Source organism: Sphingomonas sp. BL-S-29, assembly GCF_055521495.1.
Genome location: NZ_CM145482.1, coordinates 225,985 through 338,908 on the forward strand (window position 1 = coordinate 225,985; position 112,924 = coordinate 338,908).

Here is a 112,924-nt window from a genome sequence, read left to right on the forward strand (position 1 = left end):
CGCGTCGAGCAGCCGTCCATAGGGGCCGTCGAGCGTGTAGGCGCCGAGTGCGGTGCGAAGCGCATTCGATTGGAGGAGCAGAGTCAGCCCGGTCAGGGTGCGTTCCTCCGGCGGCGCTGACGCGAGGCTGCCGAGCGCCGACCAGACGGCATCCTTCACCTCGGGCGTGACGAGGACCTTCTCGTGCGCGAGCAGCGCCGCGATCCATTCCGCCGCCCAGCTCCGCTCGGTGGCGTCATCGATCCTGCGCAAAGGCTGGAACGCCAGCGTCTCACCGGCATCGGCACCAAGGCCGAGTGCATGGTGTGCGCCACCCATCGCCAGCACGGCCGCCCGCGCTGAAAACCCCTTGTCGAAGATATAGACCTGGGAGCCGGCATAGCGCCGGAACTGAAGCGCGATCAGTGCGAGCAGCACCGATTTGCCGGCGCCCGTCGGTCCGACCACCAGCATGTGCCCGACGTCGCCGACATGCGTCGACAACCGGAACGGCGTCGAGCCCGCCGTGCTGGCATGGAGCAACGGAGGACCGTCGAGATGGGCGTTGCGGACAGGGCCGGCCCAGACCGACGACAGCGGCATCAGATGCGCGAGGTTCAGCGTGTGGACCAGGGGCTGCCGGACGTTCGCGTAGACTTGCCCTGGCAGCGACGACAGCCACGCCTCGACCGCGTTGACGCCTTCTCGTATCGTCGTGAAGCCGAGCCCGTTGACGATCCGCTCGACCCGCCTGACCTTGTCTTCGACGCCGGCGCGATCACTATCGCTGACCGTGATTGTCGTGGTCAGGTGGCCGAACGCGACATGGTCGCCGCCCAGGACCTGAAGCGCTTGGTCGGCATCGACGACCTTGTTGTCGGCGTCGGTGTCGAGCAGCTGCGATGGCTGGTTGTACATGATCTCGCGCAGGAGCGCGGTGATCGACTTGCGCTTGTTGAACCACTGCCGACGCAGCCTGGTCAGCGCCTTGGTCGCGTCGCTCTTGTCGAGCGCGATGAAGCGCGTGACCCAGCGATACGCGAAATCTTGGTGGTTGAGCGCATCGAGGATGCCGGGGCGGCTCATGCTTGGGAAGCCGAGCACCGTCAGCGTGCGCAGGTGGGTGCCGCCGAGCCGCGGCTCCAGCCCGCCGGTCAGCGGTGTGTCGACGAGCAGCGCGTCGAGATAGACGGGCATCTCCGGGACCGCGACACGATGCGGGCGATTGGAGATGGTACCATGCAGGAAAGTCAGCGTCTCGGAATCATCGAGGGCGCGGACCTCGGGCATGAAGCTCGCGAAGAGATCCAGAGCGCGATCGCTTTCGGCGATGAAGCTGGACAGCGCTCCATGCCAGTCACGGCCCTTGTCGGCATCGGGCCGCTCGACCAGCGAACGGCCGGCCGCCTCGGCGCTGTCCGGCGTCGGCAGCCAGGTCAGCGTCAAATGGTAGCGGCTCTCATAATGTTCGCCTTCGGCGAGGAAGGCGGCACGGCGTTCCTGGTCGACGAGCCAGGACGCGGCGTCCGGGAAGCCGCTGTCGGGGTAGGCGGATGCCTGGCGACGCTCGGCCTCGAAGAACAGCGCCCAGCCCGTCCCGAACCGCTTGAGGACATTGTTTTCCTGGGCGCAGGCCGAAATCAGTTCGCCCTCGGTTGCGGACTCGAGGTCAGGGCCTCGGAAACGCAGCGTACGCTGGAAGCTCCCATCCTTGTTGAGGATGACGCCAGGCGCGACGAGCGCCGCCCATGGAAGATGGTCCGCCAGCCGGTCGGGCCGGTGACGATATTCGGCGAGGTTCAGCACGCGAAATAGCCTTTCTGGCGGAGATGACGGATCAGCACGGGAGCGAAGTCCGGGTCACGGCGAGCGGCAAAGACGGCTATGCTGTGACCGATCGCCCAGAGCACGAGACCGGCGATCCATTGTTGAAGGCCGAGGCCGACGGCGGCGGCCAGCGTTCCATTGACGATCGCCAGCCCGCGCGGTGCGCCGCCGAGCAGGATCGGCGATCCGAGGCTCCCGTGAATGGGAGCCTCGAAACCTTCGAGATGTTGGCCGGCGCCGATCACGCGATCAGCGCCCCACCGCCGAAGCTGAAGAAGCTGAGGAAGAAGCTCGACGCCGCGAATGCGATCGACAGGCCGAAGACGATCTGGATGAGGCGCCGGAAGCCGCCGCTGCTCTCGCCGAATGCCAGCGTCAGGCCGGTGACGATGATCACGATGACGGCGACGATCTTCGCGACCGGACCCTGGACTGATTCCAGCACCTGCTGGAGCGGTTGCTCCCACGGCATGCCTGATCCCGCCGCCTCCGCGGCGGGGGCTATGGCAAGGGTCAGGCCGATGGCCGCGCCGACGAGGAAGGTCGATCCGCGAGACGGAATCTTGGCAAGTTGCATGGTCATTCTCCTTGGGGGTTGAGGGGCGAGAGGAAGTCGGCGAGCGCGTAGGCGCCGGTGTCGGGATCTAGCCCGGCGACACGCGCGATCTGCGAAATGCGGCGCTGGAGGCCGCGTCCGGAGATGAAGACGATGATGTCGATCGCCTCGGCAATCAGCCGGCGCGGGACCGTGACCACCGCCTCCTGGACGAGACCCTCGATCCGGTAGAGCGCTGAGATCGCGCTATTGGCGTGGACGGTGGCGATGCCCCCCGGATGGCCCGTATTCCAGGCCTTGAGCATGTCGAGCGCTTCGGGACCGCGCACCTCTCCGACGATGATGCGGTCAGGGCGCAGGCGCAGCGTCGAGCGGACGAGATCGGCCATCGTCACGACGCCCGGTCGCGTGCGGAGGGCCACCGTGTCGGCGGCGGGACTTTGCAGCTCGCGCGTGTCCTCGATCAGGATGACGCGCTCGTCGACCCAGGCCATTTCGGCGAGCAGCGCATTAGCGAGCGTGGTCTTTCCTGAGCTTGTGCCGCCGGCGACCAGGATGTTGTAGCGCTGGGTGACGCAGGCCTTCAGCCGGTCGGCAGCGGCCGGCGCCATGATGCCGTCAGCCACATAATCGTCGAGGCTGTACAAGCGCTCGGCGGGCTTGCGGATCGAGAAACAGGGTGCGGTCGATACGGGCGGCAGCACTCCTTCGAACCGCTCTCCGGCACGTCCCTCGATATGCGGTGGCAGTTCGGCAGAGACGATCGGCGCATCGCCGTGAACCTCGGCCCGAGCATGGGAGGCGACGAGGCGAATGATCCGCTCGACCTGGGCGGCATCAATCCGCACGCCCGTGTCGGTGCGGCCTTCGCCAAGCCGATCGAGGCGCAGCGCCCCATCGGGATTGACCATGATCTCGATGACACGGGCATCGGCCAGTGCTTCGGCGATTGCCGGCCCCATCGCCGTGCGCAGCATCGCGCGCCGACGGACGGCGGAAATACCGCCGGTCACTGGCCCGGCTCCGTGGTTCCGATGGTCCTACGCCCGGCGGCTATCTGTCGACCAACCTGCGCGATGAAGGCTTCGAACCGCTTGGCGGCGATGGCGCGGCCGGCATGGTCGTTTTCGGCGAGCGGCGCGTGGATCGCCAGCTCGTAGCGAACGAAAAGGGCCAGCGTTTCGATCTGAACATGACCGTCGCGCTCGAGCCTGCCGATCGCTGCTGTCAGGCGATCCAGGCGGATGCCGAACCGGTCCTCCAGTTCGGAGGCGCCGCGGCGGTTAAGCCAGGCGGTGACGGCATCTGTCAGGATCGCGGATTTGGACGCGCCGGGCTTCGCGGCGAGCGCCTCAAGACGGTCGCTGACCGGCTTGGGCAGGAAAAGCTGGTGGCGGATCTTCTCGACCATGGTCAGAGATCCAGCTGCAGGTCGCCGGGCCGATGCCCGTCGGAACGATCGGCGCCCGCATCTATGGCGTAGACGATGCGAGCCGTGCCGAGCGCCTGGGCTTGGTCCATCGCGCGCTGGTCCGCCGCAAGATCGCCGTCATCCTCGCCAAGGCCCAGCGGGTCGGTCGTGATCGGCTCGGGTGATAGCGGACGGTCGATTTCGTGACCGGGATGCCGGGCCTGCTCGAGACCACCGCCAACATCGTCCCCGTCGCTGTCGGCGGTGGCGCCAAGGCGCGCATCGATGCCGCAGACGATCCCGGCCCAATCGTCCGTGCGCGCAGCGGGTCGATCGGCATAATCGCCGTCCGCAAGTACGGGCGGCGCCTGCACACGTGTCTTGAACCTGCTGTCTTCGTAATAGCGCAGCTTGGTGGCGCGGATCGGCGGCGTACCGGCGACGAGTACCAGCTCGTCGGTGCTGGCAAGCTGCATCACCTCGCCCGGCGTCAGCAGGGCGCGGGCCGTCTCCTGCCGGCTGACCATGACATGCGCCAGCCATGGCGCGAGGCGGTGGCCCGCATAGTTGCGCATGGCACGCTGTTCCGTGGCCGTCCCGAGCGCGTCGGAGATGCGCTTCGCTGTCCGCTCGTCATTGGTCGCGAAGGCGACGCGGACATGGCAGTTGTCGAGGATGGCGTTGTGCTCGCCGTAGGCCTTCTCGATCTGGTTAAGGCTCTGCGCGATCAGGAAGGCGCGCACACCATAGCCGGCGAGAAAGGCGAGGCTGGTCTCGAAGAAGTCCAGGCGGCCGAGCGCTGGAAACTCGTCGAGCATCATGAGGAGCTTGTGTCTCGCGGCGGCGTTGGCGCCGTTCTCGGCGTGCAGATGCTCGGTCAGCCGGCGGCCGATCTGGTTGAGCACGAGACGGATCAGCGGCTTCGTGCGACTGATGTCGGAAGGTGGCACGACGAGATAGAGCGAGACCGGCGACTTGCCCTCGACCAGATCGGCGATGCGCCAGTCGCACCGCGAGGTCACGGTCGCGACGGTGGGGTCGCGGTAGAGACCGAGGAACGACATGGCCGTCGACAGCACGCCGGAGCGTTCGTTCTCCGACTTGTTGAGCACCTCGCGAGCCGCCGATGCCACAACCGGATGGACGAGCGGCGCGTCTGCAGTTCCGAGATGGTTGGTTGTCATCATCCGCCGCAGCGTGGCGGTGAATGGCCGTTGCGGGTCGGACAGGAAGGACGCCACACGGGCGAGCGTCTTGTCCTCCTCGGCATAGAGGATGTGGAGGATGGCGCCGACCAGCAGCGAGTGGCTGGTCTTCTCCCAGTGATTGCGGCGTTCGAGCGCGCCCTCGGGATCGACCAGGATGTCGGCGATGTTCTGGACGTCGCGCACCTCGTCGGTCCCGCGGCGAACCTCGAGCAGCGGATTGTAGCGTGCCGAGCGGGCGTCGGTCGGATTGAAGAGCAGGCAGTGCGAGAAGCGCTGGCGCCAGCCCGCGGTGAGCTGCCAGTTCTCGCCCTTGATGTCGTGGATGACCGCCGAGCCTGACCAGCCAAGCAGCGTCGGAACGACGAGGCCGACACCCTTGCCACTCCGGGTCGGCGCGAAGGCCATGATGTGTTCGGGACCGTCGTGACGGAGATAGCGCGGACCGGTGCGGCCGAGAAATACACCGGATTCCGTGAGCAGCCCGGCCTTGCGAATATCGCGCGCTTCGGCCCAGCGTGCCGAACCGTAGGTGGTGAGGTTGTTTCGCTGGCGCGCACGCCACAGCGAGCCGAAGATTGCGGCGGCGCAACCGGCCAGACCGCTCGCGGCGGCGATCGCACCTGCCTCTTCGAACAGCGTCGGGGCGTAGGCCTCGAATGAGAACCACCAGCCGAACAGTGCCCAGGGCAGGTAGATCGGATGACCGAAGGCTGTGAACCATGGTCGGCCCAGCTCGGGCTGATAGGCCAGTTCTGCCGCAGCCCACTGTGTAGCAAACCAGACGCCCGCCAATACGATGGCGAACACGACAAGGATCTGTCCGATGAGCAGTTTGGTCGGGGTCATGCGGGCCTCCGCCCGCGTGGGAATCAGTCCCTGCGAGCCTCGGGCCTAAAGTTGCCGATCAAGTCCGTCTTGCTCAGATGCTGTCCGGTGTCTCCGGGGACGTTTCTGGTGAATCTGAGCTGCCAGACTGGCTGCCGGGCGTTGCGACCGCGTCAGCCTGCTCCTGCTCGATCGTGAACCTCATGTCGTCGATGACCCACAGGCTTCGCGGTTCTTCGAGATGCTCCTGACTGCCGCCCGCTTCCTGGCTGAGCTTCATCATCCGCAGAATGTCAGCCAGACGCGGTTCGGCCGTCTCCTGCCTTGCCAGCAAGGTCGCATTGAAGAACTGGTTCCAGTTGGCGAAAGCCACGTCGTTGTCGGCTTCGACTTCCTTCAACGGGAAACTGTAGTGCCTGGTCAGGACCACGCGGAACGTAGTCGCGGTGGGAAAGGCCTTACTGAGCTGAAGGCTTGCTCGAATCCCGGGTTCACCGACGGTCGACACCCACTTCGCGACCGATGTTAGCCAGCGCTGTACCTGCTCCTTCAGCCGTGTGGCCCGGAGATGTCCGGAATGGACATCCATCCCATAGATGTCCTGGTGCTTGAGCTGGACTAGCAGGATCGATCCCGTCGTGGGCTCGATGACGACGAGGTCGATATCGGTCAGGAGCTTGCCGTCGAGCCTGATGTTGACGTTCGCCCGGTACTGGAGACCCGGACAGACATCATCGAAAATGCGCTTGGCAGCAGCCTGCATCGCCCGCTCGCGCGTCCGCTGATGCTGATCATATTCGCGGGGAAAATGATGGCGCAGGGAATCGAGGAGAAACTGCATCGGACTCGTGTGCGCCCCGGTCTGGCAGCGAATGACATCGTGTTCCGAACACTGGATCAGCAGCGGAAGCGCACAACCTGGCCGATCGAGCAGGCCGGTGCTGGAACGACCTATTGAAAGGACGGAAAATATCAGTCGTGCCTCGTCGAGGGTCGTCTCCTCGAATCCTTCGAGCACGCCGCCGAAATAGTTGATCGCCTCGCACATGTCGGAGACGAAGGGCGCGGTCTCGGCAGAGACGGTAAGAATATTTTCCAGGCGGACACCGACGTCCTTCGCCGCCAGCGCTTCGGCGAACTGTTCATGCCGGATCGCCATGGAAATGAGGAAGGTCAGGGCCAACTTGTACTTCTGAAACGCGATGCCGCCGAAACGGATCGAATGGTGGAACGCATCATAGCCGTCTGCGGCGCTCAGCCGGTGGGCTGCAATGCCGAAGAAGTAGCTGTCGAGCGTCGGATGCGCGTCGTATCCGATGAAATGTGTCATGAACGGGTAGACGAGTTCGGACAGAAGGGCGCGGGACTCGTCTGCCATCTCCTGTCCGAGCCTAGATTCCATCGTTCGCGCGAGTTCCTCGTTGGCGATAGCTCTGTAGTGCTCGGCCACCGAGCGTTCCTGGGCCTCATCGTCGGGCAATGAAGCGGGGAGCGTGATCGCGAAGCTTCGCTCTCCCAGCTTCTCGACCGAGCCGATCCCAGTCATCGCGGTCTGGGCAACCCGGCGCCCATGTTCGATCATTCCCAGCCCGCCGGCGATCTCGAGAATCGGGATGGATATGCCCGAATCCCGCACATAGGAGACCGTCGGCACATCGAATGCTGGCCGGGCTTCGAGGGCCAGCTTGATAAGACGCGAAAGTCCGATGTGCAGTAGATAGTACTGTTCATGCTGCTCGCCGGTCGGTTCAGCCTCGCCCGAAAGGTTGTAATAGTACCAGTCGAGCTCGTTCACAGCCGCGCGGAGCATGATACCGAGATTGTCCGTCGCCAGAACAGGAGTGAACTTTCGTTCCTGCTCGTTCAACGCCTCGAAGAAGTCGTTCAGCGCCGTTGTCATGGCAGGCCTCTGACCGCTTGCCGGACGCTCATCCTCGAAAGCCGAGCGACCGGGCCTCCTCGATTATCTTCTCGCCGTGCACGGCCTGTTTTCGCGTCGGCTTCTTCCCCGCTCCAGCAAGGCGCCCGAGGCTGAAGGAGAGCGATCGCTGCCACGGCTGGAGTGTCTGCGTGTCCTTTGCCCACGCCGCCAGATCGAACCACGTCTGTGCGGCTACCTCGGCGACGCGATCGACCTGCTGGCTCTCGGCCTCGCTGGTCTGTTCCTCGAGCACGCTTGTCGATCCCGCAGAATGTGCTCGATCTCTCGAAAGCAGGCCCGCCTCGACGTCCGCAGGAATCTCGACCGATATCTGTCGAAACCCTTCCCAGCATGCTTCCTTCTTGCTCCACTCGCCGACATCCTGGTTGCCCGGTGCCGCCGTCAGATACTCCTGGGCATGAACGCTCAGTATCTCGATGAACGCCGCGAGCGCGGGGGAGATGGACTGTGCGGACCATATCGCATCCAGGTCCACCCGCTTGGCGGTATGATGAGACAGCCAGGCCAGCAGGTAGGTCACGATCTGTGCCCGGTGCCCGCCGAGCTTCTGGCGGGAAACGATCTTCTCGGCCTGTTTGAACAGGATCGCGCGAGCGACGCACCGCTCGAAATATCGCTCGTCGGGCTCGAACGCCCCGCGCTGGTCGAGCGCGAACATGAAGTCCAGGTAGTTCTTCTGGCCATGCCTGCTGACGATGTGTGGCAGCTGCGACCATGTCTGTTCAAATTTGGCGAGATCTGTCTTCGTGATGAGCTGGTTGCGCGGGTGGATAAGCTCCCACTTGCGCCGCTCGGCCTCGGTCGGATTCTCGGCAAGGGCATCGTGATACTGACCCCTTGCACGTTCGTAGAACCAGCGGGTCTGGCGCTGCATCCCGCTGAGCGGCGGAGCCCAGATCGATCGGGACAGTTCCTGCATCTTTCGATGAAACGGATGGTTCGACGAGAAGTCGGCCATGTTGACCTTGTTCTGATTGTTCGCCGACTGGGAGATGCGCGGGGCGATCTCCTCGACGTCACCATCACTCAGAATCTCGGTGATCTTGACCGGAACCTGGAGGAGGCTCGCATCGACCTTGTCCTTTCGCCAGGCCCGAAAGATCGAGCCGGTCGTCTGGCCGCCGTTCACGATCTGGAAGTCGTCAGCGGACAGAAGGTCGGCCGTGCCGTCACCATGATCCACGATCTTCAATCCGGTCGCTGTGACGGAAAGACCGTTGTTGAAAGCGAGGAACATCTGGGGCTCCTCGATGATCGTCTTGCGAATCCCCTGATTCACCTTGCCCTTGAGCTGCAGAAAGCTCCGGACGTTCCGTTCGAGCAGTCTCGGCCCGTGCAGCCGATACATTTCCACCAGCAGATTGCCGGGAAGCACGGCCATCAGGCAGCGATATCCGCTTCCGGGCGGGCTCGCGACGAGACAGCGGACAGCACCGCCGAGCTTGGGGAAATCGACGTGGATGGGTTCGCGACTGGCTCCGCTTGAGACCGCCCGGTGAAGTCGGCGAAGATCCCAGAGATGACTTGAGACTTCGATCGGGCCGATCATGAAGCTCTCGATCTGGTCGATGGTCGCGAGCCCGTCGGTGATGACGAAGAGCCGCACATGACTGAGATCGCTGCGGGCCTCCCACACGGCCCGTGTCATGTCGTAGCCCTTGAGGGCCTCCTCCCGCTCCTTGTGCAGCCCGCCGAGCGCCTTTTCCAGATAGGTGCCGACACGTCGGAACGCCGCATCGATATCCGCCTTTGGTACCGTGCTCGCGGTCCCGTCGAGCCGCGGCACGACAAGGAACAGGTCGAGCCGATCATTGTCCTCGGAGAGGAAATATCCCGAGCAGCGAATGCCACGCCCCTCGACCGGACATGGGATGCCGTCGTCGATCTCGCCGGCATCGGCCAGGTGCTCGAACATCAGTTCGGCGAAGGCTTCGGCGCGCATCGCGCCATCCTCCGCGGCGTCGGCGCGCGCGATCACGTCCTGAAGGATGTTTACGGCGAAGGTCTGGAGATCGTCGATTTCAGCCATCTGCGACCTCCAGAAGAGCCGCTGCGTCGGCGGCGGAGATTTCGAACGGGCCGAGATCGTCTGCGATGATCGAATATTGGATGTCACCGACACCCGGCGGCAGGTTCGCCTCCGTCAGCCGCGGAAATTCGCCTTCGACGCGGAAGTAGCGTGACGAGGACAGACGCCACCGATTCGGAAGATAGATCGGCGCATGGACATCGAGATAGCTGCCGAGCATCAGCCGATCATCGAACAACCGCGAGGCGGCCGGATCGCTCGCAAGCAGCTGCCTGAGGCGGGCGACGACGACCGGCAGCGATTCTCCGAGACTGGCGCTTTCGTCCAGCCTTAGATGAGCCAGGACCAGCGAGCTGTGCGGACGCTCGTCGAGCTGCTTCTCGTTTGCGATGATGATGCGCGCGTGTCGCTTGGCGAGGCTTGTCTTCACCTCGACCGCGGCACCGCCGTGAATGAAATCCTGGTGTGCCGGGTCCGGTCCCACCCACGCTGTCACGGCCGCCAGCGCATCCAGCCGCGGCAGCAGGAGCGTTTCAAGGACCAGAAGTTCTCCGAACATTCCTCGCTGCTGTTCGTCCGAGAGGCCTTCGGCGGGTACGCGCTCGAACAGACCCTGCCAGAGGCACAGGCGATCGATGCACCTTCGAAGGGCAGCCGCAACGGTTGTCTCCCCGATGGCGGCGTCGATGAGGTCCGCCGAAAGCACGGCGAAGATGTCGAGCAGCCGATCGTCTTCGAGCATCACGCGGAGGACCGTGCGCTCGTTCGGTGTCGCGATTACCTCGTGGACGGTGCGAACGCCCCGACAGGCCGGGATGCGATCTCCCGCCGGACGATACGCTCCATCGCCTTCGATGAGCAGGCCCGGGCGCCCGCTAGGCCAGAAGAGGCACGCAAAGACATCCGCCGCAGCCTCGGTGTCGAGGCGCACACGCTGCACTCCGCTGGGTTGAGCCGGCTCCTCGCCAAGGCTCCGCCATGCCTCGATCATGCGCTCGGGCGTCATTCGAAGAGGCTTTCCAGCTGCTTCACACTGTTCTCGGCATAATCGACGAGCGGGGCGTCGTCGTCGAAGGGAAAGCTCACGGCGAAACCCATCAACGGGAGATCATTCGGCAGGCCCGCGTCGATGGGATAGATGATGAGCAGGCCTCGGTTCGGACTTCGCTGCCGGCGAATGAACGGTCCGCTGGCGGTCTGAGGTCGATCCCGCTTGGGTTCCGGCTTCTTTTCCCATGCGGCCACGGTCTGTTCCATGGCTCTTGTCAGCGCAGCGCGATCGAGATCAACGGATTCGTCGGCCGGGCTGACGAGACGGCCGATCGTGATCTTTCCGTCCTGCTTGTCGGGCTCGCGATCGGTCAGGGTCACGGTGTACGGACCGACCTTCCGGGAGACCTTCGATCGCCCGTTGCCTGCAAGCACCACGGTCCATTTCCCCAGTCGACCCGCCGTCACCCGGTTCGACACGTATTCTGCGAGGGCGCGGGCATTCGCCTTCCATGAGTCCCGGGAGGTTTCGATCTGACGAAGAAGCGTTACGACATCGCTCCCATCGACATCGTCCCACTGCTGGCGACCTTGGCCCTCCTGCTTCGGCAACCGGTCCAGGAAATCGGAAAAGGCGTTGAAGTTGGGCTGCACGTGCGCCTGCTCGAAGGACACGGTTTCCGAGATCGTTCCCGAAAACCCTGCCCGAACGCGTGAGCCGGCGCGCATCTTGTTCGCCGCAGTAATCAGAAGGCCGTCTGGATGGGTTCGGACGCGGTGGCCAAACTGGAGCGGCGTCTGTCCGGTGTTGAAGGCTAGGTCGAACTCCTCGCGCAGCTCCGCCGTGGCCGTCGCGATGTGCCTGTACCAGCGGACGAGGGTCGGCGAGGTGTAGAGCCTGCAGAGGTCGGCGTACCTGGGCCGATAGCCGAACCAGCGGCCCATCTGCATCAGCGTATCGTACATCTTGGACGTGCGGATGAAGTAGCTGATCGACAGGCCCTCGAGCGTGAGGCCTCGCGAGAGCTTGTCACCGCCGATCGCGATCACCGACAGGCCGCCGGGGTGATCGGCATAGTCGAGGGCGTCCTTCGCCGAGCCGTTGACGCGGCGGACTCGAATCCGGGTTGCCGCATCGAACAGCTGCTTCTTCACGTCCTTCCACTCCACCGGCGGCAGATCGTGATCCGAAAGCGCCGCCTGAAGAATTTCCGACTTCGCGGCGAATTCCTTCCTCCACAGTGCCTGAAGATCGGCAAGGGCCGTTCCCCCGGTGCCGGGAAATTCCAGCTGCCGCACGACATCGACAAGATGGTCGTCGACGAGGCCAGCGACCTTGTCCTGCACGGCGACGAGCCGGGTGACATGGACCAGCATGGAATTGTCCACATTGACGTCACCGCGCACGCGCCGTGCGGCGCACACGAGGATGAAGGCGAGCATCGCCTCCTTGAGGGAGTCCGGTAAGTCCGTAACCGGAAGGTCCATCTTGTGACCAGGCGGAAAGATCGCAGCCGCGTCAGTGATGCGACGGATGATGGGAAGGCCCTTTGCCTCGCCGTCAGCGCCGGGGCGATTGATGCCGAACACCTTCTCGGGACCAATGTAGTTTGACGGCGCCGGCAGGTTGATGATGAAACTGCGCGGGAAGAGATCCGGACCCGCGATCTTGTGTTTCGCCTCATGATGCATGAACACGTTCGCGAACGGCGTCGCCGTGTAGCCGACATAGGCGCTCTTCTCGAACGAGACGAGCAGCCGACGGATCAGGAGATTGGTCTTGGTCGGATCGGCGTCCTCGTCGATCGTACCGTCATCGTTGCGAAACTCGTTGGTATTGGCTGACGCATTGTCGGCCTCGTCGTCGATGACAAGCATGGGTACGTCGCGGACGATCTTGCCGCCGGGTGTCGTCGGATCATCCACGGCGCGAACCGACTGGACCCACGCGATCAGGTTCTCGAGGATGCTGACGCGCTTCTTCACGACGAGAATAATCGGATCCCGACCGCCCGGTATCAGGCGGGTGCCATTTGCGGTCGCGGCCTTGAAGTCACCTCCATCGGCGCTGCTGGTGAGGGAGTGGGCAACGAGAAACGGCGCGCTCGGCATCTTGCCGGCACCGATGCGCTGGTTTTCCTGGTCCTCCGCCAGAAGGCTCAACCTGGTGTCGAAGCCGAGGAAACCCTCGTCGAGGCGAAGCTGGGTCTGGCTTCGGAGGCTGTTGTGAACGCCCGCCAGCACGATGACGAGCGGGAAGCCGGCATCGACCGCCTTGCAGATGAGCCCGGTATAGTTGCCGGTCTTGCCGGATTGAACGTCGCCGACCACGAGGCCGCGCCGGTCCCAGCTTCCGGCCGTCTCAGGGTCCCGAAGTCGATCCAGAATGTCGTCCGTCATCCGGTCGAGCTGAACGAGCGGACCGGTGGCCCAGCCCTTGCCGCGATCCATCCAGTGGCGATATCGCTCCCAGAAGGCGAACGGATGCTTTTCCCTCGCGACCTTCACCCAGGCACTGAACTCCTTGTCGTCGATGATCGAGTAGCCGCTGACCAGAGTATTGTTCTTCGCTTCGAGCTTCCGGAGCAGCCGCGTGCGGTCGACATCGCGATAGGGCGGCATGGCGATCACCAGGTCGACTGTGCGCTCCAGCGCATCCTGCGTGATGCGGGTTTCAAGTTCGAGCAGCGAGTTCGCGGTGCCATAGGCACTGTTCAAGAGCTGTTCCGGTATTCCCCCCGCCATCACGTTTCCCCCAAGGTCTGTCTTATGGTTTGCCAGCTGCCGCGCGTGCAACTTCATCGAGAAAGGCCGTCACGATTTCCGGATGATTGTTGAACGGCTCCATGGCGAGCAATGCCCTGGCTGCCTCTGCCTTGTCGCGTCCGCCCTCAACCATTGCATCGAACACGGCTTCCATCGCCTTTTTAAGCTCCGAGGCTGCTCCCTCGAAGGGTTGCCCGAAGGCGTCAGGCGTCTCGGCATTGTTGATGACGATCAGGGGCGCGGGAATGGTCTGCTCGATCAGGCTGAAAAGCGCTTGGAGCGGCGCGCGCTCCTCAGCGCCATCGAGCACCTTGCGCACGAGCGGATGATCCCGGTTGATCTTGTAGAACGACTTTCCGTGCTTGGTCAGATGCGTCCACAGGAACGCCTCCTTGTCGCCGAGCTGCCGCTGAATGACCTTGCCGCGGTGCCGGTAGATGCTTGAAGCTCGGGCGCGGGCGGTCCGCGCAATGCGCTGCAGGTCGCGCCGAAGTGCCGCAGGCGGCCGCGCCCGCGACTTCTTCACGTCGATCTGCCACTGAAGGTCAGCGGAATTCGCAAGGTCGATGCGGATGCGCGCGAGCTTGAAATGCTCCTCCTTCTGCATTCCCAAGCCAAGCCAGTCGCCGGCCACCAGCAGGCGACGATTGCGATAGATGTAGAACCCCTGATGCGCGTTCCACCCCTTGGGTCCGGCTGCCGCCTGATGCTGATCGGCCGTAATCCTGCTGTGATGCGGGAGGATGAACGGCTTGACCTCGACCTTCTCGCCGTCGGCGACGAGCAGTTCGGCCGACTGGGGATCGGTGAAGTCGACGTCCTCCAGAAACGGATCCCACGGCTCGATTTCACGGCCGTTCATGTGGATCTTGATCGAGCCCCGGCCCTTGAGGAATCGATGGAACACCATCGACAGGTGGTGCTTCACGGCGTCGGCGCGCTCGCGAAAATGCTTCTGGGCAACCTCGTCGTCACTACCTGCACTGCCGACGAGGGTGTCGAGGCGATCCCAGAACAGGATCGTGCCGCTTTTCTGCGGAGCGAGCAGCGCATGATCTGCCGCGGTGAGAAGATTCATCTTCTTGAGCAGGCGCCACTCGCCGGTCCCGGTGTTCGCGATGTAGTCGAGATCCCAGCGACGCAGCGCTGGTTCCGATTCCTTGGTCTTGCTGAGCACGGTGAGGCAGCGACACTGCGAGATCGATGCCGTCTTCATGCCCAGACCGAACCTGCCGAGATCGTTGGCCGCCCGGTCCGCAAGAGGGCTGAGGCTTCCCGGCTTCATCGCTTGGCGAAGTGCGTCCTCCGTCATGCCCTTGCCGTCGTCGCGGATCAGGACCCGGGAGTCCTGACCATCCCACTGCATGTCGATCCAGATGTTTCTCGCTTCAGCGGATATGCTGTTGTCGATGATGTCGGCGAGAGCCGTGGGGAGGTCATAGCCGAAGGCCCGAAGGGATTCGAACAGCTCCGCCGCACCTGGACTGGCGATATCATAGTCAGCCGACACGGTTCAGCCTTCTGGTATCGGCTGCCGCATTCGCGGCGGCATCCCTTGCATTCAGGATGGTCCACAGTGCCTCGCCGATCCAGCGTGCGAGCAGGGGCGGCACCGCGTTGCCGACCTGAACATATTGCTGGGTCCGGTTGCCTTTGAAGAGATAGTTGTCAGGGAAGGTCTGCAACCGCGCAGCTTCGCGGACCGAAAGGCTCCGGCACTGCAGCGGATCGGGGTGAATGAAATAGTGCCCGTCCTTCGATATGTGACTTGTCACAGTGGTCGAGGGACCGCCTGAAAGCTGAACCCGGAACCTGTCGGCGAACTTTCCGGAATTCCAGTTCTCGTGTTCCGGTGCGAGCTCCTCCGGATAGTCCGATGCCTTTGGCGAACGCCCTGCGACCTCGGCAAAGACGGCGGCAAAGAAGTAGCGCGCCAGGTCGCTCGCCATGTGGCCCCGGGTTGCATGGTTGGGCAGCGTTTCGAGCCGAGGATCGGTTAGCCAATCGCGAAGGTCGGTCGGGCAGTCGGACGAGATGCCCACGCCGCGAGCTTCGCGGGCGGGAACGTCGTTCAATCCCTTGAAGGAGGCAAGGCATGCGGATGCCCGCTGAGTGAAAGCGATCTGCTCGTGATCAGGCAGGCCGGTGTCCATGTCAGCCACGAACGCCATCGCGACAGCAACGATCTGCTTCCACTCGTCCTTGCTGTCGATCCCGCGGCTAAGGCCGCTCCGCAGCTTCGGAACGCCGTCGAGAACATGGCCGACCGTGGCAGTCAGGTTGTGCCGGACCATAAGGTCCGCGAGTGAGGAGTCGGGCACGCCCTCGGCGAGGTCGGATCTGAGACCGACGACGATGACACGATGCCTGGCTTGGGGAACACCGAAGTCCTCCGCACGAACAATGAAATCGGACGCTGTCGGCTCGATCCTGCCGAGGTCGAGCTGGCGTCGCGATCTGGGATCGAGCGCAATCAGACGGTAGGATTCTCCGCCCTCGCGCTCACCGCGCAGGTCGCGGAGAACCTGATCGAAGATGCGGTTATGCCCGTCGACCGAGGACGATAGCATGCCCTTGACGTTCTCCATGACGAACGCCGCCGGCCTGAGCCTGTCGAGGATCCGGATATATTCTTGATAGAGGAAATGCCGACCGTCCTCGCTGGCAACATAGCCTTCCTTCCCCTGATTGCGGGCGCGGCCAACTAGCGAATATGCTTGACAAGGGGGGCCGCCGATCAGGATCACGTTCCCGCCACTTTCGGCCCGGATCTCGTCCAGCCTCGGGTTGAGTCGGATCTCGGGATCCTCGTCGCCCAGCTCCAGCTTCCAGGCTTCGTCGAGTGCGGCCGACCACTGTTCGGGGTAGAGCGCCGCCCAGTCAGGCTCGTCGCCTCCGTCGTTGATGTAACGATAGTATGCGTCAGGCAGGGCGCCGCCGAACTGGCGCAGAAAGCTGCGCAGCTGCAGCGTCGAATGTGCGGCAGATTCCTTTTCAATGGAGAGCGCGATGTGGAACGCTCGACCGCCATCGGCCCCAGGAACGCTTGAAAATCCCTCGGCCAGTCCCCCGGGACCTGCAAATATGTCAACGACCGAATATGTTGGCAAGAATCATGCGCTTTCGAACTCACAGGCAAAGGGCTGATGATTATCACCTCTGCAGCGAAATGACAGGCTCGGCACCATGGTGGATGTAGTTGATCGTGCGACACGATCACGGATGATGGCCGGTATTCGCGGAAGGGACACGAAACCGGAACTCGTCCTGCGACGGCTGCTCCACGGCGCCGGACTTCGATATCGTTTGCACGCGCGCGATCTACCGGGCCGGCCCGATATCGCCTTCCCGTCGAGGAGGGCGGCCATATTCGTGCATGGATGCTTCTGGCACCGCCACGAGGGCTGCCACTGGTGCAGCTCGCCCGCTTCGAACTCTGATTTCTGGAGCGCCAAATTCGCCCGAAATGTCGAGCGCGACGCCGAGGTTCAGGCCGCGTTTCATCTACTCGGCTGGCGGACCGCGAAGGTCTGGGAGTGCGCCCTTCGCGGGCAACAGATCGAAGCGACCGCCGCAGGCATTGTCGACTGGGTACGCAATGGCGTCGGAGACCTCGATACCGGGATCGTTCGCGTGCGCCGGAACACGTCGGTCGATGGCCAGACCTGACTATCAGGAAATCTGCGGCCCGCCTCGTCCGCGACCTAAGCTCCAGCTGACCCCGTCGCTGCGCATCACCCCCGCGACGGGCCGACCGATCTGGCGATCCAGCACCGGTCGCCACGGCACGAGGGTGAACTCCCGGCTCTTCTCCACGACCGCAAACCGGCCGCTGGCAAGATCAACGTGGCGTAGCAATCGCCCCTCGATGGCGTTTCCTGCGCGCATTTCGACGAACGGCTTGCCCAGTTCACCAGCCAGCTCATCGCCTGCACGAAGGAGCTCACGTCGCTGAAGCATCATGATCGCGTTGGCGCGAAGCCGTATGCGATCGCCGTCGACATCCGCAAGCTGCTGCTCGACCAGCCACTGCTGCCGGCCCGCCATGGCCGCACGGACCTCGCGCCCGAAGCCGGCGTCACGGATCGGCAGCGGAGACTGTGATGCCAGCTCTCGATCGACCCAGGTTGCCGCATCGGCTCCACGAAGCTGGTCCAGCGGTCGCGCCGACAGGGTCTCGACCTCGACCGGCTGGTCCCGATGACGGCGCGCCTCGTAGGCGGCGGCACGATCGACATGATCCTCCGCGATCGTCCAGGTCCCATCGGCCTCACGCTCGACGCCGGCGCCAGCCCGCCGCATCGCCTCAAGCCGCCGCACATGGGTTTCGGCAAACGCGTGCGTGGCCGAGGGGTCATGCCGCAGATGCAAATCAGTAGAGTATCGCCCGTCATTCGCCGCCGCCACCTCGGCAACGACCCGGTCGGCATCGCGAACCTCCAGACTTCGCGCCGACACCCGCACGATCGCGCCCTCCGGGATCGGTGCAACGGCATCGCCGCGCCCGATATCGACGTAATGGGCATGCCCATCGACGCCATCGACCAGCAGATAGTGGCGATCAAGGTGCTCGTCGGCGAGACCGCGCGCGATCACCCGGCCAACGACGGGTTCCGGATCGATTTCCCCAGCTCCGAACAGGCTCCGCCCGATCCACGGCCGCTGGAGGCTCCGGGCCGTCAGCTCGCGTTGCATCGTGCGGATGATGTCGCCCCGTTCGCCAAGCGTCCGAAGCGTCCCCTCCAGATCCTCGGCGAGCTGCCAGCGGCCACCGCCGACATTCTCGGCGAGCCCCATGCTCGCAAGCTTCTGCAACCGCCCGGACCGGAGCGATTGCTGGAAGGGGTCGCGATCGACCGATGTGACCAAGCGATTGGCGTCCATCGACCGGATCAGGCGCCGGTCGATCGCGGTCATCCGCTCCTCGCCGATATCATGCCGAAGCCGCGCCTCGATTTCCTGGTCGGTGCGAGGCCCAAGATCGAGCGTCACCAGCTCGGCCGCGCGCTCGCGAATGCCATGCGAGATATACTCGCGGGCGATGATCAGATTCTGGCCGGTGTCGTCGACGCCGCGCAGCATGATGTGCGTGTGCGGATGGGCGGTATTGAAGTGGTCGACCGCGACCCAGTCGAGCCTGGTGCCGAGATCGGCTTCCATCTGCGTCATCAGCCGTCGGACATAGGGCTTGAGATCGGGATATTCCGAGCCGTCCTCGGCCGAGACGATGAAGCGGAACTGGTGGCGGTCACCATCGCAGCGCTGGAGGAAGGCCTTGCCATCCGCCTTATCGTGCTCGGCGGAATAGAGTTCGCCCGGCGCGCCCTCGCGCGTGACGCCGTCCCGCTGGATATAGCGCAGATGCGCACGCGTGGCGGGCATGCCCTTGCTGCCGATGCGGACCAGGCGCGTCTTCACCACCGCGCGACGCGCGCGCGCGCCGCCGAACCGATCGCGGCTGGAAAGAAGACGTCCCATGCTCGCACCACGTCCGATCCGGCTGCCGTCGAACCGCCGGCTTCTGATCGCGCCTTTCTCGGCCGATCTGATCGCCGCGCCGACGACGCGGCCGAGGTATAGCCGGGCCTTCTTGCCGCTCCGCTGACGCTGCCGACCGAGCCGGGGCGTGAACTCGTCGTCCTCGCTCACCGACCGCCCCAAGTCTCGCAATTTTGCGGCGAAAACGGCGGATTTTCGCCATTCCTCACGAGCGTGTCTCGCGCGAAGCGCCGCCTGTCTCGTGAAAAAACGATGTGCAGACAATCGCTTAGCAATGCCCGCGAGGCATTGCCTTTCTCTTGCTTTCGCCTTCTTCCTTCTTCTCCCCACCCTCGGCTCAAAACAAAGGCCAGGACACGATGCCGACCCGGCACCGCGCCCCGGCCCGAAATGCGCAGCTCCTCATGCATCCGTGAACGCCGCCAATGCCTGCTTGCGCCGCCCAAACTCGCGCTTTCCCATCATCCCATGCGCGTTTCCATCGCCATCGACGATCATCACCGCGACGAACCATCTGCCATCCAGTCGCCCGAAAATCCGAACCCGATCCAGGTCTATTTCGTCATCGTCGGTGCTCTCATAGGTGCCGATCCAGCGCTCCTGCTCCCGCGCATCCCAGAGAAAATCACTCTCCTCGGCCTCCAGGAACCGATGCGCCAGAGCCTCCCCGACACCGTGGCCGAACTCGATTTCCAGCCCCGAAACCAGCGCCGCCATCACGCGATCCGACGCCACCGAAATGGGTTGAAACATGGTCATGATCATCTCCATCGCTTGCGTTCCCACCATCGAGAACACCGTGGAGAAGACGGGTGGCGGAGCGGCTGTCAGGGCCGCGGAGCGTAGCGGAGCGCCGCGAAGCGGACGTGGGGGGAACCGATTTTCGAAGAAAATTGGGGGGCACCCACGGGCCTTGATAGGCGCTCCGGCAGCCGTCATGCTGGGTCTGTCGAGACGAGCCCCTCCACCGCTCGCAATCATGGCACACCCTTCCGAACCGCGAACAACGATACCTGCTCACTGGGACTGGCGGTTTCGCCCTGGCCGGGATCGTCGCGCCGGACCACGAAAAGGGTGGGCGGAGGAGCAGCAACCTCGGCGCCCGGGGATGGCGCAACCACGCGGCCGACCGTTGCCAGATACGCGACCGTCTCGCCAGGCAGGCGGCGCTTTCCCGCAAGCCATTCGGCATAGGCACCGGGACCGGCATTGTAGGCACCGAACAGCCCGGGATAGCCGAAGCGGTCGTACATGAGCCGCAGATAGAAGGTGCCGGCCAGGATATTATCGCGCGGATCGTCCGGATTCAGGCCAAGCCCGAGGCGCGCGCGCATCGCCGCCCAGGTCGCGGGCATCAGCTGCATGAGGCCCATCGCGCCCGCGCGGCTGCGGATCGGTCGCCCGTTGAGGATGGTCAGGCCGTTGCTCTCGGCGCGCATGACCCGCTCGATCCAGCTGGTCGGAACGCCGAACCGGACCGATGCCTCGTCGATATAGGGCGCCCATCGCGCGACCTCGTCGGCGTGAGCGGGTGTCGCGACCACCATCAGGATCGTCGGCGCCAGTCGGGTCAGCGCGTCCATAGCGGCCGCGCCTTGCCGACGATCTGGGTACCATCGGTCACCCCGAAATAGCGCCCGTCGAACGATGCCGGACTGCTCGACATCAGCAGGAAGAACTGGTGGCCATGAAGGCGCACGCACCCGTTCCACCAGGGCAACGGACGGCCGTGCGGATCGGCAGAGAGGCGGGCGGCGGCCCATCTGCCATTGATGAAGATCTCCGGTCCAAGCGCACAGATCTCGTCGCCCGGCCCGGCCGCGACACGTTTGACCAGCGGCACATTGGCCGGGAGATAGCGGCGGCTGGCGGCCAGCATGCGCCACGGATCGGGCACGCGCGCGATGACCATGTCACCCGGATCGGCCTCGGCGCCCGGCATCACTGCGTAGAGGCCGATCGGCGCGCTGGCGCTGGAATTCCAGACGAGGCGTGGTGCCGGGGGAAAGGCTGCCGTCAGCCCCAGCACCGTGATGCCGGCGCCGATGATCGCGATGCGGCGACCGAGCTGGCGGCGCTTCGCGCGCTGTGCGCGGAGCTGATCGCCCCAGGCGAGAAGCGGCAGCTGGGGGCCGCGTTCGGTGCGCCTAGTCATGGACTTTCTCCCCGACCGCCTGCGCTTCGGACCAGGTGTCGAGATCGTCGATATGATATTGAACGAAGCGGCTGTGCAGCCGGAAGACCGGCCCCTTGCCGGCGCGCCGCAGCCGCTTCAGCAGCCGGCTGGAGAACTTCAGATAGGCGGCCGCCTGGTCCGTATTAAGGTAGGGGGAGCCGCGTTTCGCGCGGGTGGCGCGGGAGATGTCGTCGTCGCTGTCCATTCTGCCTGTCCGTGTCCGAAAGGGACGGCGATCTGCCGTCGCCGACACCGGGAATGGCGGGCGCGACACCGGCCGGGGAGTGTCGGAATCGCGACCCGCGTTTTCGACACACCCGCCGTCAAGAAGCGGGAATGCCCCGCGCGCCGGAGCGCGCGGGGCTCGCCTTCGCCGGTAAGAACGGTGTGGGTTATGCCGGGTGGCACGGGCCTGTCGGTCCCGTGCGACGGTAAGCTGACGGTGCAGACGCCCCCGCCTGCAAGGTCTCTCGCGAGCTATGGCAAATCCGGCTCACCGCTCGTGCCCCGCGCGCGGTGGCGCGCGGGGCATCCGGTTCAGCGCGACCAGATGAGCTTGTGCTCGCCGTTGTCGCCCTGGCTGAGCGTCGCGTAGATCGGCGCCGGGAACGACGGATCGTCGAGCTTGAGGCTCAGATATTCCGCGCCGGTCTCGCGCGCCGCCTTGGTCCAGGCCGCCCCGAACTCGACGCCGTTCGCGCTGACCCGGTGGTCGGGAGACTTGTCGTTGTCGCGCTCGCAGGGCCGGATGGTCGCCTTGACGCGAAGCGTCAGGGTCCGGATTTCGCCGGTGTAGACGCCGTTTTCGCCGCGGGTGAAGCTGCCGATCTGTGCCATGATAACCTCCTTCAAGTGATGCGATGCCGCCCGATGCGGCCTCGACAGGCGGTCGATCAGGCGGGCGGAGGCCGGTCCCGCACCGCAGGCCGCAGCAGAGCGGAGGACGGCCAAAGCCGGGCTTCTTGCCTCGCGAGGAAGGCGTGGAACACGCCGGGGAAGAAGGCCGGCGACGCCGTTGCGGGACCGGCGGACCCTGCCAGACCCGCCGAGAGAGAGGTCCGTTCAGGGCGGCAGCCGGGATGCGGGAGGTTTCGCGCAGTGCGCATGACGCTCGACAATCGGCCCCCGGCACCGCGATAATCGGGTCCGTGCTTCGTGCCCTTGCGCTCTCCGTCCTTGTCGCCGCGATGCTGACGACTCCGCCCGCCGGCGCGGCGGACCATGACGGTTCGGGCCGCATCGCCTGGGTCACGGACGGCGATACCTTCCGGCTGGAAAGCGGCGAGCGGATCAGGATCGCCGGTATCGACGCCCCGGAAACGCACCGCGACCAGGCCAGATGCGCCGGAGAGGTTGCGCTGGGATTGCGCGCGAAGGACCGCGCGACGACGCTGCTTGCGGGCCGGGACGTGACCTTTCGTCGCGTCGGCCGCAGCTACAGGCGGACCGTCGCCACCGTCGTTCTCGACGGCCACGACCTCGGGACCGAGCTGGTTCGGCTCGGGATCGCGACATGGTGGCCACGCGGAAAGCCCAAGCCGAACTGGTGCGACAGCGCGCGCTGATTTCGGATGCACTCAGGCGTGGTCAAAGCCTATGATGCGGCGACGTGCAGCGCCGAGAGGTTTATCGCACGATGAAGACGATCGAACGGGCGGCACGAGCGCTCTGCAAATTCGACGGCCATGCCGAGAACATCAAGTTCGAGGGCGCGCCGATGTGGCGGAGCTACGTGCCACAGGCTCGCGCGCTATTCGATGCGGTGCGGGCAAACGCGCCCGCCGGCGCTGACAGCGAGGTCTGGCAAGAGATGATCGAGGCCGCCCTTGCCGAGGGTGAAGGAGCGCGTTGAAGCGGGCGATATCGTCGCCTCTTGCAGGTTTGTTCCATTTTTGTTCTAATCGGCGACATGACCCGAGTCGATCACGAAACCCTTGGCACCATCGCCCGCGCGCTCGAGGATGCGCCGCTTGCCTATCGCCAGGGCCTCGCCGCCTTCACCCCGCATGAGCGATTGCGCGCCGTCGATGCGCTGGCCGGCTGGATCGGCGCGCGGCTGGCGCCGCCGCCCGCCTTCCACGATGGTCAACTCACGCTTCCAATCGACAACGGTCTCGTCTGAAAGATAAAAACCGCGCGCCGACGCCGGAACGGCGGAGGCGCGCGGCGGATTTTTCGGGGTCCGGGATGCGGGCGGGGTCGCCCCCGCCCGTCCCATTTTACGCCGCGAGCGGCACCGGCTGGCTCTCCCGGGCAGGCGCGGGCAGCGCCAGCACCGCGCCCGGCGCTGCGGGGTCCGGCTCGTCGTCGGTGCGGCGCGCCGCCTCGACCTTGGCATGGGCCTAGACCGTGCCGACACCGCCGCGCGTAGTGTAGGCGGACGGCGGGAAGGCCATCCAGCGCGGCACCCAGTTCTCGACCTTGGCGCGACCGTTCCCGCCCGCCAGATGGTCGGCGACGATCCGCTTCAAGGTCTTGCCCTTCTCCTTGGCATTGGCGGCGGCGACGGTTTCGCCCGCCACCTCGGCGACGATCCGGGTCAGCACTTCCCTGTCGCGGACCAGCTCGAAAAAGGCGTCGTCGGCCTGCCAATAGCGGGCCATGTCGATGCCGATCGTCATGCCGACCGCCTCGACGGCGGCGCTGCCAGCGGCCAGCGTCTCGCCGATGACGATGACGATCACGTCCATGACGGCGCGGTCGGGCAGGTCGAGCAGGCGGAGGAACACACCCGCCAGACCATAGTCGTCGCCATTGCCGCCGGTCACGGTCGGCTCGTCGGGGGAGAAGCCGAGCAGCGCCAGCACCGCCCGGCGCTTCTCGTCGAAATCGGCCTCGCCCCGGCACGTCTCGACGCTCTCGCGCACCTCCTCGCCGCGCGCGGTCTGCGGCTCGGGTTTCACGCTCCACAGATGCGAGCCGGTGATGGCGTGTGCCACCATCAGGCGCAGCGCGACCTTGGGATGGCCGGTCAGCGCAGCGCGCACGGCGGCATGGCGATGCAGGTCGATATAGGTCTGCATCGTGCTCGTCACCTCGGGTCGCGCGGGCTTGATGCCGGTGTCCGGTGCCTCGCCCCGTTCGAGCCGCTTGGCCTCCTTCGTGGTGAGATAGCCTTCGTGGAAGGTCACCTCGCCGCTGGTACGCACATCGACATAGACGCGTCCGCCCTTGCGTTTCGGGGCCTTGGTGAACTCGTAGACGTGGAAATAGGTGTCGGGCGGAACGACCACCACGTCCGACCATCCGGCCTCCAGATAGCCCTCGCTGCGCTCCGCGATCACCTCGTTCTGCGCGGTCCAGAACGCATCGCTGTCGGCGAAGAACTGCTCCTTGCCGAACAGGTCGCCGATGATCTGGCCCTTGTATTCGGACAAGTCGAACAGCGCCTTGTCGGTGCTGATCTCCTGCCCGCCGAACAGCCATGCCTTCAATTGCCGTCCGGTGGGGACATAGGCGTCGGGATCGTCGAACAGCGCCAGCCATGCGCGCTGCTGGCTCTTGCTGGCGAGGGTCAGATGCCGGACGGTCGCCGCGTCGATCTTCTCCTTGCGGTAAAGATCGCGGATGCGCGGCATCAGGTTGCCGAGCGCGAGAACGCGCCGGACCATCAGGTCGGGAAGCCCGAAGGTCGCGGAGATGTCCTCGATGCTGCGGCCTTCCTTCGCCAGCCGGACGAAATTCTCCCATTGCGTCACCTCGTCGGCGTCGAGCCGCGCCATGTTTTCGATCATCGACGCCTCGATGGCGTCGGCATCGTCGCCGTCCTCAAGGATGGCGCAGGGCAGCGGCTCGCCCTCGCCCTTTTCCTCCGCGATGATCTTCGCGGCGGTGAAGCGCCGCGCGCCCGCGACGATCTCGAAGGCGTCGGGGCCGCAATTCGGGCGGACGATCAGGGGCACGAGAACCCCGCGCTTGCGCACGGTCGGAAGGATGTCCGACACGTCCGGGGCCTTCTTCGCATAGCGCATGTTGGCCTTGCTGACGGACAGCTTGCCAAGGTCGATAAAGTCGAGTTTCATCTTACGCACTCCGTATGGAGTGCCGGTCCGTCGCTCTTTCCGGGATGGCGGGCCGGCTACTCAAGCGGCGAAAACGCGCCGCGCGTCATCCGCCAGAGGGCGGAAGCTCGGGGCCGTCGCCGCCTCGGGCGGCGCGGCGGAGAAGGGTTTCGGCCCACAGGATCGACCCGGCGCGGCGCGCCCATACGGCCCATGCCGAAATCGGATGGATGCTCTCGAACGACAGGTCGCGCTCGATCCCCATCCCGAACGGCAGGCGGACGCTGGCCATTTCGGACAGGCTGAACACGCCAAGCTCGGGGCAGCCGAAGCCAAGGTCGGCAAGCCCGAACAGCGTGTCGCCGTCGTCGTAAAGCTCGGTCGCCAGCCATGTCGCCGCGCCAAGTGGGTTGAAGAATTTGACGACTGGCACCGGGTCGGGTTCGGCCTGTCCGTCAATCGCGGCGGCGCGGCGGTTGATCTCGTTCGCGCGCAGCGCGAAGCGAAGCTCGGGGGTGAGGAGGATCATGCCGCAAGCCTCCCCTCGGCGCTGGCGTCCTGCGCCTCGCGGTGGCGGGAGAGCAGCCAGTCGGCGGCCTTGCTGGCGGCGCTCGCCGCCCGGAAGATCGCGCGATTGTCCTCGCGCAGCACCTCCAGCCACGATGCCAGATAGTCGGCGTGGCGGACGGTCGGGACGATGCCGAGCGCGGCGCAGAGGAAGGCCGATCCCATCTCGGCGACCAGTTCCTCGCGGGCATAGTCCTTGCTGCCGAAGCTGTTGGTCAGGTTCCGCGCCAGCCGCACGGGATGGCCGGTGGCATGGGTCAGTTCGTGCAGGCAGGTCCGGTAATAGTTGATCTGCTCGTAGAAGGCGGGCTGCGGCGGCACCTGCACGAAATCCTCGCTCGGGACATAGAAGGCGCGGTCGCCGCCGATGCGGAAATCGACGCCCGATGCGGCAATCACCTCCTCGGCGACGGGCACGACCTCGCGCTCGGGAAGCGGCGCGGGATCGGCGGCAAGGCCGGGCCGAAGCCCTTCGCACTGCGCGACATTGAACACGGTGAAGCGCTTGAGGAACGGCACTGCCTTGGGGTCGCCGCCCTCGCGCGCGGCGCGTTCCTTCTCGGCCTCGGGAGTGAAGCGGTCGGCATAGACGACGGTCACGCCATGCTCGCCCTTGCGCACGCATCCGCCCGCGTCCTGCGCCTGCCGGAAGGTCAGCCACGATTGCGACGGCCAGCCGCGCTCGATGACCGCCCCCCACAGGATCAGCACGTTGACGCCCGAATAGCTGCGCGCGGTGAGCGCATTGCGCGGCAGGCCGGGGCCGGTTCCGCCCGTCCCTCCCCACGGCTGGACCCACGGGAACCGCCCGGCCTCAAGCTCGGCGACGATCCGCGCGGTCACCTCGTCATAGAGGTTGGCGCGACCCTCGTTGCGGTTCGGTTCGGCACCCTCGCGGCGGGCACGGCGGCTGGTGGTCTTGCGCATCGCTGTCCTCCATCGCCACCCGAAAAGCAGCAAGCCTCCCCGGAAGGCGGGGGTGGGCGGCGAGACGCGACCAAGAGGCCCGGCTTCGAGCGGGCGAAGACACCGTCAGGGCGGAACGGATGTGGAGCACCCCGAAGGGGTTGGCTTCGCCCGCGACGGGCCTAGCCGGGAGCGCCGCCCGCACCCGCCGTACCGGGAGAGGCACAGACAACGCCGCCGCGCGGGAGCGCGGCGTCAACAGCCGCGCCAGCGATCGTGACCGGATGGCCGAGACCCGAAAGGGACTCGGCGGAGACCGGCGCCTTGGCGGCGGTCGAAGTAGAGCGCGGTCGCACGGACGTGCGAGGCGCCGGTTCGCGTCTCGTCTTGAATTGACCCGGAGAGCGTTGGCGAGGTGTTTCGCGGTTACGCGCGAAGACTCAGGTCCGATCAATCCGCAGGAAACGCCGCGCAATACGGGTCGACTATTGAACCGTTGGACTTGATCCCAGCGAGAGCGCGACGGCATTCCGGATGACGAACCATTCCGACAATTGCCCATAGTCGCGCGCGGCGGTCAGCACATCGATCTTGTCCTGGAGGAAACGCGCAACATCATCGCCATGTTCGGCGATCAGGTCCCGGGCGATCAGAAAGACCCTTGCTTCGTCGCTATCCACGACCCCGGGATAGCTTCAATTCATTGCCGATTCCATCGCATTGCTCCCAAGCCGCAGTCGCATGGGTCTCCGGGCGCCGGCGCTATTAGACTATGGATTCTGACCTGCGCTCGTTGAACGCATCGATCGCGATACCGAGACCATCACCGACGATCCAGCGCGCCCGCTCGAGATGCGAGCGCCAGCAGGCCTCCGCGTCGCATTCAGTGACATCGAGCCGCATCAGCGACGTCGCCGTGTCCTGCCACGCCTGGCCAGCGTCAGCCGCCTCGAGCAGGGCCGCGTAGAGCGCTAGGTGACGGCGATCATAGTCGACCACCGCATCGCCTTCTGGCGCCCTTCGTTCGACCGCGATCACTCCGCCAGACCTCCGTTAAATCACACTGACGAGTATACTCCGTGGATCATCACTCGACAATGACGTCCATCATGGCTGGTGTCGAGTCGAGACAATCTTGCCCGCAATCTCAAAGCGCTGAGGACGTCGAAGGGCCTGTCCCAGGAAGCCCTGGCCGACGCGGCGGGGATCGACCGAACATATGTCAGTGCGCTCGAACGGCGAAAATATAGCCTCAGCATCGACCGGCTCGATCAATTGGCCGCATCGCTTGGCGTCGAGCCCCACATTCTCCTGATGTCCGAGACACCGCAGTCCGCGGGTTGAAGGCGGCGCTCAGATTGAACGTCGATCGCTGCAAATCACATTCATAATGGATGTAATTGTCACGCGCAGCGCGGTCGACCAAATAAAGCGCCGGCCGGACCGGCGCGGATCATCCGGTCGCCGGCTATGATCATTCGCCGCACTAGCGATTTCCGGTGTTCACCGTCTCCAGGCCAGGCGCCAGGGCCAAGCAGCGTGCCGGCGATCTCCCGCAGGCTGGCCCCGGCGTCGCGTGCGTCGACGGCCTGCAAGGTGAGGAGACTGCGCGCTAGTTGACCTTGCGGCCGTATGGCGGGCACCGGCCCGCGAAGCGCCCGCACCGCCGATAACTGCATGCCGAGACGATCGTCATCGGGCAGATCGAAACGAAGCGTTACCGGCCCGGCTGTGACCGTCCCATCGATCACGTCAAGCCGGATGATCTCGCTGCCACGGTCGATCACCAGATGCTCGCAACGCGGTCCCCGCACCACGCGCACATCGGGTGACTGCCCATCGAACAACCGGGCGTGACCACCGCATGGCTGCATGGCGCGGACGGCGAGTACGCGCGGGTCTACGGCCGCCGACCAAATCGGCAGCACACAGGCGCACGTCCGGGCCGGATCCTCAGGGAAAGTGCAGCCCCCAACGCACGACGAAGTCGGCATCGGCTGCCACGCCGGTCGGCGGCAGGGCCGGCAGACCGGCATAGGCCGCACGGTAGGCCGGGTCGCGCCGAAGCACTTCCCAGGCGAGCGCGCTGCGTCCTCGGCGGACAATCGCCTCATAGGCGGCGGAATCGGGCATGCTCACCGTGCCGACCTCAGCCGGGCTCGCCCATCTGCGACCGGACGAACATCGCGGCAGCCTCGGCCTGGTCCGGCCGAAGCGCATCGACGGCCGGAAGATGGTCCGGGACATGGTCGCCGAGCAGGATCGACGGGCATTGCCCCTCGACGTTGCCGAGGTTGGGCCGATGCTGGGCGTAACCGACGAGCGCGGCCAGTTCCGGCGAGAAGTGGCGCGCCACCTGCGGCGGATAGACCAGCCATTGCAGCTCAAACGGCTTCAGCCAGCCGAGGCAGTAGCTGATGACGATCCCCCGCCGCGGTGCGGCGCTGGCATTGCCGCCGCCGCCGTGGAGGGTGGAGCCGAGGAAGATCAGGGCATCGCCCGGCGCCACCGTGGGCACGACCGACTCCTCTTCGGGCAGGACAGGAACGTCCTGGTCGAACTGGCTCCCGGTCCACAGCCGGGTGCCGCCATTTGCCCGCGTGAACGCGGTCAACGGCCACATGACATTGACGAGATATTCGAGGCCGCCCTTCGGGCCTTGCCACATATCCTGGTCGCGGTGAGGCAGCTGTGGCAGCGCGCCGGGATGTATCTCGATCGCCTGGGTGAGGTTGAGCGCGATCCGCTCGCACCATGGCAGCAGCATCTGCTCGACGATCTCGAGGACCAGCGGATGCATCGCCAGCCGTCCGATCGCGGGCGAACGCGTCAGCAGCGATCCGAAGCGCTTGGTCCGCTCTCCATAGAAGGCGCCTTGGCAAAGCGGGGTCGCGGCGAAGCGAGGGTTAAGATCCGCCGCGATTCCGGCGATCAGGGCAGGCTCGACACCGCGCCCGAACACGCACCAGCCGTCCCGCCCGAGCATGCCGACATGGCGATCAACCGCGGCGCTCACGCCGGCACCTGATCGAGCACGGGAGAATAGACGCCGGTCCAGCCAAGCCGCTCCGGTGTGTCCGGCCGGACATGGATGAGGAAGGCGCCGATCGGCCCGCCCGGAATTCGCACTGCGGGGCCGAGCGGCTCGGCCTGCCAGCCCAGCGACAGTACTTCCTTGCGGAACGTGTCCGGGATAACGCCGGTATAACGCTCGATGCCACGTTCGAGCGCGACGTCGACCATCGCCGAGAACAGCATGTTGCGCAGCTCGCGGCGGCGCTCGGCGCCGTGTCGCTGGGGCAGGCAGAGCCGCGTGCTTTCCCACGTCGCTTCGTCGACCGGTACGCCCAATGGGCAGAGGTGAGGGAACAGCGTGCCGAGCATATGTGGCCGGGTGCTTGGAAACAGCCGGATCGAAGCCGCATGCCCGCCTTCCTCGTCGGCGACGATCAGATAGACCGTGTCGGCATTGTCGAACTGGTCCATTTCGTACTGGTCGTCGATCACCGGCACGTCCCAGCCAAACAGGTCGATGAAGAGACGCTTGCGATCGGCGAACATGGACTGGAGCAGCGGAAGGTTCCGTGGCGCCAGATGGTTGTCGATGATGTGGATCATGGGGTGCTCCCGGCTCGTGTTTCCCGCACACGAAGGAAGCAGCCGCGAGCTCACTGAAATAGACCGAGTGATTACTCGGGTTGACGGCTCCGGAGTTCGTCCAGTCCGACCTCGCCCGCCAGGACCGCGCTCACCACCAGTTCGGTACGGTCATGGGCATCGAACAAGCGGCGGGCTTCGGTCAGATAGCCATCCACGGTTCGGGGCGTCAGGGACAGCGCCCGGGCGATCTGCTTATTTGAAAGCCCACGCCCGGCAAGGATGACACAGTCGCGAGGACGCGGGTGCAATCTCGGCAAGGCTGGGACGACTGACACTTCTCCCAACACCATCCGCCGTGCGGCCTGGAACGCGAAGATGCCGATCATCTGCGCCGCACCAAGGTAACGATGCGCGCGCTCGGGGCGGAGCATTCCAGCGAAGGTGCAGGATCCCATGCGATCACCGAGGCGGACATAGGGCACAGTGATACCCTCATTCAGCCCTTCGCGCGCGCCAAGCTCGAAGCTGGCGCGATCGTGCCGGTCCAAGCGGATAAAGCGGGAAAGTTCGGACCAGAGAAAGGCGCTATCCGCGAAGATGCAGCCCCGGATGACGGGATCACGGCGATACCGATGCTGCCCGATCAAACGTTCAGTGATCGCCGCGGGATAATCCTTGAGATCGACGCGGTCGGGGCTTGGCACCCGGAGGTCGTCGTGATGGATCAATGCATAATGGCGAAAGCCCATTTCGAGCGCGACCGCCTTCATGAGTGCTTTGAGCTCGGTTCTTGACACAGTTGCCCGCAGCGCGCTGACGATCGTGCTGGTCAGCTCAAGGCGGAACGACGTTCTCTGCCAACGAGGAGTAGATGGCATCCGTTCAAGTCCTTGACCCCCTCGTATCCGATTGGACCCCACCCTTGGGCCCGCCAATGTATCCCCGCGCCGAATTCAAAGCGGCTTGTGGAACAGCGACTAAAGCTGCGCCTGCTCTTTTCGCGACGGCAAGGAATAATCTGCGAGCTCCGAAACCTCGTCCATGACGGCCAGCACCTTTGCTGCAATATCGTGCTTTACAGGGCCAAAGCCGCGGACCTCCATCGGCAGCTCCGCCAGGCCAACGAGCTCCTCCAGAGTGTCGGCGGTGAGAGCTTCGGTCGCTTTGGCGATCCGCGCGAGAAAGGCCTCTCTGAGTTTTCGTTCGACACGTCGTTCGGTGGTGCGACCAAACGGATCGAAGGGAGTCTCGCGCAAGCCGCGGCACGCCGCCAGGACGCGCAGCACCGGGAAGATCCACCCGCCAAAGCTCATCTTTCGCGGACGCCCGGTCAATTTGTCCATGCGCGCAAGCAAGGGAGGCGCCAGCTGCAATTTCATGCCGCGTATGCCTTCGAACTCCCGATCCAGCGCAGCCCGGAAGCTACTGCCGGAGTACAGGCGCGCGACCTCATATTCGTCCTTATAGGCCATCAGCTTGTAGGCCGACCGCGCGACAGCCCAGGCAAAGGCCTCGCCGCCCTCGACCGCATTCGCGGCTGCGCAAACCTTCACCATCAGCGCGTGATATCTGTCCGCATAAGCGCGGTTGCGATAGGCGGTCAGATCGGCGGCACGCCGGTCGATAAAGTCCGCTAGGGTTTGCGGAGCGGGATCTTCAGCGTCTGTTACGGCCGCCGCCCGTCCTGCCGCGAAGGCCTTGAGATTGGCTTCCACCGAGACACCGTTGAGGCGGATCGCCTGCTCGATAGCGCTGCGCTCGAGCGGGATCGCCCCTTGCTGCCATGCAAAGCCGAGCAGGAGCATGTTTGCGGCGATCGTGTCACCGATAAGCGCCTGAGAAAGCTGGGCCGCACCCAACAGGTGCGTCGGGCGACCAGCCAGTGATTCGAGCTTGGCAACGAGGTCGGCCCCGGGAAGGCGGGCGTCGCGAGCGCTCTGAAAGTCGGCGGTTGCGGTCAGATCGCTATTCGCGACAATCGTCGTGCGCCCGCGCGCGATAGTTGCCGTCGCCTCGGCCTGACCGGCGGCGACGAGATCGCAGGCCAGTATCAGGTCCGCTTCGCCATGCCCGACACGCGCCGGCGTCACGGCGTCGGCTGTCGCTCTCAGGCGAACATGGCTGAAGACCGCCCCGCCCTTCTGACTGAGACCTGTCATGTCGTAAAGATTGGCGCCGAAGCCTGCGATCCGCGCCGCCATGCCCAGAATCGCGCTGACCGTTACGACGCCGGTGCCGCCGATGCCTGCAATGACCATATCGAAGCCGTCGCCAATCGATCGGATCGGCGGCTCCGGTGGCTGTGCAGACGCCGCAGCTGCCGCCTGGTGCCGACGCGGCCGCGCGCCTTCAACCACCACGAAGGACGGGCAGAACCCTTTCTGGCAAGTAAAGTCCTTGTTGCACGCGGACTGATCGATGCGCCGCTTCCGGCCGAGTTCGGTTTCGAGCGGCTGGATCGCGAGGCAATTGGATTGAACGGAGCAGTCGCCGCACCCTTCGCAGACCTCGGCATTGATGAACACGCGCCTGTCCGGGTCAGGAAACCGATCGACCTTGCGCCGTCGACGCTTCTCTGCAGCGCAGACCTGATCATAGACGATCACCGTAACGCCTGGCGTCGACCGCAACTCCTCCTGCACCTCAGCGAGGGCGTCGCGATGACGCAGCTCGGTTCCGGCGGGCAGGCTGTCCTCGCCCGAAAAGCGGTTCGGGTCATCGGAAAGGACGACGGTGCGGCCCACGCCCTCGCCCAGTACCTGCTGCACGATGCGCCCTACGGTCAGCCCTCCCTCGACCGGCTGACCGCCGGTCATGGCGACTGCGTCATTGTAAAGTATCTTGTAGGTAATGTTGGTGCGCGCAGCGACTGCGGCGCGGATCGCAAGCGACCCTGAATGGCTGTAGGTGCCATCGCCGAGATTCTGGAAGATATGGGGTATGTCGGTAAAGCGCGAAAGGCCGATCCAGTTGGCACCCTCCGCTCCCATTTGTCCCATCGGGAGCGGATTTCGCTCCGGATGAAACATGACCATGCCATGGCACCCGATTCCGGTCGCACCGAAAGAGCCCTGGGGTACCTTGGTGGAGCTGTTGTGCGGACAGCCGGCACAAAATGCGGGGCGACGCACGGCAATCGGTTTTTGAGCCGCGCTCGCTTCAAGCATCGTGCGGGCGCGGGCGCCGGCTTCTGCAACGCGGGCGCAAAGGCGCTTGTTTGTCAGCACATGCTGAAGGCGTTGGGCAAGCACCGCAGCGATCAGTGGCACGCTGAGCGGCACATCAGACGGCAGGAGCGGCAATCCTTCGGGATCCGTCTTGCCCGTGATGCGAGGACGGGTCGGCAGATTGTAGAACGCCTCGCGCGCCTGAGGCTCGGCCTGCGCGCGTTTCTCCTCGACGAAGAATATCTCCCGAGCAGCCGCAGCCACCGGCACCATGCCAACCACGTCGAGCGGGAAGGTAAGGGCGATCTTGTAGACGCCGATCCTTGCGCGTTGCGCGGTCGCCTCATCGATGCCGAGCATCTGCAGCGCCGCCAGGACGTCAGCATAGGGCTTGCCCGCGGTCGCGATCATGAAGTGCGGCCGGTCGCTTCCGAAGGCGACCCGATCCAGCCCGTTATGGCGGGCGAACATCTGCGCTCGCGGCAACTTCTCGCGTTGCAGGCGCATATCCTGGTCGAGCATCGCCAGAAGCTCCCGCCGCAGATGCACACCGCCAGACGGCGAACTTACAGGGGGCATGGTGAAGCTGGGAGGTTCGCCGAACGTGAGGACGCCGGTCGCCTCGGCGGTTTCGTTGACCAGCTTGAGCCCTACCAGTGCGCCCGAAAAGCGGGACATGCCAAAGGCAGCGAGACCATATTCGAGGATTTCGCCGATCGTCGACGGGTAGAGGATCGGCACGCCCCAGCTCGCGAGGGTAAGCTCGCTTTGATGCGCCGTGGTAGAAGATTTGCCGGCATGGTCGTCCCCGAAGGCAAGGACGATGCCGCCGAGCGGCGAGGTCCCGGCGAGATTGGCATGCTTGATCGCGTCGCCCGACCGATCGACGCCTGGCCCCTTGCCGTACCAAAGGCCGAACACGCCATCGACGCGACGCCCGGGCAGGAAATCGAGTTGCTGGGTCCCGGCCAGCGCGGTCAGCGCGAGATCCTCGTTCACGCCGGGTTCGAAGATGATATCGTGCGCCTCCAACTGCTTGCGCGCTTTCCAGAGTTCGGCGTCGAATCCCCCGAGCGGCGATCCGCGATACCCGCTGATATAGCCGGCTGTGTTCAACCCCTGCTGGCGATCCAGCGCACGCTGGATCATCGGCAGGCGTACGAGCGCCTGACGGCCGCTTACGAGCGCCAGCTCCCCGTCGAGCCGATATTTGTCATCAAGTGTCACTGCGTCTGGGGCAGCCATCACATTCTCCACTGGGGGTAAGTCAGCCATCAGTGCACACCGTGCGGCGGCAGGCTGGATGGTGGCATGCGCCCGCGCGCGAGGCGCCACAGCCCGAGCGTCATCAGCGGGAGCACGTAAATCAGGAGGAATGCCGCAGCGAGCCAGCTATACCCCTGGGCGATAAGCGCCACGAGGCCATAACGACCGGCGACAAACACCGAGACCGCGAGCACGCCGAGCGTAAGCACCACGCGCGCGCCCGGCGTCAATTCCGCCCCGCGCCGCGCCTTCCAGACAGTGGCTACGCGCTCGTTGATCGAATGCACGCCGCTCACGGCGCTTTCGAGCAGCGCTGCGAAAATCATGATCTGGAAGAGGATGCGGAACCACGGCAGATTGAGCCGCTCGAGGAGAAAATCCGACGGTAGCGCCTCGTTCGCGATGCCGGGGAACCAGGTCACCATGGGGATGAAGAAAAGGATCGCGGGCAGCATTGCGAGCGGTCCCGCGATCATGCCGGCGATGACCGCGTCGCGTGTCGAGGTCAGATGCCGTGTGACCGGCAAGATAACGATCGCACCGATAATATTGTAGCTCGCATAGGTGATGCCGCCCTTCGCCCAGCCGGACTGCCAGCCTCCTGCCTGAAAGGCGCCGACGATCCGGTCGCCATAATGGGTGAGCGACAGCACAACGAAGGCCGCATAGGTGCCATAAAGCAGGATTGAGACGTATTTGAACAATCTTTCGACCGCGTGATTGCCCCAGGCTGTCACGGCTGCAATCATCACTGTCAGCAGCAACGCCCCCGCCAGCTCCGGCCAGCCAAAAAGGCTGTGCCCTATCGCCCCCGCCGCCGCCGCATAGACAGCCAGGATGAGCATGAGTGCGAGGAACCAGGCAATCTCATAGGTCGGCCAGAACGGGCCGAGCAGATTGCTGAAGAAGGTCCTGTAATCCTGGCTTGCGGTGCGGTGCGCGAAGGCAAAGGTGGCAGCGCAGACCACGCTCCAGACCGCCATCGCCAGCAACATCGCCGCCAATCCTCCAATTGGCCCGCTGGGCACGAAAAAAGTCGCGAGCTCGCGGCCGGTGGCATAGCCGCCACCGATCACCGCCGCCTTGAAAGCCAGGCCGGGCAGCAGAAAGCGCGCGAACCGTTTTGTGCGAGCCACATACCCTCCCAAACACGGGCGGTCGTTCCCGCGCCCGTTTTTTCGACATAGCAACAATTTCCCTTATAGCAAATGGATCAATTACGGCGATCTGGGCCTGCGCAGCTCAGGGGCGACGGCTGACGGAATGCAGCGGCCATCTTTACCTATTCAATTGACAATACACCATTTTATCACACGTATAGCGATATCGACTCGACCAATGAGCCCGACACAGCCTCTCAGAAAAACTTTCAGCACTTTTCCTGTGAGAAAAAACGTGCTTGGTGATGAGGCGCACCGAAACAAGCGAAGGACAATTGGATGAGCATCTGGGAATCGCCCGAGTTTGACGCCCACGAACAGGTCTGCTTCTTCTCCGATGAAGAAACCGGGCTACGCGCGATCGTCGCGATCCATTCCACAAAGCTTGGCCCGGCAGCGGGGGGAACCCGATTCAAGGCCTATGCCCATGACGCCCTTGCCGGCGATGATGCGCTGCGCCTCTCCCGCGCGATGTCCTACAAGTCCGCGCTCGCCGGTCTCCCGGTCGGAGGCGGGAAGGCCGTCATCATCGGCGATCCCGCGCGGATCAAGAATCGGGAACTCCTCCACGCCTATGGGCGGTTCATCAACCGCATTGGCTCTCACTTCGCGACCGGCGAGGATGTCGGCATGTCGGTTGCCGATATGGACATTGTCAGTGAAGTCTCGCCATTTGTCGGGGGTACCACCGCGGGCAACAGCGATCTCGCCGCACACACGGCGACCGGTGTAATGCACGGTTTGCGCGCGGTGCTCGAGACGCGCTTCGCGCGGTCCGATTTCACCGGCATGCGCGTCGCAGTACAGGGTCTCGGTGCCGTTGGCTGGGGCGTGGCCGAGCGGCTCCATGAAGCGGGTGCCGAACTGGTCGTCGCCGATATCCGGGCCGAACAGGTCGAACGCGCCGTCCAGCAATTCGGCGCTGCGACGAGCACGCCCGAGCACATCCATGCAGCGGCGGTAGACATCTTCGCGCCCTGCGCGCTTGGCGGCGTGATCAACCTGGAAAGTGTGCCGGAGATTCGCGCGGGTGCTGTCGCCGGCGCTGCGAACAATCAGCTCGCATCAGCCCAATCAGGTGAGCTTCTTGCGGCGCGGGGCATCCTGTTCGCGCCCGACTATGTCCTCAATGCCGGCGGTATTATCAGCGGTCTCGCGGCAGCGAGCGCCATGCCGGGTCGCGCACGCCTCGACTTTCCCCCGATCGAGCAGTCGCTCGCCGCCATCCATACGCGACTGCTCGAAATTTTCGCACGCAGCAGTGCCGAGCTTCTTCCACCCGAAATTGTGGCGGAGAAAATGGCTCGGGAGATCATCGGAAGGTCTGATACCGGTCGGCCGGCAGGCGAGCTCGTCCGGGCCTAGGGTTGCTCGTGCGAGGCCGGGAATAGCCATGTCTCGGCCTCGCGCAGCGTCTCGAAGATCCCGACATTTTTCTCATCCTCGACCAATCGCCGCATCTGCATGCGGGGCAGCGCGGTGTCGATCGCGATGGCCACCCGTTCCGCCTGGAGTTCGCGGGTGCTGATCATGGCCTTGAGCTCAGCCACCACCTGCTGGCTTTGCGGGACGAAATGCGTGGCATCGATGAGCAGCAGATGTTCGCCCGACCTGACGCCAAGTTTGCGCGCAGCCTCCTGCTCGGCTGCGTAGAAAGCCGGAACCTCATCCCTCGACAGGAATCCGGAAAGGACGGCCACAATGAGCTTGCGGGATCCGTCGATCGAGATCGTAAACATATCTGGCCCCTTCTCTCGCGATGTCTCTAGGTTTGGCGGATACGACGAGCCCGACGGTGTCGGGGATCAATTGCCGTCAGTCCGGTGATCGATCGCCATCCGCGGCTGAGCGTCTCCCGCACCCTGTAACGGTCGGTGTCATGGCAGGTCTCAGGCTGCACGCTCAGCGCTTCTCCCCCAGGGCAGCAACAGCAGCAGCAATGTCATCGCCAGCGCCACAACGCCGGCCGCGATGAGGAAAAAGGCACCGTGACTGAGCGGGCTCCAGAGCGTTCCCAGCCATCCCGCGAAAAGATTGCCGAGAAAGCCTGCCGAAAACCAGATGGCAATCGTTGTCGCACGCAGCCCCTCCGGCGCGAGGCGGCCGAAAAGGCCGAGCCCCACCGGGAGAATGAGGAGCTCGCCAGCGGTCATCACGATGAGAAAACCGACAAGCCACAGCCATGATGCCTGCAGGGTGCGGATTTCAGCCCAATGGGCGACCATCGCGACCATCAAATATGCTATGGCGACAACGGCAGCGCCCATGGCCATTTTGGCAAGCGAGGAAGGCTCTCGCCTATGTTTCGCTCGCCGCGTCCAATAGGCCACGAGCAAGGGGGTAAGCAGAAACACCATCAGCGGGTTGAGCGACTGGAACCATGTCACGGGGATTGTCCACGAGCCCGCCACGACCCGGTTGACGCTCGTATCGGTCCATAGCGGAATGGTGTTGCCGAGCTGCTCATAGGCGCCGCGGAAGATAACGATTGCCGCTGCGATCGCCGCCAATAGCAGAAAACGCTGCATCGGCCTTTCGACTGTCGGTGTGGCCGACCGCACCAATGCGGACCTTGGCTGATCCGGAGGGAGATACCGTGAACCGGCAATATAGGTGACCAGGCCCACGATCATTCCGATGCCGGCGACAGTGAAGCCCCAGTGGAACCCGCACAGTTCGCCTATGGTACCCACCACGACAGGAGCGGCAAAAGCGCCCAGGTTGATGCCGACATAATAGACGTTGTAGGCAGATTTTCGCCTCGGATCGTCGCGCTCATAGAGGCCGTCGATTTGACTGGGGAGGCTGGGCAGGTAGAGCCCGTTCCCCAGCGCGATGGTAGTCAGCGCAACGAAAAACAGACTTTCAAACGCCATCATGAAGTGGCCCAGCGCCATGATCGCGCCACCGATCAGGACAGCCTTATGTCGCCCGAGCCAGCGGTCGGCGATTATTCCGCCCAATATCGGCGTAGCGTATACGCCACCTGCATATACGCCATAAACCCACGAGGCGGTCACCTGGGTGAACATCAGATCCTTCGTGACATAGAGCACGAGCAGCGCGCGCATCCCGAAGAAGGAGAACTTTTCCCACATTTCAGTGAGAAACAGGATGGTGAGGCCCCGTGGCTGCCCAAACCAATCGCCGGTGGAAGGTGCGCGGTCCAAGCTCGAAGGGCTCATGCAGGCCATCCCCAAAGTGCCGGCGGGGCACTGACGAAACCATGTTCATAGATCACGCCGGACACCCGGTCGGCGCCGAGGAACAACGGGCCGTCGAGGTCCACCAGATCGCAAAGCTGCCCCACCAGCAGCGCAGGTGCCATCGCCAGGGAGGTGCCGCCCATGTTGCCCACCATGACTCCCAGGCCAAGGGCACGCGCCCTTTCGACCATCCGCAACGCCTCGGTCAGCCCACCGCACTTGTCGAGCTTGATGTTAACCACCTGAAAGCGGCCAACCAGCTCTGGGATATCACCGAGCGATTGAACGCTCTCGTCGGCGGCAAACGGGATTTTCGATTTGAGGCCGTCAAGCTCTCCCTCGCTGCCGATCTTGCAGGGTTGCTCGATCAAGGACACGCCCGCGTCGGCGAAGAGCGGAAGCATCTCGATCAGCCGCTCTCGTGAATAGCCCTGGTTCGCGTCGACGCCGAGCCACGCGTCCGGTCGCGCCGCACGGATCGCCTGGATACGCGCGCCGTCGAGCGGTTCTCCGGCCAGCTTGATCTTTATGGCTGTGGCGTCGCGATAGGCGCCCTGCGCGCGCTCGGCCATGGCGTCCGGCGCGTCCACCGCCAGCGTATATGTCGTGCGAAGCGGCCGGGGCGGGTCCATCCCTGCCGGCACATGCACGGGAACCCCGGAGAGTTTGGCCTCGAGATCCCACAGCGCGCAGTCGAGCGCATTGCGTGCCCCGCCCGGTGGCAGGAGCCCGAGCAACTCCTCACGGCCCGCTCCGGCCTCTATGGAAAGGCGAACCGACTCGATCTGCTCGACGAGGCGCGCAGGCGTGTCATTGTGGTAATAAACACCCAGCCCCTCGCCGCGTCCGACATGTTCACCTTGGCGAAGCGTCACCACGACCGGCTCAGGATCCGGCATCGAATAGCCGGAAATGACGACCGGGACCGCCAGCGCCCAACGCTCTACCACTACATCCAGTTGACGCATCAGAACGTACACGCTCGCAGATCGGACGCTCGCATTTCTTCCTCCCCGAATGGCAGCCTGACCAGGGCCCGCGCACTGCGCAGCACGTTGCCTGCGACCATCGCCTTCTGTCGTCAGCGCCATCAAAGGTGTCAATCAAAATATTCTGTGGAGAAATTTATCTCCGAATGTGAATATTTATGCCACAGGGAAATTGTACGCCGTGGCTGGCGCAGAGAGACCTGTCCGCGTCTGAAGCTGTGTCCTTCGAAATTGCGGTCAGTTGGATCACAGATAAAGACGCGTCCACCAGCGTAGCAGCCCGGCGTCGCTTCGGCGGGCGCTGAAATGCCAAAGACCGCGTATCGGCACGGAGACAGGCAATTCCCCAAGGGAAAGTTCGCGCCAATTGTTTCGCTATTGACAACACCCTCGCCCGGGATAGCTGAAGGCCAATGTTTTTCCGAAGCGAAAGATTGTGACATGAATGACCATGGCAGCCAGCCAGCGAGAATGGTGACGCCCGGAGCGGCACTCAAATCGCTGCGGACCGAGCGCGGCTGGACGCTGGCGCAGGTCAGCGAACGCACAGGCGTACCCGTCTCCACGCTGTCCAAGGTAGAAAACGGCAAGACCGAGTTGACGATGGATCGTTTGCTGCGGATCAGCGTCGCGCTCGAGGTTAACATCGCCGATCTGTTCCGCTCGCCCGCCGTGGACAGGGGCGGGACCGCCCGGAGCAGGCGCAGCGTGACACGCGTCGGCGAGGTCCAGGCGGTTCCGTCTCCTTATGGGGAGTATACCTATCACGCGCAGGATCTGCTGGATAAGCATGTTACCCCGATCATTGCGGAGATCCGCGCGCGCACACTCGCAGAATTTGGCAATTATCATCGCCATGTCGGCGAGGAGTATATTCTGGTGTTGGAGGGAGAGCTCGCACTCCACACAGATACCTACGCGCCGACCCATCTGAAGAAGGGCGATTCCATGTATTTCGACAGTACGATGGGGCACGCCTATGTCAGCGCCGGCGAGGGCCCCTGTCGATTGTTGTTGATCTGCGCGCCGGGCCAGCCGCTCGATCTGGTCGAAGCTCCTGGCGCGGGCTTCGATGATTTTTCGACAAAGCCTCAGAAGGATGGACTTTCTGTACGTTGATCGCGGGTTTTGCTGATCGCGGGAGACCGGGCGAACTCTTGCATTCGTGGCTTCAGGAAACACCCGCATCACCTCTGGTCGGCCAGGGGTCGATGCGGGTGCGTATTTCCACCTACAGTGCCAGGCTCAGCCCGATCAGGTCGAAGGCAAGCGCAACGTAAAGCAGCATCACCGCGCTGATCGTCATCAAGAGGCTCCAGATCCAGGTCAGCCTGCGCTGTCCCGTCATCTGCCTGGTGACGACCCACAGGTTCCAGGCCGTCACAGCGGCGGCTGCCGGAAATATGACAAGGCTCAAAAACTGGAGGATGCGGATCCAGGGATCGAGCGACGAGGTGAACGAAAACGCGCCGACAATATATCCCAGGGTCGCGAACCATATCAGCATCAAGGTGAGGCTCGCCGCACTCCCGACGCGCCCCCATAGACGCGCCCGTGCAACGCCCCCCTGGAAAGGAAGTGATGCTCCGTAGTGGCGGCGAACGAGCGCTCCAATGGGCCATTGCAGGGTCGTCAGCAGCAATATGCCCATGGAGACCAGCAGGGCAGGCAGCACCCAGGCGGCGCGACGACCGGCAGGTGTTGGCACAAAGGCGCCGGTCGGCGCTCTCTCATCGTCGCTCCACAGGACGACTTTACCGCCAACGGCCTTGGCCGCCAGCAGGGTCTGGCCGTTGATTTCGCGCCAGACGAAAGGTGCGATCTCCTCGAATGTTAGCGGCCGGCCGTTCAGGCCGGTAAGCGACGACACAGTGACCTGGCCCACGGCATCCGCCGTTACGGTCGTCTGGACGCCAAGATCCAGCAGCGATGCGTAACCCACCTGCCAGCGCTGGCTAGGACTATAGGTACCGGCGAGCATGCGCGCATGATCGAGTGCCATATCGGGCGCCATCTTGCCCTGCATGGTAGGACCGGGGAAATAGCGATCGACGAACGCAGTGCCGAGATCATTGCGTATGGCGCGGCCCCCCTCATTCTGCCCGACGCTGTTCACCAGGACGAAGACCCCGACATTCTCATCCGGAAGCAGTTTCAGCACGCTATGGAAGAACCGCGTGTCTCCCTCATGCCCGATGATGCGGTGTCCATTGCGATTCATGCCCCAGAACCCGAGCATCATGCGGTTGAGCACCGGACTTATCGTGGTGAGCGGCGTGTCATGCATCATCCGCGCCGTTTCGGGTTTGAGGATGCGCGCGCCGGCATATTCCCCGTTCTGGAGGTGCGCGATCATGAACTTTGCCATGTCGGCTGCAGTCACAGCAGCGGAGCCCGCTGGCCCGGGAAACATTTCATAGCGCATGGGAGCAGCTGATGCGGCCTGATACCCGCTGGACATTTGCGCTCGCAGCCCGGCGGGCAGCGGTTCGCGGAATGTCGATTGGCGCATGCCCAGCGGCTGGAAGATGTGCTGGTCGGTATAGTCTTCGAATGATCGCCCTGACACACGTTCCACGATGTAGCCGGCAAGTGCCGCACCATAGTTCGAATAGGATGGGACCTGCCCTGGCTCGTATATCCGGGGGGGAATTTGATTCTTGAGGAAGGCGCCCAGCGGCATTCGCCCCTTTGGATCGAACAGCAACAGATCCTTCAGCGCCTCCTGAAAGCCCGGCGTGTGGGTCATCAGATTGCGCATCGTTACCGGACGGCCATGGAATGGCGGAATCTTGAAATCGAGATACGCGTTGACGTCGCGATCAAGATCAATCCGTCCGAGTTCCACCTGCTGCATCACCGCTGTCCAGGTCATCAGCTTCGAGACCGATCCGGGCCGGAACAGGGTAGTGTCCGGGTCGACAGGACGACGATGCGCGATATCGGCGTACCCATAGCCCTTCTGCAGCAGAACAGAGCCGTCCTTGACCACCACCACGACGGCACCGGCCACGTCGCTGCGTTCAAGGCGGGTGGCCATGAAGCCGTCGAGCCATGTTTCAACATCGTCGCGGACCAGCGCGCGAGGGGCAGCGCTAACGGTTGCAGGGGGCGCTTTCGCGGGCGACGCGCTCCCACTGAGACGGGCCGGTTCCTGCTGGGCGATCGACGGCCCCGCCAGGACGCACAGTGCGACCACAGCACCTATCAACCCTCGAAAACGCATCGTCTTCCTCCCGCACGAAGCTACGATTCCGACGCAAGCGGGCCGTAGCAGCGAATTAGCCCTGCCTCCGAGCGTAGGCAGTGTTTTCTGTTGCGCAACAATTTTCTCATGGTGCATTACTGCCGCCACAGAAAATGTAAATTCGATTCCGACCTGGTCGAAACATGAGGACAGCCGCTATGCCCAACGACGTCATACAGGAGCGCTTGCAGAGGTCGGAGACGCGGTACCTTTGTCGAAGCGCCGCGCGACGGCGTCTTGTCGCCGGCTTGCTGATGGTCGTCGGCGGTCTCGTAACCCCGGTTGCCGCTGCGCCGCGGCAGGATCCCGTTTACCCGCCCTTTGGTCTTGATCTCACCGCAGGAGATCCTGGTACGCGCGCGGGCGATGACTTTTTCCAATGGGCAAATGGCGCCTATCTCGCCCGCATCGTGATTCCGGCGGACAAGGTCATGGAATCGCGCCGGAACGAAATGACGGATCGTACCGAGACCCAACTGCACACGCTGCTCGATGAAATGGCACGGGCTGTTCCGCCGGCAGCCACGACGCCGCGGGGGCAAGTCGGTGCCTATTATGCTGCCTTCATGGACACCGGCACGCTGGAACGGATTGGCAGTCGCGCGATCGAACCCGAGCTCCTGGCGATTCGCCAGGCATCGAACAGCGGAGCGCTTGCGGCACTCATGGGTCAGTCGAATTCGGATTTCTACCCAAGCCCCTTCACCGCGAGCATCGATAACGATCTCAGGCGACCCGATCGCTACGCAATCTATCTCGGGCAATCCAATCTCGGTCTGCCAGACCGCGACTATTATCTCGAAGCCAAGTTCGCGCCTCAACGCGACCAGTATAGGGGCTATGCGACCACGCTCCTTTCGCTGATCAAATGGCCCGACGCGCCGGCCGCCGCGGAACGGGTCATCGCCTTCGAGACGCAGCTCGCGCAGGCCGGCTGGAGCCGGACGCAACAACGCGATCCGACCGTTCAATATAACCCTGTGACGCCCATAACGCTGGCCACCGATGCGCCCGGCTTTGCCTGGAAGGAGTTTCTGGCAGGTGCCGGCCTGAGCGCAAAGACGACGTTGGTGGTCAAGGAGAAGAGCGCATTTCCGAAGCTGGCGAAGATCGTTGCGGAGACGCCGGTCGAAACGCTGAAGGCATGGATGGCTTTTCGCGTTGCCGACAATGCGGCCCCCTATCTTTCGAGGAATTTTCTGGAAGCCAGGTTCGCGATGCGCGACCATGCGCTGGCGGGTCAGGTCCAGCAGCGCCCGCGCTGGCGGCTTGGGCTTGAAGCGGTTGCCGCTGGCGATTGCTATCGCTGCACCGGCACCCTCAAATGGCCCGCCGGGCAACTCTATGTAGAGCGCTATTTCCCGCCGGAGACGAAAACGCGGATCACCAATCTCGCGCAAAATATCAAGGCGTCGTTCCGCGATCGACTGGTCGCGCTTGACTGGATGGCGCCGACGACCAAGGCGGAAGCACTGAAGAAGCTGGACACCTTCGTGATGAAGGTGGGGTATCCTGACCAGTGGCGAGATTACAGCCACGTCACGATCCGTCGCGGCGATCTTGTCGGTGACGTTCGCGCTATTCTGAAAGAAGACTGGGCATTCGGCGTGAGGCGTAGCGATGGGCCCGTCGACCGGACGGAGTGGCTCCTGGCACCCCAAATGAACAATGCCTATAGCGGCGCGCTCAACGATATCGTCTTCCCGGCCGCTATCCTGCAGGCGCCAATGTTCGACGCCGCCGCCGATCCGGCGATCAACTATGGCGCGATCGGCGCGGTCATCGGGCACGAACTGACCCATGGGTTCGATGACGAAGGGCGCAGCACCGACGCGACCGGCGCGCTGCGCGACTGGTGGGCGCCGGCGGATGCGGAGACGTTTAAAGCGCGGGCTGCCATGCTGGGCGCCCAATATGGCGCCTATGAACCGGCTCCCGGCGTGCATATCAAACCTGAGGTGACCATGGGCGAAAATATCGCTGATCTGGGAGGTCTGTCGATCGCGCTCGACGCGTATCACAAGTCTCTGAACGGCAAACCCGCGCCAGTGCTAAACGGGCTGACCGGCGAGCAGCGCGTGTTTCTGGGATGGGCCCAGGTCTGGGCCGGGAAGGCTACCACCGAGGAGATCGTGCGCCTGACAACAAGCGACGAACACAGTTATCGCAAATACAGGGTCAACGGCGTGGTTCGAAACATTGATGCCTGGTACGTCGCGTTTGGTATTCGACCCGGCGATTCCCTTTATGTTCCGCCTGAGAGACGGGTTCGCATCTGGTAGGTAAGCCCACAGTGTAAGCACGCTTCGTTCAAATTGGACGGAGCGCTTTCAGCGGGCGAGGCCGTGGGCATTCACTCGACTTGCCCCTTGCCAAGTTGATACACTGCCTATCCGCAGCGAGTTTGGTTGCTCGATCAGTCGTTCTCGCTTAGTACAGAAAAAGGTACGGAGCGTTTACCCGAGCCGCGCTGAAAATGAGTCCATTTAGGCCGCGCGCTGAAGCATGCCGAACAGGTCGCGCGGATCGTCGGGATCGGCGAGGATGTCGATCTTCTGGAAGAAATCCGTGCCCTTCAACTTGTCAAAGACATAGCGAAGCGCGGAGAAATCCTCGATCGCGAACCCAACGCTGTCAAACAGGGTGATTTGCCGCGCATCGCGGCGACCCGGCGCATTTCCGTGCAGCACCTGCCAGAATTCAGTCACCGGATAAGTCGCGTCCATTTGCTGAATTTCGCCTTCGATGCGGGTTTGAGGTTCAAATTCGACGAACGTGTCCGCCCGGGCAAGAATGTCCTTGTGGAGCTCTGTTTTTCCCGGGCAATCCCCGCCAATAGCGTTGATATGGATACCGGCGCCGACCATATTGTCGGTCAGGATCGTGGCGTAAGCCTTGTCGGCCGTGCACGTCGTAACAATCTGGGCTCCCTCGATGGTCTCCTGCGAATTGCTGCAGGACACGACACGCAGACCACTGTTCTGCAGGTTTCGGGCGGTCTTTTCCGTGGCCTTCGGGTCGATGTCGAAGAGCCGCACCTCCTTGATTCCAATAACGGCCTTCATCGCGAGAGCCTGGAATTCAGCCTGTGCGCCATTTCCGATCAGGGCCATCACCTCGGCATTTGCAGGGGCCAGGTGGCGCGCGGCCATCGCCGAGGTAGCGGCAGTTCGCAGCGCTGTCAGCAAGGTCATCTCCGTCAACATAAGCGGATATCCCGTGTCGACGCGCGCCAGCAGGCCAAATGCTGCGACGGTCTGGAAGCCTTTGGCTGTATTGCTGGGATGACCATTCACATATTTAAAGCTGAACGCCTCGCCATCGGACGTGGGCATCAGTTCGATCACCCCCTGATCCGAATGCGATGCGAGCCGTGGCGACTTCTCGAAAAGCTCCCATCGGCGATAGTCGTTTTCCACGGCATCGGTCAGCTCCAGCAAGACGCTCTCGATGCCGAAATGATGTACGAGCCGCATCATGTTTTCGACGCTGACAAACGGGATATAGGCGAGCTCGGAGGGCGCGGTCGGCATGGCAGATCCTTTGCGATTGCGAGGCCCGGGATTTCGGACGGATTGCCGGAATCTCGGCGGAACACGACTGAATCGCGGTAACAGAAGAAGGTACGGAGCAAGGCCCGGGCCCGATCGCCCGGGCCTTGCTCTCGAGATCAATAACGAACGTCGAGCGACAGGCCGATGGTTCTCGGTTGAATGGGAACAAGGAGACCTGCTCCGGTCGCATCCGGATCGAAAAACGTCGTGTACGCGCGCTCGTTGAACAGATTCCGCGCATATATTCTGGCGTTGAATCGACCAAAGGTCAGACCCGCATAGGCGTCGACTACACTTTGCGCGGGTATCCTGATGGTGCTGGGAATGCTCTCGAGCCCGGTCAGCGACGAGCCCCGGTAACGATAGCTTGCGCCGAGTTGGAGCTCGGCATTGCTCGACACCGGTCGCGAATAGTCAATCAGTGCCGCGGCCTGCCACCGGGCGGCGTTAGGCAAGTGATCGCCTTTCAAGGCCCCGAGGGCCGGTACGTCGCTGTCGAGATGCGCCTCGGTATAGGAGCTATTGGCGCCAACGCTGAGCCCGGGTGCAACGCGATATTGCGCGCTGAGCTCGAAACCGCGGCTGCTGGCCTTGCCGCCATTCCCCGTGGTGCTGCCCGTCGCCAGCACGATGGGCACCTGCACACCCGACCAGTCGATGTAAAATGCGGAAAGCTCCAGATCGAGCTTCTTGTCCAACAGGAGCGCCTTGTAGCCCACCTCATAGTTCGTCAGCCGGTCAGCGGCATAGGCCGCGGGCGCACCGGGCACGGGTGCATTGGGCCCCCCCGGGCGATAACCGCTCGCCGCGCGCACATAGAATGTGGAGCTGTCATTGGGCCGGAGGCGCGCGCTGGCTGACCAGGTCGTGATATTGGCACCGGACGCCAGCCCGGTGTGGGTCGGCCCGCCAAACAGGACGCCGTCAAGATTTTGGTCGTAAGTCTGCTTGTTGTGACTGTAGCGTATGCCGCCGGTGATATCGAACCAGCGCGTGAACTTATAAGTCGCATTCGCAAAGACAGACTCTTCGCGATAGGCCGTGGGCCAGTATACGACAGCGAACGGCGTCAGCGACGCAATCGCTGTCCTGTCCGGATTGAGCGCGCTGAGCGATTGCTGGTTGAGAGCGTGCTCGATCGTATAAAAGCCGCCGATCAGCCACTCGAAATGGTCACTCTTGTGGGATGCCAGACGAAGTTCCTGCGTGAATTTGTCGAGATTGATGTCGACCGAGAACGCAGACAGAGCATTGGCCGGCGCGGCAGGATCGAACAGCTGAAAATACGGACTGTAGATAGCCGATTCATCCACGACCGACCTGTTGCGGGTTTTTGACCAGCTGGTAGCGCTCGTAAGCGTCGCAAAACCCGCGTCCCATGTTCCGGTAAGCGAATAATAGCGCAGCCGCTGATTGAACGGTTCAGCGAGCGCGTGATTCCGGCTATAGCGGCCGATAAGCGGCTCGATTGTCGTTGCATTGACAGACACCGCGGCATTGCCGTCGGACTTGATGTCTTGCAGCATGGCGGACGCCTTGAATGTCAGCCGGTCGGTCGGCTGCCAGAACAGTGCGACTCTTCCACCTTTTTGCGTCGAGGAATTTTCGTGCCGGACGCCGAGCAGAGGATTGTCGATCCAGCCTGCGTTATCCTGATAAAAGCCGCTGACTCGAATGGCGAGTGAACCGCCAACGATCGGCGCGTTGACCATGCCGCGTACGCCCCAACTGGGCTGGCCCGAGTTTTCGGTCGTTTCGACCATCCCGCCCCCGCGCGCTTCAAATCGATCGGGGTTTGCCTGGCGCATCACATATTTGAGCAGCCCGCCCATCGTGCTCGCGCCATAGAGGGTCCCCTGCGGCCCGCGCAGAACTTCAACGCGATCGATATCGTAAGGCAGCAGATCGAGTTGAAATGAGTCGCCCCGGGCGAAACCCGAACTCGAACCGAGCGGCGTGTCGTCAAGATAGGTACCCACCAGCGCCCCGCCATCGCCGGTGGAAATGCCCCGCAACACCACATTGGTCTTGCCGGGCGTACCACCACTGTTGACGCTCATCCCAGGCACCGACGCGGCATAGTCCACCAGATTGGTCGCGCCGGTTTTTTCGAGCTGGGTCCCGGTCAAGACGCTGATCGACGCAGGAACATCGATCAAGCGTTCGGAACGCTTCTGGGCCGTCACAACGATGTCGCCGGATGAACCATCAACCACGCTCGCGTTCGAACCCGGCAACTCTGCGGAAGCCGGCGTCTGCGCAGTCGTCTGAGCGAGCGCGCCAGATGCCACCGACAGCATGGAAGCCGCGGCGAGCAACGAGAGCTTTTTCTTACAAATTCGCATCAAATATCCCCCTGTTGTAGCGTTGTTGCGATCGCATCCGCGCCTGCGGCGAGCCTTGCGCACCGGGAGGCGATCCGTGTGAAGCAGGCACGTCGCGAAGCTTTTCGCTGCGCTTCTGCGCGGTCACGACGATATCGCCGTCCTGGGCGGTCTGATCGGGCTGGATTTCGCTACCGATCGGCGTGGATGTTGCCGGCTGCGCAGTCTGCGCGGAAGCTGACGCCGCCATGAGCGCGGCGATCACCGCTCCCGCCGCGGTTGAACACCTCATGGAATTCTCCCCACTATCAACCCTCCACCTTGTCTCACCGAACAGCTTTTTCCGGGCTGACCCTGCCGACGCCGGCACGCCTGGTGCGCTGACGGGCCGCCCGGGCGATTCTGGCGCTTGCGATGCGTGCACCTTTGCGATTATTTTCTATGGGGCAAGAGATTTCCGGTGAGACACACATTTTCGCGAGGGGCGTGATATTTCTGCCGCTAAGGGTCTCCAGTTCCAGCTTGCGGGAGGCAGGCGAAGCATAATGACAATGCGTTGCAACCCGCCGGTCCGGATCGTCGCGGAGCGATGGGCCGGAGCACGAGAGCGCGCGGAATGCCCGCGGATGGGGCGTCCGATCACACAATCACTGTTGAGAAAAAGGAACCGGGGATGAGCAAGGCCTGGGCAATCGCTGCCGCGCTAGGATGTCTCGCAAGCGGGGCATACGCCGCGGCCCCGGGGCCCGCGCCATCGACCGCGCCCGGCACGCGCGACACAATCCAGGACAGTGAAACCGCAAGACCCGATGAGGTGACGACGACGGGATCGGTGACGATTAACGGAACGAAGCTCAGCTACCGGGCGACAGCGGGAACGCTCGCGGCCTCCTCCGGCGACTCCGCCAGCGCCCAGCGCGACACCGGCACCGATACCGCGCAGGCGGTCATGTCTTATGTCGCCTATTTCAAATCCGGCACGCCGACTGGCGACAGGCCGATCACCTTTTTCTGGGATGGTGGCCCCGGGTCTTCCACCGTCTTCCTTCACATCGGCGCCTTTGGTCCGAGGCGGCTGGCCGTGGGCGGCGATGGCCATGTGCCGCCCGCGCCCTATCAGCTGGTGAACAATTCCCATAGCTTGCTGGACGCAAGCGACCTGGTGTTCATCGATGCGCCCGGAACCGGCTTCGGGCGTGTCTCGGGCAAGGACGCGGAACGCGCCTTTCGCAGCGTGGACGGCGACGCGCATGCTTTCGAGGCGTTCATCAAGCTCTTTCTGTCCAGGTATCAACGCTGGAACTCGCCACGCTTCATCTTCGGCGAGAGCTATGGAACGCTCCGCAGTGCGCTGGTAATCGAGGGGCTGCAACGCGAGAGCGCCATCGAGTTCAACGGCATGGTGCAGCTTTCACAGGTTCTCAGCTACGACACCGATGTCGACGGAATCAATCCGGGTGACGACCAGGCTTATATCAACGCGCTACCGAGCTATGCCGCAACAGCCTGGTACCATCATCGTCTTGGCGCCGATCGCCCTGCCACCCTCGAACCTTTTCTGAAGGAGGTCGAACATTTTGCCAGGACGGAATATGCCCAGGCTCTGCAAATGGGATCGGAACTCGATCCGGCGCGGCGGCAAGTGGTCGCGGCACGGTTCGCTGCGCTTACCGGGCTGGCGCCGGACTATGTGCTGAAGGCCGACCTTCGCATCGATGTCAGGCATTTCAGGAAAGCCCTGCTGGAAAAATCAGGCCTGACAACAGGTGATCTCGACTCCCGCTTTGTCGGCCCCGTGCTGGACCCGCTGGCGGACGCATCGGAGTATGACCCGCTGGCCGCCTCGATCGGGTCGGCATTCGTCTCGACCTACAATGATTATGCCCGCACCTCCCTCGGCTATGGCCAGAACAAGACATTCGCTCCGGTCATTGCGGTCCCCGACTTCGATTTCAGCCACAGCGGGTCCCAGACAACCTCCTCCAATCAAGGCGGATTGAGCGTCATGTCGGATCTCGCATCAGCAATGAAGCGCAATCCCAATCTCAAGATCCTGTTGCTGGGGGGCTATTTCGACCTTTCGACGCCCTATTTCTCGGGCTGGTACGAAATGCATCATCTGCCGATGCCGCCAGGCATCGAGGGTAATATAGAATATCGATATTACCCATCCGGGCACATGGTCTATCTCAACGAGGACTCATTGAAAATTATGCACGATGACGTTGCCAGATTCATCGAGCAGAACCGCGCCGGCAGTGCCAGGCTATCTTTGCCATAACCGCAATCAGCTTCCCCCTCGCCGGCCGGCGGGGTGGCCCGGCTTCTGCAGCATCAGCGAGGGCCGGTTGATAAAGGACTTGAGCGCGAAGCTGCTTTGCAAATGCGCTACGCCCTTCACCTGGGTCAGGCTCTCGAGCAGGTCGCGATAATGGTCGAGGTCACGCACGACCGCCCGCAACAGATAGTCCGATCCGCCTGACATCAAGAATCCGCTCATGATCTCGGGTAGTTCGGAGACTGATCTTTCGAAGATTTCCAGAGCTTCCCCGACCTGCCGTTCAAGGGTCACGTTGATGAAGACGATCATTCCGCCAGCCAGACGCTGCTCGTCGAGTCGCGCGAAATAGCCCGTGATATACCCCGCCTCCTCCAGCGCACGCACGCGGCGTACCGTCGGAGTCAATGACAGACCGATCTCGTCGGAAAGGTCCTTCCATGTGATGCGACCATCTTCGCTGAGTCGGCGCAGGATTTTCATATCCAGCGCATCAAGCGCACGTTCCTGGTTCATTTGCCTACCTCGAGTGTCATTATTGGTAGAATATACCAATATCACGGGTTTCAGATAGGCATATATGGCAACCCTTGCTGCGCGACCTGCGATATCCTCGTGCGCGAGGAGAGGGTTATGCAGCAAGACCGGGTCGTCAGCTTGGACGCCATTTATAACGCGGAGACAGGCCCCGTATTCATGAACGGAATCCAGGCGCTGGTTCGCCTGCCGCTCATGCAGCGCCGCCTTGATCGCAAACATGGTCTGAACACCGCCGGCCTCGTCTCGGGGTACCGTGGCTCACCACTTGGTGCCTATGACCAGCAGCTCTGGAAAGCGAAGAAGTATCTCGAACAGCACGATGTGCTCTTCCAGCCCGGGTTGAACGAGGATCTTGCGGCGACGGCCCTTTGGGGCGCCCAGATGCACAAGGCCTTCGGCCCGTCCAGGGTCGATGGCGTATTCGGCATCTGGTACGGCAAAGGTCCGGGCGTCGATCGCAGCGGCGACGTATTTCGCAATGCGAATATGATCGGCACGTCGCCCTTGGGGGGCGTGCTGGCGGTGGCCGGCGACGACCACGCCGCGCAATCGTCGATGTTCCCGCACCAGACCGACGGCATCTTCCAGTCAGTGCTGATGCCGATCCTGCAGCCGGCGAATGTGTCGGAGATCCTCAGTCTGGGCCTCGCAGGCATCGCACTTTCACGCTTCTCGGGCCTGTGGGTGGGTTTGAAGACGATCGCCGAGGTGGTCGAGAGCGCGGCCAGCTTCGACCTGCCGAATCCCTGTCCCGGGTATATCTCGCCTGCCGACCTGATCCCGGCACATGGCCTCAGCTGGGACCGGCGCATCCAGTGGCCCGCCCAGCGCGCCGAGCTCGAGCGCCGTCAGATCGAAGAGCGCTTGCCGGCGGCCATCGGCTGGGCCACGGCCAATCGCATCGACACGGCCATCTTCGAGAGCCGCCGCAAGCGGCTCTGCGTGGTCACGGTCGGCAAGGCACATCAGGATTTGATGCAGGCACTGGAGCTGCTCGGAATCGGTGAGACCGAGGCCGAAGCGCTCGGGCTGTCGATCTACAAGGTGGCGATGAGCTGGCCGCTGGCGACGAACCCGCTGGTCGCGTTCGCCGGGGATACCGACGAAATCTTCGTGGTCGAGGAAAAGCAGCCGATCGTCGAGAACCAGATCAAGGCGGCCCTGTTCAACGGATTATCCGGGACAATGTTCGTCTCGGGCAAGACGGATGCGCAAGGCAGGCTGCTGCTGCCGACCATCTCCGAGTTCACCCCGCTGATGGTCGCGACGGCACTTGTCCGGCACTATGCCGATGGTGATCCCGTTGGCCTGGCGGATCGCCTCGAGACGCTTCAGGCACGTGCCCGGAGAGGCGAGATAATCCCGTTCCCGGCACGCAAGCCCTTCTTCTGTTCCGGTTGCCCCCATAACAGCTCGACGCGGACGCCGGAGGGTTCGATCAGCGGCGGCGGCATTGGTTGTCATGTGATGGCCCTGTCGGTGCCCGAGCTCAAGACCTCGACGTTCAGCCAGATGGGCGGCGAGGGCATGCAATGGGTCGGTGCGGCTCCCTTTTCCGACACGCGACATGTCTTCCAGAATCTCGGCGACGGCACCTATCAGCATAGCGGGCTGCTGGCGATCCGCGCGGCCATCGCAGCCGGGACGAACATCACCTACAAGATTCTCTACAATGATGCGGTCGCGATGACGGGCGGCCAGCCGGCCGAAGGCGCGCTTGATCCGGTCCGGATTGTGGCTCAGCTCGTCGCCGAGGGTGTCGGCGATGTACGGTTCGTGAGCGACGACCCTGACAAATGGGGCACCCTGCCGGGCGGATTGCGTCCGGTCCATCGCGACAGGCTGGAGGCCGTTCAGCGCGAACTGCGTGACGTAGCCGGCGTCAGCGCGATCCTCTACGAGCAGACTTGCGCTGCGGAGAAGCGGCGTCGCCGCAAGCGCGGCGACTTTCCCGACCCGGATCGACGCCTTTTCATAAATCCGCTGGTCTGCGAGGGCTGTGGTGACTGCTCGGTCCAGTCCAACTGCATCTCCATTGAACCGCTCCCGACTCCATATGGTACCAAGCGCAAGATCAACCAGTCAGCGTGCAACAAGGACTTTTCGTGCGTCAAAGGCTTCTGTCCAAGCTTTGTCGAGATTGACGGGCCGGTATTGCGCAAACCGGACGAGGTGCGCATCGCCGCGGTCGAACGGCTGCACTTTCCTGGCTTGCCTGACCCCGTGCCGTGCGCGCCGGACGCGGTCTACAATGTTTATATAGCCGGTATCGGTGGACTGGGCGTGCTGACGATCGGCGCGCTGCTGGGCACCGCCGCGCACCTCGATGGCCTGTCGGCCAGCGTGCTGGACTTCACGGGCCTCGCGCAGAAGAATGGCGCCGTGGTGAGTCAGGTGCGTATCGCGCCGGCCAACACCGCGATCCACGCCGTCCGCATCAGCGCTGGTGAGATTGACCTGCTCCTCGCCACCGACATGGTGGCGGCGGTCAGTCCTGATGCGCTCGCCAGGCTTGCAAAGGGGCGAAGCGCGATCGTGCTCAATAGCGACGAGACCCCCACAGCCGATATGGTCAGCGACCGGGATGCGACGCTGCCGACTGCGCGCATGATCGATACCCTGCTCGGCAAGGCTGGCACGGACGGCCATCTTCTTGGTGCGACGCGCATCGCCGAGGGGCTGTTCGGGAACAATGTCGCGGCCAATGTCCTGCTGCTGGGCTATGCTTGGCAGAAAGGCCTCCTGCCCCTCTCCGCCGCCGCTTTCGACGCAGCAATTGTGGCGAACGGCGCTGCCGTCGGCCTCAACCGGCGCGCCTTCACATGGGGCCGTCTGGCGGCGGTCGACCTCGCGCTGGTCGAGACAGTCGCCGGAATCGCAGCGCCTCAGCGGCCTCCGGAAGAGAGCATTGGCGAGGCCATCGCGCGCCGGGCGGCGGATCTCCTTGCGTATCAGGATCAAGCCTATGCCGCACGATACCAGCGGCTCGTGAACGGCGTTCGCAACGCAACAACCGCCTTCGGCGCCGAAGGCGAGGTGTTGCTCCGCGCCGTCGTGAACAATGCCTTCAAGCTGATGGCGTACAAGGACGAATATGAGGTGGCGCGGCTATATGGCGCACCGGAATTCCGTCACATGCTGAAGGCGCAGTTCGCCGAAACGAAGCGGCTCTCGATATGGCTCGCCCCTCCCCTTTTGTCGCGAAGCGATCCGCGCACAGGCCGCCCCGCAAAGCGCAAGTTCGGCCCGTGGATATTCCCCCTGCTCAGCATCTTGGCCCGCGGCAAGATCTTGCGCGGCACCAGCTTTGATCCGTTCGGCCGCACGCGGGAGCGCCTGGCCGAACGTGCGGTGCGCGACGAGTATCTCGCGACGATCGAGAGGCTGTGCGCGTCGATCGACAAGGCCAGCATCCCGAAGGTGACCGCCCTTGCCGCATTGCCCGAAAGTGTTCGCGGCTACGGCCCGGTCAAGGAAAAGGCACTGGCTGAATATGCTCGCACGCGCCTGGACCTGCTGGCCGACACCCCTGCGCAAATCATCGAGATGGCAGCATAACAATGACAATTCTGACCGAGACCCAGTCTGCCATCCAGACCATGGTGCGGCAATTCGCACAACATGAAATCCGTCCACACAGTGCTGGTTTTGAAGCCGCAGGAGGCTATCCGGCCGGCCTGTTCGAGCAGCTTGCCGGGCTCGGCCTGATGGGCATGACCGCGCCGGAGGAATTTGGCGGCGCCGGCGCGGACTATCTGAGCTATGCGCTGGCGTTGATCGAAATTGCAGCGGCGGACGGTGCGCTCTCCACCATCCTGTCGATCCAGAACAGCCTGATCGTGTCGGCGCTGCTCAAGGATGGAACCGAGGAGCAGCGCACGCGCTTCCTTCCGGACCTGATCGCCGGCCGCGCCATCGGAGCGTTCGCGCTGACCGAGGCCAATGCCGGGTCGGACGTGACCGCAATGCGCACCCGCGCCGAGCGGGTGGATGGTGGATATCGGCTAACCGGCGCCAAGCAGTTCATCAGCTCGGGCCGCATCGCAAGCCTTGCGATCGTTTATGCGGTGACCGATCCGCAAGCGGGCAAGCGCGGGATCACCGGCTTCCTCGTCCCGACCGACCGGCCCGGCTATTTTGTGGACAAGGTCGAGCATAAGCTTGGCCAGGGCGCATCGGACACCTGCGCGATCCGTTTCGAGGATGTGTTCATCGAAGACGAACTCCGCCTCGGCGCTGAAGGCGCGGGCTATGGTATCGCCCTTTCAAATCTCGAGACCGGCCGGATCGGCATCGCAGCGCAGAGCGTCGGAATGGCCCAGGCCGCGCTCGGGATCGCGATCAGCTACGCCAGGGAGCGCGAAAGCTTTGGTCGGCCCATCATGGAGCACCAGGCCGTGGGTTTTCGGCTGGCGGACCTGGCAACGCGGCTGGAGGGAGCGCGCCAGCTCGTGCTCCATGCTGCTGCGCTCAAAGATGCGGGGGAACCCTGCCTCAAACAGGCGTCAATGGCCAAACTCTTCGCCTCCGAAGCCGCTGAAGACATTGTCTCAGGGGCGATACAGACGCTTGGCGGCTATGGCTATCTGGAGGAATTCGGGCTGGCCAAGATATATCGCGATGTCCGCGTTTGCCAGATTTACGAGGGCACCTCCGACATCCAGCGCCTCGTCATCGCTCGATCACTCTGAGGATCCCCACCATGTCCGACATCATCATCTGCAGCTATGCGCGAACCCCCATGGGCGGATTCCAGGGTGCATTCGCGAAGCTCTCCGCGGTCGAGCTCGGCGCCGTTGCGGTGGAGGCGGCCGTCCAGCGCTCGGGCGTCACGCCCGGGGCCATCAACCGGATCTATATGGGCTGTGTCCTGCCAGCCGGGCTCGGCCAGGCGCCGGCACGCCAGGTAGCGCTGGGCGCAGGCCTGCCTCAATCGGTTGAAGCGACGACGGTCAACAAGATGTGCGGTTCCGGCATGCAGGCCGCGATTCTGGCCGCGGAAGCCCTTGCATCGGGCAATGCCGATATCATCGTCGCGGGCGGCATGGAGAGCATGACCAACGCACCCTATGCGCTATCCAAACATCGCACGGGAGCCAGAATCGGCCATGGCCGCGTCATCGACACGATGATGATGGACGGGCTGGAGGACGCCTATGATCGCGGCAAGCCGATGGGCGCGTTCGCGGAGGACACGGCGCGACGCTACGGATTCATGCGGGCCGATATGGACGGCTATGCAATCGAAAGCCTGGGGCGTGCCAATGCGGCAATCAACAGCGGTGCTTTTGTTGACGAGATTGTCCCCGTTCCGGTGCCCGTCCGCGGCGGCGTCATCATCGTCGCCGAGGACGAACAGCCGGGCAAGGCCAATCCGGACAGGATACCGGCGCTCAAGCCCGCATTCGCGACCGACGGCAGGATCACGGCGGCAAGCGCGGCCTCGATTTCGGATGGGGCCGCAGCCCTCGTGATGACACGGCAGGATGTGGCAGAGCGTCTTGGCCTCAAGCGGGAAGCCAGGATCGTCGCGACCGCCGCCCATGCCCAGGCACCAGCATCATTCGCCACCGCACCGGTTGACGCCATTCGCAAGCTCCTGCGCAAGGCCCGGTGGGAGATCGCCGAGGTCGATCTTTTCGAGATCAACGAGGCTTTTGCGGCGGTGGCGATGATCGCCATGCTCGACCTGGGAATCCCGCACGAGCGCCTCAATGTGAATGGCGGCGCGACCGCACTTGGTCACCCGATCGGGGCGAGCGGTGCCCGGATCATGGCGACGCTTGTCGCCGCGCTCAAGGCGCGTGGAAAGACGCGCGGCGTTGCAGCGCTCTGCATCGGCGGCGGCGAGGCTACTGCGGTTGCGATCGAGATCATCTAGCGGACCGACCTGGAAGCCATGGACCCGCGGCCAATCGATGTTGAGCCGAGAGACCCTTCACCCCGGCGGGGCGATGCGCCGCGCGGCGAGATGAAACGCCTCGGCTTGTGAAAGAGGAATGAGCTATGACCGACATGCCCGCCTTCGTCGTATCACCCAATAAGCGGCGCCTTTCGAAGGCAGCCCGGACCGACCTGTTGGTCGACCCGGCTTTCGGCAAATTCTTTTCAGATCACATGGTCACGATCCGCTGGAGTGAGGGAAAGGGCTGGCACAGCGCCGAGGTTCGCGCGCGTGAGCCGTTCCCGATCGATCCCGCGAACGCTGTCCTGCATTATGCGCAGGAGATCTTCGAAGGCATGAAGGCATATCGCACCGCGGACGGTCGCATTTCGTTGTTCCGGCCCGAAGAAAACGCGCGTCGCTTCCGGAAGTCCGCTGAGCGAATGGCGATGCCACCAATATCCGAAGCGATCTTCCTCACTGCGGTCGAGAAGCTCGTGGAAATCGACCGCGACTGGATCCCGGAAGGTCCCGGCAGCCTTTATTTGCGGCCATTCATGTTCGCCAATGAGGCGTTCCTCGGCGTACGTCCCGCCGCGGAGTATATATTCTGTGTGATCGCATCGCCCGCCGGTCCATATTTCAAGGGTGGTGGGAAACCACTCAATCTATGGGTGTCCGAGCAGTTCACGCGCGCGGCGCCAGGAGGTACAGGCGCCGCAAAGTGCGGTGGCAACTACGCCGCGAGCCTGCTCGCCCAGGCCGAAGCGATCAGGCATGATTGCGACCAGGTAGTGTTTCTTGATGCTGCCGAGCATCGTTGGGTCGAAGAGCTGGGCGGCATGAATATCTTCTTCGTGCTCGAGGATCGCATCGTGACCCCGCCGCTCGGCACAATCCTGGCGGGCATCACGCGTGCATCGATCATTGCGCTTGCCCGCGATGCCGGTCTCGTCGTCGAGGAGCGGCCCTATAGCTTCGACGACTGGCGTGCAGATGCACATAGCGGGAAGCTCAGGGAAGCTTTTGCCTGCGGCACCGCGGCCGTGGTCGCGGCGATCGGCAAGGTCCATTACAAGACGGGCACCTTCACGCACGGGGATGGCGGCATTGGAGCCACCACGGCACAATTGCGCGCCAGGCTCGTCGATATCCAACGCGGAAGCGAACCTGATCCGCATGGATGGGTCCGGCTCCTCGGCTGAAGCGTGAAACAGCGGTCGCGCCACAGCAGGGCCGGAACGCTTCCCCTGTGAAGGTGCGCATTTACCCCGAATCGCGACCCGGTCGACTGGCGGCGGACTCGAGCTTCTGCACGCAAATCGGTGAAGACGTGAAGCTGTTGATCCTGTCGCCGGACCGGCACGACGAGGGCGGTGCGGGCTGGCCGCTACGGCGCCGGCGACCGGCGACCGGCGACCGGCGAACGAAAAATCGCAGTTTTTCTATTATAGAAATATTCTCTAATATAGAAATATCGGCTACCACCTCGCCGACGACCTGAAGCACGAAAGGCAATCCATGACCACGATCCCCCATCTGGCACCCCTGACCGAGGCAGGCGACTTCCTCTTCCTCTCGGGCCAGCTTCCCTTCAACAGGGACCGTGCGATTGTCTCATCCGGGATCGAGGAGCAGACGACCCAGGTGATGGAGAATATCATCGCGGTGCTTGCCGATGCGGGGCTGACACTGGCGGATGTCGTGAAGGCGACGGTATGGCTGAAACGGGCGAGCGACTTTGTCGGCTTCAACGAGAGCTATGCACGTGCCTTTGGCAGTCACAAACCCGCGCGTTCGACCGTTGTGAGCGATCTGATGGTCCCCGCCGCACTTGTGGAGATCGAGGTCATCGCGCGGCGGTCCGGCAAGACCGCCTGACCATGGCGCCGCAGACCGCAGGGCCCGCGCCGTTTTAGCGGGCCGTGCGTTTCCGCTCGGTGCGACGAGCCGCTTCGCTAATATGTTCGGCTTCGGCGATGCTCTGGTGCTTGTCGATGAGATGCGGCTCCGAGGTCGCGCAAATCGACAATATCCGGCAGGGTTGATCGCCTATGGCGATATAGGCGTGGCCCATCTGGCTGTCGAAATAGACCGAGTCGCCCTTTTCGAGAATGGCCGGGGTATAAAGTTCGGTATGAAGCTCGAGTATGCCCTCCAGGACATAGACATATTCCTCGCCGGGGTGGCGCATGAACTCGCCATATTCGTCGATATTCTTCGCCAGGACGTCACCGATGATAGGCGTGATGCGTTTGTTCAGCAGCTCGGCCGCGACATAGAGGTAATTGCCCCGGGGCATCTCGATCGCATGGCCTTCGCCAGCGCGTGAGATGCTGCGGCGAGCGGCGCCTTCCAGCCGCGGTGTCTCCTTCGCGCCGGAGCCGATGAGTTCGGTCATATCGACCTCGAGGCCCTCGCTGACCCGGAGAAGCTTGTCGAGCGTCAACGCCACCTTGCCGTTTTCGATCTTGGAAAGCGTCGAGACATTCATTCCGGTCAGCTTGCTGAGATCGGCCAGCGTCAGTCCGCGCTGGGTGCGGAGCTTCTTCAAAGCTGCTCCGGGGTTTGCTTGAACCCTTCCTTGGGGAAATTCGCTTGGCATTCACTCTCCTGTAAGCGGACGGTAACGCCCGTTGTAAAAGCGACAAGGTGATTTTCGATTCCGGCGCAAAAATGCGAGAGCGGATATATTCGTTGCCGATACTGCCTGGTTGGCCTGCCGCGCAACGTCTTCAACCCGTCCTCGCTGCGCGTCAGGAGGAAGCGCCACGATTGCCGCCCTGCGTCTCTATGCCGCCAACCCGGCGGCAAGCGCGTCGAAGACCGTGCGATAGCGCGCGTTCGTCTTGAGATCCTCGTGCATGACAATCCAGAGCGGGAGCGTAAGCGCGATCTCGGCAACAACACGCGTCAGCCCGACATCACGCAGCGCCACCGCCGTCTGGCAAAAGCCGATGCCGAAGCCGGCGCGTATCGCCGCCAGCTGCGCGACGTTGCTGTCGGTTCGCAGGGCAAATCCCGTACGCTGTAGCTGGGGCAGCCGCGCGGCCATGGCGCGCAACGCAGGCGTCTCGACGTCGTAACCGACCAGTGCATGGTGTGAGAGATCCGCGACGGTGGCGGGTGTTCCCATGCGCGCGAGATAGTCGCGATGCGCGTAAAGCCCGATCTCCACCGGCGGCAGGCGGCGCGCGAGGAGCGCGGACTGTGTCGGCTCGGTCATGCGGACTGCGATGTCGGCCTCTCGCGCGAGCAAGTCGTCGACCCGGTCGGAGAGCGTCAGCTCGATGGCCAGGCGCGGGTGCGCGATGCGCAGCCGGGCCAGGATGCGCGGAAGATGCTCCACGGCCACCACGTCGCTCGCACTGATCCTCACGGTGCCCTCGATCGCGCCAATCGCGCCGCTCGCGGTTCTCAGCATCGCGGCGGCGGTCGTCGCCATGGTCATCGCCTGGGGGCGAAGCGCCTGTGCGAGGTCGGTCGGCGCAAGACCGCGTTGCGACCGGATGAAGAGATCGGCGCCCAGGAACTGCTCGAGCGCGTCGATATGGCGCGCGACCGTCGGTTGAGTCAGGCCGAGCTTTCGCGCGGCGGCCGAGAGCGAACCCTCGTCCATGACGGCAAGGAGGCTGCGATATAACGCCCAGTCGGGTTCGACGCTCATCTTTTTCCGTATAGCGGACCAACATGATTAGACAATTCCTGTTTTATTCGTGCCCACCTAGATCGGTCATGCAAATTACTTGAGTGAGGATCATGACCCAGACAATCACGGTTTTCGGATGCGGCGCGGTCGGGCGACCGATCGTCGAGACGTTGCTCGATCGAGGCGACGAGGTCCGTGTCGCGACCCGCACCATGCCGGAGGATCTGCCGGCCGGCGCGGAGCACGTCCGCTGTGACGTTCTCGAGATCGACGACGTGGTTCGGGCCTTGGAGAGCGCGACGCAGGCTGTGCTTGCCGTCGGGTTCGCCTACGACTCCAGGCTGTGGCGGACGGTCTGGCCGCAAACGATGCGCAATGTCATCGATGCCTGCGCACGCGCTTCCGTGCGGCTTGTGTTCATCGACAATCTCTACCAGCTTGGGCCGAAGCGCGCGCCGCGCACCGAGGTCATGGCGCTCGAGCCCACGGGCGAGAAGCCTGTGATCCTCGCCGAGGTGACCCGCATCTGGCAGGCCGCCGCGGCGCGGGTCCGGGTGGCGGCGCTGCGCTGCACCGATTTCTACGGGCCCGGTGTCGACGTGTCGCACCTCGGCGTAAGCGCTTTCGGGGAGCTCGCAAAGGGTCGGTCGGCGCAACTTCTTGTTCCTGCCGACATACCCCATGACTTCGCCTATGTGCCCGACATCGCCCGCGCGGCGGTAGCACTGCTCGATGCCGATGACGCAGACTTCGGCCAGGCCTGGAACATGCCCTGCGCGCCGACCAGGAGTCCCCGGGAACTCCTCGCGATGGGCGCCGCCTCACTCGGGATCAGGTTGCGGATTCTCGCCGTCCCGTTCTTCCTGCTCCGGCCGATCGGACTCTTTTATCGCTTCGCCAGGGAAGTAGCGGATGTCGGCTTCACCTGGGACCGCCCTTATCTTGTCGACGGCGGAAAGTTCGCCCGCCGCTTCGGCTTCGCCCCCACATCTTTCGAGGTCGGCGTGCCGGCCACTGTCCGCGCCTTCGGGGGAGTTCGCTGAGATGACCGGGACCGACGAGATCGTGCAACGCTGGATGCCACTGTGGAATGGCGACATGCAGGAAATGGAGACGCTGATTGCGCCCGACGTGGTGGTCCATGCCGTGCTGATCGGACAGGCCGGCGACGCACCTTTGACAGGACGTGACGCGCTGCGCCGCTGGATCGAAGCCGCTCAGGCGATGCTGCCGGAGATCCGCTTCGGCATTGAGGTCGGACCGCTGGCAGACGGGGCGATGTGCGCCGTGCGCTGGCGCGGCGAAGGACCTCACGGCACTCGCAGGATAAGCTTCACCGGGACGGATATCCTGCGGATCGAGAATGGCCGCATCGCCGAGCATTGGACCAATGCCGACACCAAGCTGATGATGCAGCAAGCGGGCCTTGCGTAACGCTGGCGACGAGGGGCGGCGAAACGCGAGACGTCACGCCTTCCCGCGATTGTCTGGAACTTGCCGACGCTGTCGCCGCCGCCAGCCGGGACCTGACCCCTCGCCTCGCCCTGCCCGGCATCGCTTTCTTGCGGCCGGGCGGCGAGAAAGTCAGAGCTTGACGTCGAACGTCACGCCGATCGTCCGTGGCCGAACGAGATATTGCTCGATCGGCGGCAGGTCCTGGCTGCGCGAGACGCCGCGTTTGTCGCCAATATTCTCGACGAACAAGGTTATGCCGAACGACCTGAAATTGGCCCCGAGCCGCGCATCGAACAGATTATAGCCGCCCTGCCGCGTGGTTGCCTCCAGTTCCCCGGGCGACCGCGACAGATAGCGATGCGACAACAGGATCGTCGGCTTGAGCACGGAATCCGACAGTTCGTAGCTCACCGTGTTGGATATCTGCCATTTGGCCGCGCCGGGGAGCTGGGTTCCCTTGGGAAAGACGCCCGCGCTCGGATTGCTCGGATCGGGCAGGAACGTCTTGCTCAGCGCAGCGTCGAGATAGGTCACGTTGCTGGTCAGACCGAGACCGCGCGCGGGCCGGAGCGTCAGGCTCGCTTCAAGCCCGTAGATCCGCGCATTGCCAGCGTTGCTCGTATAATCGATGCCGGAGGTCTGGCGGTTCAACTGGATGTTGGTCCAGTCGATATAGAATCCCGTCAGATCGAGAAGCAGCTTGCGGTCCCAGAAGTTGGCGCGTGCACCGATCTCGTAATTCCACAGCGAGTCGCTGCCGTACGAGGCCGGTACATTGGGTCCGACGGTGAGGTTGGACCCTCCGAAACGATATCCCTTGGACGCCAGCGCATAAATCAGCAGATCCTTGCTCGGCGTCCATGTCAGCGACGCCTTCGGGCTGAAGCCACTGAAGGTCCGCGTGCCCAAGGTACTCTGGGTATAGGCTCCCTGGGTCAGCAGGACGAATGTGCCGAAGGCGCTCGACTCGTTGGTCAGGCGCTGCTGGAACAAACGGCCGCCAAGCGTCAGCTTCCACTGATCGCTGAAATGATAGGTTGCTTCGCCGAACGCGGCGATCTCCCGCGCGGTCGCCGGGAAGCGCGCATTCACCAGCAGATCGCCGGGTGCCAGTTGCTGACCCATATTGGGGGCGAGCCCCAGGGCAGGACCGGCGACGTCGAGCAAATCGGCCAGGCCAGCGGCGTAGATGAGCTGCCCCTGGTTCATCCTGGTCCGGTCGTACATCGCGCCGACGAGATAATCGAACCTGCCGCCGGGTGCGGATGCGAGCCGCACTTCGAACGTCTCGCCCTTGCTGGTCCCTGATCCGAAATTGGTGACGGGCGCAAGGCCGAACAGCGCAGGCGACAGGGGTATGGTCAGGTCGCTGGAGTAGCTGAAGCTTTTCTTATGCCGTGTGGCCGTCGCGGTGAGCGTGGCGAACGAGAAATCCTGGTCAATGCGCAACTGGTGGATCAGCGTCCGATAGCGGGCATATTCCGGAATATTGGTGCTCTTGAGAAGATCGCCGCCCAGCCCCGGCTGCCTGTAGCCGTCGTCGTCGGTATTCTGGCTTTGCTCGAGATACAGATAGTTGACGGTCGTCCGGTCGCTGGGCTTCCAGGTCGCAAGGATGCGGCCGCTTCGGGTGGTCGTGCGGTTTGCGTCGACCGTGCCGGTACCGATATTGTCGATGTATCCGCCATCCCGACGATAGACGAAAACGCCACGGACGGCGAGCTTGCCCTCCACGATCGGTGCGTTGAGCATGATCTTGCCCGCGCCACCCATCTCTCCATCCCGTGTGTCGCGCAACGATGCCTGGCCATGGGCGCTGAAGTTCTGGAGGTCGGGCTTGGCGGCCTGATAATTGACAGCGCCGCCGAGCGAAGAGGATCCGAACAGCGTGCCCTGGGGCCCGCGCAGGATCGCGACATTGTCGACGTCGAACGTGTCGATGTCCGGTGTCCCGATCGAGAAGGCGGGATCGGTAAGCGGGACGTCGTTGATGAAGAATCCGGTCGTGGCCTGACCGGCATCCTGTCCCGTCGTCGTCGATACGCCGCGGATGGTCACGTTGCTATTGCCAGGATTGGAAGCGTTGAAGACCACGCCAGGCGTGCGGGTAAGATAGTCCGCCATGCCGTCGGCCCCCAGTTTCTCCAGCTGTTCGCCGCTTTGCGCGGTAACCGATCCGGAGATCTTGCGGACCGCTTCGGGCCGTTTCGTCGCGGTGACGACGATATCGTCATCCTGATTCGCGCTCGGGGTCGATTGCGTCGAGGGCGCGCCGGCATCCTTTTTTGCCGTTTGGGCAATCGCCAGGCCCGGCACGAGGGCGAGTGTCGCCGCACTGATCGTCAGATACCTGGACAACGACGGCCGCTTCATCGTGCTTCTCCCTGCAATACGTTATTAAATTTCTAGTTTAGATTATTTATTTCTCCTTTGGAAAAATGACGTTGTCAAGCGGCAACAATATAGCGATTTGGTACAACCGGCCGAATCCAATCGTGATCGGGCACGTCTTGAGCAAGGAGAGAGCGGATGGTGTCGCACTGGAAAGACGACGGAATGGGTCACCGCGACGCAACACGCGGAGGGTGCGCCGCGTGACCGTGCAAGCCCGAACAACGCCATCGACCTGGTTCCAGCGCTTCCTGTTGCCGGGCTTCGCCTTCAAGGCGGTCGTGATTGGCGGTGGCTATGCGACAGGCCGCGAACTCGCCGAATTCTTCATGCCGAGCGGGCCCTGGGGCGGGATAGCCGCGATCATGCTGGCGATGGCCATTTGGAGCGTGGTTTGCGCGATCACCTTTGCGTTCGCGAGAAGCTACGAGGCATATGATTATCGGACATTTTTCGAGCGACTGCTGGGGCCGGGCTGGGTGATATTCGAAATCGCCTATCTCTTGTTCGTGGTCCTGATCCTCGCCGTGTTCGGCGCGGCTGCGGGCGCGATCGGCGCGGCGGTGTTCGGATTGTCGCCAATGACGGGATCGGTGGTCCTGGCGGTGGCGATCGCGGCAGTTGCCGCCTTCGGCAACACCTCCGTCGAACGCCTGTTCAAATATGTGTCGGTCCTCCTTTATGGCGTCTACGCGCTGTTCGTTGTCCTGGCCCTGAGCAAGTTCGGTCCCCAGATTTCGGAGAAACTGGCCCTGATCGTGCCTTCAAAGGGCTGGGGCGCGGGAGGACTGACCTATGCGAGCTACAACGTCGTCGGCGCGGTGACGATATTGCCGGTGCTTCGGCATCTCACGAGCCGCCGCGACGCCATCGTGTCGGGCCTGATCGCCGGGCCACTCGCGATGTTGCCGGCCTTGCTGTTCTTCATTTGCATGATCGCCTTCTATCCGGGGATCGCCGGGGAAACGCTTCCCTCGGACTTCATGCTCCAGCGACTGGACATCCCGGCGTTCCACATCCTGTTTCAACTGATGATCTTCGCGGCACTCCTGGAAAGCGGTACCGGCTCGATTCACGCCATCAACGAACGTATCGCAGGCGCGTGGCGGGCGAAGCGCGGAACCGATCTCACGCGTGTCGCACGAGGCTCCATCGCATCGCTGCTGCTGGTCGGCTGCATTTTTGTCGCTGACCGGTTCGGCCTGGTAGCGTTGATTGGCAGCGGCTATCGCTGGCTCGCCTATACCATTCTGGCCGTTTACATCGGTCCGCTGATGACCGTCGGCCTGTTTCGGCTTGTGTGCGATCGACGCATCGACCGACAAGCTTGATGGGCTCGGAGCCCGAACCCGGCTCCGTCAGGGACAGCTGCCGGGCGGCGGCGTCTTGCGCACTGCACGGCCCGAGAGAATGCCGGTGGCCTTGCCGTTTTCGAGCTCGATGCGCCCGTTGACGATCACATCGATCGTTCCGGTCGAAAGGAGCTGAGGCGCCGTATAGGTTGCGCGTGCATGATAGGCCTTCGGATCGATCACCGCGATGTCGGCGAAATAGCCCGTCCTGATATAGCCGCGGCCCTGGAGGCCGAACGTGTCCGCTTCGAGCCCCGTGGACCGATGCACGAACTGGACCGGCGTCAGTATCTTCCGGGCGATCACATAATTTTCCCAAAGCCGCGTGTAGCTCGCATAGCCGCGGGGATGTCCGCCATCGCCGCCGTCGCTCGAGCTCATCACCCAGGGCTTGCGCATTGCGGTGACGATATCGGTTTCGTTCATCACGAAGACCACGACCCCGGCATCGTCCCTGGTCAGGATACGAATGGCCGCGTCGATCGGCGCCACGCCCCATTGGGTTGCCAGATCCGACAGTCTCTTTCCGATGATCTGCGGTTCGTTGGCAGCATCGCTGATCACGATCGCCTGCGCGAGAGCCGGGGTCAGCGTCGAGTCAGCGCGAATCTTCGCGAGGTCGACGGGGTCCGCGAAGCGTTTGACCATCGCCGCGCGACCGCCGTCTTGCGCCCAGCGCGGGATGACGGCGGCATCGAGCGCCGTATTCGCAGCGGTCCAGGGATATTGGTCGGCCGTCACCTTCTGCCCCCCGGCGCGGGCTGCCTCGATCATGGCGGTCAGGTCGCTCATCGCATGAGGGCCGCCCGATACCTTGATGTGTGCGAGGTGCAGCGGCGCCCCGCTCTCCGCGCTGATCCGCAACGCCTCCCGAAGCGAGGGGATCACACCGATCGAACTGTCCCCTTCGTCACGCTGATGGGTGTCGTAGATGCCGCCGCGCTTGCCCGCTTCCTTCGCCACGGCAATCACCTCTGCGGTCGAGGCAAAGCTTTGGGGTGCGTAGAACAGGCCTGACGACAGGCCGATCGCGCCTTCGCACATGCCCCTGGCCGCAAGGGCTCTCATCCTGTCGAGTTCGAGCGGGGTCGGCGCCCGTGCGTCATTGGCCAGTACGCGCTCGCGGATCTTGCCGAAACCGACATAGGCGGCGACATTCTGACCGATCCCCATTTCCTCCATTTTGTCGAAATTGGCTTTGACGTCAGGCGTACCATCGCCGTCCACGCCGATGACGCTGGTGGTGACGCCCTGCATGATTTGCCGTGCGACCAACCGCTTCGCGGTGTCGGGCGACAGGAGTTCGTCATCGGTATGCGTGTGGGCGTCGATCAGGCCCGGCGTTACCATCAGACCTCTGGCATCGAGCGTCCGGCTTGCCCGGACACCCGCCCTGGCAGCATCGCCGATGAAGACGATCTTGTCGCCGACGATCCCGATATCCTCCACCCTGGGCGACGCCAGGCTGCCGTCGTACACGGTACCTCGCGCAATGAGCAGATCGACGGTGCTCCCGGATCGGGGCTGGCCAAGGCCTTGCTGGGCGTACAGGCCCGCGATGGCGGCGGTGGCGAGCAATGTGGCGACGCTGGCGCCGCGCAGGGCGTTGGGCAAAGTTCGGATCCTTTTTTTTGCTGAGGAGGCAGAGGAAACCCGGAGGGCGCCGCTAGTCGGCCCGCTTGAAAGCGAGGTCCTGGAAGTCGAAACTGAAATCGGTCGAGGGCGAAATCGCGCGGAGCGTCATATCGGCCGCCTTGCCGTCGAAACCCTGTTCGAAACGGACGAACGCATCGGCGTCGAGGCTGCGGTCCTTCCAGCGGACGACGAAGATGTTCCCCTGGTACGGGATGAGATTGCCCTCCAGGCTGTCGGTCCGGCTGAATTTGAGGACGAGCGTGTCGCCGACCCGTCGAACCACGGCGTCCCCGCGCCACGGATCGCGATAGGTGCCGACATAGGCGCTCAGCGGCAGCGCGGGCGGTCCGGCGCTCGCGAGCGTCCTGGCGACGGTATCGTTCACGCTTGCGGCATTCGCATCACGTTTCGCCATGATGGCTTTTGCGATAGCGACCCAGTCACGTTTTTCACCGCCGAGATAGGAATCCAGTATCTGGCCGCCAACCGCCTCCATCGCGGCACCGCTCTGCTGGTTGGTCAGGACGACGACCCCGAGACCGAGTTCGGGAATCATGCTGACCCATGTCACCGTGCCGAGCACGCCACCGTTATGGTGGATCAGGCGGTAGCCGCGCGTATCGCTGACCTCCCAGCCAAAGCCATATCCGGCGAAATGCGATCCATAGAGGCCTGACTGCAGCTGCGTGAGCGGCGTCGGCGTGGTGACGTCCCACATTTCCGCGCTGCGATCCGCACTGAACAATCGCTGGCCGCCCGGTTCGACGCCCCGTGCCAGCTGGGTCTCGAGCCACCGGGCCATCCCCGAGACGTTGCAGTTGATCGTCCCCGCCGGCCCGATCGATCGCATGTCGACGACGGGAACGGCCCGGACAAGGCCGTCGATCACGACATGCGGTGCCGCAACATTCGAGCGATCGGCGATGAGATCGTAACGCGGAGAGCATCCCGACATGTGAAGCGGGACCAGGATCCGGCTGGTGACGAAGTCCTCCCACGACTGGCCTGTGACCGCCGGAATGAGCTGGCCCGCCACCATGTAAAGCAGGTTGTCGTAATTGTATTTCGACCGGAAACTTGATGTCGGCTTGAGATAGCGCAGGCCGTGGACGATCTCGGCCCGCGTCATGTCGGTTGCCGGGAAGAACATCAGGTCGCCGGCGCCCTCTCCCAGGCCGCTTCGATGCGTCAGCAGGTCGCGGACGGTAAATTCACGCGTGACATAGGGATCGTACATCCTGAAATCGGGCAGGAGGTCGATGACCTTGTCTTCCCAGCGCAGCTTTCCCTCATCAACCAGGATCGACAGCGCTGCCGCGGTAACCGCCTTGGTATTCGACCCGATCTGGAAGAGCGTGTCGGCATCCACCTTGCCGGCGCGGCCAACGTCCCGGACTCCATAGCCCCTGGCGAACACCAGCTTGCCGTCCTTGACGATGCCGACCGCCATGCCGGGCACCTGAAACGCCTTCATCGCGCGGGCGACGGTATCGTCGATAGCGGCAGGTGCCATCGGCAGGGCGGCCGGCGACTGTGTTGCGGTCGACGATCCGGTTCGGGCCTGTCCGGGCGCAGCGGCGGCAAGCGGCACGGCCGCGATGACCAACGCTGCCGAAAAACGCAGATAGCTTGCGATCATGTATTGTTCCTCGACTTTCGTGCGATCAGGTCGGGCGCCGGTAAACGCCGGTCGACGCCGTCAATAGCGTGTGCTGAGCCCGAGAAGGTGGAACTCAGCTGCTATCCAGAACAGGACCAGCGCCGCGATCAGCAGGAGCAGACTAGCAAGTCGCTGCAGCCAGGGCGGTCGACGCGTCCAGGTCAGTGCGAGGTTCCACGCCGCGGCGATCGGCATGCCGGCAAAGGCGATTGTACCGAGAAGCCGGCAAAACAGGACGGGCCAGTCCTCCCTGCTCAACGATTCCAGGAAGACGAGCAGGACATAGGCCCAGCCCAGACATGCCAGCAACACAAGCCACGACATCCCCGATACGAGGCGGTACGCGGTCCTGTGCTTGCCGGTCAGCGTCAGGGAAACACCGAACCGGCGACGGACGATCGCGCTCGCCGGCCAATACAGGGCCGCGATCATAACAAAGGCCAGTGCGGCAAGCGTGAGCGGCATCAGCCAGGCGGAATCCCGGTACCAGGGCACCCGCTCGAACACCATGAAGGGGGAGACTTCGTCGAGGCTCCAGCGCGTGACGTGGCCGTCATTCACCCTGGCCGCCAACCGGGCATGGCCATAAGCGTCCTGCCAGACGAAGGGCGCCACCTCGATCCATTTGCGCGGCGGCCCGCCGAACAGCTCGGGCACCTGCGGGCGGCCATCGGCGTCGAGCCCGACACTGGTCTGGCCTAGGAAATTGCCGATATCGAGGAACGTGGTGAACTGGGCCCGACTGTTGAAATAGTTACCGACCAGCATGCGGGCATGGTCCCGGGCAGTGGGAAGCTCGACAGGCGGCTTGTCGTCCGCTGCGGGGAAATAGCGGTCGGCAAATCGCTCGAACAGCGCCTGGCGGATGCGCGACGTCGCGCCCTCCTCCCCGGCGCTGTTCATCTCGATCATCAGTCCAACGTTCTTTTCGGGGAACAACCACATATAGCCGTGGAAATTGATCAGGTCGCCGCCATGCGCGATCGCACGGAGGCCATTCACCCGTTGCTCGTAGAACCCGAGTGCCATGCGGTTGAGGGCCGGCAGCGTACCATAAGCCGGTGTCTGCATGACGCGCGCGGTTTGGGGCCGCATGAGTCCTGCGCCGTCGTTCAGCTGCGCAATCATGAACTTCGCGCCGTCCGTACCCGACATGGATAGCGAGCCGGCCGGCGGGACAGAGATCAACTCGAACGGCTTGGCCTCGCCCGATGCGCGGGAATAGCCGGTCGCCATATAGCGCGCGAGCGACGCGGGAAGAGGTTGCCGAAAACTTGAATGGTCCATGCCGAGCGGCTGGAAAATGCGCCGCTCGATATAAGTATCGAACGGCAGGCCCGAAACGCGCTCGACGATATATCCCGCCAATGCCGTCGCATAGTTGGAATAAGCGGGCGTCGAGCCCGGCGCGAACACCCGCTTGGGCAGCAATTGCTTGATGACGGTACCGAGCGGCGCGACCTTTCCGCTGTAGCTGAAGCCGCCTTTTACGACATCCTCGAACCCCGATGTGTGCGTCATGATCGCGCGCATCGTGAGCGGCTTGCCTTCAAAGGGCGGGATCGTGAAGTCGAGGTAGCGATTGACGTCGGCGTCGAGGTCGATCTTCCCCTGTTCGACCAGCTGCATCACAGCGGTCCATGTGAAAAGCTTCGACGTCGACCCCACCCGGAACATCGTCGTCGCAGGATCGACCTTCCTGCGCGCGGCGATATCGGCATAGCCATAGCCGCGCTGCGTAAGGATCTTTCCGTCCTTCACGACGACTACGACGCCGCCCGCAATATCTCCCTGCGCAAGCGCATTGGGCATGAAGCCATCGAACCACGCATCGGCATCCTGCTTCGTCAGCTCGGCCCGGGACGGTGGAGCAGGATCGGCCGACGCTACCCTCGCAGGCTGGAGCAGTGGCGACTGCGATGGCCTTGGGGATGAGCTGTCCGCACGGGCGCCGGCGGCGGCCAGCGCTCCCAGAATGACCAAGGTCGCTATTTTGCGCATGCCCATCCCGCTCCTCAGCTCCTTCTTGCCCATCTCGACCGCGCACAGCGAGCAGAGCCCCCGCAGCATCGTCCAGATCCCTTTGAATCGACCCTAACTCGAATATCCCCATTTGCAACTATATTTCTAAAATAGAAATTTTCGTTGATATATTTCCGCATTCAGAGAACATGCGGGCACCATTAGGGCCCGAGTCAAGCGGGATAACCGCAGGGGGAAGGATATGACGTTTCAGCCGGACATAATCGTGATCGGTGCCGGTATCGCCGGATCATCGATCGCGGCGCACCTTGCCGCGCATCGCAAGGTCCAGTTGTTCGATATGGAGGATAGCCCTGGATTCCATTCCACCGGACGCTCCGCCGCGGTCTTTTCCGAGGCTTATGGCAACGATCTCATTCGCGCCTTGACGCGCGCCAGTCGCGAATTCTTCTACGCACCGCCGTCCGGGTTCACCGACGTGCCGCTACTGACGCCGCGTCGCGCCTTGATCATCGCAAATCAGGGTCAGGAGCAAGCGCTCGAACACTTCGTGGAGCTGGCGCGCGAGGCCGGCCATATCGAACTCAAGTCGGCCAACGAGGCAGTCGCACTGTGCCCCGTCCTGCGGCCGGAGCCCCTCGCCGCCGCGGCCTGGAGCACGAGTCCGGCCGACATCGACGTCAACGAATTGCAGCAGGGATATCTGCGGCTGTTCCGCCAGCGAGGCGGCATATCGACCATGTCGTCGCCCATTCTCGAAATACAGCCGAGCGCCGGCGGGTGGCGGATCCGAACGAAAGAGTCGGTCGCTCATGCACCTGTCATCGTCAACGCAGCGGGCGCCTGGGCCGGTGACATCGGCCAGCTCGCCGGCGCGATCGACATCGGGCTCCGGCCGTTGAAGCGCACCGCCTGCCTCATCGATCCGCCCGCCGGTTACAATATCGCCGATTGGCCCATGCTGCTGAATGTCGAGGAGGATTTCTACCTTAAGCCCGATGCCGGACTGCTGTTGCTGTCGCCTGCCGATGAAACCGAGACCTCGCCTTGCGATGCGCAGGCGGATGAACTCGATATCGCGATCGCGGTCGACCGTCTCGAGCGTGCCACTACGTTGCAGGTGCGGCGAATCGCCAGCAGATGGGCAGGCCTGCGGTCGTTCGTCACCGATCGTTCCCCTGTGGTGGGCCACGATCCGCAGCAGCCAGGCTTCTTCTGGCTCGCCGCGCTGGGCGGGTACGGGATTCAGACCGCGCCCGCATTGAGCAAAATCGCCGCGGACATCCTCCTCACCGGGCGCGCCGGCGGCGACAGTGATCTGTACGGCATCGACGTCGCGCGAATGTCCCCCGAACGCCTGATACGGGACGCGGCTACCATCGACTAACAGCGCCGCTCCCGCAGGGGACAGTCACCTGCCCCCCGCCGAGCAAAATTTGATTGACTCGCTGCTGATTTATTTCTCTTATCCATTTTAGCAAGAAAATTGCCAAACTAGATAATGCGACTCCATTCTCGAAATGGGGCCACGGCCGGGTTTTGCCTTCGCGTCGTCCGGCGACGCGCGGGCCAATGTCGCAGCCAAACAAGGGAGGGACTGGAAATGACGCCGTCTGCAAGGCACGCTCGGAAAACGGCACTCATGGCATTGCTGGGCGGCGTATCGCTCACATGCGTCACGTCGCCTGCGACGGCCCAGGAGGCCGTGCCATCGCCGGCCGGTCAGCCGTCGCCCCAGGCAGCGCCTGATCAGATCGACGAGATCGTCGTCACCGCCCAGCGGCGCGAATCCACCGTGCTGAAGACATCAGGCAGCGTCACTGCGATTTCCGGCGATCAGATCCAGGCTCGCGGTTTCTCTGAGTTCTCGAGCCTCGCCGCCACGATTCCGGGTCTGTCGTCGGCGACGTCCGGCCCTGGGCAGACTGAGTTCAACCTGCGCGGCGTGAGTTCGCCGGGCGGCAATTCGGCGACGGTCGGATTCTATCTCGACGACACCCCGCTGACCGCAGCCGCCAATTCGAACAGTGGCAAGGTCGTCGTCGATCCCAATCTCTACGACATCAATCGCGTCGAGGTCCTGCGCGGTCCGCAGGGCACACTTTATGGATCGAGCTCGATGGGGGGCACCATCCGGGTGATCACCAATCAGCCGGACGCCGGGAAATTCGATGCGAGCGGCCAGGTCAAATTGTCGGGAACCGAAGGCGGCGGATTCAACCATACCGAGAACGCGATGATCAACATTCCGATCGTCGCTGACCGTCTGGCGCTCAGAATTGTCGGGACAGAAGAAGTGCAAAGCGGCTGGATCCACCGGGTCGTGATTGCCCCCGGCGCTTTCCCCGACCTGATCCATCTGGTGCGCGGCGATGTCGCGGCGGCACCCGTGGCCAGGGACTATGACCAATCCAATCGGATCAGGATGCAGACGATCCGGGGCGCGCTCCGCTTCGAGCCGGTCGAGGGTCTGACGATCACGCCGTCGATCCTGTATCAGCATCTGACCCAGGACGGGCCGAACGCGTTCGACACCCGGCCAGGCACCCTCGCCCATTATGATGCCTATGATATTCCCGAACCCTATAACGAGCGCTTCCTGCTCGGCACGCTCAACATCGAATATCATCTCGGGGCGGTCGACTTCACCTCGAACACCGCGCGGTTCAGCCGCAAGCAGACCCTGGTCCAGGACACGACCGAAGGGCTCGAATATGCCTTTGGCTTGTCCTTTCCGTATCTGGCGGGACCAGTGACCTTCAACGCGCGTGACGACACCAAACAGTTCAGCCAGGAAGTAAGGCTCACGTCATCCGGCGACAGCAGGTTCAAGTGGCTGGTCGGCGCCTTCTATTCGAACCTGCAATCCCAGGGAAACAATGTCTCGATCGTGCCGGGGCTGATCCCCATTGTCGGCACGGACAATCTGTTCACACGCCACCAGCCCTACCAGATCAGGCAATCGGCGATCTTCGGGGAACTGTCCTACAAATTGACGCCCAAGCTCAAGCTGACCGCCGGCCTGCGGGGCTATCGATACGAGACCAACGTGACGAGCATCGTTTCGGGTATATCGAGCGTCACCGGGGGCGACAACGTCAGCACGCAATTCGTCAACGCCAGGAACACCGGTGTGAATCCGAAGTTCGACGTCAGCTTCACGCCGACCGACCAGGTCACCCTCTATGCCACGGCCGGGAAGGGTTTCCGGCCCGGCGGCGGCAACCAGGCCGTTCCAACCAACAATTCCACCAGCACGGGCACCCAGTGCGCCGCCGACCTCGCCGCGTTGGGCCTGACCAGATCGCCTACCGAATATGGCCCGGATTCGCTGTGGAGCTACGAGCTCGGCGGAAAGACGCGCCTGTTCAATCGCCGGGTGAGCGTCAACGGCGCGGTCTACCAGATCGACTGGAAAGGCATTCAGCAGGGGGTGAGCCTGAGTTGCGGCTTCGGCTACACCGCCAATGCGGGTCAGGCGAGGATCCGCGGCGCCGAACTCGAGCTATCCGCGGTCCTGGTCGATGGCCTGCGCCTCGACGCCAGCGCCGGCTATATCGACGCCAGATTGACACGGGGTGACGCGGCGGTCGGCACCATTGCGGGCCAACCCATTCAAACGGTACCCAAATGGACCGGCAATGCCGGGCTGACCTACACCCGGCCGCTGTCGGGAAGCATGAAGCTGATTTCCCATATCGAATATCTTTACACCGGGCCGCGTGTGAACGGCGGGTACCTTTCGTTGACGCCCACACCGGCCATAGAACTGATCAATGCCCGGATCGGCATCGCCAAGGATCGCTGGTCATTGACCGCATTCGTCGACAATGCGTTCAACAAGAAGGCGATATTCAACTATATCGCGCAGCAGGCGATCAGCCTTCCCTTCTATGACCGCGCGGCGACCAATCAGCCGCTTACTGTCGGGGTGATCCTTGGCTTGCGTTATTGAGCCCACTGGGGAGCGCTATTGCTTCTATCGGCCGCACCGTCATGCCTCGGTCCCTGGATCAGGAAGCTGGCCGAGACCAAAGGCCCAAACGCGCGGGCGTCACCTTCGCCCGCAAGCTCGCCATCCTGCTTCGGCGCCTTTGGGAGTCGCAAAAACGAACTCTGCCAGGACTGATAACCCAGCCGCAACACGGCCGAGCGCCCATGCCGGACGTTCCCGCTTATGATGTTCGCCCAGCCCGCAGGGGACAGCCGGACGTCCACCTATCCACGCCTGACCGCGATAATGCAGCATGAACCATACCGGCGCCAACGCCGGTCCATCACAGCGAATACGGCCATAGGACGAGATAGGCGTCACCGCGAGAAAACGACATGCCTGAGAAATCAATCAGACAACGCTGCCACATCAAAGGCGGCGCCCCATCGGTGCGTTCAACCCCTTGAATGCCAAGATTCATACCTTTGCGTTGACCGCGGCATTGGTCGGATGACCTAGCTCCGGTGCCTTGAGGTGGCGGTCACCTAAGCCCAAAAGACTCGAGGAAAGCTTGTGCCGCCAACGTGTGGCTGATATTGTGATCTTCTGCGATCGGCCGATGAGAATCGCGCTTTGAAGTCAGCTGCTTAGGCGTCCATCAGGTTTCCTCTTCTGGGCACCATTTTCCCCGTTCAGGGAACGGATGAAGATTTGCGCTCGCTCGTTGACCGGAGTCGGTGTTAAGAACGGCACCCGAGAATAAGTATAAGCGTAAGGGTGGGATGACCAAGGTATTGGTGGCGGAGGATGATCCGCTCACTCTCTCAGGCATCGAGATCCTCCTCGACAAGTCAAATTTCGACGTGGTCGCCGCCGTGAATACCGGTGTGGCGGCGCTCGACGCGCTGGCGCACGCGCGGCCGGACATGCTGATCCTCGACAACAGCATGCCGGAGCGCACCGGGCTCGACGTGCTTCGCATCCTGCGGAACCGCGGCGACAACCGGCCCGTGATCCTGCTGACCAGCGGCATGAACGATCAGGCCGCGAAAGAGGCGATGCAGCTCGGTGTGAACGGCATCGTCATCAAATCGACCGCACCGCGCGACCTGCTGACCTGTCTCGAAACGGTGGTGCAGGGGCGGCGCTGGCTCGACCAGGAGGTGATGCAGCGGGCGATGGATCTGGCGATGTCGCCCGATACGGCGCGCGATCCGCTGGAAGCGCTGAGCGGGCGCGAGCGGGCGGTGACCTCGCTTGCCCAGCGCGGCCTGCGCAACAAGGAGATCGCCGACGAACTCGGGCTGACCGAGGGGACGGTCAAGGTCCATCTCCACAAAGTCTTCGAGAAGCTCGGCGTGCGCAGCCGGACCGAGCTGATCCTGTTGGTGCAGGGGCGCGAGGGGTAGGGAGAATCCCGGGCGACTATATCGAAAGAGATAGGCGCTTTCGCCCGTTGGTAAGCGCGCTTCGTACCGCCGGTTGAATGGCCTCACGCGCGGGGCCGGCCCATCTGCCGCCAGACTGGCGGTATCGAACCGCCCCTCGACAGGCGGTTGATGACTCGGTTTTGCATGTTCGGACTGGCGATGCTGGTGGCGCTGTGCGCCATCATCCAGCCGGCGCATGCCCAGGTTACCGCCTATGCCGCCGGGCAGGGCGCGGTAAACAGCGTCGAAGTGGGGGTAGAGGTCCGGGCTTCCGTGCGCGGCCGTTGCGGCTTTGCCGCCGGGGGCGCGCCCACGGGCAGCATCGACCGCGCCGATTTCGACCAGACCGGGTTCAGCAAGGATTTCGCGATTCAGCTCAGTTGCAGCGGTGCCTCGCGGATCGCGGTGTCATCGGCCAATGGCGGGATGACCATGCAGGCGGGCACCGCCACGGCCGGGTATGAAACCAGGGCGCCCTATCAGGTCGCGCTGCGCGTCGTCGCCGACAACGGCACCAGCGCCTCGGCATCGTGCGACGCGGCGAACCTCGCCGCAGGCGGCACGTGCAGCTTCGCCGGGACGGCCAGCGCCGCCGGCCTGCGGCTGGGGGCTGCCTCCACCAAGGCCAATGGATCCTATCTGCGGGTCAGCGCGCCCGCCTATGCAGGCAATGCCCAGCTGATGGCAGGACGCTATTCCGACACGCTGACGATCACGGTCGGCATCGCTCCTTAAGATTCGGGTAAGTATCGCGCGCGATGGTTTGTTTACGGCTTCAGGTGTGTATGATGTCGCAGTATGAAATGGGGCCCTTCTCGTCGAGGTCGCACCCTGCCCTACGCAAGTTGGGCACTCTCCATTGTCGCGCCGTGCTTACCGGCTCTGGCATTGCCCGGCTCGGCCCGGGCGAACGATCGTGTGGATATTTATGGGCATGTCGCGCCGCGATGCTGGGCGACGGCCCCGGCGATAGCGTTGCCCGGCTCGGTCGCGCGCTCACCCGGGCTCGCCGTGACATGCAATCAGACGATGCCCCGGCTGCTGATCCGGATACTCGACGCCGACGGCACCGTCCGGGCGATCGAGACGGACCTCGCAACCGCTGCACAACTATCGGGTCGCACCGCGCTGGAGATTCTCGTATCACCTCCCTTATGAGGGTTCGGACGGCGGGAATTGCGATTACGGGCCTGATGTCCGCGCTGGGATATGCCTCGCCGGCAAGCGCCGACAGCCAGCTTTCGATCGTCTGTGGGGTGACCGGCAGCGCGACCGCGCCCGCCAGCATCACCTATGATCCCTTTTCGCCGACCGGGCTGTCCGAGGTGACGATTCCGCTGATACTCCGCCGCAACCGCGGGCTGCTTACCGGCCGGACCAACGAAGTGAGCCTGATCCTGACCGCCCCGTCCGGGACGCCACCCCTCGACGTGACCTATCGCGGCTATCCGGTGCTCTATTCGGAAGGGTCGACCGCCGGCCGGCCGCGATCGCTCGATTCGAAGGACAATGGCGCCGGCGCGGCCGGCGAGATCCGCTACGACTTCGGGAACCTGTTCGCGTCCGATCTGTCGACGCCGCTCAACCTGCGGGTCTCCGTCCCGCCGGGGACCGATCTGTCGGCCGGCGAGCCGATCATCTTCGACATTCTCTATATCTGCTCGGGCGAAGGGGGGCTGTTGAGCTTGCCGGTACCGGTGCGCGACAGCGCGGCGATCCGAATCAACGTCAACACCGTCAGTGCGCTCCAGGCCTATTATGCCGGATCGGCGCTGGACTTCGGCGAGATCGGGGATGCGACCACCGCCACGGTCCAGGCGGCACCCGAACGCTTCACCACCTCGGCGGCCAACGCGCTGCGCGTGCGCAGCTCCGGCCCGTTCGAGGTGAAGATGCGCTCGCAGAATGATTTCCGGCTGACCTTCCCGGGCGGCAACCTCGCCGATTCGGCCCAGACGATCCGCTACAGCGCCCGCTTCCTCGGCCGCGACGTCGCCTCCAACGCCGCGTTCGGCGCGCGCACCTGCGCCCGGGCCGGGATCGGCGGCGAGGCGGGCACGCTCGCGTTGCGCGCGACATTGCAGGAAGGCGGCGCCGGCAAGACCCCCGCCCCCAATTATGGCGACGTGATCAGCATCACCTTCACGCCGATCGTCACCGCCTCTGCCGCGACCAACTGCGCGGGTCTCTGAACGCCCCTGTTATATCCTTGGGTATAGCCGGTTGCGCTGGAAGTTAGGTCGCTTTTCACCGCCAGCTAAATGGGGTCGCGGGTCGATCCCGGGCAAATGAGCCTTGTCGGGGCGAGGGGCCCCAAATGATCAAGGAGATTTGACATGAAGAAGCTCGTTCTTTCCGCCCTGACCATCGGTTCGGTTTTCGCTGCGGCACCTGCCTTTGCGGATGCGACCGGTTCGGTCGACGTGACCGGCACCGTTGCGGCACGCTGCTCGGCGGCCACCCCGATCTCCGGCGCCATCACGCTGGGCGAACTCGCCAAGACCGACGGCACCGTCGACCCCGCCTTCGCCGGCAATACGGGCGGCCTGACCCGCAACTTCACCATCAAGTGCAACGGCTCCAACCCGAAGATCTCGGTCGACGCCAAGCCGCTGGTGAACGCTGCCGCGACCAACTCGCCGAACGGCTACACCAACACCGTCCACTACACCGCGACCGTCGTTGCGATGGGCGCCAAGGGCGGCACCACCAGCGTAGCCGACCAGTCGCTCAGCACGGGCGCCACGTCGGGCCAGGTCGGCGACCGTCTCGCTTCGGTGTCGAACAACATCTCGCTGACCGTCGGCAGCGGCGTCACCGCTGACTCGACCGCTGTCCTCGATGCCGGCACCTATGCGGGCAAGGTCGAGATCACGATCGCTCCGACCGCGTGATCGGGTATTTCCGGCAAGCCCTTCCAGGGGCGGGGCTTGCCGGAAACCCCGTCTGTCGAATGGATCTGCAAAACCCCGAGGCCCTGGCGGCCGAACTTCGTGCGCGGGCGCTCTGCGCCACCGGCGAGGAACGCGCCGACCTTCTTTTCCTGGCCGCCGAGTATGAGCGGCTGGCGACGACGCTCGACGCCGGCGTTCCGCCGGACAAGGTCCGGGTCGTTTTGCCGAAATGACATCCTGCCGGGGGCGGTGAAAACCGCCCCCGCAGACACCTCAAGCAAGACCCGCGCTTTTCCTGCCTTGGCGGCGACGGCGCATGGGTCCATCATCCCGCCGCCGCGTCCGACGACAGGGTGCGAAGCGTGTAGGAGTAGGCTCGTGACGTTGCAGCGTAGATCTTTCATCGGCGGGCTGATCGCCCTGCTGGCGGTGCTGGGCATCTCCACGGCCGTTTATGCGATGACCGTTCAGCCAGTGGTGATCGATCTCACCACCTCGGGCCGGGGCATGAGCCAGGTGGTGACGGTCGAGAACAGCTTCGACAAGCCGCTGCCGGTCGAACTCCGCATCGAGACGCTCGAGCTCAATGCCGATGGCGTGAAGGCGACCGGCCATGACTCAGGCGAGCTTGCCGCCTTCCCGCCCCAGGCGCTGATCCAGCCCGGCCAACGCCAGAATTTCCGCGTGCAATATGTGGGGGACCCCGCGCTCGCCCGGAGCAAGCACTATTTCCTCACCGTCGCGCAACTCCCCGTCCAGACCAACGAAACGCAGTCGAACATCCAGCTGCTGTACAATTTCCAGGTCCTGGTAAGCGTCTCGCCCGAAGGCGCCAAGCCGGCGCTGACGATCGCCTCGGCCGAGATCGGCAAGGGTGCCGACGGCAGCCCCGCGCCCGTGATCACGGTCACCAACAGCTCGGCGGCGCATGGCTATCTCTCGCATGGACGAGTCCGCATCGTGCAGTTCGCCCCTGACGGTCGCGAAGTGTTTCGCACCCAGCTCACCGGCCCCGATCTCCAGCAGACGATCGGCTATGGCCTGATCGGTGGCGGGCAGACGCGGCGCATGACCCTCGCCGTCCGGCTGCCGCAGGCGGACGGGCGAGTCGAAGCGCAGTTCACGCCCGATGCCTGAGGCATCGCTTACCGCATGAACCCGATGGTTGCCGCGGGAGCGCTCATGCTCGCCGCGCTCGTGTTCCCGGCTGCGGCGCGTGCCCAGACCGCCGATCCGGCGCAGGCGCGCGTGGTCCTCGATCCCGGGGCGGACGCGAGCGCGATCAACCCGACCGGCCGGGCGATCGTGCTGACCGCGCCGGTGATGGACGGGCAGGCCTATCTCGGCGACACCACCGTCACGCTCGATACGGCCGGCCGCGCCAGCTTCTCCGCCGATCGACTGCTGGCCCTGATCGAACCGCGCATCGCAGCGGCGCTGATCGCGACGCTGCGCGCCCGGCTCGCCGCGCGGCACGCGCTCGACCGCACCGATCTCCAGGGTATCGGTGTGGGCATTCGCTATGATCCGCAGGCCCTGCAGATCACGCTCGAGATCGCCGCGGCGAGCCGCGCCAGCCGGTCGGTCGCCCTGCGCGACAGCGACGCGCGCGGACCGGTAACCTATGTCGCGCCGGCCGGCCTCAGCGCCTATCTCAACATCCGGGGATCGCTTGACTGGGTGGAGCAGGGACCGGATTCGGGCATTGCCGCGCCGGTCACCTTCCTCGACGGGGCGATCCGCGCCGGCGGCGTGGTGCTGGAGAGCGAGGCGAACTGGCGCGCGGGCGGGGCCGGCCCCGACCTGCAGCGGCGCGGCACGCGGCTGGTCTATGACGACCGGCACAATCTGGTGCGCTGGAGCGGCGGCGACCTGCAGACGCTCGCACGCGGCTTTCAATCGGCGCCCGAGATTGCCGGCCTGTCGATCTCCCGGTTCTATTCGCTGCTCGATCCGCAGACGATCATTCGGCCGCGCGGCAATCGCAGCTTCCAGCTCGACCGGCGATCGACCGTCGAGGTGCGCGTCAACAACCAGCTGGTGCGGCGGCTCGAACTCGATCCGGGCAGTTTCGACCTGCGCGACTTCCCCTTCACCCAGGGCGCGAACGATGTCCGGCTCACCATCACGGACGATGCCGGGCGCACGCAGTCGTTCGACTTCGACATCTTCCTCGATCAGGCGCAGCTTGCCACCGGCCTGAGCGAGTTTGGCCTTTATGCCGGGACGCTCGCGCCGACCGGCGCACGAGGCCCGGTCTATAGCGGCGACCTTGCCTTTAGCGGTTTCTACCGCCGCGGCGTGAGCGACCGGCTGACGCTCGGCGCCAACGCTCAGGCCGACAACCGCGGATGGATGGGCGGGGTGGAGACGGTCGTGGCAACTCCGGTCGGGTCGTTCGGCGGCTTCGCCTCGGCCTCCCGGGTCAAGGGCGTGGGGCCGGGCTGGGCGGGGATCATGACCTTCCAGCGGACGATCACGCGTGGCGGCGACCGCGCCGATGCGCTGTCGGTGTCGTTCGAGGCGCGAAGCCGCCATTTCGCACCGATCGGCACGGGCGCGCCATTCAATCCCTACCGCTATGTCGCCGGCATGAGCTACAACAGCGCGATCAGCGACGCGGTCTATGCCGGACTAGATCTGCGCTATTCAAAGGGGCGCGACGGCGAGCCCAATGTCGGCAGCATCCGCGCGACCGGCGGCTGGCGGATCAGCCCCGACCTCAGTTTCACCGGAGACCTGAGCTATGAGCGCGATGGTCGCGGCCATCGCATCGGCGCGTTTCTCTCGCTCACCTACCGGCTCGACCGCGCCTCCAGCCTGCGATCCGACTATGACAGCCGCGACAACCGCGGCCGGCTGACCTACCAGACCTATAGCGGATCGGGCACCGGCGCGTATAATCTGAACGCCGATATCGAGCATAGCGACAGCGGTGCCGGGGCGAGCGTCAACGGCTCCTATTACACCAATCGGGCCGAGCTGGGGTTCAGTCATTTCAGCACGTTCGCGCCCGATCTCGCGCGTTCCACGGCACAGCGATCCTCGCTGCGCTTCGGCACCGCCCTGGCGATGGCCGATGGCGCCTTTTCGATCGGCCGCCCGGTCCAGGACGGCTTCGCCATCGTGCGCGCGCACCCCTCGCTGCGCGGCGCCGACGTGCTGGTCGATGCCTATGGCAAATTCTCCACCGCGGAAACGGGCGCGCTCGGCACCGCACTCCAGTCCAGCCTCAGCAGCTATAGCGAACGCAATGTCCAGGTGACCGCGCCCGATGCGCCGCTCGGCGCCAATCTCGGCGAGGGATCGTTCCGGCTCCTGCCGCCCTATCGCGGCGGATACCGGCTGACGGTGGGTTCGGACTATATGGCCAGCGCGGTTGGGCGGCTGCTCGGCGCCGACGGCGCACCGATCGCGCTGGTGGCGGGCACCGCGACCGAGGAAGCGCATCCCGAACGCGAACCGATTGCCCTGTTCACCAACGCCGCGGGCCGGTTCGGCGCGACCGGGCTGGCGCCGGGGCGTTGGCGGATCACGCTGACCGATACCGACAAGACCAGCTTCGAGCTCGTCATCCCGAAAGGCGCCGACGCAACGATCGCGGCCGGCGATTTGCGGCCCGAGCCGCGTTGAGCCCGGCCCGCCCCTAGGCTTGGGCGAGCTGCACGATCGCGTCGATCTCCACCGCCACACCGAGCGGGAGGACCGGCACCCCGACCGCGCTGCGGGCATGACGGCCCGGCTCACCGAACAGCGCGAACAACAGGTCCGAGGCGCCGTTCGCTACCTTGGCCTGGTCGGTGAAACCGGGCGCGGAGTTGACGAACACGCCGAGTTTCAGGATCCGCTCGACCCGGTGAAGCCCGCCCAGTGCGGCCTTCATCTGCGCGACGATCATCAGGGCGCAACGCTGCGCCGCCTCCTGCCCGAACGCCAGATCGACATCCTCGCCGAGCCGGCCGGTCATCAGCGCGCCGTCCCTGAACGGCAGCTGCCCCGATACGTAGAGGATGCCGTTCGATTCGACCGCAGGGACATAGGACGCGACCGGCGCGGCCGGGGCGGGAAGGCTGAGGCTGAGCTCAGCCAGCTTGCGGTCGATTCGATCGGTCATAAACAACGCCCCTTCAGTCTGGAGTATCGCCTCCGCGGATGCAGGAAAGACGCCGCCGCGACAAGCCGGGAGCCTCGACGCGATCAGTCCGCAGGCAACCCGGCGGCGAATCGCGCCGCGATCCATGCCTCGGCCTCGCGCCAGTCGTCGATCCGCGCATGCGCGGCCGCCGCCTTGGGCACGTTCGGCGCCATCGCCGGCTCGGAGATCATGTGCAGCCGGTGGACCCGGGGCGCGTGCTTCGCGACCGAATCATGATGCACGCCCAGATCGTCGACGAACACGGTGACCGGATCGCCATGCTCGGCAACCAGCCGCGCCACCGGGCCGCCCTTGCCGCCCTGGTTGCATTCGACGCGGTGCGCGATGCCGAACTTCGCCAATTGCTCGATGCGCGGCTGGCGGCAGATATCGGTGAGGTTGGTCAGGATGACCACATCGGCGATCTCCGACAGCGCGGACAGCGCCTCCCGGGCGTGCGGCACCAGCGTCTGGCGGTCCATCTCGGCGGGGAAGAACTGGTCGAGCATGCCCCACATCTCCTCGCGGCTCGGCGCGGGCGTGCCGTCGCGACGCTTCATGTTGGTCGCGAAATCGGCGCCATCGGGCGTGAACTCGATATCGTGCGTCTCGCCCAGCCACACGCCGAAATGGCGGACCATGTGGAGCAGCACTTCGTCGCAGTCGCAGATCAGCAGGGGCTTCATTCGGACTCCAGGGCGCGGCGGGCGGCGACGATCGCTTCGGGCTTCACCTGGAGGCTCGCGGCGCAGGCGACAAGATCGGGCTCATAGGCTTCGAGAAAGACAAGCGTCGCGGCGAGCACCGCCGGGTCGGTCGCCCGGACGCGCAGCTCGGCGGGGTCGAGACCGGTCGTGTCGAGCAGCCGCTCCGCCCGGGCCGGCTCGCCCAGGGTCCAGACAAGCGCCTGCAGCGCAAGGGCGGCGGCATCGTGATTTGTCTCTGGCGCGCGCATTGCCTATCAGCGATCCGGAACAATGGGGAATGCGCGCACGTGGCAAAGAAGGTGCTCGTTGTCGAGGACAACGAACTCAACCTGAAGCTTTTCTGCGACCTGCTCCGCGCACATGAATATGTGACCGAGCCCGTGCGCGACGGCCGCGAGGCGGTCGAGCGCGCCCGCGATTTCATGCCCGATCTGATCGTGATGGACATCCAGCTGCCGCATGTCAGCGGGTTCGAGCTGATCGGCCAGCTAAAGGCCGATGCGACGCTCAAGGCGATCCCGATCATGGCGGTGACCGCTTATGCCGGGCGCGAGGATGAGGAACGCATCCGGGCAGTGGGCGCCGACGCCTATGTGTCCAAGCCGATCTCGCTGGTCCGCTTCGTCGATGCGGTGGCGGCGCTTTTGTAGAAATGGAAAAAGCCGCGAGGCTTACGCCCGCGGCTCTGGATCCCGGCCTGCGCCGGGATGACCGATCGGCGGCCTACGCCGCCGGCAAGATCACTTGATCTTGGTTTCCTTGAACTCGACATGCTTGCGCACGACGGGATCGTACTTCTTGAAGCTGAGCTTCTCGGTCTTGGTACGCGGGTTCTTCTTCGTGACGTAGAAGAAGCCGGTGTCTGCCGAGCTGAGCAGCTTGATCTTGACGGTGGTCGGCTTTGCCATGACCTGAAATCCTGTATGCTGAAAAAGCAAAAGCGGCGAACAAGCCGCCGCTCTCAAGCGCTGCCCGATGGCGGAGAGTCGCCGATCTGTCAACCCTAAGACGGGACCCGACACCCTGTTCGGGGCGATCGGGACGCGTTTTCTTCCCGAACGGGACGAAGGCCATGGGATTCCGGGCACCGCGTCTTATCTAGCGTATCGATTGCGGTGATCGGTACAAATACGGAAGCGAACGCGGAGCGTTTGCGCTATCGGACCGTTCTCGCAACGAAACCGAACCGAGGACAGACACCATGGCCGATCCCGCCGCTCCGCTGAAGACCCCCACCGACATCAAGAGCAACGCCGCCAAGACCGTCGCCGAGGCGCTGAACGGCATTCTCGCCGATTCGTTCGCGATCTATTTCAAGACCAAGAATTTCCACTGGCACGTGTCGGGCCCGCATTTCCACGATTACCATCTGATGCTCGACGCCCAGGCGGCGCAGATCTTCGCCACGACCGACGCCATTGCCGAGCGCGTGCGCAAGACCGGCAACACCACGCTGCGCTCGATCGGCGACATCTCGCGCCACCAGACGATCAAGGACAATGACGCGCCCTTCGTTTCGGCCGAGGACATGCTGGCCGAACTGCGCGACGACAATCTCAAGCTGGTCGAGAGCCTGCGCGAGGCGAAGGAGATCGTCGACACCGCCAAGGACAATGCGACCAGCGGCATCCTCGACACCTGGACCGACGAGGCCGAGGAGCGCGCCTGGTTCCTGTTCGAGGCGAGCCGTAAGGGCTGATCGCGGAACAAGCCGGCCCGGCGGATCGTTTCGCTCTCATACTGAAGGAGAGTGACATGATTCGCTGGGCCATCATCTTCCTCGTCATCGGCGTGGTTCTCGCCCTGCTCGGCTTTGGCGGGCTGGGCGGCACGTTCATCGGCATCGCCAAGCTGCTGTTCTTCGTCGCGATCGCAGTGTTCGTCGTGCTGCTCGTGCTCGGTCTGCTCGCCGGCAAGGGCGTGAAGAACGCGATAGACTAGATCAGGTCCGTGGCGCCGGGCCCAGGGTCAGCACCCAGAGGTCCGGCGGCGCGCCGAACCGAAGCGGCACCGCGCTGGTGCCAAGGCCGCCGGTCACCACGACCGTGCGGCCTTTTTCGTGGACGATGCCGCAGCGATAGCGCGGGGCCGCGACATGCGTGACCGGCCCGTACAGCGGCAGCACGATCTGCCCGCAATGCGTGTGGCCGGCGAGCAGCAGGGCCATGTCGGCCGGTAGCTGAGGCGCGAGGTCCGGCGAATGAGTCAGGATGATTCGGGCGCCGGCGAGAGGACGCATCGCCGCGCGCAGCGCCGGCACGTCCTGATGCCGCGTATAGGCATCCCCGGCGCCGCCGATCGCGAGCGGCCCGCGTTGCACCGCCCGATTGTCCAGCACCGTCACGCCGGCCCCTTCAAGGGCGCGGCCGATCAGCGCGGGATCGGTCCAATGGTCGTGATTGCCGAGCGTTGCGATCACACCCAGGGGCGCGCGCAGGCCGGCGAGCGGCGCCAGCCCGTTCGCCATCGCCGCGGCGCGCGCCGGATCATCGCCCGAGGCGAAATCGCCGGCGATCAGCACGACATCCGGCTTCAGCGCATTCACCCGCCCGACGATGCGTGCCAGCCGGGCCGAGTCCATCGTCGCGCTGGCGATATGCACGTCGCTGAACAGAATCACGCGCACCGGCGGCGCGCCGGCCGGCCAGTCCGGCAGGGCGAGCGTCGCGCGGCGGACGACGGGATCGGCCCGCGCATTGAGGAAGCCCCAGCCGAACAGCAGGAGCGCAAGGACTAGGAGCGAGGCGAGGACGGGCAGGAGACGGCGCACCGCCCGAGCATAAACGAGCCGCCGCGCGGCGCCAGCGCGATGATGCTGGCGGAACCCCGACGCCCGCGCCATGTTCCGCACCTGATGCGTGCCTTTGCCGACCTTCTCGACCGGCTGATCTACACCCGGTCCCGCAATGCCAAGCTGAAGCTGATCGCCGATTATCTGGCGGCGGCGCCCGATCCCGATCGCGGCTGGGCGATGGCGGCGCTGACCGGCGATCTCGACCTCCCCGCGATCAAGCCGGCAATGATCCGCGCGCTGATCGAGGAGCGCGTCGACCCCGTGCTGTTCCGCATGAGCCGCGACTATGTCGGCGACAGCGCGGAGACCGTCGCTTTGCTCTGGCCCGCGCCCGAGACACCGCCGAAGGACGGGGAGCCGCTGACCGTCGCGCAGGTGGTCGACCGGCTGGGCGCGCTTTCCCGCTCCGACGCGCCGGCCGCGCTGGCGGGCATGCTCGACCGGCTCGATGCGGACGAGCGTTTCGCGCTGCTCAAGATGGCGACCGGGGCGCTGCGCATCGGCGTCTCGGCGCGCCTCGCCAAGACCGCGCTCGCCCAGGCCTTTGGGCTCGATGTCGAGGCCGTCGAGGAAGTGTGGCACGGCATCGCCCCGCCCTATACGTCGCTGTTCGCCTGGGCCGAGGGCCGCGGAACGCAGCCGACCGCCGCGGACGTGCCGGTGTTCCGCCCGTTCATGCTCGCCCATCCGCTCGAGGACCTGCGCCTCAGCCTCGACGATTATGCGGCCGAGTGGAAATGGGACGGCATCCGGGTCCAGATCGTTCATGTCGGGGGCGAGACCCGGCTCTACAGCCGTGCGGGCGACGACATCACCGGCAGCTTCCCCGAGGTCGCGCGGGACTTCACCACGCCCGGCGTGCTCGACGGCGAGCTGATGGTGAAGGGGAGTTTCCAGGGCGGCGCGCTGGAGGAAGGCGGCGGCGCGGCGAGCTTCAACGCGCTGCAGCAGCGGCTCGGCCGCAAGATCGTCTCGGCGAAGATGCTGGCCGATTATCCCGCCTTTGTCCGGCTCTACGACATATTGTTCGACGGCACGGAGGATCTGCGCGAGCTGCCCTGGTCGGCGCGGCGCCCCAGGCTGGAGCGTTTCGCCACACAGCTCGACTCCGAGCGGTTCGATGTCAGCCAGGTCATCGACGCCGCCGATTTCACCGAGCTCGAAGGCATCCGCGCCGGCGCACGCGACGCCTCGATCGAAGGCGTGATGCTGAAGCGCCGCGATTCGCCCTATGTCACCGGCCGGCGCGTCGGCCTGTGGTACAAATGGAAACGCGATCCGCTGACCGCCGATTGCGTGATGATGTACGCCCAGCGCGGCAATGGCCGGCGGTCCTCCTTCTATTCCGACTATACTTTCGGCTGCTGGACCGACGAGGGCGAGCTGCTGCCGGTGGGCAAGGCCTATTCGGGCATCACCGACGAGGAGCTGAAGATGCTCGACGGCTTTGTGCGCGGCCATACGCTCAACCGCTTCGGCCCGGTGCGCGAAGTGGAGAAGACGCTGGTGCTGGAGATCGCGTTCGATTCGATCCACGAATCCAAGCGCCACAAATCGGGCGTCGCGATGCGCTTCCCCCGGATCGCCCGAATCCGCACCGACAAGCCCGCGGACGAAGCCGATACCGTCGCGGCGCTGCGGCGGCTGATCACCTGACGTTGCCCTGATATTGGCGGATAACAGCGAACGAACAGGGAAGGATTTTTTATTTCGCTGTTACGCCAAATTTTCCTGCAGAAATATCATTATATCTCACGCGCTTAATGATCGTTTCCCTGTTCCTGGCTAACAGGGAACGGCTCGCACGGAACAGGGAAGGCCGACCCCGGAACAGGGAACGCGACCGCGGAACAGGGTCGGTTGGCATGGGCTGGGACATAAGAAGCGCACACAGGTCGACCCTCACGGGAAACAACGGCCGGGGTCGGGGCGCCCTGGCCGGTAGCGACGATGCCCGATTCGGCGCAGCGTTGAATCGACGCTGCACTTTCCCCTCTCGAGCTGGTGGAAGGGAAGTCGCCGCTGAACGGCTTTGCGTCTTCGCGCCTTCGCGTGATCCCCTGTTCTGCGCTTTTCGCGCCGCTCCATCCGCGATTGTCCGTCCGTGACAGGAGCGAGGCCAGACCGCTTGCCCGCGACCACGCCACCTTGCATGGCGACACAATGCCCGCCTTCACGCTTGCCGCCCTGATGATGATCGCCTCCGGGTCGATCCATGCGGTGGTCAACGCGATCGTGAAGGGCGGGCGGGACAAGGCGGCGGGCCGCGCAGTCACCGACGGGACCAGCGCGCTGATCCTGCTGCCGGCCACCCTGCTCGTGCCGCTGCCGCACGGCGCCTGGGCATATCTCGCGGCAAGCGCGGCGATCCACGGCTTCTATCTCTATTTCCTTGTCCGGGCGTACCAGGCCGGCGATCTCTCCGCGGTCTATCCGGTGCTGCGCGGCACCGCGCCGCTGGTCACCGCGACGGTGACGATCGGCCTGCTCGGCGAACATGCCACGACCGGCCAGATCGCCGGAATCGCACTGATCGGCGGAGCGATGTTCGTGATGATCGCCGGCCGCCACCTCGGCCGCGCGGCGCTGGGATGGTCGCTGCTGACCGGCCTGTGCATCGCCGCCTATACCGTGGTCGACGCGATCGGCGTGCGCGCCGCGCCCAGCGCGACCAGCTATATCGTCTGGGTATTCGTCCAGATGGGCGCGGTGGTCGTCGCGATGTTCGGCCTGCTCTCGCGCGGCACGATGTTCGCCGCCGCCCGCTCGCAGTGGAAGCCGGGGGTGATCGCCGGTGCGCTGTCGATCCTGACCTATGGCCTTGCGCTTGCCGCCCTCGCGCTTGGCCCGACCGCGCCACTCGCCGCGCTGCGCGAGACCGGCATGGTCACGGCGTTGCTCATCTCGATCCTGTTCCTGAAGGAGCGCGCGACCGCCGGGCGGGTGGCCGGGGTGTTCGGCATCCTGGGCGGCGCGGCGTTGATCCTGGCGGGGTGAAACCTGGGGGCAAAGAACGGTTCGCCGGAATATCCCCCCTCCCGTTCAGGCTGAGCTTGTCGAAGCCTGCCCTTCTCTCCCATGCAGAGAAGAACAGCCCTTCGACGGGCTCAGGGCGAACGGAGGCTGGGGGAAATGCTCCGAGCGGCCGATTACTTCGTCCAGCCGGCGAGCCAGTCGGCGAGCGCCTGGGGCGTCATGCTGCGGGCATCGGCCAGCGCCGCGGTATGGCCCTGGTTGACCAGCCGGTCAGTGCGCGGATCGACGATCAGCAGGCTCGGCACGCCTTCCAGCCGATCCTTGATGCCGTAATGCGCCGGGATGTCGAGATTCCTGTCGAACCGGCCGACATCGACGACCGCCACCTCATAATGGGCGGCGACGAATTTGCGGAGCTGGGGAATGTCCATCGTGCCGGCGAGCAACCGGCAATCGAGGCACCAGTTGCCGCCCAGATCGATCAACAGCAGCTTGTGCCTGGCCCTGGCACGCGCCTTGGCGGCGGCAACCACGGCCTGGGCATTGGCCTGCTCGTCATAGGGAAGCGGCAGCGGTTTGGCGAGTTGCTCGAAGCTGGCGACCGGCACAAGGGGCGCACTTGCGGCACCGACAGGTGCGGCCAGCGCCAGGGAGAGCAGGGCGACAAGGGGTGCGCGCATGACCGTTCCTCAATTCATAGTGATTAACTATGAATTAACGACGACTCGCGCTGAAAGACAATAAAGAAAAACCCGGCACGCCCAAAGGCATGCCGGGTCTTGATCGTGTCGCCTCGGTAACAGGTTTTGACCTGAGCCCTTATGCGATGGAGGTGAGGTTCACCGCTGCGTACTTGCCGCGACGATCGACCTCGAGCTCGAATTCGAGCCGGTCACCCTCGTTGAGGCTGGTCATGCCGCCGCGTTCGACCGCGGAGATGTGCACGAACGCATCCTCATCACCATCGTCGCAGACGACGAAGCCGCTACCGCCGCCGAATGCCTGTGGTGTGTGGCGACAGATGGGAGCGATAGGGCGTTTGCACCGGCTGATTTCGGCTTTATCCTCGGGGGATAGACAGACGGGAATCGGCAGGTGAAGAATGTCGATGGCGGGGGAAGAGGATCATGGACGACACATTCGAGTTCACTGAAGATCTGCGACTAGTTTCCATCGCCTTCTTCATCGCAAAACGATCACATCTTGAACTGTCACTGGACTGGGTCCGTTTCTTCGTGGACGGCGAGGAGATCAGCGTGACTCAATCGGGCGAGCTTCCGGCGACGCAAGGCCCGTGGATGTTGCTCGGACTGTTCGAGGAGGGCAGGGCGTTCGACCTGGACTGGTCATTTCGGACCGGTATTCGAGTTCCGGACGAGAGCGAGGTCGTGCTCGGCCATTTCCCCGACGGACGCCTGACGAAGGCGACGCGTTTCCAGCGGCTACAGCTCGAGCGATTCAAGACCTATGAAGGGAAGATCAGCATTACGGTCGTGAGGCCGTAACATATTCTCACGTCGCCAGCGCCGACAAGGCCGGCTTCATGCCGGACGGGCAAGGCGACGGAACGACATCATTGGCGGGAGGAACGTATGACCGATCAGGCATTTGATGGCGAACACAAGGCAGATGATGCCAGCGCCTGGGCCACCATCTGGGTCAAAGGCGAATTATCGGACCTGTCCACCTATCAGAAAGTGACCGGGTACCTCGGCAACAGCGTCAAGGACCCGAATGGTGCCAAAGTGTTCCAGGGCACCGCCGATGGCGACCCCGCCGTGTACATCGTATTTCGCCAATAATATCGAGGAGCGGATCATGCGCGAAGGCCCTGATGACATTACCGACGTTGAAATCCTCGAGGCCGAGCTGATCGACCCGGCGCAGGATTGCAACGGATTCGTCAGAAAGGAAGATCGCGGCAACGCCCAATATGCTTGGTGGTATCTCGTTAACGGTGCCGACCGGGATGCCACCGTGACGATCCGCCGAACATGGCGCTATGAAGGCCAGATCAGATCGGACACCAAGCAGCACAGCCTGTATCCGGGCGAGGAACGCGAGGTCTTCTCGTTCGATCGTGCCCAGGAACCCAAGCTTGCATTCGTGGCGTGCCGATTGAGCTGAGCGACAGGGTCCGGCGGAAGCGCAACCGCGGCATGGGTCCGCGGCAGTCACGGGATCGGGCCGGCTTACCCCGGCCGGAATGAGCGAGCAGACATTTCGTTTTCAACCGCGGTGGAAAGAGGAACTGGCGGTCTCTGCGGACGGCGGGTCCATCGTCCTGGAATTGCCGATGGGCGCCTTGGGCCTATCTCCCCCACCAAGACCCCATGTGGGTGCAACGCACAGGCATGGGCGCGGCCGCTATGGCCAGTGCTGAAGCGTGAACTGGAGCAATGGTGCCGGGAGAACAACGCGGCTTTCCCCATAGATTCGACCACGTCGGTGTACGCGCCCTGACGGGGTCGCCGCTGCTATCGCCGGCGCCGGACAGGCGGAGCATGGCGCGGATATAGAAAAACCCGGCACGCCTGCGCGTGCCGGGTCTTCTGTCACTCAAGATGGGGCAGGCCCCGACCCTCAGGCGATGGAGGTGAGGTTCACCGCCGCGTACTTGCCGCGACGATCGACCTCGAGCTCGAATTCGAGCCGGTCGCCCTCGTTGAGGCTGGTCATGCCGCCGCGTTCGACCGCGGAAATGTGCACGAACGCATCGGGCTGGCCATCGTCGCGCTGAATGAAGCCGAAGCCCTTCATCGCGTTGAAGAACTTGACGGTACCCGTCGCCTTCTCGCCCGTCAGCTGACGCGCCGGGCCTGCGCCGCCGGCGGGTGCACCACCGCGCGGGCCGCCCGGACCTGCCGCGTCACGGTCGCGCGGCGGGCCGCGGTCAGTGACGGGAAGAGGCTCGCCCTCGATCTTGAGATCAGTCGCCGAGATGCGGCCGCCACGATCGACCAGGGTGAAGCCGAGCGGCTGACCCTCGGCCAGACCGGTCAGGCCAGCCTGCTCGACCGCGGAAATGTGCACGAACACATCCTCGCCGCCATCGTCGCGAACGACGAAGCCGAAGCCCTTCTGCCCGTTGAAGAATTTGACCACGCCGGTGCCTTCGCCGACAACCTGCGGGGGCATGCCGCGGCCACCGCCGCCAGCACCACCGCCGCCGAAGCCGCCACCGCCGCCGCTGCGGAAACCACCGCCACCGCCGCCGAAACGATCGCCGCCGCCGCCGAAGCGGTCACCACCGCCACCGAAACGATCGCCGCCGCCACCGAAACGGTCACCACCGCCGAAGCCGCCGCCACCGAAATCGTCACCGCCGAAACCGTCGCGCTTGTCGCGGCCACGCCCACCGCGATCCCCGCGGCGTCCTTTATCGAAACTCATGCCCTGTTCGTCTTCCCGGCTCGCCCAAATCGCCATGTCAACACGCCCGCGCTGGACGAAAAGCGCGGTTGTTCGAACGCCAAACCTATCGCGTCACCGAGTCGGTGTAGCGTAATTCCCTCTGGGCTGCGAATAAATTCGTCCGAATTGCGGCAGGCCTTGCTTGCTTAGCGACGGGTGAGGCGGCAGAGCCACACTATGTCGATTATCACGCTCTTTTCGGACCCCGCCACCTGGGCGGCGCTGGCCACCCTGATCGTGATGGAGGTGGTGCTCGGCATCGATAATCTCATCTTCATCTCGATCCTGTCGAACAAGCTGCCCGAGAGCCAGCGCGTGAAGGTGCGCCGAGTCGGCATCAGCCTGGCGCTGGTGCTGCGTCTCGGCCTGCTGTCCACCATCGCCTGGATCGCCAGCATGACCGTGCCGGTGTTCGACCTGGGGCTGACCGGGGGACTCGATTCGCACGGCGAACCGAGCTTCGAGACGGCCTTTTCGATCCGCGACCTGATCCTGATCGCCGGGGGCCTGTTCCTGCTGTGGAAAGCGACCAAGGAAATCCATCACAGCGTCGACCCCGACGAATCGGGGTCGACGCTCGACAAGAAGGGCCGGGCGGTGATGAGCTTCTGGTCGGCGATCATCCAGATCCTGCTGCTCGACATGGTGTTTTCGATCGATTCGATCCTGACCGCGATCGGCATGACCGACGATCTGCCGGTGATGATCATCGCCGTGGTCATCGCGGTCGGCGTGATGATGTTCGCGGCCAACCCGCTCGCCAATTTCATCGCGCGCAACCCGACGGTGGTGATGCTCGCGCTCGGCTTCCTGCTGATGATCGGCGCGGTGCTGATCGCCGATGGCTTCGGCGTGCATGTGCCCAAGGGTTATATCTACAGCGCGATGGCCTTTTCGGCGGGCGTCGAATCGCTGAACATCTGGTCGCGCAAGGCCCGCGAGCGGAAGAAGACCGGCGGCGGCGGGCATTGAGCATGAGCCCGTTCGCGTCTAGGCGGGCGTCATGACCGTTCATCTGCACGAAGAAGACATTCCCGCCGGCCTGTTCGAACCGGGCGTCGACATCGCCGTCGATACCGAGACCATGGGGCTGATCACGCCGCGCGACCGGCTGTGCGTCGTCCAGCTTTCCGATGGCGGGCCGGACGAGCATCTCGTGCGCTTTTCCCCCGGCAGCGACTATGCCGCGCCCAATCTGCGCGCGCTGCTCGCCGACCGGGACCGGGTGAAGCTGTATCATTTCGCGCGTTTCGATCTCGCCGCGATCAAGCATTATCTCAAGGTGGAGGCGGCGCCTGCCTATTGCACCAAGACCGCGTCGCGGCTGGTGCGCACCTATACCGACCGGCACGGCCTGAAGGAGCTGGTGCGCGAGCTGCTCGCCCAGGACATCTCCAAGGCGCAGCAATCGTCCGACTGGGGCGGCCCGGTCCTGTCCGACGCGCAGAAGGACTATGCCGCATCCGACGTGCGCTTCCTGCACAAGCTGCGCGAGGAACTCGACCGCCGTCTCGCCCGCGAGGGCCGGGCCGCGCTTGCCCAGGCCTGTTTCGACTTCCTGCCGGCGCGCGCCGATCTCGATCTGGCGGGCTGGCCCGAGATAGACATCTTCGCTCATGTCTGAGGTGGCGGCCAGCGTCCGCTCGGCGCGGCAGATCTGGGCGGCGCCCGGGAGCAGCCACGACCGGGTCGTGAGCAGCCTGCGCATCGTGCTGCCGCTGATGATCGGTGTGCTCTCCGCTTTCCTCGTGATGATGCCGCTCGCCGGCAGCGGCGATGTCAGCTTCCTGCTCGACAAGAACAAGGTCGACGTCGCCAAGGAGCGGCTGCGCCTCCAGTCGGCGACCTATCGCGGCGAGGACGGCAAGGGCCAGCCCTTCGCGCTCAACGCCGGATCGGCCGTGCAGAAGAGTTCCGCCGAGCCGATCGTGCAGCTCAGCCAGCTCTCGGCCGAGATCGGGCTGGCCGACGGGCCGGCGCGGCTCGTCGCCGACCGCGGCCGCTACAATATGGACAGCCAGCAGGTCATGGTCGACGGCCCGGTCCGCTTCAACACGACCGACGGCTATCAGCTCGACACGCATGACGCGACGGTCGATCTGAAGTCGCGCCGGCTGCAGAGCGGCGGCGCGGTGACCGGCAAGGTGCCGCAGGGCAATTTCAGCGCCTCGCGCCTGACCGCCGACCTCGAGAACCATATCGTCAAACTTGACGGTAACGCCCGCTTGCGGATCGTGCCGCGAAGGGCGAGATAGGCGAACCATGGCCATGATGACCCGCCTCCTCGCGCCTTGCGCGCTGTTCCTCGCCTCGGGCGCGGCCGCGCAGAGCCACAATTCGGCGGCGCCGATCGACTTCGGCGCTGACCATATCGAGCTGCAGGACAAGGCGAATCGCGCGATCCTGACCGGTAATGTCTCGGTCCGCCAGGCCGAGATGACGCTGAATTCGGCGCGGATGACGGTCGCCTATACCGGGCAGGTGGTCGACGGATCGCCCCAGGTCTCGCGCCTCGACGCGGCGGGCGGCGTCACCGTGACCCGGCCGCAGCAGACCGCGCGCAGCCAATATGCGGTCTATGATCTCAACCGCCGGGTAATCACCATGCTGGGCGGCGTCTCGCTCCTCCAGGGCGGCAACACCGTCAATGGCGGGCGGCTGACGATCAATCTCGATACCGGGCGTGCCGTGATCGACGGGTCGGCGGTCGGCGGCGGCGGCGCCGCATCGGGCACGACGACGAGCCGCGGCGGGCGGGTGACCGGCACTTTCTCGGTGCCGAAGCGGAACTAGGCTCCCGCGGGCGTTTCTCTCAAGTCGAAGATGAGGTTCGCGCGGAGACGCGGAGGCGCAAAGAGGGTGCGGCGCCGGCACCGATCTGCCCGATCTCCTTTGCGTCTTCGAACGCTGCGCTTCTTCGGAATTTCTCTGCGCCTCCGCGCCTCCGCGCGAATCCTGTCTCGATCTGCCTGCGCTGCGTCCTGGGTGATGATCAGCGGCAAGGGGGCTTGATTTTAGACGTTTCGCCAGCGTTTTTTCGTCGCCTTGCCGCTCGCCCCTTCCCTTGTCCGGGCGTCTGGTGCAGGGATTTTTCCGCAACGTCATGCACAAAGCCTGCCAAACACCGTTCGGGCAGGCTTCCTGCTGACCATCCGATGCGAGCACGGGACGCAGAATGACCGATGTGACCACCCTCGATGACGTCGAGCCGATCGCCGAAGCGCCGGTGATGAAGGGCCTGTCGGTCGTCTCCATCGCCAAATCCTATGACAAGCGCGTCGTGCTGTCCGACGTCTCGGTGTCGGTCGGGCAGGGCGAGGTGATCGGCCTGCTCGGGCCCAACGGCGCGGGCAAGACGACCTGCTTCTATTCGGTGATGGGGCTGGTGAAGCCCGATTCGGGCCGGATCATGCTCGACGGCGACGACATCACCGGCCTGCCCATGTATCGCCGCGCGATCCTGGGCCTGGGCTATCTGCCGCAGGAGACGTCGATCTTCCGCGGGCTCACGGTCGAGAAGAACATCCTGACCGTGCTGGAACTGGCCGAGCCCGATCCGGCGGCGCGCCAGACCAGGCTCGACACGCTGCTGGAGGAATTCGGCCTGACCCGGCTGCGCGACGCGCCGGCGATGGCGCTGTCGGGCGGCGAACGCCGCCGTGCCGAGATCGCCCGCGCGCTGGCGGCCGACCCGTCGATCATGCTGCTCGACGAGCCCTTTGCCGGAATCGACCCGCTGTCCATCGCCGACATCCGCGACCTGATCTGCGAGCTGAAGAAGCGCGGCATCGGCGTGCTGATCACGGACCATAATGTCCGCGAGACGCTCGAGATCGTCGACCGCGCCTATATCATCTATGACGGCCGCGTGCTGTTCACCGGCTCGCCGGAAGAGCTGGTCGCCGACGCCAATGTCCGCCGGCTGTATCTGGGCGAGGGTTTCTCGCTCTAGCGCGTCATGAGTCTCGCCCCGCGCCTCGATCTGCGCCAGTCGCAATCGCTGGTGATGACGCCGCAGCTGCAGCAGGCGATCCGCCTGCTCGCGCTGTCGAATCTCGAGGTCGAGGGGTTCATCGCCGAGGAGATCGAGAAGAATCCCCTGCTCGAATCGAGCGCGCCCGAGGATGACGGCCCGACGCTGGAGCGCGACGCCCCACCGGAGCCGCGCGACGAGCCGGCCAGCGCCGACGAGTTGCTGATGGGCGGCGACAGCACCGGCGAGGCATCGCTCGACGTCGATTTCAACGCCGAGAGCTTCCATCATGACAGCCCGGCCGATTGCGGCGGCATGGACGGATCGCTCGGCCTGAACGGCAGTGGCGGCGGGGCGATGGGCGAGGACGGGCCCGATCTCGACGGCTTCGCCGATACCGGCCTGAGCCTTGCGGATCACCTGCTCGCCCAGGCGGGGCCCGTGGTCGAGGGCCCCGACATGTTCATCGCGGCGCATCTGATCGATCAGATCGACGAGGCGGGCTATCTCACCGTGCCGCTGCTCGAGGTCGCCAACCGGCTGGGCGTTCCGCTTGTCCGGGTCGAGCAGGTGCTAGGGCTCATCCAGACTTTCGATCCGACCGGTGTCGGCGCGCGCTCGCTGTCCGAATGCCTCGCGCTCCAGGCGAAGGAAGCCGACCGCTACGACCCGTGCATGGCGCGGCTGATCGACAATCTGGAGCTGGTCGCGCGCGGCGACATGGCGCGACTCCGGCGGATCTGCGACGTCGATGACGAGGATCTGGCGGACATGATCCGCGAGCTGCGCAACTACGACCCCAAGCCCGGCTGCCGTTATGGCGGGGAAGCGATGCAGGCAGTGGTGCCCGACATCTTCGTCGCCAAGCGCAAGACCGGCTGGGCGATCGAGATCAACGCGGCAACTCTGCCGCGCCTGCTGGTCAATCGCGGCTATTATGTCGAGCTGTCCGCCGGGCAGCAGGACAGGGCGTCCAAGGCCTGGCTGTCCGAATGTCTGGCCAGCGCCAACTGGCTGGTCAAGGCGCTCGACCAGCGCCAGCGCACCATCATCAAGGTCGCGAGCGAGATCGTGAAGCAGCAGGAAGCATTCTTCGTGCACGGCGTGTCGCAGCTGAAGCCGATGACCCTGCGCCAGGTGGCGGACGCGATCGAGATGCACGAATCGACCGTCAGCCGGGTGACCAGCAACAAATATCTGAGCTGCGCGCGCGGGCTCTACGAGCTGAAATATTTCTTCACCTCGGCGATCCAGTCCTCGGACGGCGGCGACGCGGTGTCGGCCCAGGCCGTGAAGAGCGCGATCCGCGCGCTGATCGCGGCGGAGGAGCCCAAGGCGATCCTGAGTGACGACACCTTGGTCGAACTGCTCAATGCCAAGGGCTTCGACATCGCGCGGCGCACGGTGGCGAAATATCGCGAGGCGCTGGGCATCGGCAGCTCGGTACAGCGGCGGCGGCAAAAGGCGCTGGAGGGCGTGGGATAGTCCCGCTGGTCGGCGCGCTGGGCGATTCGCACCAAGAAGACAAAAGGGGAGAGCGCCATGATCATCGTCACCGGAAGCGTCACCGCACGGCCCGATTCGTTCGAGGAGCTGCGCCAGGCGAGCCTCGATCATGTCCATCGCTCGCGCACCGAGCCGGGCTGCGTCAGCCATTCGGTGCAGGTCGATTGCGAGGATTCGATGCGATTGTTCTTCTTCGAGCGGTGGAGCGACATGGCGGCGCTCAAAACGCATTTCGTCCAGCCCGGTTCGGTCCAGTTCATCGCCGCGGTCCGCCGGCTCGCCGCGTCGAGCGAGAGCATATCGATGTACGAGGCAAGCCCGGCGGGCTGAGGGATCAGTCGTCCTCGTCCTCATAGCCGAGCAGCGCCAGCGCCCGCGCCTTGATCTGGCGGGTCATGCACCAATGGACCAGCGCCTCTTCCCGGCCATGCGTGACCCAGACTTCCCGGGGCGCGATCTCGGTCAGCGTGTCGGTCAGCTCGTCCCAGTCGGCATGGTCGGAGAGGATCAGCGGCAGTTCGACATTGCGCTGCACCGCGCGCTGGCGAACACGCATCCAGCCCGAGGCCATGGCGGTGATCGGATCGGGCAGCCGGCGCGACCAGCGATCGTTGAGCGCGCCGGGCGGTGCCATGACGATCCGGCCCTTGAGTTCGGCCTTGGGCACCCCCGTCGCTGGGCGCAGCTCGCCGAGCGCGACGCCGTGCGCGACATAGAGATCGCACAGCCGCTGAAGCGCGCCGTGGAGATAGATCGGATCGTCGAACCCCCGCGCGCGCAACTCGGCGATCACGCGCTGCGCCTTGCCCAAAGCATAGGCGCCGACCAGCACGCAGCGATCGGGATTGGCGTGGAGCGCGGCAGTGAGCTTGTCGATCTCGTCGCCGGTATCGGGGTGGCGGAACACCGGCAGGCCGAAGGTCGCCTCGGTGACGAACACGTCGCAGGCGACCGGCTCGAACGGCGCGCAGGTCGGGTCGGGGCGGCGCTTGTAATCACCCGAGACGACGATGGTCTCGCCGCGATGCTCGAGCACGATCTGCGCCGAGCCCAGGACATGGCCGGCGGGCACGAAGCGGATATCGACCTCGCCCAAACGCATCGACTCGCCATAGGCGACCGGGTGGCCGGCCTGGGGGCCGTAGCGCGTCTCCATGATCGCCAGCGTCTCGGGCGTGGCCCAGACCGCCTCATGGCCGCCGCGCGCGTGATCGGCATGGCCGTGGGTGACGAGCGCCTTGGGCGTGGGGCGCGAGGGATCGATCCACGCATCGGCGGGCTTCACATAGATGCCGTGGGGTTGCGGATCGATCCAGTCGCCGAGTTTCGCCATCGTGCCTATATGGATGGGATGACCTTGAGTTCCCAGTGACGGATCTTCCCGCCCCCCTTGCCAACTGGTTCGCGACGCGTGGCTGGGCGCCGCGGAGCCATCAGCTCGACATGCTCGAGGTCGGCCGCGCGGGGCGGCACGGGCTGCTGGTCGCGACGACCGGCGCGGGCAAGACGCTGGCCGGTTTCCTGCCGACCTTGGCAGAGCTGATCGAATCGCCGACCGAGGGCCTGCACACGCTGTACGTCTCGCCGCTCAAGGCGCTGGCAGTCGACGTGCAGCGCAATCTGCTGACGCCGGTCGAGGAGATGGGCCTCGACATCCGCATCGAGACGCGCACCGGCGACACCTCGAGCGACCGCAAGGCGCGCCAGCGCGTCCGCCCGCCGCAGATCCTGCTGACCACGCCCGAATCGCTCAGCCTGTTGCTGTCCTATCCCGACAGCATGCTGATGTTCGAGGGGCTGAAGACGATCGTGGTCGACGAAGTGCACGCGTTCGCCACGGGCAAGCGCGGCGACCTGCTCTCCTTGTGCATGGCGCGGCTGCAGCGGCTTGCGCCGGGGCTGCGCCGGGTGGCGCTGTCCGCCACCGTCGCCGATGCCGATGGCTATCGCGCCTGGCTCGCGCCCGACGGCGATATCGACCAGGTGACGCTGGTGCAGGGCGAGCCCGGCGCCGACCCCGACATCGCCATCCTGCTGCCCGAGGGCCGGGTGCCCTGGGCCGGGCATTCGGGGCGCTATGCCGCCGAGCAGGTGATGGCCGAGATCGAGACGCACAAGACCTCGATCGTGTTCTGCAACACCCGCAGCCTGGCCGAGCTGATCTTCCAGGACCTGTGGAAGGTCAACGAGCTGCAGCTGCCGATCGGCATCCATCACGGCAGCCTGTCGCTCGAGGCGCGGCGCAAGGTCGAGGGCGCGATGGCGGCGGGCAAGCTGCGCGCGCTGGTGGCGACCGCCAGCCTCGATCTCGGGGTCGACTGGGGCGATGTCGATTGCGTGATCCAGATGGGGGCGCCCAAGGGATCGTCGCGGCTGCTGCAGCGCATCGGCCGCTCCAACCACCGGCTCGACGAAGCCTCGGAAGCCGTGATCGTGCCGGGCAACCGCTTCGAATATCTCGAGGCGCGCGCCGCGCTCGATGCGGTGGTGGCGGGCGAGCTCGATCCTGACATCTTCCGCGCCGGTGCGCTCGACGTGCTCGCGCAGCATATCATGGCCTGTGCCTGCGCCGCGCCCTTCCGGCAGGAGGAGATGCTCGACGAAGTGCGATCCGCCCTGCCCTATTCGGCACTCGATACCGAGACGTTCGAGCGCGTGCTCGGCTTCATCCGCGACGGCGGCTATGCGCTGAAGGCCTATGAGAAGTTCAAGCGCCTGACTCAGGACAAGGACGGGACCTGGCGGGTCAGCCACCCCAGCTTCGTCGCCCAGCACCGGCTCAACGCCGGCATCATCGTCGAGGCGACGATGCTGACGGTGCGGTTCCGCAACGGCCGCACGCTCGGCAAGGTCGAAGAGGCCTTTGCCGCCTCGATGCGCCACGGCGACACCTTCTTTTTCGCGGGCATGAGCCTGGAGGTGGAGAAGATCGATACCGAGGATCTGATCGTGCGCGCCACGTCCCGGCCGGCCCGTATCCCGACCTATGGCGGCGCGCGCATGCCGATCTCGACCAACCTCGCCGACCGGGTGCGCGGCTTCCTGGCCGACCCCGCGGAGTGGCCGCGCTTTCCGGCGGATGTGCGCGAATGGCTCGAGGTTCAGTCGTACCGCTCGAAGCTGCCGACGCCGGGGCAGCTGCTGGTCGAGACCTTCCCGCGCGAGGGGCGGCACTACATGGTCGTCTACAGCTTCGAAGGGTGGAACGCGCATCAGTCGCTCGGCATGCTGCTGACGCGGCGGATGGAGACCCAGGGGTACAAGCCGCTCGGCTTCGTCGCGTCGGATTATTCGATCGCCTGCTATTCGCTCGACCCCGTGACCGATCCCGCCGCCCTGCTCTCGCCCGACATATTGGAGGACGAGTTCGTCGACTGGGTGCAGAGCTCGGCGCTGCTCAAGCGCGCCTTTCGCGAGGTCGCGGTGATCGGCGGGCTGGTCGAGCGCCAGCATCCGGGCAAGCGCAAGACCGGCAAGCAGGTCACTTTCTCGACTGACCTGATCTACGATGTGCTGCGCAAATATGAGCCGAGCCACTTGCTGCTCCAGGCCGCCTGGGCGGATGCGCGCGCCAAGATGACCGATGTCGGCCGCCTGGCCGACCTGCTCGACCGCGCGGCGGAAACGATGCTGCATGTCGATCTCGACCGCGTCTCGCCGCTTGCCGTGCCGGTGCTGACCCTGATCGGGCGGGAACGCATCGCGATGGGGCTGGCCGACGACGCGCTGCTGATCGAAGCCGAGTCGCTGGCGGCGGAGGCAATGCGGCTGGAGTGATCTCGTCCGCTGAACGTCCCGTTTTTGCGGTCGAATAGCCCCTTGTTGAAGGTCCGCAACGGGCGTAACCTTGTCTCATGCGCGGAATAACCGCCCTTGCCATCGCTATCTCGGCCGCCGCCCCAGGGGCGTTGCCTGCGCGACAGGGCGAGCTCCCTCGGGCGCCAACCGAAACCACCCTCGCCTTCGACGATTCGGCCGAGCGGATGACGGTGCCGGTCACCATCGGCGCCACCGGGCCCTATTCCTTCATCATCGATACCGGCGCCGAGCGCACGGTGATCTCGCGCGAGCTCGCTGCCACGCTCGGCCTGTCGCGGGGCCCGGACGTGCGGATGACCGCGATGACCGGCACGAGCAATGTCGGCACGGTGGTGATCCCGTCGCTCAACGTCAGCAATATCGCGAGCCAGCCGATCGAGGCGCCAGCGCTCTATTCAGCGCATCTCGGCGCGCCGGGCATGCTCGGCATCGACACGCTGAGCGGCCATGCGCTGTCGATCGATTTCGAGACCAACCGTATGACCGTGCGGCCATCGACCAAGCGCAACCGCCCGACGGTCAGCAATGGCGACATCGTGGTTCGCGCAAGGAGCCTGTACGGCCAGCTGATCGTCACCCAGGCCTATTACAAGGGCCGGCGGGTCAGCGTGATCATCGACACCGGATCCTCGGTCAGCATGGGCAATTCGGCGTTGCGCGCGCGGATGCGCAGCGAGCTGAAGACGCCGCTGCCGATCACGCTGACCAGCGTGACGGGCGATACGCTGGTCGCCGACTATACCCAGGCGACCCGCCTCGACATCGGCGGCGTCACCTTCAACCATCTGCCGATCGCCTTTGCCGATGTCGCGCCGTTCCGCCGGTTCGGCCTGACCGACCAGCCCGCCTTGTTGCTCGGCATGGATGCGCTGCGCCTGTTCCGGAAGGTCGATGTCGATTTCGCCAATCGCGAGGTCCGGTTCGCGCTGCCCAAGGGCTATCGCTACAATGGCTTTTGAGCCGCCTGCCAGTCCTCGCAGGGGCGGATACGCGTGGGGCGTGCGCCGGCTGATCTTTCCGCTCCTCGCCATCACCGCCGCGTCGCCCGGCGCCTCCGTCGCGCAGGACCCGGACGCGCCGCCGCCACCGCAGAAGGTGACGGTCCTCGACTTTGCCAACATGCAGGACCGGATGACCGTTCCCGTCTCGATCGGCAGCGACGGCCCCTATCATTTCGTCGTCGACACCGGCGCGCAGCGCACCGTCATCTCGCGCGAGCTCGCCAGCCGCCTGGGCCTGGTACCGGGCAAGAATGTCCGTCTCACCGCGATGACCGGATCGGCCGATGTCGGTACCGTCATGATCCCGATGCTGAGCGTGAGCACGATCGCCGGATCCAGCATCGAGGCGCCATCGCTCGAATCGCGCAATCTCGGCGCGCCCGGCATGCTCGGGCTGGATACGCTGCAAGGCCATGCGCTGACGATCGACTTCATCAAGGACGTGATGACGCTGAGCCCATCGACCAGACGCAAAAGGAGCCTTGCCCCGAGGCAAGGCGAAGTCGTGGTGCGCGGCAAGGATCTCTATGGCGAGCTGATCGTCGCCGATGCGAAATATCGCGGCCGCAAGGTCAAGGTGATCCTCGACACCGGGTCCGGCCTGACCATGGGCAATATGGCGCTCCAGCGCCTCGTCGCGCGCACCAGCAAGCTGGTCCGGCCGATCTCCTTATGGGGCGTGACCGGCGAAGCGATGGTCGCCGACTATACGCAGATCGACAAGGTCGATTTTGCCGGCATCACCTTCTCGCATCTGCCGGTCGCCTTTTCGGATGCCGAGCCGTTCCGCCATTTCGGCCTGCTCGACGAGCCAGCCCTGCTGCTCGGCATGGATTCACTGCGCCTGTTCGAGAAAGTGAAGATCGATTTCCCGAATCGCGAAGTCCGGCTGATGGTCACCGCCAACCGCGCCGCGACGGCGGGCGTGTCGCCCTTGGACTCGATACCGCTTGGGCGCTAAGCTCGCCCCTGCATCATCCAGCGGGGGGTCAAGGCAATTCATCGACTGCAATTCCTGTGCACGGCGGCCGCGATCGCCGTGCTGCCCGTCAGCGCCTCAGCCCAGACGCTCCGTCCCGACCAGCAGGCGTTCTTCGGGCTCTACAAGGAGCTAATCGAGACCAACACGACCCTGTCCTCGGGCAGTTGTACCCAGGCCGCGGCGCAGATCGGCGCGCGGCTGAAGGCAGCGGGCTTCGCCGACAGCGACATCACCACTTTCTCGGTGCCGGACCATCCCAAGGATGGCGGCATCGTCGCCGTGCTGGCCGGATCGGACAAAAAGGCCAGGCCGATGCTGCTGCTCGGCCATCTCGACGTGGTCGAGGCGAAGCGCGAAGATTGGGTGCGCGACCCGTTCAAGCTGGTCGAGGAAGACGGCTATTATTATGCGCGCGGCACGGTCGACGACAAGGCGATGGCGGCAGTGTGGGCAGACAGCCTGATCCGCTTCAAGACCAGCGGCTACAAGCCGAAGCGCACGATCAAGCTTGCGCTCACCTGTGGCGAGGAAACGACCTTCGCGTTCAACGGTGCGCAGTGGCTGGCGGCGAACAAGCCCGACCTGATCGCCGCCGAGTTCGCGCTGAACGAAGGCGGCGGCGGCCGTTACGATCCAGCCGGCAAGCCGCAGCTGCTCGCCATCCAGGTCGGCGAGAAGGCAGCGCAGAACTATACGTTCGAGACGGTCAACCCCGGCGGCCACAGCTCGCAGCCGACCCCCGACAACGCGATCTACGACCTGGCCGATGCGCTGCAGGCAGTGCGCACCTACGAATTCCCGGTCAGGTTCACCGACACCACCCGCGCCTTTTTCGGGGCGACGGCGGCAGCGATGCCGGGGCCGGTGGGCGACGCGATCAAGCGCCTGCTGGCCAATCCCGGTGACAAGGACGCCGATGCGCTGATCAGCCGCGACAAGGCGATGCATTCGACCTTGCGCACGACCTGCGTCGCGACCCTGGTCAATGCCGGCCATGCCGAAAATGCCCTGCCGCAGCGCGCCACCGCCAATATCAATTGCCGCATCTTCCCGGGCGAGACGGTCGAGGCGACCTTCGCCAAGCTGCAGGAACTGGCCGGGCCCAAGGTCAAGGTGACGATCAACCAGCCGATCCGCCCGACCGCGATCCCGCCCTCGCTCGACCCGAAGATCGTCGGCCCGGCCAAGGCGGTCGCCGCCAAATATTTCCCGGGCCTGCCGATGCTGCCGCTGATGTCGACCGGCGCGACCGATGGCATCTTCTTCCAGGCGATCGGCATCCCGGTGTACGGCGCGCCAGGCATTTTCGTCGACACCGACCTGAACGGCATTCACGGCCTGAACGAGCGGATCAGGACCAGATCGCTCTATGAGGGCCGGGACTATCTCTACGATCTGGTCAAGGCGTACGCCGGGTAGACCTCAGACGGTGACTTGCTCGCCCAGCTCGAGCACCTTGCCGGGCGGGATGCGGAGGAAATCGGTCGGGTCGCTGGCGTTGCGCTGCAGGAACATGAAGATGCGGTCCTGCCACATCGGCATGCCCTGGTTGGCGACCGGCTTCAGCGTGTTGCGGCCGATGAAATAGCTGGTCTTGGCCGGGTTGAGCAGCTTCTTCGCGCCCGCTTGTTCGAGGCCGAGATCGCGCGGCACGTCGGGCGATTCCATGAAGCCATAGGTCAGCACGACCGCACAGAAATTATCGTCGATCCGCGTCGTCCTTGCGCGCTCCTCGGGCGGCACGGTCGGCCGGTCGGCGGTGCGGATGCTGACGATCAGGTTGCGTTCGTGAAGCACCTTGTTGTGCTTGAGATTGTGCAACAGCGCGCCGGGCGCGCTTTCCGGATTGGCGGTGAGGAATACCGCCGTGCCCTCGACCCGTTCCGGCGGCCGGCGGCTCAGCGCGGCGGCGAGATCGGCGAGCGGGACGCTCTGGCGCTGCTCGAACGCGCGGACGATGCCGCGCCCGCGCACCCAGGTGTAGATCAGCAACGCGATCATCGCGCCGACGACCAGCGACACCCAGCCGCCCTCGATCACGCGCAGGATGTTCGCGCCGAAGAAGACCGAATCGAGCGCGAAGAAGGGCAGGATCACCGCGATCGCCAGCGGCCGCGACCAGTTCCAGCGGTGCCGCGCGACGATATAGGCAAGGCAGGTGGTGACCACCATCGTACCGGTCACCGCGATGCCGTACGCCGCCGCCATCGACGAGGAGGTGCGGAACTGGATGACCAGCACCAGCACGCCGATCAGCAACAGCCAGTTGATCGAGGGCAGGTAGATCTGCCCCGAATGCCGTGCCGAGGTCTGGCGGATACGCAGGCGCGGAAGCAGGCCGAGCTGGATCGCCTGTTGAGTCAGCGAATAGGCGCCGGTGATCACTGCCTGGCTGGCGATGACCGTCGCCAGAGTGGCGAGCAGCACCAGCCAGGGACGGAAGGCATCGGGCGCCATCAGGAAGAACCAGTCCTGGTTGGCGAAGGCGACGTGATGGGACGACGCCGTTTCCAGCGCGTTGAGCGCGAAGGCGCCCTGGCCGAGATAGTTGAGCATCAGCGCGGGGAAGACCAGGATGAACCAGCCCATCCGGATCGGCGCGGCGCCGAAATGGCCCATGTCGGCCGTCAGTGCTTCGGCGCCCGTGACGGTCAGGAACACCGCGCCGAGCACGAACAGCCCGGTCACGCCGTGAGTCATCAGGAATTCGATGCCGTACCAGGGCGAGGCGACCCGCAGGATCGAGGGCTCGTCCCAGATATGCCACAACCCCATGCCGCCGATCGTCACGAACCACAGGATGCAGACCGGCCCGAACAGTTTCGAGACATGCGCGGTGCCCCGCGCCTGGATCATGAACAGGGCGACCAGGATGGCGATGGTGAGGAGCAGGATGGTGTGCTCGCCGACCAGGGTGCCGGCACCGGGAATGGTCCGCAGCCCTTCCACCGCCGACAGCACCGACAGGGCCGGGGTGATGATCGCGTCGCCATAGAAGAGCGCAGCGCCCGCCGCGCCGAGCACCAGCGCGATCATCGATCGCCGCCCGAGCGCGCGCCTGGCCAGCGCGGTCAGGGCGAGCACGCCGCCCTCGCCCTGATTGTCGGCACGCATCAGGAACAGAACATATTTGAAGGTGACGATGATCGTCAGTGTCCACAGCGCGAGGCTGAGCACGCCAAGGATTTCGCTCGCGTCGATGCCGTCCTGCGCCGACTGGGCCAGCGCTTCGCGAAACGCGTAGAGCGGGCTGGTGCCGATATCGCCGAACACGACGCCGATCGCGCCGATGGTGAGTGCGAGCATCGCCGGATGGGGGCGATGCAGGTGCCCCGATGATTCAGGGACTGAGGACATGTGACTCTGGCCTGCCGAGAAGGACGGCGCGCTTTACGCCTGTTGCGGGGCAGCGCAAGAGGTTTTGTTGCACTGCCGCAAGCCGTTGATTTGGGGAGCCGATCGCTGCATAGCAAGACCATGGTTCCCTTTTCGTTCGCTGGCCACGATCTGCTCGCGCTGCCGCAGGGTGCGCTTTTCTGGCCTGTGCGGCGCGCATTGCTGGTCGCCGACCTGCATTTCGAGAAGGCGAGCTGGTTCGCGATTCGCGGCCAGATGCTGCCCCCTTACGACTCGATCGCCACCCTGACCGCGCTTCGCGCGCTGGCGGTGCAGACCGAAGCGGCCGAGATCTGGTGTCTCGGCGACAGCTTCCACGATTCGGCCGGGTGCGACCGGCTGCCCGCCGATGCACAGGAGATGCTGCGCGCACTCACTCGCGAACGGAGATGGGTCTGGATCACCGGCAATCACGACCGGACGATCGACCGATGCGGCGGCGCGGTGATGGACGACGCGCTGGTCGACGGACTGATGCTGCGCCACGAGGCCGATCCGCGCGAGACAAGGCCCGAGCTGTCAGGGCATTTCCACCCCAAGCTGCGCGTGCGGGTGCGCGGGCGGCAGGTCTCGCGCCGCTGCTTCGTCGCCACGCCGACCAAGCTGATTCTCCCGGCGTTCGGCGCACTGACGGGCGGGCTGGACGCGGATCATCCGGAGATCATCCGCGCCGTGGGCGGCGGCGCCGAGGCGCTGGTGCCGGTCGAGGACAGGCTGTTGCGGTTCCCGCTGGCGGCCTGACATGCTTCTGCTCGAGCGACCCTGAAATGCCGCAACCGGCTCGCCATTGAGGGACGAGCCAGACAGGCTATAAATTCCCGATGCCGAGGACCGACCAGACCGAGATTCGCCTGCGGATCGTCATCGCGCAGCCGGTCGTCGGCGTGCTGCACAGCCTGCAGGCCGGGGACGACCAGCCGCTCGATCCGAAATCTTCCAGGGCGGGCGAGCCTTTGGCGTTCGATTTCCCGATCCGCATCGGGCCGGGCCCCACATTCTTCGGCGACCAGGTCCGGCGCGAGGGACCGGAGCGCCGGTTCGTCTATATCCGCATCGGGCAATTGGCCAGCGACCCGTCCTCGCCCTGGACCCGCCGCATGAAGATCGACATCCACGATATCGGGCAGGATCTGCTGGATCGCGCGGTGAACGGCGGCGGCGTCATCGCAATATCGGTCAACGGGACGGGCAAGGACGGCACGCCCGCATGCGCCACGGTGCGGCCCACGACTCGACGGCTCGCATAGCGCGCTCAGCGCGCCAGGCTTGGAAAACCTGCCTTGAACGCCGCGACCTTGGGCTTGTCCCACCGCACGATATACGGGTGGCCCGGATTCCGGTCGTAGAAATTCTGGTGATAGGCCTCGGCCGGATAGAAGCCGCCTTTTTCCAGCGTCGTCACGATCGGCGCCGGAAACACGCGCGCCTTGCCGAGCTGTGCGATATAGGCGGCGGCCACGGCGCGCTGCTGCGGCGACTGCGGGAAGATCGTCGAGCGATAGCTCGGGCCGGTATCCGGGCCCTGGCGGTTGAGCTGGGTGGGATCATGCGCGATCGAGAAATAGACGCGGAGCAGGGTCGCATAGCTGACCTGGGCCGGATCGAAGACGATCTTCACCGCTTCGGCATGGCGCGTCGTCTCGGTGCTGACCTGATCATAGGTCGCGCTGTTCGCGGTACCGCCGGCATAGCCCGAGGTCACGGCCCGCACGCCCTTCACCCGCTCGAACACGGCCTCCATGCCCCAGAAACAGCCGCCGGCAAGGACGGCGGTCTGGAGCCCGGGCGCTTTCGGCACGTCTTGCGCCGCGACCGGGATCGGCACCGCGCGCTCGGCATTGGCGACGCCACCAGTCAGCGCGGCAAAGGCAACGCCGCCGGCGGCGGCAACGGCTAACAGGGTCTTGAACATGGATCGCCTTTCGATGGGCATCGAGGCGGATATGGGTATTCCCGGCTGAACCGGAAGTGGACGGTCAGGGGCAGATGTGAATCGCCGTCGCCAGATTGTTCACCAGCACCTTGGCCTCGGCGGGCTGGAGGACGAGCAGGCCGACCGCGCCGATCACGAAGCCGCCCGCGAACCGCCAGAAGAAACCATCTCTCAAAATAGTGCGCATCGCATCTACCTTCGTCAGTCCGGGCGTCGAAACGGCGCGGGGTCGACTGACCCCGGGGCCGATTCGTTACGCAGCCAGCTTTTTGCGTCGCCCGGATGAACGAAAGCTGGCTATTCCTATCGTACGGCCGCGCAGGCCGTCTGGATGCGCTCGCAGGCCTCGCGCAGCAGCTCCTCCGAGGTCGCGTAGCTGATCCGCATCGCGGGCGAGAGGCCGAACGCCGCGCCCTGCACCGCCGCCACCTTCGCTTCGTCGAGCAGATAGGCGACCATTGCTTCGTCGGTGTCGATGACCACGCCCTTGGGGGTCGACTTGCCGATCAGCGCCGAGAATTCCGGATAGACGTAGAAGGCACCCTCGGGCCGCGGGCAGGTGATGCCGTTCGCCTGGTTGAGCATCGACACCACCAGATCGCGGCGCGACTGGAACAGCGCGGCGTGATCCTTGAGGAAGCCCTGGTCGCCGGTCAGCGCCGCGACCGAAGCCGCCTGGGCGATCGAGCAGGGATTGGAGGTCGATTGCGACTGGAGCTTGGCCATCGCCTTGATCAGCCAGGGCGCCCCGCCGGCGAAACCGATGCGCCAGCCGGTCATCGCATAGGCCTTGGAGCAGCCGTTCGCGGTCAAGGTGCGCTCGTAGAGCGACGGGCAGACCTGGGCGATGGTGGTGAAGCGGAAATCGTCGAACACGATATGCTCGTACATGTCGTCGGCGAAGATCCAGACATGCGGATGCCGTTCCAGCACCTCGCCCAGCGCCTTCAGCTCGGCCTCGCTATAGGCGGCGCCGGTCGGGTTGGAGGGCGAGTTGATGATGACCCATTTGGTCTTCGGCGTGATCGCCGCCTCGAGCTGTTCGGGACGAAGCTTGTATCCCTGATCGGCACCGGCCGCGACGAACACCGGGGTGCCGCCGGCGAACAGCACGACGTCCGGATAGCTCACCCAATAGGGCGCGGGCACGATCACTTCGTCGCCCGTATCGAGCGTCGCGACCATCGCGTTGAACAGGGTATGCTTGCCGCCGGCGTTGATCGTGATCTGGTCGGGCGTGTAGGTCAGGCCGTTGTCGCGCCGGAACTTGGCGACGACCGCCGCCTTCAGCTCGGGCGTGCCGTCGACATTGGTGTATTTCGTCTTGCCGTCGCGGATCGCCTGGATGCCGGCTTCCTTGATGAATTCGGGCGTGTCGAAATCGGGCTCGCCCGCGCCCAGGCCGATCACGTCGACACCCGCACGTTGCAGCTCCTGCACGCGCGAGGTGATCGCGAGCGTGGGCGAGGGCTTGATTCGAGCGAGCGCGGCGGATGGTTGCATGAATTGGGCGCCTTTGTCTGGAAGCGGCGCGGCTATAGACCCGGGCCGGTTCCGTTCGCAACCGCAACAATGGCGGGAATCAGCCCCCGCAGCGCATTTCCGACAAAAAAGCGACCGGTGAGATCGGCGACGGTCAGATCGCCCTCGATTGCCCGGCCGGTGGCGATCAGCTCGGCGCGCAGCACGCCGGGCAGCAGACCGCGCGCGAGCGGCGGGGTGACGAGCATGCCGTCCTCGCGCTCGACGAAGACCGAGGTGAATCCGCCCTCGGTCAGCCGGCCTTCGGGGTCGAGGAACAGCGAGTCGAAACAGCCGGCCGGTGGCGCGCCGTAAAAGGCGCGGTCGCTGGTCTTGTGGCGCAGCCGGAAATCGGACGGATCGACCGGCAACGGCGCGAGGCCAACCGTGACCGGTTCCGCCGGCGGGGCAGGCATGGGCGAGACCTCGATCGCGACCGCGCCGCTTTTCGCGAGCACCAGCCGGACGCGGCGCGGCTTGCGCAGGC

Annotated in this window: 104 protein-coding genes and 1 pseudogene (2 of these 105 running past the window's edge); 47 read left to right on the forward strand and 58 right to left on the reverse strand. The window is 64.5% G+C overall.

Annotated features, from left to right (window positions below; all coding sequences use genetic code 11):
• From trbE to ACZ1I2_RS01095, 12 genes are all read right to left on the reverse strand, one after another.
• On the reverse strand, positions 1-1,785 hold the 5' portion of the coding sequence (trbE, locus tag ACZ1I2_RS01040) for a conjugal transfer protein TrbE (protein ID WP_465175417.1). The gene continues 654 nt to the left of window position 1, outside the view; only the first 1,785 of its 2,439 coding nucleotides appear in the window; the start codon lies at positions 1,783-1,785; its stop codon lies beyond the left edge, outside the window.
• The gene (locus ACZ1I2_RS01045) at positions 1,779-2,051 is read right to left on the reverse strand and encodes a VirB3 family type IV secretion system protein (RefSeq protein ID WP_465175416.1); all 273 of its coding nucleotides are present in this window, start codon (positions 2,049-2,051) and stop codon (positions 1,779-1,781) included. Before ACZ1I2_RS01045 ends, trbE begins: the two co-directional genes overlap by 7 nt.
• A complete protein-coding gene (locus ACZ1I2_RS01050; RefSeq protein ID WP_459113012.1) occupies positions 2,048-2,383 on the reverse strand; it encodes a TrbC/VirB2 family type IV secretion system protein in 336 nt (111 codons plus the stop codon). Before ACZ1I2_RS01050 ends, ACZ1I2_RS01045 begins: the two co-directional genes overlap by 4 nt.
• Before the next feature lie 2 nt (positions 2,384-2,385).
• A complete protein-coding gene (gene trbB, locus ACZ1I2_RS01055; RefSeq protein WP_465175415.1) occupies positions 2,386-3,375 on the reverse strand; it encodes a P-type conjugative transfer ATPase TrbB in 990 nt (329 codons plus the stop codon).
• A complete protein-coding gene (locus tag ACZ1I2_RS01060; RefSeq protein WP_465175414.1) occupies positions 3,372-3,773 on the reverse strand; it encodes a CopG family transcriptional regulator in 402 nt (133 codons plus the stop codon). Before ACZ1I2_RS01060 ends, trbB begins: the two co-directional genes overlap by 4 nt.
• Positions 3,774-3,775: 2 nt before the next feature.
• On the reverse strand, positions 3,776-5,827 hold the full coding sequence (locus ACZ1I2_RS01065; RefSeq protein WP_465175413.1) for a conjugal transfer protein TraG: 2,052 nt from the start codon (positions 5,825-5,827) through the stop codon (positions 3,776-3,778).
• A 73-nt stretch (positions 5,828-5,900) separates the two neighbouring features.
• Positions 5,901-7,706 (reverse strand): hypothetical protein, encoded by a 1,806-nt coding sequence (locus ACZ1I2_RS01070; RefSeq protein WP_465175412.1) that lies wholly within the window; start codon positions 7,704-7,706, stop codon positions 5,901-5,903.
• A gap of 28 nt (positions 7,707-7,734) precedes the next feature.
• Positions 7,735-9,777, reverse strand: coding sequence for an AIPR family protein (locus ACZ1I2_RS01075; protein WP_465175411.1), 2,043 nt, complete (start codon positions 9,775-9,777; stop codon positions 7,735-7,737).
• A complete protein-coding gene (locus ACZ1I2_RS01080; protein ID WP_465175410.1) occupies positions 9,770-10,783 on the reverse strand; it encodes a PD-(D/E)XK motif protein in 1,014 nt (337 codons plus the stop codon). The genes ACZ1I2_RS01075 and ACZ1I2_RS01080 overlap by 8 nt, the downstream gene beginning before the upstream one ends.
• A complete protein-coding gene (locus ACZ1I2_RS01085; protein ID WP_465175409.1) occupies positions 10,780-13,485 on the reverse strand; it encodes a Z1 domain-containing protein in 2,706 nt (901 codons plus the stop codon). Before ACZ1I2_RS01085 ends, ACZ1I2_RS01080 begins: the two co-directional genes overlap by 4 nt.
• 49 nt (positions 13,486-13,534) lie before the next feature.
• Entirely contained in the window at positions 13,535-15,043 is a 1,509-nt protein-coding gene (locus ACZ1I2_RS01090) for an ATP-binding protein (protein WP_465175408.1), read from the reverse strand.
• Positions 15,033-16,643 carry a DNA cytosine methyltransferase gene (locus tag ACZ1I2_RS01095; protein WP_465175407.1) on the reverse strand — a complete coding sequence of 537 codons (1,611 nt, stop codon included), beginning with the start codon at positions 16,641-16,643 and terminating at the stop codon, positions 15,033-15,035. Before ACZ1I2_RS01095 ends, ACZ1I2_RS01090 begins: the two co-directional genes overlap by 11 nt.
• A 112-nt stretch (positions 16,644-16,755) precedes the next feature.
• Between ACZ1I2_RS01095 and ACZ1I2_RS01100 the strand changes: the two genes are divergently transcribed.
• Positions 16,756-17,202 carry a very short patch repair endonuclease gene (locus tag ACZ1I2_RS01100; RefSeq protein ID WP_465181553.1) on the forward strand — a complete coding sequence of 149 codons (447 nt, stop codon included), beginning with the start codon at positions 16,756-16,758 and terminating at the stop codon, positions 17,200-17,202.
• 3 nt (positions 17,203-17,205) lie between these two features.
• Here the strand turns inward: ACZ1I2_RS01100 and rlxS are convergent, their stop codons facing one another.
• From rlxS to ACZ1I2_RS01130, 6 genes are all read right to left on the reverse strand, one after another.
• Positions 17,206-19,182 (reverse strand): relaxase/mobilization nuclease RlxS, encoded by a 1,977-nt coding sequence (gene rlxS / locus ACZ1I2_RS01105; RefSeq protein WP_465175405.1) that lies wholly within the window; start codon positions 19,180-19,182, stop codon positions 17,206-17,208.
• A 252-nt stretch (positions 19,183-19,434) separates the two neighbouring features.
• Positions 19,435-19,803: a hypothetical protein gene (locus ACZ1I2_RS01110; protein WP_465181554.1), complete on the reverse strand. Its 369-nt coding sequence runs from the start codon at positions 19,801-19,803 to the stop codon at positions 19,435-19,437.
• Positions 19,804-20,009: 206 nt separating this feature from the next.
• Positions 20,010-20,615, reverse strand: a complete 606-nt coding sequence (locus tag ACZ1I2_RS01115; RefSeq protein WP_465175403.1) for a lytic transglycosylase domain-containing protein — start codon at positions 20,613-20,615, stop codon at positions 20,010-20,012.
• Complete coding sequence (locus ACZ1I2_RS01120; RefSeq protein WP_465175402.1) at positions 20,603-21,187, reverse strand: S26 family signal peptidase; 585 nt, start codon at positions 21,185-21,187, stop codon at positions 20,603-20,605. Before ACZ1I2_RS01120 ends, ACZ1I2_RS01115 begins: the two co-directional genes overlap by 13 nt.
• The gene (locus tag ACZ1I2_RS01125; RefSeq protein ID WP_465175401.1) at positions 21,180-21,413 is read right to left on the reverse strand and encodes a helix-turn-helix domain-containing protein; all 234 of its coding nucleotides are present in this window, start codon (positions 21,411-21,413) and stop codon (positions 21,180-21,182) included. The genes ACZ1I2_RS01120 and ACZ1I2_RS01125 overlap by 8 nt, the downstream gene beginning before the upstream one ends.
• Before the next feature lie 332 nt (positions 21,414-21,745).
• Positions 21,746-22,045, reverse strand: coding sequence for a DUF736 domain-containing protein (locus tag ACZ1I2_RS01130; protein ID WP_465175400.1), 300 nt, complete (start codon positions 22,043-22,045; stop codon positions 21,746-21,748).
• A 311-nt stretch (positions 22,046-22,356) separates the two neighbouring features.
• On the opposite strand from ACZ1I2_RS01130, the gene ACZ1I2_RS01135 reads away from it, so the two are divergent.
• The 3 genes from ACZ1I2_RS01135 to ACZ1I2_RS01145 all read left to right on the forward strand — a co-directional run bounded on the left by ACZ1I2_RS01135 (position 22,357) and on the right by ACZ1I2_RS01145 (position 23,330).
• Entirely contained in the window at positions 22,357-22,773 is a 417-nt protein-coding gene (locus ACZ1I2_RS01135) for a thermonuclease family protein (RefSeq protein ID WP_465175399.1), read from the forward strand.
• A gap of 71 nt (positions 22,774-22,844) precedes the next feature.
• The gene (locus ACZ1I2_RS01140) at positions 22,845-23,060 is read left to right on the forward strand and encodes a hypothetical protein (RefSeq protein ID WP_465175398.1); all 216 of its coding nucleotides are present in this window, start codon (positions 22,845-22,847) and stop codon (positions 23,058-23,060) included.
• Between the two features lie 57 nt (positions 23,061-23,117).
• The gene (locus ACZ1I2_RS01145; protein ID WP_465175397.1) at positions 23,118-23,330 is read left to right on the forward strand and encodes a DUF6771 family protein; all 213 of its coding nucleotides are present in this window, start codon (positions 23,118-23,120) and stop codon (positions 23,328-23,330) included.
• 220 nt (positions 23,331-23,550) lie between these two features.
• Here ACZ1I2_RS01145 and ACZ1I2_RS01150 read toward each other — a convergent pair whose 3' ends face one another.
• From ACZ1I2_RS01150 to ACZ1I2_RS01170, 5 genes are all read right to left on the reverse strand, one after another.
• A complete protein-coding gene (locus tag ACZ1I2_RS01150) occupies positions 23,551-25,230 on the reverse strand; it encodes a ParB/RepB/Spo0J family partition protein (RefSeq protein ID WP_465175396.1) in 1,680 nt (559 codons plus the stop codon).
• Positions 25,231-25,315: 85 nt separating this feature from the next.
• Positions 25,316-25,738, reverse strand: a complete 423-nt coding sequence (locus ACZ1I2_RS01155; RefSeq protein WP_465175395.1) for a DUF2958 domain-containing protein — start codon at positions 25,736-25,738, stop codon at positions 25,316-25,318.
• Positions 25,735-26,703 (reverse strand): ArdC family protein, encoded by a 969-nt coding sequence (locus tag ACZ1I2_RS01160; protein WP_465175394.1) that lies wholly within the window; start codon positions 26,701-26,703, stop codon positions 25,735-25,737. Before ACZ1I2_RS01160 ends, ACZ1I2_RS01155 begins: the two co-directional genes overlap by 4 nt.
• A gap of 464 nt (positions 26,704-27,167) precedes the next feature.
• Positions 27,168-27,362, reverse strand: a complete 195-nt coding sequence (locus ACZ1I2_RS01165; protein WP_465175393.1) for a hypothetical protein — start codon at positions 27,360-27,362, stop codon at positions 27,168-27,170.
• 85 nt (positions 27,363-27,447) lie between these two features.
• Positions 27,448-27,720 (reverse strand): hypothetical protein, encoded by a 273-nt coding sequence (locus tag ACZ1I2_RS01170; RefSeq protein ID WP_465175392.1) that lies wholly within the window; start codon positions 27,718-27,720, stop codon positions 27,448-27,450.
• Between the two features lie 78 nt (positions 27,721-27,798).
• Here ACZ1I2_RS01170 and ACZ1I2_RS01175 point away from each other — a divergent pair, with 78 nt between their 5' ends.
• Positions 27,799-28,026: a helix-turn-helix transcriptional regulator gene (locus ACZ1I2_RS01175; protein ID WP_465175391.1), complete on the forward strand. Its 228-nt coding sequence runs from the start codon at positions 27,799-27,801 to the stop codon at positions 28,024-28,026.
• 59 nt (positions 28,027-28,085) lie between these two features.
• Here the strand turns inward: ACZ1I2_RS01175 and ACZ1I2_RS01180 are convergent, their stop codons facing one another.
• From ACZ1I2_RS01180 to ACZ1I2_RS01210, 7 genes are all read right to left on the reverse strand, one after another.
• Positions 28,086-28,469 carry a DNA -binding domain-containing protein gene (locus ACZ1I2_RS01180; protein WP_465175390.1) on the reverse strand — a complete coding sequence of 128 codons (384 nt, stop codon included), beginning with the start codon at positions 28,467-28,469 and terminating at the stop codon, positions 28,086-28,088.
• 166 nt (positions 28,470-28,635) lie between these two features.
• Complete coding sequence (locus ACZ1I2_RS01185) at positions 28,636-28,815, reverse strand: transcriptional regulator domain-containing protein (RefSeq protein ID WP_465177203.1); 180 nt, start codon at positions 28,813-28,815, stop codon at positions 28,636-28,638.
• Between the two features lie 16 nt (positions 28,816-28,831).
• Positions 28,832-29,668, reverse strand: coding sequence for a phytanoyl-CoA dioxygenase family protein (locus ACZ1I2_RS01190; protein WP_465177202.1), 837 nt, complete (start codon positions 29,666-29,668; stop codon positions 28,832-28,834).
• Between the two features lie 26 nt (positions 29,669-29,694).
• Complete coding sequence (locus ACZ1I2_RS01195; protein WP_465175389.1) at positions 29,695-30,300, reverse strand: acyl-homoserine-lactone synthase; 606 nt, start codon at positions 30,298-30,300, stop codon at positions 29,695-29,697.
• Positions 30,301-30,371: 71 nt separating this feature from the next.
• The gene (locus tag ACZ1I2_RS01200; RefSeq protein WP_465181555.1) at positions 30,372-31,052 is read right to left on the reverse strand and encodes a helix-turn-helix transcriptional regulator; all 681 of its coding nucleotides are present in this window, start codon (positions 31,050-31,052) and stop codon (positions 30,372-30,374) included.
• 207 nt (positions 31,053-31,259) lie between these two features.
• Positions 31,260-34,694, reverse strand: coding sequence for an indolepyruvate ferredoxin oxidoreductase family protein (locus tag ACZ1I2_RS01205; RefSeq protein WP_465175387.1), 3,435 nt, complete (start codon positions 34,692-34,694; stop codon positions 31,260-31,262).
• A gap of 29 nt (positions 34,695-34,723) precedes the next feature.
• Entirely contained in the window at positions 34,724-35,863 is a 1,140-nt protein-coding gene (locus ACZ1I2_RS01210; protein ID WP_465175386.1) for a YkvI family membrane protein, read from the reverse strand.
• 291 nt (positions 35,864-36,154) lie between these two features.
• Here ACZ1I2_RS01210 and ACZ1I2_RS01215 point away from each other — a divergent pair, with 291 nt between their 5' ends.
• Entirely contained in the window at positions 36,155-37,240 is a 1,086-nt protein-coding gene (locus tag ACZ1I2_RS01215; protein WP_465175385.1) for a Leu/Phe/Val dehydrogenase, read from the forward strand.
• On the opposite strand, the gene ACZ1I2_RS01220 is transcribed toward ACZ1I2_RS01215, so the two are convergent.
• From ACZ1I2_RS01220 to ACZ1I2_RS01230, 3 genes are all read right to left on the reverse strand, one after another.
• Positions 37,237-37,614 (reverse strand): hypothetical protein, encoded by a 378-nt coding sequence (locus ACZ1I2_RS01220; protein WP_465175384.1) that lies wholly within the window; start codon positions 37,612-37,614, stop codon positions 37,237-37,239. The genes ACZ1I2_RS01215 and ACZ1I2_RS01220 overlap by 4 nt on opposite strands.
• A gap of 150 nt (positions 37,615-37,764) precedes the next feature.
• Positions 37,765-39,060 carry a peptide MFS transporter gene (locus ACZ1I2_RS01225; RefSeq protein ID WP_465175383.1) on the reverse strand — a complete coding sequence of 432 codons (1,296 nt, stop codon included), beginning with the start codon at positions 39,058-39,060 and terminating at the stop codon, positions 37,765-37,767.
• On the reverse strand, positions 39,057-40,049 hold the full coding sequence (locus ACZ1I2_RS01230; protein WP_465175382.1) for a dipeptide epimerase: 993 nt from the start codon (positions 40,047-40,049) through the stop codon (positions 39,057-39,059). The genes ACZ1I2_RS01225 and ACZ1I2_RS01230 overlap by 4 nt, the downstream gene beginning before the upstream one ends.
• Positions 40,050-40,511: 462 nt before the next feature.
• On the opposite strand from ACZ1I2_RS01230, the gene ACZ1I2_RS01235 reads away from it, so the two are divergent.
• A complete protein-coding gene (locus ACZ1I2_RS01235) occupies positions 40,512-41,189 on the forward strand; it encodes a helix-turn-helix domain-containing protein (RefSeq protein ID WP_465175381.1) in 678 nt (225 codons plus the stop codon).
• Between the two features lie 112 nt (positions 41,190-41,301).
• Here ACZ1I2_RS01235 and ACZ1I2_RS01240 read toward each other — a convergent pair whose 3' ends face one another.
• Positions 41,302-43,296: a serine hydrolase domain-containing protein gene (locus ACZ1I2_RS01240; RefSeq protein WP_465175380.1), complete on the reverse strand. Its 1,995-nt coding sequence runs from the start codon at positions 43,294-43,296 to the stop codon at positions 41,302-41,304.
• A 179-nt stretch (positions 43,297-43,475) separates the two neighbouring features.
• On the opposite strand from ACZ1I2_RS01240, the gene ACZ1I2_RS01245 reads away from it, so the two are divergent.
• Positions 43,476-45,599, forward strand: a complete 2,124-nt coding sequence (locus ACZ1I2_RS01245; protein WP_465181556.1) for a M13 family metallopeptidase — start codon at positions 43,476-43,478, stop codon at positions 45,597-45,599.
• A 204-nt stretch (positions 45,600-45,803) separates the two neighbouring features.
• Here the strand turns inward: ACZ1I2_RS01245 and ACZ1I2_RS01250 are convergent, their stop codons facing one another.
• The 3 genes from ACZ1I2_RS01250 to ACZ1I2_RS01260 all read right to left on the reverse strand — a co-directional run bounded on the left by ACZ1I2_RS01250 (position 45,804) and on the right by ACZ1I2_RS01260 (position 49,460).
• A complete protein-coding gene (locus ACZ1I2_RS01250; protein WP_465175379.1) occupies positions 45,804-46,850 on the reverse strand; it encodes an ornithine cyclodeaminase in 1,047 nt (348 codons plus the stop codon).
• A 137-nt stretch (positions 46,851-46,987) separates the two neighbouring features.
• Positions 46,988-49,216, reverse strand: a complete 2,229-nt coding sequence (locus tag ACZ1I2_RS01255; RefSeq protein ID WP_465175378.1) for a TonB-dependent receptor — start codon at positions 49,214-49,216, stop codon at positions 46,988-46,990.
• The gene (locus ACZ1I2_RS01260) at positions 49,203-49,460 is read right to left on the reverse strand and encodes a hypothetical protein (protein ID WP_465175377.1); all 258 of its coding nucleotides are present in this window, start codon (positions 49,458-49,460) and stop codon (positions 49,203-49,205) included. The genes ACZ1I2_RS01255 and ACZ1I2_RS01260 overlap by 14 nt, the downstream gene beginning before the upstream one ends.
• Positions 49,461-49,868: 408 nt before the next feature.
• Between ACZ1I2_RS01260 and ACZ1I2_RS01265 the strand changes: the two genes are divergently transcribed.
• Positions 49,869-51,476: a S10 family peptidase gene (locus tag ACZ1I2_RS01265; protein ID WP_465175376.1), complete on the forward strand. Its 1,608-nt coding sequence runs from the start codon at positions 49,869-49,871 to the stop codon at positions 51,474-51,476.
• 6 nt (positions 51,477-51,482) lie between these two features.
• Here ACZ1I2_RS01265 and ACZ1I2_RS01270 read toward each other — a convergent pair whose 3' ends face one another.
• Positions 51,483-51,989 (reverse strand): Lrp/AsnC family transcriptional regulator, encoded by a 507-nt coding sequence (locus ACZ1I2_RS01270; protein ID WP_465175375.1) that lies wholly within the window; start codon positions 51,987-51,989, stop codon positions 51,483-51,485.
• A gap of 117 nt (positions 51,990-52,106) precedes the next feature.
• Between ACZ1I2_RS01270 and ACZ1I2_RS01275 the strand changes: the two genes are divergently transcribed.
• From ACZ1I2_RS01275 to ACZ1I2_RS01295, 5 genes are all read left to right on the forward strand, one after another.
• Complete coding sequence (locus ACZ1I2_RS01275; protein WP_465175374.1) at positions 52,107-55,571, forward strand: indolepyruvate ferredoxin oxidoreductase family protein; 3,465 nt, start codon at positions 52,107-52,109, stop codon at positions 55,569-55,571.
• An 8-nt stretch (positions 55,572-55,579) separates the two neighbouring features.
• Positions 55,580-56,704: an acyl-CoA dehydrogenase family protein gene (locus ACZ1I2_RS01280; protein WP_465177200.1), complete on the forward strand. Its 1,125-nt coding sequence runs from the start codon at positions 55,580-55,582 to the stop codon at positions 56,702-56,704.
• An 11-nt stretch (positions 56,705-56,715) separates the two neighbouring features.
• The gene (locus tag ACZ1I2_RS01285; protein ID WP_465175373.1) at positions 56,716-57,894 is read left to right on the forward strand and encodes an acetyl-CoA C-acyltransferase; all 1,179 of its coding nucleotides are present in this window, start codon (positions 56,716-56,718) and stop codon (positions 57,892-57,894) included.
• A gap of 125 nt (positions 57,895-58,019) precedes the next feature.
• A complete protein-coding gene (locus ACZ1I2_RS01290; RefSeq protein WP_465175372.1) occupies positions 58,020-59,102 on the forward strand; it encodes a branched-chain amino acid aminotransferase in 1,083 nt (360 codons plus the stop codon).
• A 316-nt stretch (positions 59,103-59,418) separates the two neighbouring features.
• Positions 59,419-59,778, forward strand: coding sequence for a RidA family protein (locus ACZ1I2_RS01295; protein ID WP_465175371.1), 360 nt, complete (start codon positions 59,419-59,421; stop codon positions 59,776-59,778).
• A 34-nt stretch (positions 59,779-59,812) separates the two neighbouring features.
• Here the strand turns inward: ACZ1I2_RS01295 and ACZ1I2_RS01300 are convergent, their stop codons facing one another.
• Both ACZ1I2_RS01300 and ACZ1I2_RS01305 read right to left on the reverse strand, forming a co-directional pair.
• Positions 59,813-60,451 carry a helix-turn-helix domain-containing protein gene (locus ACZ1I2_RS01300; RefSeq protein WP_465175370.1) on the reverse strand — a complete coding sequence of 213 codons (639 nt, stop codon included), beginning with the start codon at positions 60,449-60,451 and terminating at the stop codon, positions 59,813-59,815.
• 237 nt (positions 60,452-60,688) lie between these two features.
• Positions 60,689-61,564: a LysR family transcriptional regulator gene (locus ACZ1I2_RS01305; RefSeq protein ID WP_465175369.1), complete on the reverse strand. Its 876-nt coding sequence runs from the start codon at positions 61,562-61,564 to the stop codon at positions 60,689-60,691.
• 92 nt (positions 61,565-61,656) lie between these two features.
• Here ACZ1I2_RS01305 and ACZ1I2_RS01310 point away from each other — a divergent pair, with 92 nt between their 5' ends.
• Together ACZ1I2_RS01310 and ACZ1I2_RS01315 are read left to right on the forward strand one after the other, a co-directional pair.
• Positions 61,657-62,589, forward strand: coding sequence for an NAD-dependent epimerase/dehydratase family protein (locus tag ACZ1I2_RS01310; RefSeq protein ID WP_465175368.1), 933 nt, complete (start codon positions 61,657-61,659; stop codon positions 62,587-62,589).
• A 1-nt stretch (position 62,590) separates the two neighbouring features.
• Entirely contained in the window at positions 62,591-62,980 is a 390-nt protein-coding gene (locus ACZ1I2_RS01315; RefSeq protein ID WP_465175367.1) for an ester cyclase, read from the forward strand.
• Between the two features lie 150 nt (positions 62,981-63,130).
• Here the strand turns inward: ACZ1I2_RS01315 and ACZ1I2_RS01320 are convergent, their stop codons facing one another.
• Positions 63,131-65,374 carry a TonB-dependent receptor gene (locus ACZ1I2_RS01320; protein ID WP_465175366.1) on the reverse strand — a complete coding sequence of 748 codons (2,244 nt, stop codon included), beginning with the start codon at positions 65,372-65,374 and terminating at the stop codon, positions 63,131-63,133.
• 221 nt (positions 65,375-65,595) lie between these two features.
• On the opposite strand from ACZ1I2_RS01320, the gene ACZ1I2_RS01325 reads away from it, so the two are divergent.
• Positions 65,596-66,723 (forward strand): YkvI family membrane protein, encoded by a 1,128-nt coding sequence (locus ACZ1I2_RS01325; RefSeq protein WP_465175365.1) that lies wholly within the window; start codon positions 65,596-65,598, stop codon positions 66,721-66,723.
• A 27-nt stretch (positions 66,724-66,750) separates the two neighbouring features.
• Here the strand turns inward: ACZ1I2_RS01325 and ACZ1I2_RS01330 are convergent, their stop codons facing one another.
• Genes ACZ1I2_RS01330 through ACZ1I2_RS01340 form a run of 3 tightly spaced genes read right to left on the reverse strand, consistent with a single transcriptional unit; the run spans position 66,751 to position 72,109 of the window.
• A complete protein-coding gene (locus ACZ1I2_RS01330; RefSeq protein WP_465175364.1) occupies positions 66,751-68,358 on the reverse strand; it encodes an N-acyl-D-amino-acid deacylase family protein in 1,608 nt (535 codons plus the stop codon).
• A 52-nt stretch (positions 68,359-68,410) separates the two neighbouring features.
• Positions 68,411-70,018: a serine hydrolase gene (locus ACZ1I2_RS01335; RefSeq protein ID WP_465175363.1), complete on the reverse strand. Its 1,608-nt coding sequence runs from the start codon at positions 70,016-70,018 to the stop codon at positions 68,411-68,413.
• 60 nt (positions 70,019-70,078) lie between these two features.
• The gene (locus tag ACZ1I2_RS01340; RefSeq protein ID WP_465175362.1) at positions 70,079-72,109 is read right to left on the reverse strand and encodes a serine hydrolase domain-containing protein; all 2,031 of its coding nucleotides are present in this window, start codon (positions 72,107-72,109) and stop codon (positions 70,079-70,081) included.
• A gap of 154 nt (positions 72,110-72,263) precedes the next feature.
• On the opposite strand from ACZ1I2_RS01340, the gene ACZ1I2_RS01345 reads away from it, so the two are divergent.
• The 9 genes from ACZ1I2_RS01345 (at position 72,264) to ACZ1I2_RS01385 (ending at position 83,913) form a co-directional block, all read left to right on the forward strand.
• Positions 72,264-73,409: an NAD(P)/FAD-dependent oxidoreductase gene (locus ACZ1I2_RS01345; protein WP_465175361.1), complete on the forward strand. Its 1,146-nt coding sequence runs from the start codon at positions 72,264-72,266 to the stop codon at positions 73,407-73,409.
• A 255-nt stretch (positions 73,410-73,664) separates the two neighbouring features.
• A complete protein-coding gene (locus ACZ1I2_RS01350) occupies positions 73,665-75,977 on the forward strand; it encodes a TonB-dependent receptor (protein WP_465175360.1) in 2,313 nt (770 codons plus the stop codon).
• Between the two features lie 761 nt (positions 75,978-76,738).
• Positions 76,739-77,365 carry a response regulator transcription factor gene (locus ACZ1I2_RS01355; protein WP_465171387.1) on the forward strand — a complete coding sequence of 209 codons (627 nt, stop codon included), beginning with the start codon at positions 76,739-76,741 and terminating at the stop codon, positions 77,363-77,365.
• Positions 77,366-77,515: 150 nt separating this feature from the next.
• Complete coding sequence (locus ACZ1I2_RS01360) at positions 77,516-78,121, forward strand: hypothetical protein (RefSeq protein WP_465171386.1); 606 nt, start codon at positions 77,516-77,518, stop codon at positions 78,119-78,121.
• Positions 78,122-78,579: 458 nt separating this feature from the next.
• Positions 78,580-79,578 carry a hypothetical protein gene (locus ACZ1I2_RS01365; protein WP_465175359.1) on the forward strand — a complete coding sequence of 333 codons (999 nt, stop codon included), beginning with the start codon at positions 78,580-78,582 and terminating at the stop codon, positions 79,576-79,578.
• Between the two features lie 144 nt (positions 79,579-79,722).
• Complete coding sequence (locus ACZ1I2_RS01370) at positions 79,723-80,280, forward strand: hypothetical protein (RefSeq protein ID WP_465171384.1); 558 nt, start codon at positions 79,723-79,725, stop codon at positions 80,278-80,280.
• Positions 80,281-80,339: 59 nt separating this feature from the next.
• Positions 80,340-80,513, forward strand: coding sequence for a hypothetical protein (locus ACZ1I2_RS01375; protein ID WP_465175358.1), 174 nt, complete (start codon positions 80,340-80,342; stop codon positions 80,511-80,513).
• 145 nt (positions 80,514-80,658) lie between these two features.
• Positions 80,659-81,417 (forward strand): fimbria/pilus periplasmic chaperone, encoded by a 759-nt coding sequence (locus ACZ1I2_RS01380; protein WP_465175357.1) that lies wholly within the window; start codon positions 80,659-80,661, stop codon positions 81,415-81,417.
• Positions 81,418-81,432: 15 nt separating this feature from the next.
• Positions 81,433-83,913, forward strand: a complete 2,481-nt coding sequence (locus tag ACZ1I2_RS01385; protein ID WP_465175356.1) for a fimbria/pilus outer membrane usher protein — start codon at positions 81,433-81,435, stop codon at positions 83,911-83,913.
• A gap of 13 nt (positions 83,914-83,926) precedes the next feature.
• Here ACZ1I2_RS01385 and ACZ1I2_RS01390 read toward each other — a convergent pair whose 3' ends face one another.
• The 3 genes from ACZ1I2_RS01390 to ACZ1I2_RS01400 form a co-directional block, all read right to left on the reverse strand.
• Positions 83,927-84,394 (reverse strand): RidA family protein, encoded by a 468-nt coding sequence (locus ACZ1I2_RS01390; protein WP_465171380.1) that lies wholly within the window; start codon positions 84,392-84,394, stop codon positions 83,927-83,929.
• Positions 84,395-84,477: 83 nt separating this feature from the next.
• Positions 84,478-85,101, reverse strand: a complete 624-nt coding sequence (locus tag ACZ1I2_RS01395; protein WP_465175355.1) for an HAD family hydrolase — start codon at positions 85,099-85,101, stop codon at positions 84,478-84,480.
• Positions 85,098-85,370, reverse strand: coding sequence for a DUF3572 family protein (locus tag ACZ1I2_RS01400; protein WP_465171378.1), 273 nt, complete (start codon positions 85,368-85,370; stop codon positions 85,098-85,100). The genes ACZ1I2_RS01395 and ACZ1I2_RS01400 overlap by 4 nt, the downstream gene beginning before the upstream one ends.
• A gap of 39 nt (positions 85,371-85,409) precedes the next feature.
• Here ACZ1I2_RS01400 and ACZ1I2_RS01405 point away from each other — a divergent pair, with 39 nt between their 5' ends.
• On the forward strand, positions 85,410-85,772 hold the full coding sequence (locus ACZ1I2_RS01405) for a response regulator (RefSeq protein WP_465171377.1): 363 nt from the start codon (positions 85,410-85,412) through the stop codon (positions 85,770-85,772).
• Positions 85,773-85,862: 90 nt separating this feature from the next.
• Here the strand turns inward: ACZ1I2_RS01405 and rpmG are convergent, their stop codons facing one another.
• A complete protein-coding gene (gene rpmG, locus ACZ1I2_RS01410; protein ID WP_034157855.1) occupies positions 85,863-86,030 on the reverse strand; it encodes a 50S ribosomal protein L33 in 168 nt (55 codons plus the stop codon).
• A 293-nt stretch (positions 86,031-86,323) separates the two neighbouring features.
• On the opposite strand from rpmG, the gene ACZ1I2_RS01415 reads away from it, so the two are divergent.
• On the forward strand, positions 86,324-86,821 hold the full coding sequence (locus ACZ1I2_RS01415) for a Dps family protein (protein ID WP_465175354.1): 498 nt from the start codon (positions 86,324-86,326) through the stop codon (positions 86,819-86,821).
• 56 nt (positions 86,822-86,877) lie between these two features.
• Positions 86,878-87,063 (forward strand): DUF1328 family protein, encoded by a 186-nt coding sequence (locus tag ACZ1I2_RS01420; protein WP_465171375.1) that lies wholly within the window; start codon positions 86,878-86,880, stop codon positions 87,061-87,063.
• Position 87,064: 1 nt separating this feature from the next.
• Here ACZ1I2_RS01420 and ACZ1I2_RS01425 read toward each other — a convergent pair whose 3' ends face one another.
• The gene (locus ACZ1I2_RS01425; protein WP_465181557.1) at positions 87,065-87,892 is read right to left on the reverse strand and encodes a metallophosphoesterase; all 828 of its coding nucleotides are present in this window, start codon (positions 87,890-87,892) and stop codon (positions 87,065-87,067) included.
• A gap of 84 nt (positions 87,893-87,976) precedes the next feature.
• On the opposite strand from ACZ1I2_RS01425, the gene ACZ1I2_RS01430 reads away from it, so the two are divergent.
• Together ACZ1I2_RS01430 and ACZ1I2_RS01435 are read left to right on the forward strand one after the other, a co-directional pair.
• Positions 87,977-89,572 (forward strand): cisplatin damage response ATP-dependent DNA ligase, encoded by a 1,596-nt coding sequence (locus ACZ1I2_RS01430; protein ID WP_465175352.1) that lies wholly within the window; start codon positions 87,977-87,979, stop codon positions 89,570-89,572.
• A gap of 507 nt (positions 89,573-90,079) precedes the next feature.
• On the forward strand, positions 90,080-90,913 hold the full coding sequence (locus tag ACZ1I2_RS01435; protein WP_465175351.1) for an EamA family transporter: 834 nt from the start codon (positions 90,080-90,082) through the stop codon (positions 90,911-90,913).
• A gap of 152 nt (positions 90,914-91,065) precedes the next feature.
• On the opposite strand, the gene ACZ1I2_RS01440 is transcribed toward ACZ1I2_RS01435, so the two are convergent.
• Together ACZ1I2_RS01440 and ACZ1I2_RS01445 are read right to left on the reverse strand one after the other, a co-directional pair.
• Positions 91,066-91,572, reverse strand: a complete 507-nt coding sequence (locus ACZ1I2_RS01440) for a thioredoxin family protein (RefSeq protein ID WP_465175350.1) — start codon at positions 91,570-91,572, stop codon at positions 91,066-91,068.
• Between the two features lie 139 nt (positions 91,573-91,711).
• Positions 91,712-91,882, reverse strand: a pseudogene (locus ACZ1I2_RS01445) (cold-shock protein); the annotation flags it as partial.
• 137 nt (positions 91,883-92,019) lie between these two features.
• Between ACZ1I2_RS01445 and ACZ1I2_RS01450 the strand changes: the two are divergent.
• From ACZ1I2_RS01450 to ACZ1I2_RS01460, 3 genes are all read left to right on the forward strand, one after another.
• Positions 92,020-92,397, forward strand: a complete 378-nt coding sequence (locus ACZ1I2_RS01450; protein ID WP_465175349.1) for a hypothetical protein — start codon at positions 92,020-92,022, stop codon at positions 92,395-92,397.
• Between the two features lie 87 nt (positions 92,398-92,484).
• Positions 92,485-92,694, forward strand: a complete 210-nt coding sequence (locus tag ACZ1I2_RS01455) for a hypothetical protein (protein WP_465175348.1) — start codon at positions 92,485-92,487, stop codon at positions 92,692-92,694.
• A 16-nt stretch (positions 92,695-92,710) separates the two neighbouring features.
• Positions 92,711-93,019, forward strand: a complete 309-nt coding sequence (locus ACZ1I2_RS01460; protein WP_465175347.1) for a hypothetical protein — start codon at positions 92,711-92,713, stop codon at positions 93,017-93,019.
• A gap of 456 nt (positions 93,020-93,475) precedes the next feature.
• Here the strand turns inward: ACZ1I2_RS01460 and ACZ1I2_RS01465 are convergent, their stop codons facing one another.
• Entirely contained in the window at positions 93,476-94,285 is an 810-nt protein-coding gene (locus tag ACZ1I2_RS01465; protein ID WP_465175346.1) for a cold-shock protein, read from the reverse strand.
• Between the two features lie 198 nt (positions 94,286-94,483).
• On the opposite strand from ACZ1I2_RS01465, the gene ACZ1I2_RS01470 reads away from it, so the two are divergent.
• The 7 genes from ACZ1I2_RS01470 to ACZ1I2_RS01500 all read left to right on the forward strand — a co-directional run bounded on the left by ACZ1I2_RS01470 (position 94,484) and on the right by ACZ1I2_RS01500 (position 100,115).
• Positions 94,484-95,278, forward strand: coding sequence for a TerC family protein (locus ACZ1I2_RS01470; protein ID WP_465171366.1), 795 nt, complete (start codon positions 94,484-94,486; stop codon positions 95,276-95,278).
• A gap of 31 nt (positions 95,279-95,309) precedes the next feature.
• On the forward strand, positions 95,310-95,930 hold the full coding sequence (locus tag ACZ1I2_RS01475) for a ribonuclease D (protein WP_465171365.1): 621 nt from the start codon (positions 95,310-95,312) through the stop codon (positions 95,928-95,930).
• The gene (gene lptC / locus ACZ1I2_RS01480; protein ID WP_465171364.1) at positions 95,923-96,561 is read left to right on the forward strand and encodes an LPS export ABC transporter periplasmic protein LptC; all 639 of its coding nucleotides are present in this window, start codon (positions 95,923-95,925) and stop codon (positions 96,559-96,561) included. The genes ACZ1I2_RS01475 and lptC overlap by 8 nt, the downstream gene beginning before the upstream one ends.
• Before the next feature lie 7 nt (positions 96,562-96,568).
• Positions 96,569-97,099, forward strand: a complete 531-nt coding sequence (locus tag ACZ1I2_RS01485) for an LptA/OstA family protein (RefSeq protein ID WP_465171363.1) — start codon at positions 96,569-96,571, stop codon at positions 97,097-97,099.
• Positions 97,100-97,481: 382 nt separating this feature from the next.
• The gene (gene lptB, locus ACZ1I2_RS01490; protein ID WP_465171362.1) at positions 97,482-98,258 is read left to right on the forward strand and encodes an LPS export ABC transporter ATP-binding protein; all 777 of its coding nucleotides are present in this window, start codon (positions 97,482-97,484) and stop codon (positions 98,256-98,258) included.
• Positions 98,259-98,264: 6 nt separating this feature from the next.
• Positions 98,265-99,764, forward strand: a complete 1,500-nt coding sequence (gene rpoN / locus ACZ1I2_RS01495; RefSeq protein WP_465175345.1) for an RNA polymerase factor sigma-54 — start codon at positions 98,265-98,267, stop codon at positions 99,762-99,764.
• A gap of 57 nt (positions 99,765-99,821) precedes the next feature.
• Complete coding sequence (locus ACZ1I2_RS01500; RefSeq protein WP_465171360.1) at positions 99,822-100,115, forward strand: putative quinol monooxygenase; 294 nt, start codon at positions 99,822-99,824, stop codon at positions 100,113-100,115.
• Between the two features lie 4 nt (positions 100,116-100,119).
• On the opposite strand, the gene ACZ1I2_RS01505 is transcribed toward ACZ1I2_RS01500, so the two are convergent.
• Entirely contained in the window at positions 100,120-101,118 is a 999-nt protein-coding gene (locus ACZ1I2_RS01505; protein ID WP_465171359.1) for a ligase-associated DNA damage response exonuclease, read from the reverse strand.
• 110 nt (positions 101,119-101,228) lie between these two features.
• Between ACZ1I2_RS01505 and ACZ1I2_RS01510 the strand changes: the two genes are divergently transcribed.
• The 4 genes from ACZ1I2_RS01510 (at position 101,229) to ACZ1I2_RS01525 (ending at position 107,006) form a co-directional block, all read left to right on the forward strand.
• Complete coding sequence (locus ACZ1I2_RS01510) at positions 101,229-103,562, forward strand: ligase-associated DNA damage response DEXH box helicase (protein ID WP_465181676.1); 2,334 nt, start codon at positions 101,229-101,231, stop codon at positions 103,560-103,562.
• A 77-nt stretch (positions 103,563-103,639) separates the two neighbouring features.
• Positions 103,640-104,563, forward strand: a complete 924-nt coding sequence (locus ACZ1I2_RS01515) for a retroviral-like aspartic protease family protein (protein WP_465181558.1) — start codon at positions 103,640-103,642, stop codon at positions 104,561-104,563.
• Positions 104,564-104,603: 40 nt separating this feature from the next.
• Positions 104,604-105,566, forward strand: coding sequence for an aspartyl protease family protein (locus ACZ1I2_RS01520; protein ID WP_465175342.1), 963 nt, complete (start codon positions 104,604-104,606; stop codon positions 105,564-105,566).
• A gap of 78 nt (positions 105,567-105,644) precedes the next feature.
• Entirely contained in the window at positions 105,645-107,006 is a 1,362-nt protein-coding gene (locus tag ACZ1I2_RS01525) for a M20/M25/M40 family metallo-hydrolase (protein WP_465181559.1), read from the forward strand.
• Positions 107,007-107,009: 3 nt separating this feature from the next.
• Here ACZ1I2_RS01525 and ACZ1I2_RS01530 read toward each other — a convergent pair whose 3' ends face one another.
• Positions 107,010-108,893 carry a potassium transporter Kup gene (locus ACZ1I2_RS01530; RefSeq protein ID WP_465175341.1) on the reverse strand — a complete coding sequence of 628 codons (1,884 nt, stop codon included), beginning with the start codon at positions 108,891-108,893 and terminating at the stop codon, positions 107,010-107,012.
• A 171-nt stretch (positions 108,894-109,064) separates the two neighbouring features.
• Here ACZ1I2_RS01530 and pdeM point away from each other — a divergent pair, with 171 nt between their 5' ends.
• Both pdeM and ACZ1I2_RS01540 read left to right on the forward strand, forming a co-directional pair.
• Complete coding sequence (pdeM, locus tag ACZ1I2_RS01535) at positions 109,065-109,724, forward strand: ligase-associated DNA damage response endonuclease PdeM (protein WP_465175340.1); 660 nt, start codon at positions 109,065-109,067, stop codon at positions 109,722-109,724.
• An 80-nt stretch (positions 109,725-109,804) separates the two neighbouring features.
• A complete protein-coding gene (locus ACZ1I2_RS01540) occupies positions 109,805-110,230 on the forward strand; it encodes a DUF5990 family protein (RefSeq protein ID WP_465175339.1) in 426 nt (141 codons plus the stop codon).
• Positions 110,231-110,235: 5 nt separating this feature from the next.
• Here ACZ1I2_RS01540 and msrA read toward each other — a convergent pair whose 3' ends face one another.
• The 4 genes from msrA to pabB form a co-directional block, all read right to left on the reverse strand.
• Positions 110,236-110,895: a peptide-methionine (S)-S-oxide reductase MsrA gene (gene msrA / locus ACZ1I2_RS01545; protein ID WP_465177197.1), complete on the reverse strand. Its 660-nt coding sequence runs from the start codon at positions 110,893-110,895 to the stop codon at positions 110,236-110,238.
• Between the two features lie 64 nt (positions 110,896-110,959).
• Positions 110,960-111,103, reverse strand: coding sequence for a hypothetical protein (locus ACZ1I2_RS01550; RefSeq protein ID WP_465175338.1), 144 nt, complete (start codon positions 111,101-111,103; stop codon positions 110,960-110,962).
• 116 nt (positions 111,104-111,219) lie between these two features.
• Positions 111,220-112,419 (reverse strand): pyridoxal phosphate-dependent aminotransferase, encoded by a 1,200-nt coding sequence (locus ACZ1I2_RS01555; protein WP_465175337.1) that lies wholly within the window; start codon positions 112,417-112,419, stop codon positions 111,220-111,222.
• Between the two features lie 32 nt (positions 112,420-112,451).
• Positions 112,452-112,924: the 3' end of an aminodeoxychorismate synthase component I gene (gene pabB / locus ACZ1I2_RS01560; RefSeq protein ID WP_465171350.1), read on the reverse strand. It continues 1,321 nt past the right edge of the window; 473 of the gene's 1,794 nt are visible here — the last part of the coding sequence; its start codon lies beyond the right edge, outside the window — the gene reads right to left on this strand; it ends in the stop codon at positions 112,452-112,454.

What these genes read in the sequence shown, in the direction of transcription:
- ACZ1I2_RS01225 (WP_465175383.1), bottom strand. Translation starts at nt 39,060, where the DNA reads ATGAGCCCTTCGAGCTTGGACCGCGCACCTTCCACCGGCGATTGGTTT.
- ACZ1I2_RS01515 (WP_465181558.1), top strand. Translation starts at nt 103,640, where the DNA reads ATGCGCGGAATAACCGCCCTTGCCATCGCTATCTCGGCCGCCGCCCCA.
- ACZ1I2_RS01290 (WP_465175372.1), top strand. Translation starts at nt 58,020, where the DNA reads ATGACCGACATGCCCGCCTTCGTCGTATCACCCAATAAGCGGCGCCTT.
- ACZ1I2_RS01120 (WP_465175402.1), bottom strand. Translation starts at nt 21,187, where the DNA reads ATGACTAGGCGCACCGAACGCGGCCCCCAGCTGCCGCTTCTCGCCTGG.
- ACZ1I2_RS01275 (WP_465175374.1), top strand. Translation starts at nt 52,107, where the DNA reads ATGCAGCAAGACCGGGTCGTCAGCTTGGACGCCATTTATAACGCGGAG.
- ACZ1I2_RS01240 (WP_465175380.1), bottom strand. Translation starts at nt 43,296, where the DNA reads ATGCGTTTTCGAGGGTTGATAGGTGCTGTGGTCGCACTGTGCGTCCTG.
- ACZ1I2_RS01420 (WP_465171375.1), top strand. Translation starts at nt 86,878, where the DNA reads ATGATTCGCTGGGCCATCATCTTCCTCGTCATCGGCGTGGTTCTCGCC.
- ACZ1I2_RS01265 (WP_465175376.1), top strand. Translation starts at nt 49,869, where the DNA reads ATGAGCAAGGCCTGGGCAATCGCTGCCGCGCTAGGATGTCTCGCAAGC.
- ACZ1I2_RS01145 (WP_465175397.1), top strand. Translation starts at nt 23,118, where the DNA reads ATGACCCGAGTCGATCACGAAACCCTTGGCACCATCGCCCGCGCGCTC.
- ACZ1I2_RS01540 (WP_465175339.1), top strand. Translation starts at nt 109,805, where the DNA reads ATGCCGAGGACCGACCAGACCGAGATTCGCCTGCGGATCGTCATCGCG.
- ACZ1I2_RS01355 (WP_465171387.1), top strand. Translation starts at nt 76,739, where the DNA reads ATGACCAAGGTATTGGTGGCGGAGGATGATCCGCTCACTCTCTCAGGC.
- ACZ1I2_RS01220 (WP_465175384.1), bottom strand. Translation starts at nt 37,614, where the DNA reads ATGTTTACGATCTCGATCGACGGATCCCGCAAGCTCATTGTGGCCGTC.
- ACZ1I2_RS01155 (WP_465175395.1), bottom strand. Translation starts at nt 25,738, where the DNA reads ATGATCCTCCTCACCCCCGAGCTTCGCTTCGCGCTGCGCGCGAACGAG.
- ACZ1I2_RS01270 (WP_465175375.1), bottom strand. Translation starts at nt 51,989, where the DNA reads ATGAACCAGGAACGTGCGCTTGATGCGCTGGATATGAAAATCCTGCGC.
- ACZ1I2_RS01190 (WP_465177202.1), bottom strand. Translation starts at nt 29,668, where the DNA reads ATGCTCGGGCGGGACGGCTGGTGCGTGTTCGGGCGCGGTGTCGAGCCT.
- ACZ1I2_RS01125 (WP_465175401.1), bottom strand. Translation starts at nt 21,413, where the DNA reads ATGGACAGCGACGACGACATCTCCCGCGCCACCCGCGCGAAACGCGGC.
- ACZ1I2_RS01485 (WP_465171363.1), top strand. Translation starts at nt 96,569, where the DNA reads ATGGCCATGATGACCCGCCTCCTCGCGCCTTGCGCGCTGTTCCTCGCC.
- ACZ1I2_RS01400 (WP_465171378.1), bottom strand. Translation starts at nt 85,370, where the DNA reads ATGCGCGCGCCAGAGACAAATCACGATGCCGCCGCCCTTGCGCTGCAG.
- ACZ1I2_RS01070 (WP_465175412.1), bottom strand. Translation starts at nt 7,706, where the DNA reads ATGACAACGGCGCTGAACGACTTCTTCGAGGCGTTGAACGAGCAGGAA.
- ACZ1I2_RS01430 (WP_465175352.1), top strand. Translation starts at nt 87,977, where the DNA reads ATGCGTGCCTTTGCCGACCTTCTCGACCGGCTGATCTACACCCGGTCC.
- ACZ1I2_RS01460 (WP_465175347.1), top strand. Translation starts at nt 92,711, where the DNA reads ATGCGCGAAGGCCCTGATGACATTACCGACGTTGAAATCCTCGAGGCC.
- ACZ1I2_RS01375 (WP_465175358.1), top strand. Translation starts at nt 80,340, where the DNA reads ATGGATCTGCAAAACCCCGAGGCCCTGGCGGCCGAACTTCGTGCGCGG.
- ACZ1I2_RS01250 (WP_465175379.1), bottom strand. Translation starts at nt 46,850, where the DNA reads ATGCCGACCGCGCCCTCCGAGCTCGCCTATATCCCGTTTGTCAGCGTC.
- ACZ1I2_RS01470 (WP_465171366.1), top strand. Translation starts at nt 94,484, where the DNA reads ATGTCGATTATCACGCTCTTTTCGGACCCCGCCACCTGGGCGGCGCTG.
- ACZ1I2_RS01350 (WP_465175360.1), top strand. Translation starts at nt 73,665, where the DNA reads ATGGCATTGCTGGGCGGCGTATCGCTCACATGCGTCACGTCGCCTGCG.
- ACZ1I2_RS01200 (WP_465181555.1), bottom strand. Translation starts at nt 31,052, where the DNA reads ATGAAGGCGGTCGCGCTCGAAATGGGCTTTCGCCATTATGCATTGATC.
- ACZ1I2_RS01295 (WP_465175371.1), top strand. Translation starts at nt 59,419, where the DNA reads ATGACCACGATCCCCCATCTGGCACCCCTGACCGAGGCAGGCGACTTC.
- ACZ1I2_RS01140 (WP_465175398.1), top strand. Translation starts at nt 22,845, where the DNA reads ATGAAGACGATCGAACGGGCGGCACGAGCGCTCTGCAAATTCGACGGC.
- ACZ1I2_RS01245 (WP_465181556.1), top strand. Translation starts at nt 43,476, where the DNA reads ATGCCCAACGACGTCATACAGGAGCGCTTGCAGAGGTCGGAGACGCGG.
- ACZ1I2_RS01335 (WP_465175363.1), bottom strand. Translation starts at nt 70,018, where the DNA reads ATGATCGCAAGCTATCTGCGTTTTTCGGCAGCGTTGGTCATCGCGGCC.
- ACZ1I2_RS01100 (WP_465181553.1), top strand. Translation starts at nt 16,756, where the DNA reads ATGATGGCCGGTATTCGCGGAAGGGACACGAAACCGGAACTCGTCCTG.
- ACZ1I2_RS01555 (WP_465175337.1), bottom strand. Translation starts at nt 112,419, where the DNA reads ATGCAACCATCCGCCGCGCTCGCTCGAATCAAGCCCTCGCCCACGCTC.
- ACZ1I2_RS01185 (WP_465177203.1), bottom strand. Translation starts at nt 28,815, where the DNA reads ATGCCCGATTCCGCCGCCTATGAGGCGATTGTCCGCCGAGGACGCAGC.
- ACZ1I2_RS01510 (WP_465181676.1), top strand. Translation starts at nt 101,229, where the DNA reads ATGCTCGAGGTCGGCCGCGCGGGGCGGCACGGGCTGCTGGTCGCGACG.
- ACZ1I2_RS01440 (WP_465175350.1), bottom strand. Translation starts at nt 91,572, where the DNA reads ATGCGCGCACCCCTTGTCGCCCTGCTCTCCCTGGCGCTGGCCGCACCT.
- ACZ1I2_RS01110 (WP_465181554.1), bottom strand. Translation starts at nt 19,803, where the DNA reads ATGGAGATGATCATGACCATGTTTCAACCCATTTCGGTGGCGTCGGAT.
- ACZ1I2_RS01450 (WP_465175349.1), top strand. Translation starts at nt 92,020, where the DNA reads ATGGACGACACATTCGAGTTCACTGAAGATCTGCGACTAGTTTCCATC.
- ACZ1I2_RS01130 (WP_465175400.1), bottom strand. Translation starts at nt 22,045, where the DNA reads ATGGCACAGATCGGCAGCTTCACCCGCGGCGAAAACGGCGTCTACACC.
- ACZ1I2_RS01455 (WP_465175348.1), top strand. Translation starts at nt 92,485, where the DNA reads ATGACCGATCAGGCATTTGATGGCGAACACAAGGCAGATGATGCCAGC.
- ACZ1I2_RS01475 (WP_465171365.1), top strand. Translation starts at nt 95,310, where the DNA reads ATGACCGTTCATCTGCACGAAGAAGACATTCCCGCCGGCCTGTTCGAA.
- ACZ1I2_RS01060 (WP_465175414.1), bottom strand. Translation starts at nt 3,773, where the DNA reads ATGGTCGAGAAGATCCGCCACCAGCTTTTCCTGCCCAAGCCGGTCAGC.
- ACZ1I2_RS01385 (WP_465175356.1), top strand. Translation starts at nt 81,433, where the DNA reads ATGAACCCGATGGTTGCCGCGGGAGCGCTCATGCTCGCCGCGCTCGTG.
- ACZ1I2_RS01465 (WP_465175346.1), bottom strand. Translation starts at nt 94,285, where the DNA reads ATGAGTTTCGATAAAGGACGCCGCGGGGATCGCGGTGGGCGTGGCCGC.
- ACZ1I2_RS01320 (WP_465175366.1), bottom strand. Translation starts at nt 65,374, where the DNA reads ATGAAGCGGCCGTCGTTGTCCAGGTATCTGACGATCAGTGCGGCGACA.
- ACZ1I2_RS01255 (WP_465175378.1), bottom strand. Translation starts at nt 49,216, where the DNA reads ATGCGAATTTGTAAGAAAAAGCTCTCGTTGCTCGCCGCGGCTTCCATG.
- lptC (WP_465171364.1), top strand. Translation starts at nt 95,923, where the DNA reads ATGTCTGAGGTGGCGGCCAGCGTCCGCTCGGCGCGGCAGATCTGGGCG.
- msrA (WP_465177197.1), bottom strand. Translation starts at nt 110,895, where the DNA reads ATGTTCAAGACCCTGTTAGCCGTTGCCGCCGCCGGCGGCGTTGCCTTT.
- ACZ1I2_RS01365 (WP_465175359.1), top strand. Translation starts at nt 78,580, where the DNA reads ATGTCCGCGCTGGGATATGCCTCGCCGGCAAGCGCCGACAGCCAGCTT.
- rpoN (WP_465175345.1), top strand. Translation starts at nt 98,265, where the DNA reads ATGAGTCTCGCCCCGCGCCTCGATCTGCGCCAGTCGCAATCGCTGGTG.
- ACZ1I2_RS01115 (WP_465175403.1), bottom strand. Translation starts at nt 20,615, where the DNA reads ATGGACGCGCTGACCCGACTGGCGCCGACGATCCTGATGGTGGTCGCG.
- ACZ1I2_RS01215 (WP_465175385.1), top strand. Translation starts at nt 36,155, where the DNA reads ATGAGCATCTGGGAATCGCCCGAGTTTGACGCCCACGAACAGGTCTGC.
- ACZ1I2_RS01370 (WP_465171384.1), top strand. Translation starts at nt 79,723, where the DNA reads ATGAAGAAGCTCGTTCTTTCCGCCCTGACCATCGGTTCGGTTTTCGCT.
- ACZ1I2_RS01230 (WP_465175382.1), bottom strand. Translation starts at nt 40,049, where the DNA reads ATGCGTCAACTGGATGTAGTGGTAGAGCGTTGGGCGCTGGCGGTCCCG.
- ACZ1I2_RS01050 (WP_459113012.1), bottom strand. Translation starts at nt 2,383, where the DNA reads ATGCAACTTGCCAAGATTCCGTCTCGCGGATCGACCTTCCTCGTCGGC.
- ACZ1I2_RS01390 (WP_465171380.1), bottom strand. Translation starts at nt 84,394, where the DNA reads ATGACCGATCGAATCGACCGCAAGCTGGCTGAGCTCAGCCTCAGCCTT.
- ACZ1I2_RS01235 (WP_465175381.1), top strand. Translation starts at nt 40,512, where the DNA reads ATGAATGACCATGGCAGCCAGCCAGCGAGAATGGTGACGCCCGGAGCG.
- ACZ1I2_RS01315 (WP_465175367.1), top strand. Translation starts at nt 62,591, where the DNA reads ATGACCGGGACCGACGAGATCGTGCAACGCTGGATGCCACTGTGGAAT.
- rpmG (WP_034157855.1), bottom strand. Translation starts at nt 86,030, where the DNA reads ATGGCAAAGCCGACCACCGTCAAGATCAAGCTGCTCAGCTCGGCAGAC.
- ACZ1I2_RS01150 (WP_465175396.1), bottom strand. Translation starts at nt 25,230, where the DNA reads ATGAAACTCGACTTTATCGACCTTGGCAAGCTGTCCGTCAGCAAGGCC.
- ACZ1I2_RS01505 (WP_465171359.1), bottom strand. Translation starts at nt 101,118, where the DNA reads ATGGCGAAACTCGGCGACTGGATCGATCCGCAACCCCACGGCATCTAT.
- pdeM (WP_465175340.1), top strand. Translation starts at nt 109,065, where the DNA reads ATGGTTCCCTTTTCGTTCGCTGGCCACGATCTGCTCGCGCTGCCGCAG.
- ACZ1I2_RS01075 (WP_465175411.1), bottom strand. Translation starts at nt 9,777, where the DNA reads ATGGCTGAAATCGACGATCTCCAGACCTTCGCCGTAAACATCCTTCAG.
- ACZ1I2_RS01065 (WP_465175413.1), bottom strand. Translation starts at nt 5,827, where the DNA reads ATGACCCCGACCAAACTGCTCATCGGACAGATCCTTGTCGTGTTCGCC.
- ACZ1I2_RS01435 (WP_465175351.1), top strand. Translation starts at nt 90,080, where the DNA reads ATGCCCGCCTTCACGCTTGCCGCCCTGATGATGATCGCCTCCGGGTCG.
- ACZ1I2_RS01395 (WP_465175355.1), bottom strand. Translation starts at nt 85,101, where the DNA reads ATGAAGCCCCTGCTGATCTGCGACTGCGACGAAGTGCTGCTCCACATG.
- ACZ1I2_RS01195 (WP_465175389.1), bottom strand. Translation starts at nt 30,300, where the DNA reads ATGATCCACATCATCGACAACCATCTGGCGCCACGGAACCTTCCGCTG.
- ACZ1I2_RS01080 (WP_465175410.1), bottom strand. Translation starts at nt 10,783, where the DNA reads ATGACGCCCGAGCGCATGATCGAGGCATGGCGGAGCCTTGGCGAGGAG.
- ACZ1I2_RS01415 (WP_465175354.1), top strand. Translation starts at nt 86,324, where the DNA reads ATGGCCGATCCCGCCGCTCCGCTGAAGACCCCCACCGACATCAAGAGC.
- lptB (WP_465171362.1), top strand. Translation starts at nt 97,482, where the DNA reads ATGACCGATGTGACCACCCTCGATGACGTCGAGCCGATCGCCGAAGCG.
- ACZ1I2_RS01310 (WP_465175368.1), top strand. Translation starts at nt 61,657, where the DNA reads ATGACCCAGACAATCACGGTTTTCGGATGCGGCGCGGTCGGGCGACCG.
- ACZ1I2_RS01345 (WP_465175361.1), top strand. Translation starts at nt 72,264, where the DNA reads ATGACGTTTCAGCCGGACATAATCGTGATCGGTGCCGGTATCGCCGGA.
- ACZ1I2_RS01530 (WP_465175341.1), bottom strand. Translation starts at nt 108,893, where the DNA reads ATGCTCGCACTCACCATCGGCGCGATCGGCGTCGTGTTCGGCGATATC.
- ACZ1I2_RS01360 (WP_465171386.1), top strand. Translation starts at nt 77,516, where the DNA reads ATGACTCGGTTTTGCATGTTCGGACTGGCGATGCTGGTGGCGCTGTGC.
- ACZ1I2_RS01550 (WP_465175338.1), bottom strand. Translation starts at nt 111,103, where the DNA reads ATGCGCACTATTTTGAGAGATGGTTTCTTCTGGCGGTTCGCGGGCGGC.
- ACZ1I2_RS01305 (WP_465175369.1), bottom strand. Translation starts at nt 61,564, where the DNA reads ATGAGCGTCGAACCCGACTGGGCGTTATATCGCAGCCTCCTTGCCGTC.
- ACZ1I2_RS01500 (WP_465171360.1), top strand. Translation starts at nt 99,822, where the DNA reads ATGATCATCGTCACCGGAAGCGTCACCGCACGGCCCGATTCGTTCGAG.
- ACZ1I2_RS01285 (WP_465175373.1), top strand. Translation starts at nt 56,716, where the DNA reads ATGTCCGACATCATCATCTGCAGCTATGCGCGAACCCCCATGGGCGGA.
- ACZ1I2_RS01205 (WP_465175387.1), bottom strand. Translation starts at nt 34,694, where the DNA reads ATGGCTGCCCCAGACGCAGTGACACTTGATGACAAATATCGGCTCGAC.
- ACZ1I2_RS01160 (WP_465175394.1), bottom strand. Translation starts at nt 26,703, where the DNA reads ATGCGCAAGACCACCAGCCGCCGTGCCCGCCGCGAGGGTGCCGAACCG.
- ACZ1I2_RS01340 (WP_465175362.1), bottom strand. Translation starts at nt 72,109, where the DNA reads ATGCTGCGGGGGCTCTGCTCGCTGTGCGCGGTCGAGATGGGCAAGAAG.